This window comes from Roseateles sp. GW821-FHT09H10 (assembly GCF_059415865.1).
Map to the genome: position 1 here is coordinate 676,715 of NZ_JBWKOB010000002.1, position 111,417 is coordinate 788,131.

Annotated in this window: 105 protein-coding genes (2 of these 105 only partly in view); 58 read left to right on the forward strand and 47 right to left on the reverse strand. The window is 68.8% G+C overall.

What is annotated here, in order from left to right:
* Positions 1–155: the end of a DUF922 domain-containing protein gene (locus AC07OY_RS11030; protein WP_495042618.1), read on the forward strand. 409 nt of this gene lie to the left of the window's left edge; only the last 155 of its 564 coding nucleotides appear in the window; its start codon lies beyond the left edge, outside the window; its stop codon occupies positions 153–155.
* Between the two features lie 14 nt (positions 156–169).
* Positions 170–661 carry a P-loop nucleotide/nucleoside kinase family protein gene (locus AC07OY_RS11035; protein WP_495042619.1) on the forward strand — a complete coding sequence of 164 codons (492 nt, stop codon included), beginning with the start codon at positions 170–172 and terminating at the stop codon, positions 659–661.
* Here the strand turns inward: AC07OY_RS11035 and AC07OY_RS11040 are convergent.
* Positions 658–1,563: a LysR family transcriptional regulator gene (locus tag AC07OY_RS11040; protein ID WP_495042620.1), complete on the reverse strand. Its 906-nt coding sequence runs from the start codon at positions 1,561–1,563 to the stop codon at positions 658–660. The genes AC07OY_RS11035 and AC07OY_RS11040 overlap by 4 nt on opposite strands.
* A 158-nt stretch (positions 1,564–1,721) precedes the next feature.
* Between AC07OY_RS11040 and AC07OY_RS11045 the strand changes: the two genes are divergently transcribed.
* The 3 genes from AC07OY_RS11045 to AC07OY_RS11055 all read left to right on the forward strand — a co-directional run bounded on the left by AC07OY_RS11045 (position 1,722) and on the right by AC07OY_RS11055 (position 7,697).
* Positions 1,722–3,893 carry a malate synthase G gene (locus AC07OY_RS11045; RefSeq protein ID WP_495042621.1) on the forward strand — a complete coding sequence of 724 codons (2,172 nt, stop codon included), beginning with the start codon at positions 1,722–1,724 and terminating at the stop codon, positions 3,891–3,893.
* Positions 3,894–4,062: 169 nt separating this feature from the next.
* Complete coding sequence (locus AC07OY_RS11050) at positions 4,063–7,071, forward strand: TonB-dependent receptor (RefSeq protein ID WP_495042622.1); 3,009 nt, start codon at positions 4,063–4,065, stop codon at positions 7,069–7,071.
* 86 nt (positions 7,072–7,157) lie between these two features.
* Positions 7,158–7,697, forward strand: coding sequence for a hypothetical protein (locus tag AC07OY_RS11055; RefSeq protein WP_495042623.1), 540 nt, complete (start codon positions 7,158–7,160; stop codon positions 7,695–7,697).
* Here the strand turns inward: AC07OY_RS11055 and AC07OY_RS11060 are convergent.
* Positions 7,694–9,511, reverse strand: coding sequence for a putative 2OG-Fe(II) oxygenase (locus AC07OY_RS11060; protein ID WP_495042624.1), 1,818 nt, complete (start codon positions 9,509–9,511; stop codon positions 7,694–7,696). The genes AC07OY_RS11055 and AC07OY_RS11060 overlap by 4 nt on opposite strands.
* Positions 9,512–9,621: 110 nt before the next feature.
* Positions 9,622–12,534, reverse strand: a complete 2,913-nt coding sequence (locus tag AC07OY_RS11065; RefSeq protein ID WP_495042625.1) for a TonB-dependent receptor domain-containing protein — start codon at positions 12,532–12,534, stop codon at positions 9,622–9,624.
* A 345-nt stretch (positions 12,535–12,879) separates the two neighbouring features.
* Here AC07OY_RS11065 and AC07OY_RS11070 point away from each other — a divergent pair, with 345 nt between their 5' ends.
* Positions 12,880–14,112 carry an NAD(P)/FAD-dependent oxidoreductase gene (locus AC07OY_RS11070; protein WP_495042626.1) on the forward strand — a complete coding sequence of 411 codons (1,233 nt, stop codon included), beginning with the start codon at positions 12,880–12,882 and terminating at the stop codon, positions 14,110–14,112.
* Between the two features lie 59 nt (positions 14,113–14,171).
* On the opposite strand, the gene pcaF is transcribed toward AC07OY_RS11070, so the two are convergent.
* The 3 genes from pcaF to AC07OY_RS11085 all read right to left on the reverse strand — a co-directional run bounded on the left by pcaF (position 14,172) and on the right by AC07OY_RS11085 (position 17,664).
* The gene (gene pcaF / locus AC07OY_RS11075; RefSeq protein WP_495042627.1) at positions 14,172–15,374 is read right to left on the reverse strand and encodes a 3-oxoadipyl-CoA thiolase; all 1,203 of its coding nucleotides are present in this window, start codon (positions 15,372–15,374) and stop codon (positions 14,172–14,174) included.
* Positions 15,375–15,457: 83 nt separating this feature from the next.
* A complete protein-coding gene (locus AC07OY_RS11080; RefSeq protein WP_495042628.1) occupies positions 15,458–16,870 on the reverse strand; it encodes an FAD-dependent oxidoreductase in 1,413 nt (470 codons plus the stop codon).
* Positions 16,867–17,664 carry an enoyl-CoA hydratase-related protein gene (locus tag AC07OY_RS11085; protein WP_495042629.1) on the reverse strand — a complete coding sequence of 266 codons (798 nt, stop codon included), beginning with the start codon at positions 17,662–17,664 and terminating at the stop codon, positions 16,867–16,869. The genes AC07OY_RS11080 and AC07OY_RS11085 overlap by 4 nt, the downstream gene beginning before the upstream one ends.
* 115 nt (positions 17,665–17,779) lie before the next feature.
* Between AC07OY_RS11085 and AC07OY_RS11090 the strand changes: the two genes are divergently transcribed.
* The 3 genes from AC07OY_RS11090 to AC07OY_RS11100 all read left to right on the forward strand — a co-directional run bounded on the left by AC07OY_RS11090 (position 17,780) and on the right by AC07OY_RS11100 (position 21,420).
* Positions 17,780–18,838: a sensor histidine kinase gene (locus AC07OY_RS11090; protein ID WP_495042630.1), complete on the forward strand. Its 1,059-nt coding sequence runs from the start codon at positions 17,780–17,782 to the stop codon at positions 18,836–18,838.
* Entirely contained in the window at positions 18,835–19,602 is a 768-nt protein-coding gene (locus AC07OY_RS11095; protein ID WP_495042631.1) for a LytR/AlgR family response regulator transcription factor, read from the forward strand. The genes AC07OY_RS11090 and AC07OY_RS11095 overlap by 4 nt, the downstream gene beginning before the upstream one ends.
* Before the next feature lie 99 nt (positions 19,603–19,701).
* Positions 19,702–21,420: a M14 family metallopeptidase gene (locus AC07OY_RS11100; protein ID WP_495042632.1), complete on the forward strand. Its 1,719-nt coding sequence runs from the start codon at positions 19,702–19,704 to the stop codon at positions 21,418–21,420.
* Between the two features lie 138 nt (positions 21,421–21,558).
* On the opposite strand, the gene AC07OY_RS11105 is transcribed toward AC07OY_RS11100, so the two are convergent.
* The 7 genes from AC07OY_RS11105 to AC07OY_RS11135 all read right to left on the reverse strand — a co-directional run bounded on the left by AC07OY_RS11105 (position 21,559) and on the right by AC07OY_RS11135 (position 26,514).
* A complete protein-coding gene (locus AC07OY_RS11105) occupies positions 21,559–21,936 on the reverse strand; it encodes an RDD family protein (RefSeq protein ID WP_495042633.1) in 378 nt (125 codons plus the stop codon).
* 79 nt (positions 21,937–22,015) lie between these two features.
* Complete coding sequence (locus AC07OY_RS11110) at positions 22,016–22,528, reverse strand: hypothetical protein (RefSeq protein ID WP_495042634.1); 513 nt, start codon at positions 22,526–22,528, stop codon at positions 22,016–22,018.
* Between the two features lie 42 nt (positions 22,529–22,570).
* A complete protein-coding gene (locus AC07OY_RS11115) occupies positions 22,571–22,978 on the reverse strand; it encodes a DUF6228 family protein (RefSeq protein WP_495042635.1) in 408 nt (135 codons plus the stop codon).
* 298 nt (positions 22,979–23,276) lie between these two features.
* The gene (locus AC07OY_RS11120) at positions 23,277–23,588 is read right to left on the reverse strand and encodes a DUF2695 domain-containing protein (RefSeq protein WP_495042636.1); all 312 of its coding nucleotides are present in this window, start codon (positions 23,586–23,588) and stop codon (positions 23,277–23,279) included.
* A gap of 57 nt (positions 23,589–23,645) precedes the next feature.
* Complete coding sequence (locus AC07OY_RS11125) at positions 23,646–24,122, reverse strand: hypothetical protein (RefSeq protein WP_495042637.1); 477 nt, start codon at positions 24,120–24,122, stop codon at positions 23,646–23,648.
* 554 nt (positions 24,123–24,676) lie between these two features.
* Complete coding sequence (locus AC07OY_RS11130; protein ID WP_495042638.1) at positions 24,677–25,663, reverse strand: substrate-binding domain-containing protein; 987 nt, start codon at positions 25,661–25,663, stop codon at positions 24,677–24,679.
* Positions 25,660–26,514, reverse strand: a complete 855-nt coding sequence (locus tag AC07OY_RS11135; protein WP_495042639.1) for a 23S rRNA (adenine(2030)-N(6))-methyltransferase RlmJ — start codon at positions 26,512–26,514, stop codon at positions 25,660–25,662. The genes AC07OY_RS11130 and AC07OY_RS11135 overlap by 4 nt, the downstream gene beginning before the upstream one ends.
* A gap of 113 nt (positions 26,515–26,627) precedes the next feature.
* Here AC07OY_RS11135 and AC07OY_RS11140 point away from each other — a divergent pair, with 113 nt between their 5' ends.
* Together AC07OY_RS11140 and AC07OY_RS11145 are read left to right on the forward strand one after the other, a co-directional pair.
* A complete protein-coding gene (locus AC07OY_RS11140; protein WP_495042640.1) occupies positions 26,628–27,710 on the forward strand; it encodes an alkene reductase in 1,083 nt (360 codons plus the stop codon).
* A gap of 113 nt (positions 27,711–27,823) precedes the next feature.
* The gene (locus AC07OY_RS11145; protein WP_495042641.1) at positions 27,824–29,068 is read left to right on the forward strand and encodes a PEP-CTERM sorting domain-containing protein; all 1,245 of its coding nucleotides are present in this window, start codon (positions 27,824–27,826) and stop codon (positions 29,066–29,068) included.
* On the opposite strand, the gene AC07OY_RS11150 is transcribed toward AC07OY_RS11145, so the two are convergent.
* Together AC07OY_RS11150 and AC07OY_RS11155 are read right to left on the reverse strand one after the other, a co-directional pair.
* Positions 29,028–30,155 (reverse strand): hypothetical protein, encoded by a 1,128-nt coding sequence (locus AC07OY_RS11150; RefSeq protein WP_495042642.1) that lies wholly within the window; start codon positions 30,153–30,155, stop codon positions 29,028–29,030. The genes AC07OY_RS11145 and AC07OY_RS11150 overlap by 41 nt on opposite strands.
* Positions 30,155–30,721, reverse strand: a complete 567-nt coding sequence (locus AC07OY_RS11155) for an MOSC domain-containing protein (RefSeq protein ID WP_495042643.1) — start codon at positions 30,719–30,721, stop codon at positions 30,155–30,157. The genes AC07OY_RS11150 and AC07OY_RS11155 overlap by 1 nt, the downstream gene beginning before the upstream one ends.
* Before the next feature lie 97 nt (positions 30,722–30,818).
* Here AC07OY_RS11155 and AC07OY_RS11160 point away from each other — a divergent pair, with 97 nt between their 5' ends.
* Together AC07OY_RS11160 and AC07OY_RS11165 are read left to right on the forward strand one after the other, a co-directional pair.
* Positions 30,819–32,072: a cation:proton antiporter gene (locus AC07OY_RS11160; RefSeq protein ID WP_495042644.1), complete on the forward strand. Its 1,254-nt coding sequence runs from the start codon at positions 30,819–30,821 to the stop codon at positions 32,070–32,072.
* Positions 32,069–33,184 (forward strand): YbdK family carboxylate-amine ligase, encoded by a 1,116-nt coding sequence (locus tag AC07OY_RS11165; RefSeq protein WP_495042645.1) that lies wholly within the window; start codon positions 32,069–32,071, stop codon positions 33,182–33,184. The genes AC07OY_RS11160 and AC07OY_RS11165 overlap by 4 nt, the downstream gene beginning before the upstream one ends.
* Here AC07OY_RS11165 and AC07OY_RS11170 read toward each other — a convergent pair.
* Positions 33,181–34,056, reverse strand: coding sequence for a helix-turn-helix domain-containing protein (locus AC07OY_RS11170; protein ID WP_495042646.1), 876 nt, complete (start codon positions 34,054–34,056; stop codon positions 33,181–33,183). The genes AC07OY_RS11165 and AC07OY_RS11170 overlap by 4 nt on opposite strands.
* 103 nt (positions 34,057–34,159) lie before the next feature.
* On the opposite strand from AC07OY_RS11170, the gene pobA reads away from it, so the two are divergent.
* Positions 34,160–35,332 (forward strand): 4-hydroxybenzoate 3-monooxygenase, encoded by a 1,173-nt coding sequence (pobA, locus tag AC07OY_RS11175; protein WP_495043519.1) that lies wholly within the window; start codon positions 34,160–34,162, stop codon positions 35,330–35,332.
* Here pobA and AC07OY_RS11180 read toward each other — a convergent pair.
* Positions 35,311–36,219: a LysR family transcriptional regulator gene (locus AC07OY_RS11180; RefSeq protein ID WP_495042647.1), complete on the reverse strand. Its 909-nt coding sequence runs from the start codon at positions 36,217–36,219 to the stop codon at positions 35,311–35,313. The two genes, pobA and AC07OY_RS11180, sit on opposite strands and share 22 nt — an antisense overlap.
* Positions 36,220–36,316: 97 nt before the next feature.
* On the opposite strand from AC07OY_RS11180, the gene AC07OY_RS11185 reads away from it, so the two are divergent.
* From AC07OY_RS11185 to AC07OY_RS11220, 8 genes are read left to right on the forward strand one after another with little or no spacing between them, the layout of a single operon-like run.
* On the forward strand, positions 36,317–37,036 hold the full coding sequence (locus AC07OY_RS11185) for a substrate-binding domain-containing protein (protein WP_495042648.1): 720 nt from the start codon (positions 36,317–36,319) through the stop codon (positions 37,034–37,036).
* A complete protein-coding gene (locus tag AC07OY_RS11190) occupies positions 37,033–38,061 on the forward strand; it encodes an amidohydrolase family protein (protein ID WP_495042649.1) in 1,029 nt (342 codons plus the stop codon). The genes AC07OY_RS11185 and AC07OY_RS11190 overlap by 4 nt, the downstream gene beginning before the upstream one ends.
* Positions 38,062–38,063: 2 nt before the next feature.
* Complete coding sequence (gene ligK / locus AC07OY_RS11195; RefSeq protein ID WP_495042650.1) at positions 38,064–38,747, forward strand: 4-carboxy-4-hydroxy-2-oxoadipate aldolase/oxaloacetate decarboxylase; 684 nt, start codon at positions 38,064–38,066, stop codon at positions 38,745–38,747.
* Between the two features lies 1 nt (position 38,748).
* Complete coding sequence (locus tag AC07OY_RS11200) at positions 38,749–39,663, forward strand: amidohydrolase family protein (RefSeq protein ID WP_495042651.1); 915 nt, start codon at positions 38,749–38,751, stop codon at positions 39,661–39,663.
* Entirely contained in the window at positions 39,663–40,103 is a 441-nt protein-coding gene (ligA, locus tag AC07OY_RS11205) for a protocatechuate 4,5-dioxygenase subunit alpha (RefSeq protein ID WP_495042652.1), read from the forward strand. Before AC07OY_RS11200 ends, ligA begins: the two co-directional genes overlap by 1 nt.
* A 2-nt stretch (positions 40,104–40,105) precedes the next feature.
* Positions 40,106–40,972 carry a class III extradiol dioxygenase subunit beta gene (locus AC07OY_RS11210; protein WP_495042653.1) on the forward strand — a complete coding sequence of 289 codons (867 nt, stop codon included), beginning with the start codon at positions 40,106–40,108 and terminating at the stop codon, positions 40,970–40,972.
* Complete coding sequence (locus tag AC07OY_RS11215) at positions 40,972–41,925, forward strand: Gfo/Idh/MocA family oxidoreductase (protein WP_495042654.1); 954 nt, start codon at positions 40,972–40,974, stop codon at positions 41,923–41,925. Before AC07OY_RS11210 ends, AC07OY_RS11215 begins: the two co-directional genes overlap by 1 nt.
* Positions 41,922–42,908, forward strand: a complete 987-nt coding sequence (locus tag AC07OY_RS11220) for an aldo/keto reductase (RefSeq protein WP_495042655.1) — start codon at positions 41,922–41,924, stop codon at positions 42,906–42,908. Before AC07OY_RS11215 ends, AC07OY_RS11220 begins: the two co-directional genes overlap by 4 nt.
* Here the strand turns inward: AC07OY_RS11220 and AC07OY_RS11225 are convergent.
* Both AC07OY_RS11225 and aptA read right to left on the reverse strand, forming a co-directional pair.
* The gene (locus AC07OY_RS11225) at positions 42,905–44,413 is read right to left on the reverse strand and encodes a CoA-acylating methylmalonate-semialdehyde dehydrogenase (protein WP_495043520.1); all 1,509 of its coding nucleotides are present in this window, start codon (positions 44,411–44,413) and stop codon (positions 42,905–42,907) included. The genes AC07OY_RS11220 and AC07OY_RS11225 overlap by 4 nt on opposite strands.
* A gap of 7 nt (positions 44,414–44,420) precedes the next feature.
* Positions 44,421–45,767: an omega-aminotransferase AptA gene (aptA, locus tag AC07OY_RS11230; RefSeq protein WP_495042656.1), complete on the reverse strand. Its 1,347-nt coding sequence runs from the start codon at positions 45,765–45,767 to the stop codon at positions 44,421–44,423.
* An 88-nt stretch (positions 45,768–45,855) separates the two neighbouring features.
* Between aptA and AC07OY_RS11235 the strand changes: the two genes are divergently transcribed.
* Positions 45,856–46,788, forward strand: coding sequence for a LysR family transcriptional regulator (locus tag AC07OY_RS11235; RefSeq protein ID WP_495042657.1), 933 nt, complete (start codon positions 45,856–45,858; stop codon positions 46,786–46,788).
* On the opposite strand, the gene AC07OY_RS11240 is transcribed toward AC07OY_RS11235, so the two are convergent.
* Positions 46,785–47,252 (reverse strand): MarR family winged helix-turn-helix transcriptional regulator, encoded by a 468-nt coding sequence (locus AC07OY_RS11240; RefSeq protein WP_495042658.1) that lies wholly within the window; start codon positions 47,250–47,252, stop codon positions 46,785–46,787. The genes AC07OY_RS11235 and AC07OY_RS11240 overlap by 4 nt on opposite strands.
* A 34-nt stretch (positions 47,253–47,286) precedes the next feature.
* Here AC07OY_RS11240 and AC07OY_RS11245 point away from each other — a divergent pair, with 34 nt between their 5' ends.
* Both AC07OY_RS11245 and AC07OY_RS11250 read left to right on the forward strand, forming a co-directional pair.
* The gene (locus AC07OY_RS11245) at positions 47,287–48,027 is read left to right on the forward strand and encodes a siderophore-interacting protein (RefSeq protein ID WP_495042659.1); all 741 of its coding nucleotides are present in this window, start codon (positions 47,287–47,289) and stop codon (positions 48,025–48,027) included.
* Positions 48,028–48,316: 289 nt separating this feature from the next.
* Complete coding sequence (locus AC07OY_RS11250) at positions 48,317–50,191, forward strand: phosphoenolpyruvate carboxykinase (GTP) (protein ID WP_495042660.1); 1,875 nt, start codon at positions 48,317–48,319, stop codon at positions 50,189–50,191.
* Positions 50,192–50,248: 57 nt separating this feature from the next.
* On the opposite strand, the gene AC07OY_RS11255 is transcribed toward AC07OY_RS11250, so the two are convergent.
* Together AC07OY_RS11255 and AC07OY_RS11260 are read right to left on the reverse strand one after the other, a co-directional pair.
* Positions 50,249–50,467: a hypothetical protein gene (locus AC07OY_RS11255; protein WP_495042661.1), complete on the reverse strand. Its 219-nt coding sequence runs from the start codon at positions 50,465–50,467 to the stop codon at positions 50,249–50,251.
* Positions 50,468–50,572: 105 nt separating this feature from the next.
* Positions 50,573–52,303: a pectate lyase-like domain-containing protein gene (locus AC07OY_RS11260; RefSeq protein WP_495042662.1), complete on the reverse strand. Its 1,731-nt coding sequence runs from the start codon at positions 52,301–52,303 to the stop codon at positions 50,573–50,575.
* A 144-nt stretch (positions 52,304–52,447) separates the two neighbouring features.
* On the opposite strand from AC07OY_RS11260, the gene AC07OY_RS11265 reads away from it, so the two are divergent.
* Positions 52,448–52,738, forward strand: coding sequence for a hypothetical protein (locus AC07OY_RS11265; RefSeq protein ID WP_495042663.1), 291 nt, complete (start codon positions 52,448–52,450; stop codon positions 52,736–52,738).
* Here the strand turns inward: AC07OY_RS11265 and AC07OY_RS11270 are convergent.
* Genes AC07OY_RS11270 through AC07OY_RS11280 form a run of 3 tightly spaced genes read right to left on the reverse strand, consistent with a single transcriptional unit; the run spans position 52,735 to position 54,405 of the window.
* Complete coding sequence (locus AC07OY_RS11270) at positions 52,735–53,277, reverse strand: DUF924 family protein (RefSeq protein ID WP_495042664.1); 543 nt, start codon at positions 53,275–53,277, stop codon at positions 52,735–52,737. The genes AC07OY_RS11265 and AC07OY_RS11270 overlap by 4 nt on opposite strands.
* The gene (locus AC07OY_RS11275; RefSeq protein WP_495042665.1) at positions 53,277–53,495 is read right to left on the reverse strand and encodes a hypothetical protein; all 219 of its coding nucleotides are present in this window, start codon (positions 53,493–53,495) and stop codon (positions 53,277–53,279) included. The genes AC07OY_RS11270 and AC07OY_RS11275 overlap by 1 nt, the downstream gene beginning before the upstream one ends.
* A gap of 40 nt (positions 53,496–53,535) precedes the next feature.
* Entirely contained in the window at positions 53,536–54,405 is an 870-nt protein-coding gene (locus AC07OY_RS11280) for a hypothetical protein (RefSeq protein ID WP_495042666.1), read from the reverse strand.
* Between the two features lie 207 nt (positions 54,406–54,612).
* Between AC07OY_RS11280 and AC07OY_RS11285 the strand changes: the two genes are divergently transcribed.
* The 10 genes from AC07OY_RS11285 to AC07OY_RS11330 all read left to right on the forward strand — a co-directional run bounded on the left by AC07OY_RS11285 (position 54,613) and on the right by AC07OY_RS11330 (position 65,725).
* On the forward strand, positions 54,613–55,386 hold the full coding sequence (locus AC07OY_RS11285) for a CPBP family intramembrane glutamic endopeptidase (protein ID WP_495042667.1): 774 nt from the start codon (positions 54,613–54,615) through the stop codon (positions 55,384–55,386).
* Between the two features lie 44 nt (positions 55,387–55,430).
* A complete protein-coding gene (locus AC07OY_RS11290; RefSeq protein WP_495042668.1) occupies positions 55,431–56,318 on the forward strand; it encodes an AAA family ATPase in 888 nt (295 codons plus the stop codon).
* A 4-nt stretch (positions 56,319–56,322) separates the two neighbouring features.
* Positions 56,323–57,477, forward strand: a complete 1,155-nt coding sequence (locus tag AC07OY_RS11295) for a vWA domain-containing protein (protein ID WP_495042669.1) — start codon at positions 56,323–56,325, stop codon at positions 57,475–57,477.
* Between the two features lie 119 nt (positions 57,478–57,596).
* Positions 57,597–57,917: a BON domain-containing protein gene (locus AC07OY_RS11300; RefSeq protein WP_495042670.1), complete on the forward strand. Its 321-nt coding sequence runs from the start codon at positions 57,597–57,599 to the stop codon at positions 57,915–57,917.
* Between the two features lie 78 nt (positions 57,918–57,995).
* The gene (locus AC07OY_RS11305) at positions 57,996–58,529 is read left to right on the forward strand and encodes an SRPBCC family protein (protein ID WP_495042671.1); all 534 of its coding nucleotides are present in this window, start codon (positions 57,996–57,998) and stop codon (positions 58,527–58,529) included.
* Between the two features lie 100 nt (positions 58,530–58,629).
* On the forward strand, positions 58,630–59,199 hold the full coding sequence (locus AC07OY_RS11310; protein ID WP_495042672.1) for a DUF7010 family protein: 570 nt from the start codon (positions 58,630–58,632) through the stop codon (positions 59,197–59,199).
* Between the two features lie 92 nt (positions 59,200–59,291).
* Positions 59,292–60,377: an acyltransferase family protein gene (locus AC07OY_RS11315; protein ID WP_495042673.1), complete on the forward strand. Its 1,086-nt coding sequence runs from the start codon at positions 59,292–59,294 to the stop codon at positions 60,375–60,377.
* 189 nt (positions 60,378–60,566) lie between these two features.
* Positions 60,567–62,537 (forward strand): ferritin-like domain-containing protein, encoded by a 1,971-nt coding sequence (locus AC07OY_RS11320; protein WP_495042674.1) that lies wholly within the window; start codon positions 60,567–60,569, stop codon positions 62,535–62,537.
* Positions 62,527–65,325, forward strand: a complete 2,799-nt coding sequence (locus AC07OY_RS11325) for a PAS domain-containing hybrid sensor histidine kinase/response regulator (protein ID WP_495042675.1) — start codon at positions 62,527–62,529, stop codon at positions 65,323–65,325. Before AC07OY_RS11320 ends, AC07OY_RS11325 begins: the two co-directional genes overlap by 11 nt.
* A 13-nt stretch (positions 65,326–65,338) precedes the next feature.
* Positions 65,339–65,725 (forward strand): DUF488 domain-containing protein, encoded by a 387-nt coding sequence (locus AC07OY_RS11330; RefSeq protein ID WP_495042676.1) that lies wholly within the window; start codon positions 65,339–65,341, stop codon positions 65,723–65,725.
* A 78-nt stretch (positions 65,726–65,803) separates the two neighbouring features.
* Here AC07OY_RS11330 and AC07OY_RS11335 read toward each other — a convergent pair whose 3' ends face one another.
* Together AC07OY_RS11335 and AC07OY_RS11340 are read right to left on the reverse strand one after the other, a co-directional pair.
* Positions 65,804–66,499 (reverse strand): helix-turn-helix transcriptional regulator, encoded by a 696-nt coding sequence (locus AC07OY_RS11335; RefSeq protein WP_495042677.1) that lies wholly within the window; start codon positions 66,497–66,499, stop codon positions 65,804–65,806.
* 230 nt (positions 66,500–66,729) lie between these two features.
* Positions 66,730–67,125 carry a VOC family protein gene (locus AC07OY_RS11340; RefSeq protein WP_495042678.1) on the reverse strand — a complete coding sequence of 132 codons (396 nt, stop codon included), beginning with the start codon at positions 67,123–67,125 and terminating at the stop codon, positions 66,730–66,732.
* Positions 67,126–67,210: 85 nt separating this feature from the next.
* Here AC07OY_RS11340 and AC07OY_RS11345 point away from each other — a divergent pair, with 85 nt between their 5' ends.
* The gene (locus AC07OY_RS11345) at positions 67,211–67,789 is read left to right on the forward strand and encodes a TMEM165/GDT1 family protein (RefSeq protein WP_495042679.1); all 579 of its coding nucleotides are present in this window, start codon (positions 67,211–67,213) and stop codon (positions 67,787–67,789) included.
* A gap of 77 nt (positions 67,790–67,866) precedes the next feature.
* Here the strand turns inward: AC07OY_RS11345 and AC07OY_RS11350 are convergent, their stop codons facing one another.
* Both AC07OY_RS11350 and glpK read right to left on the reverse strand, forming a co-directional pair.
* Positions 67,867–68,277, reverse strand: coding sequence for a hypothetical protein (locus tag AC07OY_RS11350; RefSeq protein ID WP_495042680.1), 411 nt, complete (start codon positions 68,275–68,277; stop codon positions 67,867–67,869).
* Positions 68,241–69,707, reverse strand: a complete 1,467-nt coding sequence (glpK, locus tag AC07OY_RS11355; protein ID WP_495042681.1) for a glycerol kinase GlpK — start codon at positions 69,705–69,707, stop codon at positions 68,241–68,243. Before glpK ends, AC07OY_RS11350 begins: the two co-directional genes overlap by 37 nt.
* Before the next feature lie 27 nt (positions 69,708–69,734).
* Between glpK and glpD the strand changes: the two genes are divergently transcribed.
* Both glpD and AC07OY_RS11365 read left to right on the forward strand, forming a co-directional pair.
* Positions 69,735–71,207 (forward strand): glycerol-3-phosphate dehydrogenase, encoded by a 1,473-nt coding sequence (gene glpD, locus AC07OY_RS11360; RefSeq protein WP_495042682.1) that lies wholly within the window; start codon positions 69,735–69,737, stop codon positions 71,205–71,207.
* Positions 71,208–71,342: 135 nt separating this feature from the next.
* A complete protein-coding gene (locus AC07OY_RS11365) occupies positions 71,343–72,308 on the forward strand; it encodes a DMT family transporter (RefSeq protein ID WP_495043521.1) in 966 nt (321 codons plus the stop codon).
* Here the strand turns inward: AC07OY_RS11365 and AC07OY_RS11370 are convergent.
* From AC07OY_RS11370 to AC07OY_RS11385, 4 genes are all read right to left on the reverse strand, one after another.
* Positions 72,305–75,196, reverse strand: a complete 2,892-nt coding sequence (locus tag AC07OY_RS11370) for a carbohydrate-binding protein (RefSeq protein ID WP_495042683.1) — start codon at positions 75,194–75,196, stop codon at positions 72,305–72,307. The two genes, AC07OY_RS11365 and AC07OY_RS11370, sit on opposite strands and share 4 nt — an antisense overlap.
* A 285-nt stretch (positions 75,197–75,481) precedes the next feature.
* The gene (locus tag AC07OY_RS11375) at positions 75,482–76,396 is read right to left on the reverse strand and encodes a CC0125/CC1285 family lipoprotein (protein WP_495042684.1); all 915 of its coding nucleotides are present in this window, start codon (positions 76,394–76,396) and stop codon (positions 75,482–75,484) included.
* A gap of 70 nt (positions 76,397–76,466) precedes the next feature.
* Complete coding sequence (locus AC07OY_RS11380) at positions 76,467–77,231, reverse strand: metallophosphoesterase (protein ID WP_495042685.1); 765 nt, start codon at positions 77,229–77,231, stop codon at positions 76,467–76,469.
* A 54-nt stretch (positions 77,232–77,285) separates the two neighbouring features.
* Positions 77,286–78,047 carry a UPF0149 family protein gene (locus tag AC07OY_RS11385; protein WP_495042686.1) on the reverse strand — a complete coding sequence of 254 codons (762 nt, stop codon included), beginning with the start codon at positions 78,045–78,047 and terminating at the stop codon, positions 77,286–77,288.
* A gap of 216 nt (positions 78,048–78,263) precedes the next feature.
* Between AC07OY_RS11385 and AC07OY_RS11390 the strand changes: the two genes are divergently transcribed.
* The 4 genes from AC07OY_RS11390 to AC07OY_RS11405 are packed head-to-tail and all read left to right on the forward strand — an operon-like array spanning position 78,264 to position 84,400.
* The gene (locus tag AC07OY_RS11390; RefSeq protein WP_495042687.1) at positions 78,264–80,792 is read left to right on the forward strand and encodes a TonB-dependent receptor; all 2,529 of its coding nucleotides are present in this window, start codon (positions 78,264–78,266) and stop codon (positions 80,790–80,792) included.
* Between the two features lie 45 nt (positions 80,793–80,837).
* Entirely contained in the window at positions 80,838–82,082 is a 1,245-nt protein-coding gene (locus AC07OY_RS11395) for an MFS transporter (protein WP_495042688.1), read from the forward strand.
* On the forward strand, positions 82,079–83,659 hold the full coding sequence (treF, locus tag AC07OY_RS11400) for an alpha,alpha-trehalase TreF (RefSeq protein ID WP_495042689.1): 1,581 nt from the start codon (positions 82,079–82,081) through the stop codon (positions 83,657–83,659). Before AC07OY_RS11395 ends, treF begins: the two co-directional genes overlap by 4 nt.
* A 57-nt stretch (positions 83,660–83,716) precedes the next feature.
* Complete coding sequence (locus AC07OY_RS11405) at positions 83,717–84,400, forward strand: CAAX prenyl protease-related protein (RefSeq protein ID WP_495042690.1); 684 nt, start codon at positions 83,717–83,719, stop codon at positions 84,398–84,400.
* Here AC07OY_RS11405 and AC07OY_RS11410 read toward each other — a convergent pair.
* A complete protein-coding gene (locus AC07OY_RS11410; RefSeq protein ID WP_495043522.1) occupies positions 84,369–85,145 on the reverse strand; it encodes a helix-turn-helix domain-containing protein in 777 nt (258 codons plus the stop codon). The genes AC07OY_RS11405 and AC07OY_RS11410 overlap by 32 nt on opposite strands.
* A 125-nt stretch (positions 85,146–85,270) precedes the next feature.
* Here AC07OY_RS11410 and AC07OY_RS11415 point away from each other — a divergent pair, with 125 nt between their 5' ends.
* The 5 genes from AC07OY_RS11415 to AC07OY_RS11435 all read left to right on the forward strand — a co-directional run bounded on the left by AC07OY_RS11415 (position 85,271) and on the right by AC07OY_RS11435 (position 90,217).
* Positions 85,271–86,494 carry an amidohydrolase family protein gene (locus AC07OY_RS11415; protein WP_495042691.1) on the forward strand — a complete coding sequence of 408 codons (1,224 nt, stop codon included), beginning with the start codon at positions 85,271–85,273 and terminating at the stop codon, positions 86,492–86,494.
* Positions 86,495–86,607: 113 nt separating this feature from the next.
* The gene (locus AC07OY_RS11420; protein WP_495042692.1) at positions 86,608–87,075 is read left to right on the forward strand and encodes a YiaA/YiaB family inner membrane protein; all 468 of its coding nucleotides are present in this window, start codon (positions 86,608–86,610) and stop codon (positions 87,073–87,075) included.
* A 15-nt stretch (positions 87,076–87,090) separates the two neighbouring features.
* Positions 87,091–87,531 carry a hypothetical protein gene (locus AC07OY_RS11425; protein ID WP_495042693.1) on the forward strand — a complete coding sequence of 147 codons (441 nt, stop codon included), beginning with the start codon at positions 87,091–87,093 and terminating at the stop codon, positions 87,529–87,531.
* Entirely contained in the window at positions 87,528–88,310 is a 783-nt protein-coding gene (locus tag AC07OY_RS11430) for a DUF2145 domain-containing protein (RefSeq protein WP_495042694.1), read from the forward strand. Before AC07OY_RS11425 ends, AC07OY_RS11430 begins: the two co-directional genes overlap by 4 nt.
* Positions 88,307–90,217, forward strand: a complete 1,911-nt coding sequence (locus AC07OY_RS11435; protein WP_495042695.1) for an MFS transporter — start codon at positions 88,307–88,309, stop codon at positions 90,215–90,217. The genes AC07OY_RS11430 and AC07OY_RS11435 overlap by 4 nt, the downstream gene beginning before the upstream one ends.
* Here AC07OY_RS11435 and AC07OY_RS11440 read toward each other — a convergent pair.
* Positions 90,150–90,668: a hypothetical protein gene (locus AC07OY_RS11440; RefSeq protein WP_495042696.1), complete on the reverse strand. Its 519-nt coding sequence runs from the start codon at positions 90,666–90,668 to the stop codon at positions 90,150–90,152. The genes AC07OY_RS11435 and AC07OY_RS11440 overlap by 68 nt on opposite strands.
* A gap of 38 nt (positions 90,669–90,706) precedes the next feature.
* Positions 90,707–91,834: a tRNA guanosine(34) transglycosylase Tgt gene (gene tgt / locus AC07OY_RS11445; protein ID WP_495042697.1), complete on the reverse strand. Its 1,128-nt coding sequence runs from the start codon at positions 91,832–91,834 to the stop codon at positions 90,707–90,709.
* A gap of 49 nt (positions 91,835–91,883) precedes the next feature.
* On the opposite strand from tgt, the gene AC07OY_RS11450 reads away from it, so the two are divergent.
* The 4 genes from AC07OY_RS11450 (at position 91,884) to AC07OY_RS11465 (ending at position 94,964) form a co-directional block, all read left to right on the forward strand.
* Entirely contained in the window at positions 91,884–92,699 is an 816-nt protein-coding gene (locus AC07OY_RS11450) for a substrate-binding periplasmic protein (RefSeq protein ID WP_495042698.1), read from the forward strand.
* Positions 92,700–92,720: 21 nt separating this feature from the next.
* Positions 92,721–93,479 carry a substrate-binding periplasmic protein gene (locus tag AC07OY_RS11455; RefSeq protein WP_495042699.1) on the forward strand — a complete coding sequence of 253 codons (759 nt, stop codon included), beginning with the start codon at positions 92,721–92,723 and terminating at the stop codon, positions 93,477–93,479.
* Between the two features lie 69 nt (positions 93,480–93,548).
* Positions 93,549–94,334 (forward strand): substrate-binding periplasmic protein, encoded by a 786-nt coding sequence (locus AC07OY_RS11460; RefSeq protein ID WP_495042700.1) that lies wholly within the window; start codon positions 93,549–93,551, stop codon positions 94,332–94,334.
* Between the two features lie 30 nt (positions 94,335–94,364).
* The gene (locus AC07OY_RS11465) at positions 94,365–94,964 is read left to right on the forward strand and encodes an IMPACT family protein (protein ID WP_495042701.1); all 600 of its coding nucleotides are present in this window, start codon (positions 94,365–94,367) and stop codon (positions 94,962–94,964) included.
* A gap of 1 nt (position 94,965) precedes the next feature.
* On the opposite strand, the gene AC07OY_RS11470 is transcribed toward AC07OY_RS11465, so the two are convergent.
* The 3 genes from AC07OY_RS11470 to AC07OY_RS11480 form a co-directional block, all read right to left on the reverse strand.
* Positions 94,966–95,121, reverse strand: a complete 156-nt coding sequence (locus AC07OY_RS11470) for a hypothetical protein (protein WP_495042702.1) — start codon at positions 95,119–95,121, stop codon at positions 94,966–94,968.
* 203 nt (positions 95,122–95,324) lie between these two features.
* Positions 95,325–96,365 (reverse strand): tRNA preQ1(34) S-adenosylmethionine ribosyltransferase-isomerase QueA, encoded by a 1,041-nt coding sequence (gene queA / locus AC07OY_RS11475; protein WP_495042703.1) that lies wholly within the window; start codon positions 96,363–96,365, stop codon positions 95,325–95,327.
* Positions 96,366–96,401: 36 nt separating this feature from the next.
* Positions 96,402–96,764 carry a COG4315 family predicted lipoprotein gene (locus tag AC07OY_RS11480; RefSeq protein WP_495042704.1) on the reverse strand — a complete coding sequence of 121 codons (363 nt, stop codon included), beginning with the start codon at positions 96,762–96,764 and terminating at the stop codon, positions 96,402–96,404.
* A gap of 204 nt (positions 96,765–96,968) precedes the next feature.
* On the opposite strand from AC07OY_RS11480, the gene AC07OY_RS11485 reads away from it, so the two are divergent.
* Both AC07OY_RS11485 and recG read left to right on the forward strand, forming a co-directional pair.
* Positions 96,969–97,721 (forward strand): substrate-binding periplasmic protein, encoded by a 753-nt coding sequence (locus AC07OY_RS11485; RefSeq protein ID WP_495042705.1) that lies wholly within the window; start codon positions 96,969–96,971, stop codon positions 97,719–97,721.
* A 25-nt stretch (positions 97,722–97,746) separates the two neighbouring features.
* The gene (gene recG / locus AC07OY_RS11490; RefSeq protein WP_495042706.1) at positions 97,747–99,801 is read left to right on the forward strand and encodes an ATP-dependent DNA helicase RecG; all 2,055 of its coding nucleotides are present in this window, start codon (positions 97,747–97,749) and stop codon (positions 99,799–99,801) included.
* Between the two features lie 38 nt (positions 99,802–99,839).
* Here recG and AC07OY_RS11495 read toward each other — a convergent pair whose 3' ends face one another.
* The 8 genes from AC07OY_RS11495 to panB form a co-directional block, all read right to left on the reverse strand.
* Entirely contained in the window at positions 99,840–100,028 is a 189-nt protein-coding gene (locus AC07OY_RS11495; protein ID WP_495042707.1) for a hypothetical protein, read from the reverse strand.
* 260 nt (positions 100,029–100,288) lie between these two features.
* Complete coding sequence (locus AC07OY_RS11500; RefSeq protein WP_495042708.1) at positions 100,289–101,014, reverse strand: LytR/AlgR family response regulator transcription factor; 726 nt, start codon at positions 101,012–101,014, stop codon at positions 100,289–100,291.
* Positions 101,011–102,051 (reverse strand): sensor histidine kinase, encoded by a 1,041-nt coding sequence (locus AC07OY_RS11505; protein WP_495042709.1) that lies wholly within the window; start codon positions 102,049–102,051, stop codon positions 101,011–101,013. Before AC07OY_RS11505 ends, AC07OY_RS11500 begins: the two co-directional genes overlap by 4 nt.
* Positions 102,052–102,073: 22 nt before the next feature.
* Entirely contained in the window at positions 102,074–102,964 is an 891-nt protein-coding gene (locus AC07OY_RS11510; RefSeq protein ID WP_495042710.1) for an alpha/beta fold hydrolase, read from the reverse strand.
* A gap of 122 nt (positions 102,965–103,086) precedes the next feature.
* A complete protein-coding gene (locus AC07OY_RS11515) occupies positions 103,087–103,788 on the reverse strand; it encodes a peptidylprolyl isomerase (RefSeq protein ID WP_495042711.1) in 702 nt (233 codons plus the stop codon).
* Positions 103,789–103,864: 76 nt separating this feature from the next.
* A complete protein-coding gene (locus tag AC07OY_RS11520) occupies positions 103,865–104,500 on the reverse strand; it encodes a peptidylprolyl isomerase (RefSeq protein ID WP_495042712.1) in 636 nt (211 codons plus the stop codon).
* Position 104,501: 1 nt separating this feature from the next.
* Positions 104,502–105,335 (reverse strand): pantoate--beta-alanine ligase, encoded by an 834-nt coding sequence (gene panC, locus AC07OY_RS11525; RefSeq protein ID WP_495042713.1) that lies wholly within the window; start codon positions 105,333–105,335, stop codon positions 104,502–104,504.
* Between the two features lie 60 nt (positions 105,336–105,395).
* Complete coding sequence (gene panB, locus AC07OY_RS11530; protein ID WP_495042714.1) at positions 105,396–106,205, reverse strand: 3-methyl-2-oxobutanoate hydroxymethyltransferase; 810 nt, start codon at positions 106,203–106,205, stop codon at positions 105,396–105,398.
* 87 nt (positions 106,206–106,292) lie between these two features.
* Between panB and AC07OY_RS11535 the strand changes: the two genes are divergently transcribed.
* The 4 genes from AC07OY_RS11535 to AC07OY_RS11550 all read left to right on the forward strand — a co-directional run.
* On the forward strand, positions 106,293–107,216 hold the full coding sequence (locus AC07OY_RS11535; RefSeq protein WP_495042715.1) for a hydrogen peroxide-inducible genes activator: 924 nt from the start codon (positions 106,293–106,295) through the stop codon (positions 107,214–107,216).
* 144 nt (positions 107,217–107,360) lie between these two features.
* Positions 107,361–109,538, forward strand: a complete 2,178-nt coding sequence (katG, locus tag AC07OY_RS11540; RefSeq protein WP_495042716.1) for a catalase/peroxidase HPI — start codon at positions 107,361–107,363, stop codon at positions 109,536–109,538.
* 147 nt (positions 109,539–109,685) lie between these two features.
* Positions 109,686–110,975, forward strand: a complete 1,290-nt coding sequence (locus AC07OY_RS11545; protein ID WP_495042717.1) for an NF038122 family metalloprotease — start codon at positions 109,686–109,688, stop codon at positions 110,973–110,975.
* Positions 110,976–111,091: 116 nt separating this feature from the next.
* Positions 111,092–111,417 carry the 5' portion of a Dps family protein gene (locus AC07OY_RS11550; RefSeq protein ID WP_495042718.1) on the forward strand. It continues 169 nt past the right edge of the window, so 326 of the gene's 495 nt are visible here — the first part of the coding sequence; it begins with the start codon at positions 111,092–111,094; the stop codon falls past the right edge of the window.

A 111,417-nucleotide genomic window follows, 5' to 3' on the forward strand; every position in this document is an offset into this window, starting at 1 on the left:
TTGCACAGCTGCCGCCGATGGCCAGCTGCCCGCTGCTGGAGGCCGAAGCCAACCGCGTCGCGACAGAGCTGATCGAGCGCGCCTCGCGCAACGACAAGGCCTACGACGCCGCCACCCAGCACGGCTGCACCCAGGGCGCCTGCCTGCAGCGCTAGCCCAGGCTTCGACCATGCCGGCGCCCAACACCCTGTATTTCCTGTGCGGCAAGATGGCCGCCGGCAAGTCCACGCTGTCGCGCGAGCTGGCCGCGCGCCATGACGCGGTGCTGCTGGTGCAGGACGACTGGCTGGCAAAGCTCTTCCCCGGCGAGATCCACAGCATCCCGGACTTCGTGCGCTGCTCGACGCGCTTGCGCGAGGCCCTGCAGCCGCATGTACTGGCCCTGCTGAGTCGCGGCACGTCGGTCGTGCTCGACTTCCCGGGCAACACGCGCGTTCAGCGCGCCTGGTTCCGCACTCTCTTCGAGGCGGCCGGCGTCGCCCACGAGCTTCACTTCATCGACGCGTCGGACGCGCTCTGCAAGCGCCAGTTGCGCCAGCGCAGCCAAGGCCTGCCCGAGGGCGCGGCCTGGACGAGCGACGCCGAGTTCGACGCCATCACCGCCTACTTCCAGCCGCCGCAGGACGACGAGGGCTTCATCGTCGTGCGACACGCACGCTAACCGCGCCAGTAGTCGGCGCGGCCATAGTGGCTGCGCAGATGCTCCACCCACAGCCGCGTGCGCAGCGGCAGATGGCGTGACTGTGGGAACACCGCGTAGATGCCGTTGGGCGGCGCCGCGAAGGCATCCAGCACGCTGACCAGGCGGCCAGCGGCGAGGTCGCCCTCGACCTCCCAGGTGCTGCGCCAGGCGATGCCCAGCCCTTCGACGCACCAGTCGTGCAGCACCTGGCCGTCGCTGCAGTCCAGCCGGCCCACGGGGCGCAGATGCTGGACGGCGCCATCGATCTGGAAGGCCCAGCCGCGCACCTGGCTGGCCTCGGAGCTCAGCGTCAGGCAGGCATGGCGGCCGAGTTCGTCGGGGTGTCTGGGCGTGCCGGCCCGCTTCAGATAGCCGGGCGCCGCAACGCACAGGCGCCGGTTGTCGGCCAGCCGCGTGCTGACCAGGCTGGAATCGGGCAGGTCGCCGACGCGCACGGCGCAGTCGAAGCCCTCGTGGACGATGTCGACGACGCGGTCGCTGAGGTTGAGCGACAGGCTGAGCTCGGCATGTTCGGCGAGAAAGCTGGGGACGAGAGGCGCGACATGGCGGCGGCCGAAGCCGGCCGGGGCCGTCACGCGCAGATGGCCGCTGGCCTTGAGTCCGCCAGCGCTGACGGCCGCCTCGGCATCGGCCAGCGAGGCGATGAGGCGCTGGCAGTCCTCCAGAAAGGCCTGGCCCTCGGGCGTCAGCGTCAGCCGCCTGGTGGTGCGCAGCATCAGCTTGACGCCCAGGCGGGCCTCCAGCGCGTCCAGCCGCCGGCCCATGACGGCCGGTGCCACACCCTCGGCCTGGGCCGCCGCCGTCAGGCTGCCCTTGGCGGCGACGAGGACGAAGGACTCGATCTGCTTGAGCTTGTCCATGCCCGGATTGTGCTGGGCCGCCAACGCAAAGACAGCGTTTTCACGAAAGATCTTTGCGTTTTTGTCACAGATGAATGACACCCCCCGCAGCGAATCGCGACACGCGACGCGGCTAGATTTGCAGCATCCGCAGTTGCCTTTCGCAGGAGTTGTCCGCCATGCCCCGCACCACCCTCCACCGCCTGCAGGTCGATGCCGACCTGGCCCGCTTCATCGACACCGAAGTGCTGCCCGGCACCGGTATCGCCGCCGATGCCTTCTGGGCCGGCTTCAGCAAGCTGGCGCATGAACTGGCGCCCATGAACCGCGCGCTGCTGGCCGAGCGCGACCGCCTGCAGTCCGAGCTGGACGCCTGGCACGAGGCCCACCCCGGTCCCATCGCCGACATGCCGGCCTACCGCGCCCATCTGCAGCGCATCGGCTACCTCGTCGAGCCGCCGGCCCAGGTGCAGGCGACCACGGCCAATGTCGATGCCGAGCTGGCCCTGCAGGCCGGCCCCCAGCTCGTCGTGCCCATCCTGAACGCCCGCTATGCGCTGAACGCCGCCAATGCGCGCTGGGGCTCGCTCTACGACGCCCTCTACGGCACCGATGCCATCTCGGAAGCCGACGGCGCCACCCGCGACGGCGCCTACAACCCGGTGCGCGGCGCCAAGGTCATCGCCTTTGCCCGCCAGGTGCTGGACCAGGCCGCGCCGCTGGCCAGCGGCTCGCATGCCCAGGCCACCGGCTACCGCGTCGAGGGCGGCAAGCTCGTCGTCACGCTGGCTTCCGGTGAAACCACCGGCCTGAAGGACGCGGCCGCCTTCGCCGGCTACCAGGGCGACGCCGCCGCGCCGAGCGGCGTGCTGCTGGTTCACCACGGCCTGCACCTGGACATCCGCATCGACCGCACGACGGCCATCGGCAGGAGCGACGCGGCCGGCGTGGCCGACGTGGTGCTGGAGTCGGCCCTGTCCACCATCCTGGACCTGGAAGACTCGGTCGCGGCGGTGGATGCCGAGGACAAGCTGCTGGCCTACCGCAACTGGCTGGGCATCCAGCTGGGCACGCTGACCGAGGAAGTCGCCAAGGGCGGCAAGAGCTTCACCCGCCGCCTCAACGCCGACCGCGTCTACACCGCGCCCGGCGGCGGCACGCTGACCCTGCATGGCCGCTCGCTGATGTTCGTGCGCAATGTCGGCCACCTGATGACCAACCCGGCCATGCTGCTGGACGACGGCAGCGAGATCCCCGAAGGCATCATGGACGCCGTCGTCACGACGACCATCGCGATGCATGACCTGAAGCGCCGCGGCAACAGCCGCACCGGCAGCGTCTACATCGTCAAGCCCAAGATGCACGGCCCGGCCGAAGTGGGCTTTGCCGCCGAGCTGTTCAGCCGCGTCGAGCAGCTGCTGGGCCTGCCCGACAGCACCGTCAAGCTGGGCATCATGGACGAGGAGCGCCGCACCTCGGTCAACCTGAAGGCCTGCATCGCCGCGGCGGCCAGCCGCGTCGCCTTCATCAACACCGGCTTCCTGGACCGCACCGGCGACGAGATGCACACCGCCATGCGCGCCGGCCCCATGCTGCGCAAGGGCGACATGAAGACCTCGAGCTGGATCCAGGCCTATGAGCGCAGCAATGTGCTGACCGGCCTGGCCTGCGGCCTGCGCGGCCGCGCCCAGATCGGCAAGGGCATGTGGGCCATGCCCGACCTGATGGCGGCCATGCTGGAGCAGAAGATCGGCCATCCCAAGGCCGGCGCCAACACCGCCTGGGTGCCCTCACCCACCGCCGCGACCCTGCATGCCCTGCACTACCACCAGGTCAGCGTGAGCGCTGTGCAGCAGGAGCTGGAGAAGGTCGACCTGGCCGCCGAGCGCGAGGCCATCCTGAACGCGCTGCTGACCATCCCCGTCGCCCCACGAGCCGACTGGACGCCCGAGCAGCGCCAGCAGGAGCTGGACAACAACGTGCAGGGCATCCTCGGCTATGTGGTGCGCTGGGTCGACCAGGGCGTGGGCTGCTCCAAGGTGCCCGACATCAACGGCGTCGGCCTGATGGAGGACCGCGCCACGCTGCGCATCTCCAGCCAGCACATCGCCAACTGGCTGCGCCATGGCGCCATCAGCGCCGAGCAGGTGCGCGAGACCTTCACGCGCATGGCCAGGGTCGTGGACGGCCAGAACGCCGGCGACGCGGCCTACCAACCGCTGGCCGCCAACCCCAACGGCGCTGCCATGCAGGCAGCCCTGGACCTGGTCTTCAAGGGCGAGGCCCAGCCCAGCGGCTATACCGAACCGCTGCTGCACGCCTGGCGGCTGAAGGTCAAGAGCGCCCGCTGAGGAGGCGGGCGAGCGCTGTCAAGCAGCGGAAGCCCGATGTTGCCCGACTGCAAACCAGAGGGACAACACGGGCTGTGGCTTCCTAGGGGGGAAATCAAGATTCCGGCCTTCACCCTGACTTTTGGCATATGTCCAAGGTCAGGTTCTCAACTCCCACCGGAGGGCCATCTTGCTTACCCCGCACCACCCCCGTTTCCTGCGCCACAGCGCAATCGCCCTGGCTATCAGCCTGGGTTTCGCCGGCGCCGCCCAGGCGCAGAGCGCTGAAGGCACGTTGTTCGGCCGCACCACCGCAGGCGCGACCGTCAACATCCGCAACATCGACACCGGCCTGCAACGCCAGGCGACGGCCGAAGCCGGCGGCGGGTTCAGCTTCTCCAAGCTGCCCCCCGGCCGCTACAGCGTCACATCCGGCGGCGTCACGCGCGAGGTGGTGGTCGCCATCGGCTCCGGTACCGAGGTGAAGCTGGGCGTGCAGGAGATCGAGCGCATCGAGATCTCCGGCCGTGCGGCCCGCTCGTCCATCGACGTGACCAGCGTCGAAAGCAATACCGTGTTCACGGCCGAGCAGATGCGCACCATCCCGGTGGCACGCAATGTCGACGCGGTGGCCCTGCTGGCCCCGGGCGCGGTCAAGGGTGACCCTGGCCTCGGTGGCGGCGGCCTGGCGTCCTTCGGCGGCGCCTCGGTGGGCGAGAACGGCTACTACATCAACGGCTTCGACGTCACCAACATCCGCAACTTCCTGTCCTACGCCAATCTGCCCTTCGACGCGGTCGAGCAGCAGCAGATCAAGAACGGCGGCTACGGCGCGGAATACGGCCGCTCGCTGGGCGGTGTCGTGTCGGTGCTGACCAAGCGCGGCAGCAACGACTGGAAGGGCGGCGCGGCCGTCTATTACAAGCCCGACGCGCTGCGCTCCAAGGAGCCCAACGTCGCCGACCTGGACCCCGACCACCCCGGCGGCTACACCGTGTTCCGCAACGGCTGGAAGCAGTCGGACCTCAGCTACACGGTCTACGGCGGCGGCCCCATCATCAAGGACAAGCTGTTCATCTTCGGCCTGGTCGAGGGCCGCCATGACACCGAGGACCGGTTCCGCCAGGACACCAGCACCCACTACCTTGAAAACAAGCCCAAGGGCCTGCTGAAGATCGACTGGTCGATCACCGACAACCACTCGCTGGAATACACCGGCATCACGAACAAGAAGAAGACGGCGCTGACCGACTACACCAACGCGAAGGACTGGTCCACCTCGCATGACGGCGCGGGCGCGGCCAGCAAGCAGATCGAAGGCGCCGACGTCAACATCCTGAAGTACACCGGCTCGCTGACCCAGGACCTGACGGTGTCCGCCATGATCGGCCGCGTGCGCAGCACGGCCCTGACCACCACCGGCGCCCGCCTCGCCGGCCAGGACTGCCCCGTCATCCTCGAAACCGACACCTCGGAAATCGGCTGCTGGGCCAAGCCCTTCCCGGGCCAGCCCATCCGCGACCCGAACGCGCCGCCCAAGGACACCGACGTGCGCAAGGCCTCGCGTTTCGACGTCGAGTACGTGCTGGGCAGCCACACGCTGCGCGGCGGCTATGACGCGCAGACCTTCGACTCCGTGGCCGCCGGCGGCTCGACCTACTCGGGCGGCTACTACTGGCGCTACTTCATCTCGGCCAACGGCACGGTCAATGGCGTCGCCAACGCCGTGGCGCCGGGCGCGCAGTACGTGCGCCGCCGCGAGACGACGCAGACCAGCGGCACCTACCGCGTCGAGAACGAGGCGTTCTACGTCGAGGACAGCTGGCAGGTGAACCGGAACTGGCTGCTCTACGGCGGCCTGCGCAGCGAGTCCTTCGACAACAAGAACGGCGACGGCATCAGCTTCGTCAAGAAGGAGAACCTGATCGCACCGCGACTGGGCTTCGCCTGGAACGTGCACGGCGACTCGTCGCTGAAGCTGTACGGCAACGTCGGCCGCTACTACATCCCCGTGGCGTCCAACACCAACATCCGTGCAACCCGCGCCGAGAAGTTCGAGCAGCGCTTCTACACCTTCACCGGCCGCGACCCGCGCACCCAGGCCCCGACGGGCGTCAGCGCGACGGACATCGGCACGCCGCAGATCATCTCCAGCGGTGCGCTGCCCGATCCGGGCACCGTGGCGGACACCAACCTGAAGCCGATGAACCAGGACGAGATCATCCTGGGCTTCCAGAAGGCGCTCAACCGCGAGTACACCTTCGGCGCCAAGGTCATCCGCCGCAAGGTCAACGACGGCATGGACGACTACTGCGGCGCCTATGCGCAGAAGAAGTGGGCCATCGACAACGGCCATCCCGACTTCGACGTCAGCACGCTGGCGCAGTGCATCCTGATCAACCCGGGCCGTGACGTCAATCTGAAGATGGACCTGGCGGGCGACGGCAAGCTCACGGTTGCCAAGATCCCGGCCAGCTACTTCGGCCTGGCCAAGTACGAGCGCACCTACAACGCGCTTGAACTGAGCCTGGACAAGCCTTTCGACGGCCGCTGGGGCTTCAACGCCACCTACACATGGTCGAAGAGCCGCGGCACGGCCGAAGGCTATGTGCAGTCCACGCTGCAGCAGGAAGACGCCGGCCTCACCCAGGACTTCGACTTCGGCTCCTTCACGGATGGCGCCAAGGGCTTCCTGCCCAACGACCGCCGCCATGTGATCAAGGCCTACGGCACCTACAAGGTGGCCGACGACTGGCGCGTGGGCGCGAACCTGATCATCGCGTCGGGCCGCCCCATCAGCTGCGTCGGCTTCGTGCCCGAGACCGTGCCCGATTTCGACTCCGTGGACGGCCATGCCGGTTCGGGCGACTACACCTCGGCATCGAGCTACTACTGCGTGAACCCGAAGACCGGCAAGTCCGAGCTGGTGCAGCGCGGCAGCCGCGGCCGCACGCCCTGGTCCGGCCAGCTCGACGCCCAGGTCGCCTGGACGCCCAAGATCGGCAAGGGCCGCCTGACGCTGCAGGTCGACATGTTCAACGTGCTGAACTCGCAGAAGGTGGTGCGCGTCAACGAAGTGGCTGACTACAGCCGCGCGACGACGTCGGCCATCGAAGGCAAGGTCAACCCGAACTACCTGAGCCCGACCGACTACCAGGAAGGCCGCTCCGTGCTGTTCACCGGCCGCTACGAGTTCTGACCCCCATCGCGCAGCGCGCGACACCAGCCGCCCCGGGCCTGCCCGCGGGCGGCTTTTTCATGGCTGACAACTGCTAGGCTTTGCCCATGCGCACCTCCTTCACCGCCCTCTCACTCGCCGCCCTGATGGCGGCGGCCCAACCGGCCCTGGCCCAGGACAGCCTGCAGCGCTGCCGCGCCCTGACCGACAACGCCGCCCGACTGGCCTGTTACGACGCGCTGGCTGATACAGCCCGCGTGCCGGCCGCACCGGCCAAGGCGGCGACGCCCGCGGTGGCCGCCAAGCCCGCTCCGACAGCCCCTGCGGCGCCGCAGGCGGCCACCGCCGTCGCCCCGGTCGCGGCGGCACCCGCCCCCAGCGGCGAGGCCGCCTTTGGCCTGCCCGAGGCGCGCAAGCCCGGCGCCGTCGATTCGGTCGACAGCATGCTGGCGCCCAGCTTCAGCGGCTGGGGTCCCAACACCCGCATCAAGCTGGCCAACGGCCAGACCTGGCTGGTCATCGACGGCACTTCCGTCGACCTGCCACCCAAGGCCCGCAAGGTCAGCGTCAAGCGCGGCGCGCTGGGCTCCTACTACCTCGACATCGAAGGCCTCAACACCTCGCCGCGCGTGCGCCGCGTCGACTAGTCTGGCAAGACGTCAAAGGCCACCGTCAGGCGGTAGGCCTCGTCCTGGAAGGGCGTCGTGCCGTGCCAGAGATAGGACGGGAACAGCACCAGCCGCCCCGGCAGCGGTGCCTCCATGCGGCGCGGCGGCAGGCGTGAGCGCAGCGGCTCGGGCAGATCAGGCTCGCCGAACTTGATCCAGCCGTCGCGGCTGCCCTCGCGCAGGGCGCTGGCGGGCGTCGACACGTAATAGCAGCTGCTCAGCCAGCCATGGCTGTGCACATGGTTGGTGTGAAAGCCGCTGCCGCGCAGCCGCGAGCTCCAGCTGTCGGTGAAATGCCAGCCGCTGCTGCGGCGGCCGAGGAAGGGGTGGCTGGCCTCGATGGGCCGCGTTGCCAGCCAGGCCGTGATGGCCTGGGCGATCTGAACCTTCAGAGCCTGCACCAGCGGCAGGTCCAGATCGAAGAGGTTGCCACGCGTCTGCGTGCCGTGGCGCAGGGTCTGGTCGATGGGCGCCTCGGCATCGGTGTGCAGCCGCGCCAGCACCTCGGCCAGGGCCGTGTTGAAGCTGGCCATGTCCGTCCAGCCGGGCGGCGGCTCGACGTCGAGGACGGCGACGCAACGGTCCAGGTCGTTCAGGCTCTCGGCACGCGCATCGCCCGCCAGACGCCAGCCCAGGCCGACCAGGGCGAGGGCATGCTGATCCTGCGGCGCCACGGCGAGGGCGCGCTCGGCCAGGGCCAGGCCCTCGGCGGACCGGCCGGCCGCGTACAGGCTGCGCGCCGCATTGCCCAGCACGGTGACGTCCTCGGGCGCTAGCGCCACCGCTCGGGCATGGGCGGCGCTGGATTCGTCGTGCAGCCCCAGCAGGCACAGGGCCTGGCCCAGGCCGTCCGCATAGGCGGCGTTGGCAGGCGCCAGCGCGGCGGCGCGCCGGTAGGCCGCAGCGGCGGCCTCGCCGCGCTCGGCGCGCAGCAACAGCAGGCCCAGCAGGCTGGGCGGCACCTCGGAGGCGGGCGCCGCCCGCTCGGCCGCATCGAGCTCGGCGGTGAAGTCGGCATGGCCCAGGGCCCAGCGCAGCTTGGCCAGGTCGTAGAGGCTGAGCGCATGCAGCGGCGCCAGCGACAGCGCGCGGCGGTAGGCTGCCAGCGCCGCGTCGGCGCGGCCCAGGGCCTGCAGCGTGTTGCCATGGTTGTAGTGCGCCTCGGCCACGTCCAGGCCCAGGCCCTGGGCGCGTTCATGCGCAGCCAGGGCCTCGGCATGGCGGCCCAGGCGGTGCAGCACGACGCCGCGGTTGTGGTGCAGGGCGGCACGCTCGGCGGCCAGTCGCAGGGCGTCGTCCAAGGTCGGCAGCGCGGCGTCCAGCAAGCCGCTCTCCTCCTGCAGCATGGCCAGCAGCTGCAGCACATTGACGTCCTGCGGGGCCAGCTCGGCGGCGCGGCGCGCGGACTGCAGCGCACGCTCGCGTTCGCCAAGATCGCGGCGCAGGCGGGCATGCTGGTAGTGGGCGGCGGCCAGGTCGGGCTGGTGCAGCGCCGCCTGGACGAAGGCCTCGGCGGCATCGGCCGGCCGCTGCAGCATCTCCAGCATCTGGCCGCGCGCCAGCCAGACGCGGGGCTGAACGGCATGCAGCCGCAAGGAGCGCAGGAACCACGCCTCGGCCTCGGCCCATTGCTGGCGCTGGGCGGCGAGCTGGCCGAGGGCGGCTGGGACCTCGGGTGCGGCCGGCGTCTCGCGCAGCGCGCGTTCGAGGAAGGCCTGGGCGACGGCGGGTTGGCCCGAAGCCAGGGCGCGCAGGCCCTGGCCCAGCGCGGAAGCCGGATGGATGGATGCCATGGGTCGGTGAAAGCTTGAGGCCGGCATTGTCGGCGGCCATAAGAAAAACGGGCCCCGAGGGGCCCGTCCGATGCAGCCACCCCGAGGAGCGGCTGAGCCCGAAGGCTTGTTTAGAAGTTGGCTTGCACGGTGGCGGTGTAGCGACGGCCGATGATGTCGTAGGCGGTCGGGAACGTGTTGCCGAAGTTGGTCGCGCCCGGGCCGACGGCGGTGCCAACCAGGGGCGGCTGCTTGTCGAACAGGTTGTTGACCGTCAGGGACAACTTGATGTTCTTGCCGACTTGCCAGGAGCCGTTCAGGTCGAAGTAGTTGTAGGCCGCGATCGTCTCGTTGACGGGCAGGAAGTTGCCCTTGTTGTTGGCGGTCGCACCCGTGGTCTGGACCGACGAGGAGCCGATATAGCGCCAGCTCAGGCCCAGCGAGTAGTCGCCCAGCGTCCAGGAAGCACGCGTGTTGACGCGCGTCTTGGTGTAGGGGGTACCGACGTCCACGCCGTAGTAGCCGGCCTGCTCCAGCGTCGGCACGTTGGGCAGCGCCTTGAAGTCGGCCTGCTTCAGGAAGCTGGCCTGCATGCTCAGGTCGACACGGCCCAGGTTCGGCATACCCAGCTTCTTCAGCGGCAGGCGGTAGCTCGCGCCGACGTCGATGCCGTTGAAGTTGTAGAAGCCGAGGTTGGACGACTGCGTGCTGACGCCGCGGCTGCCCGTGCCGTTCATGCCGCCGTTCAGCGCGTCGCGCTGGATCAGCTGGCAGAAGGCGTTGTAGGTGAAGCCGGGGTTCTGCGTCGCGTCGAAGCAGCCGTTCATGACCTGGGAAGCCGTCGGGGCAGAGACGCCGCCGTTGATCTTGATCTTCCAGTAGTCAACCGTCAGCGACAGGCCTTCAACGAAATCAGGCTCCCACACCACGCCCAGGGTGGTCGTGTTGGCCTTCTCGGGGCCCAGGTTGGGGTTGCCGCCGCCGGTGTTGTTGATCTGGCTGGACGACGGTGCCGACACGTTGCCGATCTGGGCGGTGGGCACGCCGGTCTGCTGGCACAGATTGGTCAGCGTGCCGGCCTTGCCTGCGTCACCGGTGTTGATGCGGTTGCCCTGGCAGGGGTCGATCGACAGCGAGGACAGGCCCGTGGTGACCGGTGCGTACAGCTCGTTCACGTTCGGGGCGCGGGTCGCGCGCTGGCTTTCGCCGCGGAAACGCAGGCCCTTCATGGGCGCGTAGTCCAGCGACTTCTTCCAGCTGCCGTAGTTCTGCACGCCGCCGACGGAGTCGAACTCGGTGGCGCGATAGCCGTAGCCGAGGTTCAGGGCGTGGACCAGGAACTTGTTCTGCACCAGCGGCATGCTGGCTTCAGCGAACAGTTCGCGGAACTTCAGCGTACCGCTGCGGTCAGGCGTCGGAGCGCCGGAACCCAGCAGTTCGCCTTGCGTCTGCACGACGGCGTCGGAGGCGTTGCCGCCGAAGACCTTGCGGTCTTCGTAGCCGATAGCCATGCCCAGCGGGTTCTTGGCCCAGGGGCTCTTGGCGAAGGCGACTTCACCGCTGGCCGAACCAGCCATGATGGTCTGGTCGACGCGGGTGGTCTGGAAGGTCGGCGTGGCGATGAACGCCAGCATTGCGGGCGTGATGGAGCCAGCGGCGCCGAACAGGTTGATCGGCACGCAGCCGCCGGTGGTCACCGTGCAGCTGGTGGCGTTGGTGGCGCGTACGGCCTGCTGCAGCTTGCTCGCCGAGAAGCCGTTGCCGGTACGCTGGATCTGGTCCGAGCGGCCCTTCTGGTAGTAGCCGTCGTAGCTCCAGCCCTCGAACATCGGGATGTCGCCGCGCACACCAACGGTGTACTGGGTCGTCGAGTTGTCGTAGCTGTAGATACGCGGGCCGGCTTCGACGAAGCGGCGCGCGATGTTGGCGCGGAACTCGGTCGTGCTGCCCGGCACGCAGTTGGCGGCCGAGATGCCGTAGGCGGCGCACAGCTGGGCGCGGACGGCCGGCGTGATGAAGGGGCTGCCGATGGGAATGTTCAGCGCCACGCCGAAGGTGCCCGACGGCGCCAGGTTCAGCGTCACGTTGGACTTGGTGTGGAAGACCTCGGTGTAGATCTCGGCGTACTCATTGACCTGGAAGCGGCCCAGGGCGGTGGCCTGGGTGCGGGTCAGCGGCGTTTCGAAGTAGTTGGGCGGGTTGGTGTTGTAGCCATCCGGAGGCGCCGTACCGACAGCGCCGCGCAGCAGGCCGGTCGTCCCGTCGATGGTGCGATCGCCGGCGATGGGCGTCGGCATGCCGGACCAGATGGCCGGGACTGCCGTACCCGAGAAGCCACCCGGATTGCCGGTGCGGGACGAGATGACCACGGGCGAGAAGTCGCGCTGGCCCAGGGTCAGGGGCGAGGTGCGGGTCGTGCCGACGTGGACGACGACGTTGCCGCGGCCGTCGGCCAGGTTGGCGCCGATGGTCAGGTCATTCTTGTAGCGCTGGGCGTCGCCCTTCTCGGAGGCGCTGTACAGCGTCGTGGCTTCGACGCCGGAGAAATTGCGCTTGGTGATGAAGTTCACCACGCCGGACACGGCGTCGGCGCCATACACGGCGGACGCGCCACCGGTCACCAGGTCCACGCGCTCGAGCAGCGAGACCGGGATGGTGTTGGTGTCGACCACGCCACCCAGCGTGGCGGGCACGATGCGGCGGCTGTTGATCAGCACCAGGGTCCGGTTGGAGCCCAGACCGCGCAGGTCGATGGAGGCCGTGCCGTTGGAACCGTTGTTCACGTTGGGGCCGATGGCCGGGTAGGCCGAAGGCAGACCGCGCACCAGTTCTTCAACCGCAACCGGCTGCTTGATGCTGATGTCTTCCTTGCCGACCGAGGTGATCGGGCTGCTGGATTCGGCGCCAATGGACTTGATGCGCGAACCCGTGATTTCGATGCGCTCGAGCTTTTCCGGCGCGGCTTCTTGGGCCATTGCCGAGACGGCGCTCAGCGTGCCGATCATCGCCAGCGCGGCGGCGCTTCGGGCGTTTCGTTTAAACATGACTACTCCTTCGTGAGGACGTTCTCAACGCGTGTGTTGCAGGTGAAATGGAAACGCGAATCCCTCGCGGAGAAACGCCTTTTCGCGGCGCGAGTCTGGCGATTGGCGACAGGCGGGCCGATCCGGGTAGCCCCCAATAGACTCGGCTGGCGCGCGCCAAGCGTGCTTTACACGACAGAAACCTAGGGGTTACACCGCCCCAAGCGGGGGGTGTAGGTCGGCATGGGCGTTGTCACATGACCACACAAATTCCCCGCAATGACCACAGTCAAGTGTGGGGACAGGGTGTTAAGAGGCCCATCCGGCACTCCTAGAATCCGCGACCCCATCGAATTGCCGACCGAATTGACTGCTGTTACAGAGGGCGCCGGCACAGCCGCCCGGCCGGACTGCGAGGTCCTGATCATCGGAGCCGGCCCTGCCGGCAGCGCCTGCGCGCGCACGCTGGCCCGCGCCGGCGTCGCCGTACTGCTGGTCGACCAGCACCCGCCTGGCCGCGACAAGACCTGCGGCGACGGCCTGATTCCCGATGCCCACCAGGCCCTGGCCCGCCTCGGTCTGCTGGACGACGTCATGCGCCGCGCTCAAGGCGTGGCCCATGTCGCCTGCATCGGCCCGCGCGGCGGGCGCATCGACGTGCCCGGCTCGCTGGCCGTGCTGCCGCGCAAGGAGCTGGATGCCCTGCTGCTGCAGGCCGCCCAGGATGCCGGTGCCCGCTTCGAGCAGGCGCGCTTCGAGGCGCCCCTGGAGCGGGATGGCCGCGTCACCGGCGCCCGGCTGAAGCGGGGCGACGAGATCGTCGAGATCACCGCGGGCTGGGTCGTGCTGGCCACCGGGGCCGTGCCCAAGGCCCTGACGGCCGCCGGCATGTGCGAGCGCCACACGCCCAGCGGCGTGGCACTGCGCGGTTATGTGAAGGCGCCCGAGATGGTCGGAAAGATCAAAGCGCTGGAAGTCGTCTGGGACAAGTCGGTGCGCCCCGGCTATGGCTGGATCTTTCCGGCGCCGGACGGCCACTTCAACATCGGCGTGGGCGTCACGGATTCGCACAAGGACCTGGGTGGCGGCAAGGGCCGCAAGAAGGACGTCAACCTGCGCGCCATCTTCGATGCCTTCGTCGCCAAGTACCCACCGGCGGCCGAACTGATGCGCGTCGGCGAACTCGTCGGTGAGCTGAAGGGCGCCCCGCTGCGCTGCACGCTGACCGGCGCGAAGTGGACGCGCCCCGGCCTGCTCGTCACCGGCGAGGCGGCCGGCAGCACCTATTCCTTCACCGGCGAAGGCATTGGCAAGGCGATGGAGACCGGCATGCTGGCGGCCGATGCCATCCTCAAGCACGCCGATGACGCGGCCGTCCGCGCCGCCTACGAGGCTGGTTTGACGGCCCTCAAGCCCAAGTTCGACCTCTACGAACGCGCCAACCGCGTGAACGCCCACCCCTGGCTGGCCGACCTGCTGATCTGGCGCGCGAAGAAGAGCCCGCGCCTGCTGGCCCGCATGGCCGGCGTGCTCAACGAGACCAGCAACCCGGGCAATCTGGTCAGCCTGAAAGGCATCAGCCGACTCTTCCTCGAGTAGTCCTGATCAGTTGGGGACAGAGCGTGGCGCCGCGCGCCAAGGTCTGCCCCGCAAGGTCATCAGACTCGTTCCACGATCAGCGCGATCCCCTGCCCCACGCCAATGCACATCGTGCACAGCGCATAGCGGCCGCCGCTCACCTCGAGCTGGTTGATCGCCGTCGTCACCAGGCGGGCGCCGCTGGCGCCCAGGGGGTGGCCCAGCGCGATGGCGCCGCCGTTCGGGTTCACGCGGGCATCGTCGTCGGCCAGACCGAGGTCACGCAGCACGGCCAGGCCCTGGGCGGCGAACGCCTCGTTCAGTTCGATGACGTCCATCTGGGCCAGCGACAGCCCCGTCAGCGCCATCACCTTGCGAGTGGCCGGCGCAGGCCCGATGCCCATGATGCGCGGCGCGACGCCGGCCGTGGCCATGCCGACAACGCGGGCGCGCGGCTTCAGGCCATGGCGGGCCGCTTCGGCCTCGCTGGCCAGCAGCAGGGCGCAGGCGCCGTCGTTGACGCCGCTGGCATTGCCGGCCGTCACGCTGCCATCGGGCTTCACCACGCCCTTGAGCTTGGCGAGGGCCTCCAGGCTGGTCTCGCGCGGATGCTCGTCGAGCAGCACGCGAACCGGGTCGCCCTTCTTCTGCGGCACTTCGACCGGCACGATCTCGCGCTCGAAGAAGCCGCGCTTCTGGGCCGCGATGGCCTTCAACTGCGAAGCCAGGGCCATGCGGTCCTGGGCCTCGCGCTCGATGCCGAAGTCCGAAGCGACGTTCTCGGCCGTCTCGGGCATGGCGTCGACGCCGTACTGGGCCTTCATCTGCTTGTTGATGAAGCGCCAGCCAATGGTCGTGTCATAGACGGCATTCGTGCGGCTGAAGGCCGACTCGGCCTTGGGCATGACGAAGGGCGCGCGGCTCATGCTCTCCACACCGCCGGCAATCATCAGCCCCGCTTCGCCGGCGCGGATGGCACGCGCGGCCGTGCCAATGGCGTCCAGGCCCGAACCGCAGAGCCGGTTGACCGTGCTGCCGGGCACATCGACCGGCAGGCCGGCCAGCAGGGCCGCCATGCGGGCGACGTTGCGGTTGTCTTCGCCGGCCTGGTTGGCGCAGCCGTAGATGACGTCGGCCACCTGGGCCCAGTCGACATTCGCATTGCGCGCCATCAGCGCCTTGATCGGCAGGGCGCCGAGGTCGTCCGTGCGGATGGAGGACAGGGCGCCGCCGTAGCGGCCGAAGGGCGTGCGGATGGCGTCGCAGATGAAGGCTTGAAGCATGTTGACCCCTGGTCCGATGAGTACATCGGCCGATTCCCCGAGGGGATGCCGGGCCGGCTTGGGGCGGCCCGGCACTCGGCCCGCTATTTCAGATAAGGCGACACGCGGTAGCGCTCGCCACGGTAGTGTTGATCGAGCCGGTCCAGCAGCGCGACGACGGGCGCGGCGCCCCAGAAGGCCAGCCATTCGAAGGGGCCGGCCGGGTAGTTCACGCCCAGCTTCATGGCCGCGTCGGCGCCGGCCTCGTCGCAGACGCCCTGGGCCACCGCATCGGCGGCCTCGTTGATCAGCATGGCGATGGTGCGGGCGACGACCAGGCCCGGCAGGTCGGCCACGGCGCGCGGCACCAGGCCCAGTCGGGTCAGCCACTCGGCCGTGTGCGCGTCGCCGGCATAGGCGATATCGCCGGTGGGCGCCAGCGGCAGGTCGAAAACGGCCGCGCCGGGGCCGAAGTCATGGGCACGCCGGCCATCGGTCAGGCGCAACTGGCGGCCGTCGACGGCCAGGCCCACCCAATCGCTGTCCAGCTCGCGCACCGCCTCGGGCAGGTTGGCGACGAAGCGCTCGGCCAGCGCGCCGCGGCCATGCACGACCAGGCGGGCGGCCCGCGGCGGCGCGATGCTGACGGCCGGCAGGGCCGGCGCGCCTTCCGGGTACCGGTAGAAACCGCGCCCGCTCTTGCGGCCGAAGAAGCCGGCATCGACCAGCTCCTGCTGCACCAGCGAAGGCGTGAAGCGGCGGTCGAAGAAGTTGGCCGCAAAGACCGAATTCGTCACCGCGAAATTGGTGTCATGGCCGATCAGGTCCATCAGCTCGCAGGGCCCCATGCGGAAGCCCGCCGCACGCAGGCAGGCGTCGATGAGCTCGGGCGCCGCGGCGCGGTCCTGCAGCAGCATCAGCGTCTCGGCGTAATAGGGCCGGGCGATGCGGTTGACGATGAAGCCCGGCGTCGAGCGCGTGTGCACCGCCGTCTTGCCCCAGCGGCCGGCCAGCTCAAAGACGGCCTGCGCCACTTCGGGCGCGGTGCCCAGGCCCGACACCACTTCGACCAGCTTCATCAGCGGCACGGGGTTGAAGAAATGCATGCCCACCAGCCGCTCGGGCTTCTGCATGCCGCGCGCCAGCGCCGTCACGGAGATGGACGAGGTGTTGGTCGCGATGACGGCCTCGGCGGGCAGCAGGGCCTCCAGCTCGGCGAACAAGGCGCGCTTGATGTCGAGGTTCTCGACGATGGCTTCGATGACCAGGTCGGCGGGGCCGAGGGCCTCCACCGGCGTGATGCGGGCCAGTGTCGCCTGGGCCGCGTCGGCCGTCAGCCTGCCCTTGGTGACCAGGCCGTCCAGCAGAGCCGAGAGCTTGCTCTTGGCCGCCTCGGCAGCGCCGGCACGGGCGTCGAAGAGGGCCACTGCATGGCCGGCCTGGGCGGCCACCTGGGCAATGCCGGCGCCCATCAGGCCGGCGCCGACGACGAGGATGCGGGAGCCGTTCAAATTCATTCGTTGGCGTTCCAGTTGGGCTTGCGCTTGCCGAGAAAGGCGGCGAAGCCTTCGCGGGCTTCGGGCGTGGTGCGCACGCGGGAGATGGTCTGGGCCGTCAGCTCGCGCACCTCGGCCGTGACGGGGCCGGGCGCCAGGCGCGCATAGAGCTGCTTGATCTCGGCCTGGGCGGCCGGGCCGCAGGCCAGCAGGTCGGCGATCAAGGCGTCGACCGCCGCGTCCAGCCCCTCGGCCGGCACGACACGCTGCACCAGGCCGAGTCGCTGCGCCTCGGCGGCGTCGATGCGGCTGGCCGTCAGCGCCAGGCGGCGCGCCTCGCGCAGGCCGACCGCATTGACCAGATGCGGGCCGATGACGGCGGGCAGGATGCCCATGCGGGCCTCGCTGACGGAGAAGCTGGCGGCTTCGGACGCGACCGCCATGTCGCAGGCCGCCACCAGGCCGACGCCGCCCCCCAGGGCCGCGCCCTGCACGCGAGCCAGCGTCGGTTTCGGGCACTCGGCGATGCGGGCCAGCATGGCCGAGAAGCGGCGCGCATCGGCAAGATTGGCCTCCTGCGAGGCCGCGGCGGCGCGCTGCATCCACTGCAGGTCGGCACCGGCGCTGAAATGTTTGCCTGCGCCGGCCAGCACGATGGCGCGCACGCTGTCGTCGCCGCCCAGCAGCTCGAAGGCCGCGTCGAGCTCGGCGATCAGCGTCTCGTCGAAGGCATTGAAGACAGCCGGCCGGCTCATGGTCAGCACGGCCACGCCGTCGTCGCGGCGCTGCAGGTCGAGAGAGTTCCAGGAAGGCATGCCGGCATTCTGCACTTTTCCCGACCGAGCGGTCGAACAACCATCCAGGCATGCCGATCCACCATTCGCCGCAGCATGCGGCGGCCCGGCGCCACGCGCTTCTAGACTGCGCGCCATGTCCTCGATCCCCCCCGCCAAGAAGGCCAGCATCGACTGGGAGCAGTGGTACTACCCCGGCCCCAAGCGCGTCTTCACCGCCGACGAGCTGGCCCGCGCCGGCAACCAGCCCTGGCCGTCGGGCGTCGACCACTATGTCTATTTCCAGCTCATCCTCGTGCTGGCGGTCACCTCGCATGAGACGGGGAAGACGCCCTGGATATGGCCGCTGGTGCTCGGACTGGGCTGGCTGTCGCTGGCCATCTCGCACTGGCTGTGGAGAAATCCCACGCGCAAGCGGCTCAACCAGGCCTGCTGGGTGGTGGGGGTGGTGGTGGGCACCGGCGGCGTGCTGTTCACCAAATACGGCTGGCGCGAGGAGACGCAGAAGAGCCTGTACGTCGTGCTGACCATCATGACGGCCGTGCTGTCGGCCTGGTGGCTGGTCACGCTGTTCCGCGTGCAGCAGATCGAAGCGCGGCTGCGTGAGCTGGCTGAGCAAGACGCCGCGCTGCGCCTCTCGACCCGCCTGGCCGCGGCGCAGATCCAGCCCCATTTCCTGTTCAACACCCTGGCCTCGCTGCAACACTGGGTGGACACCGGCGACGCCCGCGCCGCGCCGCTGCTGCGCGACTTCACCGCCTATCTGCGCGCCACGCTGCCCATGTTCGAGCGCGAGCTGCAGGCGCTGGACGACGAGATCGAGATGGTCAGGCGCTATCTGGCCATCATGCAGGCGCGGCTGGGCGCGAGACTGGCCTTCAATATCGATGTGCCGGACGACCTCGACGCCGAACTCCCGCCCGGCATCGTGCTGACCCTGGTGGAAAACGCCATCGCCCATGGCATCGAGCCCCAGCTGCGCGGCGGCCATGTCGACATCGCGGCCCGCGTGGAGGCCGGCCGCCTGGTGCTGACCATCACCGACGACGGACCCGGCCTGGCACCCGGCTGGACCGAGAGCGTCGGCCTGTCCAACACGCGGCGCCGCCTGTTGAGCGCCTTCCCCGACGCCACCCTGACCCTGACCGATGCCACGCCGGGCTGCGTGGCCACCCTGACCCTGCCCCTGCCATGAACCTGACCGCCCTGATTGCCGACGACGAAGAAGCTCCCCGCGAACAACTGCGCGCCGCCCTCACCCGCCTCTGGCCCGAACTGGACATCGTCGCCGCCAGCACCAACGGCGCCGACGCCTGGGACGACTGCCTGGCCCACGAGCCGGCCATCGCCTTCCTCGACATCCGCATGCCCGGGCTGACCGGCCTGGAGGTGGCGCGCCGCCTGTCGGCCCTGGCCGCGCCGCCGCTGATCGTCTTCGTGACCGCCTTCGACGACCAGGCCCTGGCGGCCTTCGACGCTGGCGCGGTCGACTATGTGCTCAAGCCCGTCGACGACGCCCGCCTCGGCCAGACCCTGGCCCGGCTGCAGTCCCAGCTGAAGACGCGACTTGCCCAGCCCGCGCCCGACACGGCTGCCCTGCAGCGCCTGCTGGCCGGCCTCGCGGCGCCCAAGCCGGCCATGCGCCCCATCCAGGCCAGCATCGGCCGCGAGGTGCACCTGATACCGCCGGACGAAATCATCTATTTCGAGGCCGACCAGCGCTACACCCGCGTCGTCCACCAGGGCGGCGACGCGCTGATCCGCACGCCGTTGCGCGAGCTGCTGACCCAGCTCGACCCCGAGCTTTTCTGGCAGATCCACCGCTCGGTGCTGGTCAACAGCCGCTGCATCGCGCGGGCCGTGCGCGTGGACGAAGGCACCATGGTCCTGACGCTGCGCGGGCGTGAAGACAAGCTGCCGGTGTCGCGGCAATTCCAGGCCCTGTTCAAGGGTCAATGAAGGGCAAACCCTTGGGCGCTCGCGGCGGCCGGCTTCGGACAATCCGCGGCACTTGAAAGCCCCTAGTTCTGGGGGCCCTGCAAAGAGACACGCCGCGCCATGCCCACCGCACTGCCCAACCCACGCTTCGACCATTTCTACCGCCACGACGAGCTGACGGCCCTGCTGTTCGCCTATGCCGAGGCCAGGCCCAACCTGGTGTCGGTGCGCTCCATCGGCAAGAGCTACGAAGGCCGTGACATCTGGGTCGTCGTCATCACCAACCTCGCCAGCGGCATGGACATCGACAAGCCGGCGATGTGGATTGACGGGAACATCCACGCCGCCGAGCTGACCGCGTCGACGACCTGCCTCTACTACATCCACCATCTGCTGAAGGAGCATGGCGGCACGTCGGCCGACGCCCAGCAGATCAACCGCCTGCTGGACTCGCGCACCCTCTACATCGTGCCGCGGCTCAACCCCGACGGCGCCGAGCTGGCCCTGGCCGACCGCCCGCGCCACATCCGCAGTTCGACCCGCCCCTATCCCTACACGGAAGAGCCCGTCGACGGCCTGACCATGGAGGACGTGGACGGCGACGGCCGCATCCTGACCATGCGCGTGCCCGACCCGCACGGCGGCTACAAGAAGCACCCGGCCGACCCGCGCCTGATGGTGGCGCGCGAGCCCGGCGAACAGGGCGGCGAGTACTACCGCCTCATCCCCGAGGGCTTCATCAAGAACCACGACGGCCTGACCGTGAAGGTCAATTCGGACCGTGAAGGGCTGGATCTGAACCGCAACTTCCCTGGCGAATGGCGCCAGGAGTTCCAGCAGCTGGGCGCCGGCCCCTACCCGACCAGCGAGCCCGAGGTGCGGGCCATGGTGGACTTCATCACCCAGCATCCCAACATCGGCGCGGCCATCAGCTATCACACCCACAGCGGCGTCATCCTGCGCCCCTGCGGCACGCGCAGCGACAAGGACATGACGCCCGAGGACCTGTGGCTGTTCCAGAACTTCTCGGCCCTGGGCGAGAAGCACACCGGCTACCCGGCCGTCAGCATCTACGAGGACTTCCGCTACCACCCCAAGGACGTCATCACCGGCACCCAGGACTGGGTCTACGAGCACCTGGGCGCGCTGTTCTGGGTTGTCGAGCTGTGGTCGCCCAGCAAGGAGGCCGGCGTCGAGGTCGAGAAGTTCATCGACTGGTACCGCCAGCACCCGGTCGAGGACGACCTCAAGCTGCTGAAGTGGAGCGACGAGAAATGCGGCGGCCAGGCCCATGTGGACTGGGTGCCCTTCCAGCATCCGCAGCTCGGCGCGGTCGAGATCGGCGGCTGGGACAAGATGAACTACTGGCGCAACCCGCCGCCCGCCCTGCGCGAGCGCGAGGCCGCCCGCTTCCCGGCCTGGATGACGCAGATCGCCATGAGCCTGCCCCAGCTGGAGCTGATCCGCACCGAAGTGCGTGCCCTCGGCCCCGACATGTGGCGGGTGCGCATGGCCGTGGCCAATGCAGGCTATCTGCCGGCCTATGTGACGCAGCGGGCGCTGGAGCGCAAGACGGTGCGCGGCGTCATGTTCGAGATCCACATGCCCACGGGCGACCCGGCCATCAGCCTGGTCAACGGCAAGGAACGCATGGAAGGCCCGCAGCTCGAGGGCCATGCGCCCAAGCAGAGTCAATTGGCGTTCCTGTTCAACAAGCAGCCGACGGGCGACCGCGCCGTGGCCGAGTGGGTGGTGCGTGCACCGGTGGGTACGCGGATCGCACTGTCGGCCAGCGCCGAGCGCGCCGGCCTGATTCGCACGGAAGTCGTGCTGGATTGAGTGAAGTCCTGCGGCGCACCTGTTGCGCCGCTCCTCAGGATGCCCTTGAGGTCGTCCGGACTGCGCAGGACTGAAGCCTGCGGTGGCATGTCCGCTCGATGGAGGGGTTGGGTTCGTGATTGCACGCCTGACGGTGGTTCATAGTGTGACCACCTTCGTTCCTGCGAGAAAGTCGCCAAGCCGCCTGCGCTGCCGGCCGACAAGGAGGGCCAAATCGAATATGCCAAGTACTACGAGCGAGATGTTTCGCACGAACGACCGCCAAACAGTGCAGGGCTTGCCAGTGGCAGCTTGAACCACCGCGATGTTCGTGAAGCGCTTGCCGAGACTTTGCCCCCTTGGAAGGGCATCGCAGAACAGGATGTACAAGAGCCAGGCTACGAAGAGCCATTCGAGCGGCCACGCGAAGTATTTGGCTACAGCGTAAGTTGCCACCCCAAAAGCAAGAGCAACGAGCCCATCGATGAACTGAGCCGTAAATCGGCTTCCGATGGACGCAAGGGGACTCGAGTTCACAAGACCTCCGGATGTGTGATGTCAGCGAGAGTGCTTGGGCGGCGCAGCCGTCCGCTGCAGCAAAAGGGTTAGCCACCATTCATGTGTAGCGCCGCGCTTGGCCGGTAGCCATGGAGAACACGACCTTGCGACCGGACACCAGCTCAACCACCAGCTCGTCTCGATGATTCGCTGCGATGCCATTTACCCAGGCCATATGCGAAACCGTGCGCCTGAGTTGCGTTCTATCGCTGTAGAGATCAGCCAAGCGAACAGCTCGCACCAACTTGCCTTGGCTATAGAAGTGAAGGACTTCCAACTGCAGCGTGCTGTTCTTCGGCACAAGATTCAGCCCGTCGAACGCAACAACCAATGCTGCGCCATCGTTCGACACAAAAATCCATCTGTGCCACCCGGCTATGGACCACAGGACTTCGGCCCCACCTTTGCGAGAGACGACTGTGCGGCCTGACTTCGGATCAGAGTCCGCACAAACGGCGCCAGACGTAGAGCAGGTAACGGACCTTTCAGGCGGCGCAAGCGGCTCATCCGCCCGAGCGATCGACAGCAATCCAAGAAGGGCCAGAACCGGAACTAGCGTGAGCATCTTCATGGCGGTTAACGTGTCCGCTGCAGCAAAAGGTTAGGTGGCGCTTCACGCATGAACTAGATCCCTTGCCTCTACCGCAAGCTTGGCAAGTTGCCCGAATTCAGTTTCCAGCCCAGCGCGAAGCCGCCATTCTTCAGGCGCCCCTGACATGCCGCTCATGCTGACTTGACATGTCACCGCACCGAGACTGGTGCATGCCACGGCCAACTCCAAGTCGCCTTCAAGCGAAGCCCAAGTACGAGTGCCTGCCCAAGGCGCCTCGAGAGCGGCTAGCTCGGCGAAGAAGTGGACCAACCCAGCAACATCACCCGTCTCGACCCACACCTCTACGGCACCCGAAAGCGACGGCCCCTCCAGGGTAGCAACGAGATATGACTCTCCCCGCGCGGCGATCCGAAGGGCTCGACTGGAATTCGAAGAGTGGAGGGTGAGCAACGAATTTTCCTGTGCCACTTAACGCCGCCGCTGTGCGGCGAGCAAGGGCGCTTCGCCGTTGCGAGTCGGTACCTGATCGTAGCTCGGTGTAGTCGAGATACCGAGAGTTCCCACCGCACTCCAGGGGTGCAGATCTGATGCCCAAGGCGCGTCGCGAAACACCGCGCAAGCCGCGGAGAACTCTGAAGCTCCAAGCACCCGCTGCAGAGCCCCTTGATCGTACTCAAACTTCAAGGTCGTCCACGCCATTTCCCGACTAACCACGGTCATCTCCGCGATGGCTAACGTGCAAGCTCGGCGGACGGCAACCGGAGAGTCATTGGTTCTGTTCCCAGTGATCCGCTGCATTCGCGATGACCTCGCAGTCGCAGAAGCCGCCATGACTCTTCAGCCAATCCAGCACTGAAGCCTCGGCTTGCCGATGTTCCGTGATCCATTGATTCGTGATTCGAAACGTGTGATCGCATCCAGAATCCTCGACATGCGCGTCCACTGTGTTGAACAGCGATTCCAGCAGGGCATCAGACATTGGAAATGCAGCGCGTGCGAGTTGCCTTTGCTTGAGCTTCCACTCGTTCTTCCGATCTCTGTCGTTCAAATTCATCAGCCCCTCGCCTTTGCCGTTCAACGTTTGAATTCAGTGGGCCGGTCAGCGCAGCAGGCGCAGGTCCACCTCAATGAGAGGCTAGAGGTCTTTTGGCAAAAGCACACGATAGATTTCATCACCCCGGTGCTCAATTCTTAGGCGGCGCCCCTCAGTCAGCTTCAGTTGAAAGTTCGGCTTTTCAGCTAGACCGCATGAACTTATGAGCGCCCCCTCAAATACAAACTCCTTTCCGCCCAGCATGAACGAGTAAGCAAATGGAGCGGAGCGCCCGAATCGCTCAAGCCGCGACACCACGCCCTCCGTGACCTCGAAGTTGCCAGCGCGAACGCTACTTAGACAAGCTTGGTGGCGCGAGAAGCCGGTCGCAAGCGTCACAGCAGCAACGGCTAAAAACAGCGTAGATATCGCAAGCACGAAATAGGAGCGATCCGGAAACGCCGTCCTCCTCGCCCTCTTCAATGACACGGCGAAAACCGTCATGCCAAAGAGAGCCCACAGCGCAAAGAACCACAAGCCGCTGGTTATGCCGTCGCGGGTGATGTCGTAAGCGACCATTGCCTGAGCCGGACCTCTAGCGTCTGAATTCAGCCGACCAGCCAGCGTAGCTGGCGCAGGTCCACTGCAATGAACAGCTATGCGGCATTCCCGCGCTTTCGCTTCGCCTTTCGACCAATGTCCGCAGCAGCAGAGAGCTCTTCGGCACTCGGGACGCTGACGAGCTGGCTGGGAGGGCTGGGGCTATCTGTTTCAACGATCTCAAAAGTGACGCGATCGCCAACCTTCAAGCAAATTCCAGTGCACCAGGTCAACTGTCGAGGGGCAGGCTTGGTGAGCTGAAGGCCCAGGACTTCGAAACCAATCTCCTCCAGCTTTATCGAGGAAGCTGAGCCCGCACCCCAAGCGACTTGCCCACTGAGAAGCGCAAGTCGCTCGGCGCCAGCGACCGCGACTAGTTCTCCATTAACCTCGACACGCAATGCAGGGATTTTCATGACGGATAACTATTAGTTTGTCCAGCGCGACATGCTGCAGAACTCGCCGCCATGCCGCTTAACCCAGCTGGACTCTGCCCTAGCAAGTCGTTGACCGGCATCCGTCATTCGCAGCCCTCAAGTCGCCCGAACCACCAGCTCCGTCGGCATGATCTCGCTGGCCGCATCCTGGCCGCCGATGAGGTCCAGCACCTTGCGCGCCAGCAGCACGCCGCCGTGGTGCCAGTCCTGGCGCACGCTGGTCAGCGGCGGCGCAAAGCTCTGGGCGGCGGGTGAGTCGTCATAGCCGATGACCGACACGGCGTCGGGCACGGCCAAGCCGGCATCGGTGAAGGCGCGCACCGCGCCCATGGCGAGCAGGTCGCTGGCGGCGAACAGGCCATCGGGGGCCTTGCCTCCCTTGGCCAGATGGGCCTGCACGGCCGTGAAGCCGGCGCCGAAGGTGAAGGCGGCCGGCGTCAGCGTCTGGCACTTCAGCCCGGCCTTCTTCAGCGCCTTGGCAAAGCCCTGCTGGCGGTCGCGGATCTCGGCATGGCGCACATCGCCGAGGAAGAGCAGCTCGCGCCGCTGCAGCGCGATCATGCGTTCGGCCGCGCAGGCGCCGCCATGGGCGTTGTCGCCGCCGACAACGATGGAGTCGCCGCGGCCATGCTCGGCGCCCCAGACCACCATGGGCAGGCCCATGGCCGCCGCCGACTTCACCGCCGAGCCGTTGGCGCCCTGCCCGAGCAGGATGAGGCCGTCGGCCGAGGCCGCCATGCCCTGGCCGGGGCTCTGCAGGGCCGACAGCAGCACGCTGTAGCCGCGCGATGTCAGCTCCTGGGTGATGCCGCCCAGCAGCTGCAGCGGGTAGGCGTCGGTCATAGGCCGGTCGGTGTCGGGCTGCATCTCCAGCATGACGGCCACCATGTGGCTGCGGCGCAGGCGCAGATTGCGCGCATGGTGGTTGAAGCGGTAGCCCGCAGCCTCGGCCAGGGTCTTGATGCGCTCGCGCGTGGCCGGTGTGACCGAGGGGCTGTCGCGCAGCGCGCGGGAAACAGTGATGGTCGACACGCCGGCGAGAGCGGCGATCTGCTCCATCGTGACCGGCTTGCTGTCGGTCATGCCGCCTTCTGCTCCAGCACGTAGTTGGCGCCGTCGTACTGCCCCAGGCGTTCCACCAGCAGGGGCAGGCATTCGGCCAGCTCGTCGTGCAGCGTGAAAGGCGGGTTGGCGATGAACATGCCGCTGCCCAGCATGCCGAAGCCGCGCTCGTCGGCCTGGGCCACGGTCAGGCGCACATGCAGCCAGCCCTTCTTGGCGGCGGCATCGGCGCTGGCCTTGAGGCGCTGGGCGAGCTGCGTCGATTCGAGCAGCTGTAATTGCGGATACCAGACCATGACGACGGTGTCGGCCGCGCGCTCCAGCGCCTCGCGCAGGGCCGCCAGCACCTTGCCGTAATCGGTCTTGATCTCGTAGGACGGGTCCATCAGCAGGGCCGCGCGGCGTGTCGGCGACGGCAGCTCGGCCTTGATGGCTGTAAAGCCGTCGCGGTCGCTGACCTGGGTGTTGGGCCGGCTCTCCAGGTAGCTGGTGAGGATGCGGTGGTCGGTCGAGTGCAGCTCGTAGACGCGCAGCCTGTCGGTCTCGCGCAGCAGGAAGTTGGCAATCGCCGGCGAGCCCGGGTATTGGCGCAGCTGGCCGTCCGGATTGAAGGCCTTCACCAGGCTCATGTAGTCGGCCAGGGGCGCCGGCAGGTCCTTGCGGTCATAGAGCCTGGCGACGCCCTCGCCGTACTCGGCTTTCTTCTGCGCATAGCGGCCCTCGACCGAGTAGCCGCCGGCGCCGGCATGGGTGTCGATCAGCGTGTAGGGCTTGTCCTTTTCACCCATGTAGCGCAGCACGCGGGTCAGCACGAGGTGCTTGAGGACGTCGGCATGGTTGCCGGCATGGAAGGCGTGGCGGTAGGCGAGCATGGGCCTATTGTCCAACGCTGCTCGCTAACACATCCCCCATCAACCCCGCCAGGACGGGGAAAGGGGCCCGGAGCCAGACTTGCAACCATCCTGACCGGCCCTATCTCACCGCCATGCCTACCCTCTTCGACCCCGTCCGCTTCGGCGACATCCCGCTGGCCAACCGCGTCGTCATGGCGCCGCTGACGCGCAATCGCGCGACGCGCCAGATCCCGCATGAGCTCCACGTCGAGTACTACCGCCAGCGCGCCGGCGCCGGCCTGCTGATCACCGAGGCGACCCAGATCCGCCCCGATGGCCAGGGCTATTTCGACACCCCCGGCATCCATTCGCCCGAGCAGGTCGCCGGCTGGAAGCAGGTCACTGACGCCGTGCATGCTGCAGGAGGCAGGATCGTCGTGCAGCTCTGGCATGTGGGCCGCATCTCGGTCAACAGCCTGCAGCCCGGCGGCCAGCAGCCGGTGTCGTCCACCAGCCGCGCCGCCAAGACCAAGACCTATGCGGCCCATGGCGAGCTGGTGCCGACCGACGCGCCGCGCGCGCTCGAGACCCATGAGATCCCGCAGCTGATCGCCGACTATGTGCAGGCCGCCAAGAACGCCATCGCGGCTGGCTTCGACGGCGTCGAGGTGCACAGCGCCAACGGCTATCTGCTCGACCAGTTCCTGCGCGACAGCGCCAATGACCGCAACGACGAGTACGGTGGCTCCATCGAAAACCGCGCCCGCCTGCTCATCGAGGTCATGACGGCCATCGCCGCCACCATCGGCGCGGGCCGCACCGCGCTGCGCCTGAGCCCCGTCACGCCGAGCAATGACATCGGCCAGGACAGCAACCCCCAGGCCCTGTTCAACTATGTGGCCGAGCAGCTCGCCCCTCTGAAGCTGGCCTTCCTGGAAGTGGTGGAAGGCGCCACCGGCGGTGCGCGCGACATCGCCCCCTTCGACTACGCCGAGCTGCGCCGCCGCTTCAACGGCCCCTATATCGCCAACAACGGCTATGACCGCGCCATGGCCCTGGATGCCATCGCCAGCGGCAAGGCCGACGCCATCGCCATCGGCCGGCCCTTCATCAGCAATCCCGACCTCGTCGATCGCATCCGCGACGACCAGCCCTGGGCTGCGCCGCAGAAGGAGACCTTCTATGGCGGCGGCGCCCAGGGCTACACGGACTACCCGGCGCTGAAACAGGCTTGATTCATACGCCGCCGATATGGCGGCGCGATGTTTCAGATATTTGACGACTGGATTTGCCGTCTCTAGTGTTGGGGCCGTCCTTGGGACGACCCCATAAATACTGGAGACAAGCAATGAACCGCCTTCTGGCACTGGCCTTGATGGCCAGCCTCGCCGGGCCCGCCCTCGCGGCCGACCCCATCAAGATCCTCTTCGTCGGCAACAGCTACACCTTCGGCCGCGTCGACCCGGTGATGAGCTACAACGCCGCCGCCGTGCACGACCTGACGGCCGGCTTCGCAGCCATCAACCCCGCCGGCACCAATCCGAGCTTCGAGCCCCATCCCTGGGGTGGCGTGCCGGGCATCTTCAAGAAGATGACGGACGAGGCGGGCCTGAACTACGACGTCTCGCTGTCCACGCGCAATGCGGCCTCACTGCGCGGCCAGTTCCTGAACACGGCGAACTCGGACTGGAATCTGCGCGGCAATGTCGCCAGCCAGAAGTGGGACACCGTCGTGCTGCAGGAGCAGAGCGACGCGGCCCTGCCGGCCGGCAAGGGCAAGAACGCCAACCTGGCGACCTTCAACGCCTATGCCGACCAGTTCGAGCGCTTCATCCACAACGGCGCGGCGCAAAGCTACAAGGAGACCGCGCTGTTCGGCGGACTCGCGGCCTGCATGGCCACCGGCCTGTCGCAGACCAGCTGCAACACGACGCGCAATATCGCGGCCAACGGCAACGCGAGCACCGCCACCAAGGTCTATCTGGAACAGACCTGGGCCCGGCCCGACATGGTCGAGGCGCACAAGATCACGACGCCCGACTTGGCGACCGCCGACGGGCGCCCCATCGTCGACACCAGCGCCGCCGGCGGCAACGCCACGCTGTACTACAACAGCCTGGCGGACATGACGGCCGACCTGCACGACTCTTTCTATGCCAAGGCCGCGTCCAACCCGGGCTTTGCCGGCGTGGTGCCGGTGGGCGACGCCTTCCAGCGCGCCGTCGACCAGGGCCTGGCCCAGGGCAGCGGCTTCTACAACGCCGGCGGCACCTTCGCCGAGACGGCCGGGGCGCTGAACCTGTGGTGGCTGGACCGCACGCACGCGAGCAAATACGGCTCCTATCTGTCGGCCCTGACGCTGTTCGGCAGCATCACCGGCCGCGATCCGCTGAGCCTGGGTGGGGGCGAGCAGGCCGCCATCGACCTCGGCATCGACTCGACGACGGCGCTCGCCCTGCAGCGCGTGGCCAGCCAGCAGCTGGGCTTCACGACGGCCGTGCCCGAGCCGCAGAGCCTGGCCCTGCTGCTGGCGGGCCTGGGCCTCATCGCCCTCAGGACTGGAAGGCGCCGGGGCTCGTCGCGGGCCCGCTGAAGGCCAGCGTCCCGCGCGGGTGGCGGTACTCGCGCGTCGGCACGAGCTTCAGCCCGCCACCCTCGCCGGCATCCATGGCCTTGCCGCGCAGAGCCGCAGTGGGCTTGAGCCGGTAGTCGTCGCGCGCCGCACGCACGAACTCGTCCCAGTCGGCGGTGAAGTTGGCCCGCCGGGTCCAATGGCCCTCGGCCGCCAGCTTCGGGCCGCCGACGAGCAGGTTGTTGGCCAGCACCACCTCGGCCTGCGGCGGCGTCACGCGCAGCCAGATGCCACCACTGGGCTTCTGATCCACCAGCGTGTTGTTGACGAGGTAGAGGGCCTGCTGGGCCCACTTCGCGCCCTCGACGCCGAAGGAGATCACATGGTCGTTCTCCGTCGTCGAGCTCTGCATGATGAGGTTGCCCATGACGACGGCAACGCCGCCGTAGGGGAACTCCAGTTCATAGCTGGCGCGGCCGCCGATCTCGTCGCTGAGGCGGTTGTAGAGGATGTGGTTGAGGGCCGCGCGGCTCTTCAGCAGATGGCCGAGCTGGCCGTGGTGGAAATTGCTGCCCGTCACGGCCAGGCGCTTGATGGCGCCGACATAGAGGTTGTGCGTCCTGCCCTCGCGCAAGGCGATGGGGCCGAAGTCGCAGTCGACGATGTCGAGCTCGATGCCGTCGTCATTCGCCGTCAGCACACCGTTCTCGTTGTCGCGAAAGCCGCAGTCCACCAGGGTCAGCGAGCCGGCCTCCAGGCGGATGCCAGCGCCGTTGCGGTCCGGCACCGTGGCGCCGATGAAGTCGAAGCCCTCGATGCGCTGGCGCCGGCCCGCCATGACGAACAGGCCCTTGCCCTGGGCATGGGCGCCCGCCGCGACCAGGCGCACGCGGCCGCCGACGGCACGCAACACCAGCTCGTGCTGGGGCCAGGTGGCGACGTCGGCCACGTACTCGCCCGCGTCGACCTCGATGACCATGCCGTCGCGCGCCTGGCGCGCCGCCGCGGCCAGCGACTTGACCGCGCGCCGTGGCCCGACCTGCAGCACCGGCCCGGCATGGGCGGCGAGTGGCAGCAGCCCCGCGGCCAGCAGCGCGCGACGCTGCATCAGCGCGCCTTTTTCATCTTGGCCTTGAACAGTTCGACGATGCCGACCTCGCGCGGACCGGCGATCAGCTCGAAACCATCGCCGGCCGCGATGCTGCCCTCGCGCCTCACGGCCAGATAGAAGCCGCAATAGCCGCTCTGGGTCATCAGCTTGGCGGCCTGGTTGAAGCCCATGTGGGCATTGAACTTGAAGCAGGGGTAGCGCGGCTCGGAAACGACGAGTTCGCAGTCGGGGAAACGCAGCACATCGCCGATCCAGACCTTGCTCTCCAGCAGGCCCGACAGCGTCAGGTTCTCGCCGCAGTCGCCCGGCTGCAGCGCGCCTTCCACCTTGGCCTGGCCGCGCACCGTCTGCCAGAAGGCGTAATGCTCCTGCGCATAGGCATAGACGGCCTTGCTGAGGCCGCCATGCACGCTGAGGTCGGCCTGCTCGTCGCCGTCCAGCGACAAAGGCCCGACCGCGACACGGCCCTCGCGCGGGCGCTTGCGGATGGCCGAGTCCAGGGCCTGGCCGGAGGTTGCGACGAAATGTTCGACGCGGGCGGTGTTCACGCTGAGGACTTGCATGCCCGTCATTGTCCAGGAGGCTTTTCGGCATGTTGGCCTACAAGGCCGCCCGGGGCGTCCGTCTAGGCTTGCGAAAAAACCTCCAAAGGGAGACTTCATGAATGCACTCGACACCGGCGCACGGGTCTGGGCCGGCTTGGCCGTGCCACCGTCCAGCGCGCTGATGTTCATCGTCGGCGTGCTGCTGGCCGGCGCCCTGGCCGGGGAGTTCATCGCCGCGACGACGCGCCTGCCGCGCGTGGTCGGCTACACGCTGGCAGGCTGCGTCGCGGCCGCCTTCGGCCATGGCGTGGCCATGCCGCTGTCGGGCGCAGCCCAGACCGTCACCGACCTGGCCCTCGGACTGCTCCTGTTCGAGATCGGCAGCCGCGTGCATCTGCGCTGGCTGGCCCGCAACCCCGGCTTGGCCCTGACCAGCCTCGCCGAGGCCCTGCTCAGCGCTGTCGCGGTGGCCGGGGTGCTGCGCCTCTTCGACCTCAGCTGGCAGACGGCCATCGCCTGCGCCATCCTGGCCATGCCGGCGCCGGCCGCCGTGTCGGGCCGCGTCGCGATGGAGCTGGGCGCCGCGGGTCAGGTCACGCAGCGGGCCTCGCTGCTGACGGCGCTGAACACGCTGTATGCGGTCGTCGCGCTGATCCTGATGCGCACCTGGTGGGCCGCCGACGATGGCGGCAGCCTGCCGCAGGCGCTGGCCGGCCTGGCCATCTCGATGCTGACGACGCTGGGCCTGGCGGCCCTGCTGGCCGGCGCCGTCTACCTCGTCGCGCGGCGCCTGGACCTGCGCAACGAGAGCGCCGTGCTGCTGCTGTTCGGCCTGGTCGCCTTCGCCATCGTGGCGGCACGCGCCATCGGCGTGTCGACGCTGCTGATGCCCCTGCTGGCCGGCCTGCTGCTGCGCAATACGAGCGACAGGCCCTGGGTCTGGCCGCGCCACTTCGGCACCTCGGGCGGGGCCCTGGTGCTGATGCTCTTCGTCATCGTCGGCTCGGCCTGGTCGCCCAAGATCCTGGTGGCCGGCGGCTTCGCGGCCCTGGCTTTGCTGGCGGCCCGCTTCATCGCCAAGACGGTCGCCATCGTCGCCCTCGCCCCCATGGCCAAGGCCAGCTGGCGCCAGGGCCTGGCCCTGTCCATCACGATGACGCCGCTGTCCGCCACGGCCCTGGTCATGCTCAGCGAGCTGATGCGCGCCGAGCCCGAGCTGGCCGCGGGCGCCGTGCCCATCATCCTGGCGGCCATTGCCGTGCTGGAGCTGGTCGGCCCCATCGCCGTGCAGTTCGCGCTGCGCCTGGCCGGCGAGCTGCCGCCGGCGCCCAAGCGCCGCAAGAACAACAACAAGGAGGCCTCTGAATGAGCCTCGGTACCTTCTCCAAATCACAGCCCCTGACGCTGGGCGTCGAGCTGGAGCTGCAGATCGTCAACAGCGACGACTACGACCTCGCGCCCGTCTCGGGCGACCTGCTGCGGCTGATGGAAAAGCGCAGCATCCCCGGCGACGTGAAGCCCGAGATCACCAGCAGCATGATCGAGCTGGCCACCGGCGTCTGCACGGGCTTCGGCCAGGTGCTGTCGGAGCTGGGCCAGATCCGCGACGCGCTGGTGGACTGCGCCGAAAAGCTGGACGTGAGCCTGTGCGGCGGCGGCACGCATCCCTTCCAGCACTGGAAGCGCCAGCGCATCTTCGAGACGCCGCGCTTCCACGAGCTGTCTTCGCTGTATGGCTACCTGTCCAAGCAGTTCACCATCTTCGGCCAGCATGTGCACATCGGCTGCCCGAGCGCCGACGAGGCCCTGGTGCTGCTGCACGGCATGAGCCGCTTCATCCCGCATCTGATCGCACTGGCCGCCTCCTCGCCCTTCGTGCAGGGCGAGGACACCGGCTTCGATTCGGCACGGCTGAACTCGGTGTTCGCCTTTCCGCTGAGCGGCCGCGCGCCCTTCGTGCAGACCTGGGACGACTTCGAGACCTACTTCACCAAGATGACGCGCACCGGCGTCGTTTCGGGCATGAAGGACTTCTACTGGGACATCCGTCCCAAGCCCGAGTTTGGCACCATCGAGGTCCGCGTGCTGGACACGCCGCTGACCATCGAGAAAGCCGCCGCAGTCGCCGGCTTCATCCAGTGCCTGGCGCGCTGGATCACGGTCGAGAAGCCCTTCAAGCTCAGCGAAGACGACTACCTGCCCTACACCTTCAACCGCTTCCAGGCCTGCCGCTTCGGCCTGGACGGCACCTTCGTCGATCCCGAGACGGGCGAGCACCGCGTGCTGCGCGACGACCTCATCGCCGTGCTGAGCCGCCTGGACACCCATGCCGGCGACCTGCGCGCCGAGGCCGCGCTGCAGTATGTGCGCCGCGAGATCAACGGCATCGGCAACGACGCCTCCTGGCTGCGCCGCGTGGAAGAGGAAAACCATCTGCTGCCCGAGGTGGTGAGGCGGGCGGCCAAGCGCTGGCACGGCTAGCGGGCGTCCCGCCACGCGCTCGGCGACTGCCCCGTCAGCCGCTGGAAGAAGCGCGTGAAATAGGCCGGATCGGCAAAGCCCAGACCGTCGGCGATCTGGCGCACCTGCAGCGTCGTGTAGCCCAGCTCGCGCTTGGCCTCCAGCAGCAGGCGCTGGTGCAGCACGTCCAGGGCCGAACAGCGCAGATGCTGTCGGCACAGGCGGTTGAGCTGGGTGGTCGTGATGCCCAGCGGCGCGGCCAGCGTGTCCAGCGTCGGGTGGCGGCGGAAGTGAAGTTCGACCTGCTCGCGGTAGCGCGCCAGATGCTGCATGGCACGCCCTTCGGGCTCGCGCGCGACCTCGGCGCTCAACGGCGGCAGGCGGGCCACCAGGGCGGCGGCCATCAGCAGGGCGCCGTCCAGGGCCTGAGTGCGCCAGGGTGAGGTCGCCGCATGGTCGTCCCGCAACGCCCGCAGCAGAGCGAACAGCGCATGCTGGCGCGGCAGGACAGTGGCACGCGAAGCGGCGAGCCCTTCCCACAGCCCGCGCGTGTCGCCCATCAGGCGCCTGATCCGGGCCTGGTCCAGCGTCAGCACATGGCCCCGCGTTTGCGGCGAGAACGCGAAGCCATGCACCACCAGCATGGGCACCCAGACGACGGCCGGTGCCCGCAGCTCCAGCAGCTGTCCGTCGATCTGCACGCGGGCCTGGCCGGACTCGATCAGCAGCAGTTGCACCAGGCTCGCATGCCGGTGCGGCTGGATTTCCCAATTGTGCAAGCGGCTGCGGTCCGCAATGGACTCCATGTGCAGCCCGTCCAGGGCCGTATCCCGCCCCATCTCACCATAGAGCTCGTAAAGCGGTGGCGACACGGCGTGCGGGAGCTTGGACATGGGTTCGAATTGTGCAAGTCCACGTTCCTGGCGTCCATTCCCCGCGACTGGCACGCGGCCTAGGCTAGAGGCAGCAACGGAGTGGGACGAAGCGATGAAAACACTGCGCACCCAGGTGCTCATCGTCGGTGCCGGGCCCTCGGGCCTGCTGCTCGGCCAGCTGCTGCACCGGGCCGGCATCGCCAACCTCATCGTCGAGCGCCAGACCGGCGCCCATGTGCTGAGCCGCATCCGCGCCGGCGTGCTGGAGCAGACCACGGTCGAGCTGCTGGACCGGGCCGGCGTGGCGGCCCGCCTGCATGCCGAAGGCCTGGTGCATCACGGCTTCGAGCTGATGTTCGACGGCCAGCGCCATCACATCGACCTGAGCCGGCTGACCGGCGGCAAATCGGTCATGGTCTATGGCCAGACCGAGGTGACGCGCGACCTGATGGAGGCCCGCGCCACGGCCGGCGAGCCGACGCTTTACTCGGCCGCCGACGTGGAGCTGTTCGGCTTCGACGGCGATGCGCCCGGCGCGCGCTGCACGGTGGACGGCGAGCGCGTCGAGATCCTGTGCGACTACATCGCCGGCTGCGACGGCTATCACGGCGTCAGCCGCGCCAGCGTGCCGGCCAGCGCGCTGCAGACGCATGAGAAGGTCTACCCCTTCGGCTGGCTGGGCCTGCTCAGCGACACGCCGCCGGTCTCGCACGAGCTTATCTACGGCCGCCACGAGCGCGGCTTCACGCTGTGCAGCATGCGCTCGGCCACACGCAGCCGCTACTACCTGCAGGTGCCGCAGGGCGAGCATGCCGAGCACTGGAGCGACGAGCGCTTCTGGACCGAGCTGCGCGCGCGCATCGACCCCGCCGCGGCTGCCGCTCTCGTCACCGGACCATCGCTGGAGAAGAGCGTCGCGCCGCTGCGCAGCTTTGTCGCCGAGCCCATGCGCTTCGGGCGGCTCTTCCTCGCCGGCGACGCCGCCCACATCGTGCCGCCCACCGGCGCCAAGGGGCTCAACCTGGCTGCGTCGGACGTGCACTACCTGTCCCAGGCCCTCATCGAGCACTACCGCGAACGCAGCGAGGCCGGCATCACCCACTACTCGGCGCGCTGCCTGTCGCGCGTCTGGAAAGCCGAACGCTTCTCCTGGTGGTTCACCAGCCTGATGCACCACCTGCCCAACGAACCCGAGATCGACGCCCGCCTGCACCGCGCCGAGCTGGAATACGTCGTCAGCTCCGAGGCGGCGATGGCGTCGATGGCCGAGAACTACGTCGGCCTGCCCTGGTGAGCACGCGGCTCACGCACCAACTTCATCAACAGCGCGGCGGTGCGCTGGGTCAGCGGGGTGGAGCGCTTCAACGCCGGCGTGACCAGACAGAGCGTGGTCTTCACATCGACCGCCTTGAAGCGCGTGACGGCCAGACGCTCCGGATGTTCGAAGGCCCGCAACACGTCCTCGCCCAGGGCCGCATGGCCCAGGCCCGCCGCGACGAGATCGAGGATAGCCGGCACGCTGGAGACCTCCCAGTCCACCCGCAGCTGCACGCCGGCCATGGCCGCGGCCTCCTCCATGCGCTTGCGAAATACATGGCCGCGCTGCGGCATGATCAGCGGATAGCGCGACAGCTCCGCCAGCGTCAGCGGCCCCTTGGGCGCGGCCCGGGCCGGGCTCAGCAGCAGCAGCGATTCCTCGCGCAGCGGCAGGATTTCCAGCGCCGGCAGCGGCTCGGGGTTGTAGACCAGGGCCAGGTCAGCCCGGCCCGACACCAGCCACTCGGTCAGATGCGTGGAGAAGCCCTCCATGACGACGAGGCGGGCACGCGGGCAGGCGTCCTTGAAGGCTTCGATCAGTGGCAGGGTCAGCATGCGCGCCTGGGTCGGCGGCATGGCGACGACGATCTGGCCGACGGGCTCGTTGCGGTGGGCGCTCAGGTCCTCGCGCGCCTGGGTCACCAGATGCAGGATGCCCTGGCCATGCTCGAACAGGCGCCGCCCGGCTTCGGTCAGTTCCACGCCGCGGCCATTGCGCAGGAACAAGGTCTCGTGCAGTTCGGTCTCCAGGGCCCGCACCTGGCGGCTCAGGGCCGGCTGGGCCACGCCCAGCACCAGGGCGGCCTTGCTGAAGCTGCCGTGCTCGGCGACCTGGATGAAGTACTCGATCTGGTTCAGCGTCATGGACCGGCATCTTGGCAGAACCCATGCCGGATTGCTCTAGCTGCTAGCCCCGGCCAGACCTAGCGCAATAGAGCCGCGCTGCGAAGAATCACCCCTCATGAGCACCGCCCTGACCCTGATCTCGTCCATGGCCACCCGCCATCTGCTGACGGTGCTGGCGCAAGCCCATGCCAGGACCGGTGCACCGGCCGTGCATCTGGAATCCGTCGGCGGTGTGGATGCCGCCAGGCGCGTGCAGGAAGGCGAGGCCTTCGACGTCGTCGTGCTCGCGAGCGATGCGATCGCCAGGCTGGAGGCCGCCGGCCGGCTCAAGCCCGGCAGCGTGCGGCCCATTGCCGATTCCAGCGTCGAGATCGCGGTGCAGGCTGGCGCCGGCGTGCCGGACGTTGGCAGCGAGGCCGCCCTGCGCGCCGCTGTGCTGCAAGCCCGCGCCATCGGCTATTCGACCGGCCCCAGCGGCACGGCCTTGATGCAGCTGTTCGAGCGCTGGGGCCTGGCCGACACGCTGAAGGGCCGCCTCGTGCAGGCCCGCGCCGGCGTGCCGGTCGGCAGCCTGATTGCCAGCGGCGAGGTCGAGATCGGCTTTCAGCAGCTCAGCGAGCTGATGGACCTGCCCGGCATCACGCTGCTCGGTGGCATGCCGCCCGGCACGGAGATCGTCAGCCGCTTCAGCGGCGCGGTCACCGCGAATGCAGCCCGGCCAGACGCCGCCCAGGCCCTGCTGGACTTCATGGCCAGCCCCATCAACGATGCCCTCAAGCAGCAGCACGGCATGCGCGCCGCGCACGGATCCCATCCCTCGGAGACCCATTCATGATCATCGACGTCCACGGCCACTACACGACGGCACCGGCCGCACTGGGCGCCTGGCGCGACCTGCAGATCGCCGGTCTCAAGGACCCGTCCAAGGCCCCCAAGGCCAGCGAGCTGAAGATCAGCGACGACGAGCTGCGCGAGTCCATCGAGACCAACCAGCTCAAGCTGATGAAGCAGCGCGGCTCGGACCTGACCATCTTCAGCCCGCGCGCCAGCTTCATGGCCCACCACATCGGCGACTTCAACACCTCCGCAACCTGGGCCGCCATCTGCAACGAGCTCTGCTACCGCGTCAGCCAGCTCTTTCCCGACCACTTCGTGCCGGCCGCCATGCTGCCGCAGTCGCCCGGCGTGGACCCGGCGAGCTGCATTCCCGAACTCGTCAAATGCGTGGAGCAGTACGGCAATGTCGGCATCAACCTGAACCCAGATCCGTCGGGCGGCCACTGGACCAGCCCGCCGCTGACCGACAGACACTGGTATCCCGTCTACGAGAAGATGGTCGAGCTGAACATCCCGGCCATGATCCATGTCTCGACCAGCTGCAACGCCTGCTTCCACACCACCGGCGCCCACTACCTGAACGCCGACACGACGGCCTTCATGCAATGCCTGACGGGCGACCTGTTCAAGGATTTCCCGACGCTGAAGTTCCTCATCCCCCACGGCGGCGGCGCCGTGCCCTATCACTGGGGGCGCTTCCGCGGCTTGGCTCAGGAACTGAAGAAGCCGCTGCTGGACGAGCATCTGCTGAACAACATCTTCTTCGACACCTGCGTCTATCACCAGCCCGGCATCGACCTGTTGACCGACGTGATCCCGGTCAAGAACATCCTGTTCGCCAGCGAGATGATCGGCGCGGTGCGCGGCATTGACCCCGAGACCGGCCACTACTACGACGACACCAAGCGCTATGTGGCGGCAACGGCCAACCTGACCGACGAGGAGCGTCATATGGTCTACGAGGGCAATGCGCGCCGCGTCTTCCCGCGCCTGGACGCACAACTGAAAGCGAAAGGCCTCTGACCATGTACGAACTTGGCGTTGTCTACCGCAACATCCAGCGCGCCGACCGCGCGGCCGCCGATGGCCTCGCCGCTCTCGGCTCGGCCACCGTGCACGAGGCCATGGGCCGCGTTGGCCTGCTCAAGCCCCATATGCGACCCATCTATGCTGGAGCGCAGGTCTCGGGCACGGCTGTGACGGTGCTGCTGCACCCCGGTGACAACTGGATGCTGCATGTGGCTGCGGAGCAGATCCAGCCGGGGGACATCGTCGTCGCGGCCATCACGGCGGAATGCACGGACGGCTATTTCGGCGACCTGCTCGCCACCTCCTTCCAGGCCCGCGGCGCGCGCGCCCTCGTCATCGACGCCGGCGTGCGCGACGTGAAGACGCTGCAGCAGATGGGCTTCCCGGTCTGGAGCAAGTGCATCAGCAGCAAGGGCTGCATCAAGGCCACCATCGGCTCGGTCAACATCCCCGTCGTCTGCGCCGGCATGCTGGTCTCGCCGGGGGACGTCATCGTGGCGGATGACGATGGCGTCGTCTGCGTGCCGGCCGCGCGTGCGGTCGAGACGCTGGAGGCGGCGCTGAAGCGCGAGAGCTTCGAAGGCGAGAAGCGCGCCAAGCTGGCTTCCGGCGTGCTCGGCCTGGACATGTACAAGATGCGTGAGCCGCTTGAAAAAGCCGGCTTGCGCTACATCGACTGATATGGAGTTCACCAAAACCCCCGGCTGGCTGGACTGGTACGCCAACCCCAGCAAGCCGCGCTTCCAGTTGCCGCCCGGCGCCGTGGATGCGCACTGCCACGTATTCGGCCCCGGCGCGCAGTTCCCCTTTGCACCGGAGCGCAAGTACACACCCTGCGATGCCAGCAAGGCGCAGCTGTTCGCGCTGCGCGACCACCTCGGCTTTGCGCGCAACGTCATCGTGCAGGCCACCTGCCATGGCGCCGACAACAGCGCGTTGCTGGAAGCACTGCAAAGCTCGGGCGGCAAGGCGCGCGGTGTCGTCACCATCAAGCGCGGCATCAGCGACGAAGAGTTGCAGCGCATGCACGAAGCCGGCGTGCGCGGCGTGCGCTTCAACTTCGTCAAGCGGCTGGTGGACTTCACGCCCAAGGACGAGCTGCAGGAGATCGCTGCACGCATCGCCAGGCTGGGCTGGCATGTCGTCATCTACTTCGAGGCCGCCGACCTGCCCGAGCTGTGGGACTTCTTCACCGCCCTGCCCACCACCGTCGTCGTCGACCACATGGGCCGGCCCGATGTGAGCAAGCCGGTCGACGGCCCCGAGTTCGCGCTCTTCCTGAAATTCATGCGCGAGAACACCAATGTGTGGAGCAAGCTCAGTTGCCCTGAGCGCCTGTCCGTCACCGGCCCGCGCGCGCTGGACGGCGAGCAGAACGCCTATCGCGACGTCCTGCCCTTCGCGCGCCGCGTCATGGACGAGTTCCCCGATCGCGTGCTGTGGGGCACCGACTGGCCCCACCCGAACCTGAAGGACCATATGCCCGACGACGGCCTGCTGGTGGACTTCATCCCGCACATCGCTCCGACGCCCGAGCTGCAACGCCAGCTGCTGGTGACCAACCCGATGCGCCTCTACTGGCCGGAGGAGTGCTGATGCCTCTCGACAAGTCCTACACCGACATCCCCGGCACCACCATCTTCGACGCCGAGCAGTCCCGCAAGGGCTATTGGCTGAACCAGTTCTGCATGTCGCTGATGAAGGCCGACAACCGCACCCGCTTCAAGGCGGACGAGCGCGCCTATCTGGACGAGTGGCCGATGACCGATGCGCAGAAAGCGGCCGTGCTGGCGCGCGACCTCAACGAATGCATCCGCTTGGGCGGCAATATCTACTTCCTAGCCAAGATCGGCGCGACCGATGGCCGCAGCTTCCAGCAGATGGCGGGCAGCATGACGGGCATGACCGAAGAGGAGTACCGCAACATGATGATCGCCGGCGGCCGCTCCGTGGAGGGCAACCGCCGCATCGGCGAGGACGGTGACGCGCAGGCGCACCGCCAGCCCCAGGGAAAAGCCAGCAAGGGGAAGAAGTAAACGTGGCCCGCATCACTGCTTCCGTCTACACCTCGCACGTGCCCGCCATCGGCGCGGCGCTGGACCTGGGCAAGACCGCCGAGCCCTACTGGCAGCCCGTCTTCGCCGGCTACGAGCCGTCCAAGCGCTGGTTAGCCAACAACCGCCCGGACGTCGTCTTCCTCGTCTACAACGACCACGCCACGGCCTTCAGCCTCGACCTGATCCCCACCTTCGCCATCGGCACCGCGGCACGCTTCGAGCCGGCCGACGAGGGCTGGGGGCCGCGCCCGGTGCCGCCAGTCATCGGCCATCCCGAGCTGGCCGCGCACATCGCGCACAGCGTCATCCAGGACGACTTCGACCTGACCATCGCCAACAGGATGGACGTGGACCACGGCCTGACCGTGCCGCTGTCGCTGATGTGCGGCCAACCCGATCCCGTGAAAGGCGCCTGGCCCTGCACCGTCATCCCCTTCGCGGTCAACGTCGTGCACTACCCCGTGCCGTCGGGGCGGCGCTGCTTCATGCTGGGCCAGGCCATCCGCCGCGCCATCGAGTCCTTCGACCAGGACCTGAACGTGCAGATCTGGGGCACCGGCGGCATGAGCCACCAGCTGCAGGGGCCGCGCGCCGGCCTCATCAACCGCGAGTGGGACAACCGCTTCCTCGATCGCCTCATCAGCGAGCCGCAAGCGCTGTCTCTCGTCAAGCACGACGACTATGTGCGCGAGGCCGGCTCGGAGGGCATCGAGCTCGTCATGTGGCTGATCGCCCGCGGCGCGATGGCGGACATCGACGGTGGCGCCGCCCCCAAGGTCGCGCACCGCTTCTATCACGTCCCTGCGTCGAACACGGCGGTGGGACACCTGATCCTGGAGAACACCTGATGAGCAGCAAGATCAAGGTCGCGTTGGCCGGCGCCGGCGCCTTTGGCATCAAGCATCTCGACGGCATCAAGAACATTGGCGGTGTCGAGGTCGTCTCGCTGATCAGCCGCGAGCTGGACAAGACCCGCGAGGTCGCGGCGAAGTACGGCATCGGCCACGTCACCACCGAGCTGGCCGACAGCCTCGCCCTGCCCGAGGTCGACGCCGTCATCCTGTGCACACCCACGCAGATGCACGCCAGCCAGACCCTGGCCTGCCTGAAGGCGGGCAAGCATGTGCAGGTGGAGATCCCGCTGTGCGACGTGCTGGCCGATGGCGAGGAGGTCGTCAGCGTGGCGCAGAAGTCCGGGCTCGTCGCCATGTGCGGCCACACGCGGCGCTTCAATCCCAGCCACCAATGGGTACACAAGAGGATTGAGGCCGGTGAATTCAACATCCAGCAGATGGATGTGCAGACCTATTTCTTCCGCCGCAGCAACATGAACGCGCTGGGCCAGCCGCGCAGCTGGACCGACCATCTGCTGTGGCACCACGCCGCGCACACGGTGGACCTGTTCGCCTGGCAGGCCGGCAGTCCCATCGTGCAGGCGAACGCGCTGCAAGGCCCCATCCACCCGCAGCTCGGCATTGCGATGGACATGAGCATCCAGCTGAAGGCCGCCAATGGCGCGATCTGCACGCTGAGCCTGTCCTTCAACAACGACGGGCCGCTGGGTACCTTCTTCCGCTACATCGGCGACACCGGCACCTACATCGCCCGCTACGACGATCTCTTCAATGGCAAGGAAGAGAAGATCGACGTCAGCCAGGTGGACGTGTCCATGAACGGCATCGAGCTGCAGGACCGCGAGTTCTTCGCCGCCATCCGCGAGGGCCGTGAACCCAAGGGCAGCGTCGCGCAGGTGCTGCCTTGCTATCAGGTGCTGCACCAGTTGGAGCAGCAGTTGCAATGAAGACGCGCCGCATCGGGCCCTTCGAGGTCTCGGCCATCGGCCTGGGCTGCATGAACCTGAGCCACGCCTATGGCACGCCGCCGTCGCGCGAGGTGGCCGCCCAGGTGCTGGACGGTGCGCTGAACGGCGGCATCACGCTGTTCGACACGGCGGCCCTGTACGGCTTTGGCGCCAACGAGGAATTGCTTGGCAGCCTGCTGGCACCGCACCGCGAGCGCGTCGTGCTGACCAGCAAATGCGGCATGCAGGGCGTCGACGGCGTGCGCGTCATCGACGGGCGGCCGCAGACCATCCGGGCCAGCGTCGAGGCGAGCCTGAAGCGGCTGCGCACCGACGTCATCGACGTGCTCTATCTGCACCGCCTCGACCCCCAGGTGGCCGTGGAAGACAGCGTCGGCGCCATGGCCGACCTGGTGCGCGCCGGTAAGGTGAGGGCGCTGGGGCTGTCCGAGGTGTCGGCCACCACGCTGCGCCGCGCCCATGCCGTTCACCCCATTGCCGCCCTGCAGTCCGAATACTCGCTGTGGACGCGCAACCCCGAGATCGCCGCCCTCGAGGCCTGCCGTGAACTGGGCACGGCCTTCGTCGCCTTCAGCCCGCTGGCGCGCGGCTTTCTCGGTGGCCAGCTGCGCGACGTCAGCCAGCTCGAACCCAAGGACATCCGCCGCGCCATGCCGCGCTTCGCGCCCGAGCATTACGCGGCCAACCTCAAGCTGCTCGACGGCTTCGAGGCCGAAGCCGAGCGCCTGCACTGCGCCCCGGCCACGCTGGCCCTGGCCTGGCTGCTGCACCAGGGCGAAGACATCGTGCCCATCCCGGGCACCTCGCGGCCCGAGCACCTGTGGGCGCTCGTCGACGCACCCCGGCTGGCGCTGGACGATGCAACGCTGAAGCGGCTGGACACGCTGATCAACCAGCGCACCGTCAGCGGTGCCCGCTACAGCGCCGCCACCCAGGCCGAGATCGACACCGAGGAGTTCTAGGCCTTGCTGGACGGGAAGGCGAACACCGCCTTCTCGCGCACGCCCGACGACGGCCAGCGCTGCGTGATCTGCTTGCGCCGCGTGTAGAAGCGCACCGCGTCAGGCCCGTAGGCGTTCAGGTCGCCGAACAGCGAGCGTTTCCAGCCGCCGAAGGAGTGGTAGGCCACCGGCACCGGCAGCGGCACATTGACGCCCACCATGCCGACCAGGATGTGGTCGGTGAAGTGGCGGGCCGTCTCGCCGTCGCGCGTGAAGATGCAGGTGCCGTTGCCGTACTCGTGGGCGTTGATCATCGCCATCGCGGCCTCCAGGCTCTCGGCACGCACGATGCCCAGCACGGGGCCGAAGATCTCTTCCTCGTAGATGCGCATGCCGGGCTGCACGCGGTCGAACAGGCAGGGGCCGAGGAAGTAGCCTCCCTCATGTCCCGCCACCGTCAGGCCGCGGCCGTCGACGACGAGCTCGGCACCCTCTTCCACGCCCTGGTCCACATAGCCGCGCACCTTGTCCAGATGCGGCTTGGTCACCAGCGGGCCCATGTCGCAGCCCGCCTCGCGGCCCGAGCCTATCTTCATGCGAGCCATCTCGGCGACGAGCTTCTCGCGCACGGCATCGGCCGTCGTGTCGCCCACCGCCACCACCAGCGGGATGGCCATGCAGCGCTCGCCGCAGGAACCGAAGGCCGCGCCCATCAGCGCACTGACCGCGTTGTCCAGGTCGGCGTCGGGCATGACGACAGCGTGGTTCTTGGCGCCACCCAGGGCCTGCACGCGCTTGCCGTGCTTGGTGCCCGTCGAGTAGATGTACTCAGCGATCGGCGTCGAGCCGACAAAGCTGATGGCCTGCACGCGCGGGTCGGTCAGCAGCGTGTCCACCGCCTCCTTGTCACCGTTGACGACATTGAGCACGCCAGGCGGCAGGCCGGCTTCCTGGGCCAGTTGGGCGATGAAGAGGGTGCTGCTCGGGTCGCGCTCTGAAGGCTTCAGGATGAAGGTGTTGCCGCAGGCCACGGCCATGGGCCACATCCACAGCGGCACCATGGCCGGGAAGTTGAAGGGGGTGATGCCGGCGCAGACGCCCAGGGCCTGGAACTCCGACCAGGCGTCGATGCCCGGGCCGACATTGCGGCTGTGCTCGCCCTTCAGCAGCTCGGGCGCATAGCTCGCGTACTCGACGTTCTCGATGCCGCGCTGCAGCTCGCCCAGGCTGTCGGCCAGCACCTTGCCGTGTTCGTCGGTGATGAGGCGGCAGATCGTGTCCGCATGGGCCTCGAGCAGCTCCTTCAGCCGGCTCATGACGCGGGCGCGCTTGAGCGGCGGCGTGTTGCGCCAGGCGGGGAAGGCAGCCTGTGCGGCAGCGATGGCCGACTCGACGGTGGCGCGGTCGGCCAGGCGTACCTGCCCGCCGACCTGGCCGGTGGCGGGGTTGAAGACGTCGGCCGAGCGGCTGCCGCCGTCGACCTGCTGGCCGTTGATGAGATGGGTGATCACGGGGATGCTTTGAATTGAAGAGTTAGGCGGTCGCGTTGAAACAGTCGCCCAGCGCCGAGACCAGCGTGTCGATTTCTGCTTCCGTGCTGATGAAGGGCGGCGCGAGCTGGATGGTGTCGCCGCCATAGCGCACATAGAAGCCCTTGGCGTACATGGCCATCGCGATGTCGAAGGGGCGCTTGGCCGGCTCGCCGGGCAGCGGCGTGACGGTGATGCCGGCGGCCAGGCCGTAGTTGCGGATGTCGGCGACATGCTTCGCAGTCTTCAGGCCGTGCACCGCGGCCTCGAACTTGGGCGCCAGCGCCTTCACGCGCTCCAGCGCGTGGTCGCTCTCCAGCAGGTCCAACGAGGCGATGCCCGCCGCACAGGCGACCGGGTGGGCCGAGTAGGTGTAGCCGTGCGGAAACTCCAGCAGGTAGTCCGGCCCGCCTTCGGCCATGAAGGCGTCGTGGATCTCCTGCTTGGCCACCACCACGCCGAGCGGCTGCACGCCGTTGGTGATCTGCTTGGCGGCGTTGAGGATGTCGGGCGTGACGCCGAAGGCCTCCGCGCCCGTCCAGGCGCCGGCGCGGCCGAAGCCGGTGATGACCTCGTCGAAGATCAGCAGGATGTTGTGCGCCGTGCAGATCTCGCGCAGCCGCTGCAAATAGCCCACCGGCGGGATGACGACGCCGGCCGAGCCGGAGAAGGGCTCGACGATGACTGCGGCGATGTTGCTGGCGTCGTGCAGCGCGATCAGCTGCAGCAGCTCGTCCGCCAGCGCCGCGCCCATGGGGCCTTCCTGCGGCGGCATGCCCTTGAAGAAGCTGCCGTTGGGCGGCTGGGTGTGGGGCAGGTGGTCGGCCTCGACGCCCTGGCCGAAATGCTTGCGGTTGCCCACCATGCCGCCGACCGAGATGCCGCCGAAGTTGACGCCGTGGTAGCCCTTGGCGCGGCCGATCAGCCGCGTCTTGGTGGCCTGGCCCTTCACGCGCCAGTAGGCCCGGGCCATCTTCAGCGCGGTGTCGGCCGACTCCGAACCCGAGCCGGTGAAGAACACGCGGTTCAAGCCGGCCGGCATCTTCTGGACGATCTTGTTGGCCAGCTCGAAGGACAGCGGGTGGCCGAACTGGAAGGCGGGCGAATAGTCCAGCTCGCGCACCTGGCGGCTGACGGCGTCGACGATCTCCGTGCGCGCATGGCCCAGCCCCGTGCACCACAGGCCCGACAAGCCGTCGAAGACCTGACGGCCGTCGTCGGTGCGGTAGTAGGCGCCGGCGGCACCGGTCAGCAGGCGGGGGTTGGCCTTGAACTGCCGGTTGCCGGTGAAGGGCATCCAGTGGGCGTCCATCCAGCCGGCCGGGCGGTCTTGGTCTGCGGTGAGCGTCATGGTGTCTCGTGCGAGTGGATTGCGGCGCATCGTGCCCGGGCCGATGCTTGTAGACAATGACAACATCGCCATGTCTACTTGCCGGCCTATGAAACCAAACGACACGCGTCTTCCCGGCCAGATTGCAGACGTGGACCTGCGCTTGCTGCGGGTCTTCAAGGCCGTCGTCGAGTGCGGCGGCATGGCGGCGGCGGAGCTGGAGCTGAACGTGGGCATGCCGACCATCAGCCGGCAGGTCAAGGACTTGGAGGAGCGCCTGGGCCTGGTGTTGTGCCGCCGCGGCCGCGCCGGTTTTGCGCTGACGGCCGAGGGCGCCGAGCTGTACGCGGCGGCGCTGCAGCTGCTGTCCGCCACCACCGACTTCCGCGCCCGGCTGGAAGAAATCCACCACCAGATCGGCGGCGAGCTGCACCTGGCGCTGTTCGAGAAGACCGTCAGCAACCCGGCCTGCCACATCGACCGCGCGCTGGCGCAGTTCCACGAGGCGGCGCCCGGCGTGAAGCTGCACGTCCATGTCGGCACCATCACCGACATCGAGCAGGGGGTGTTGTCAGGCCAGTTCCAGGTCGGCGTCATTCCCGAGCACCGCCGCTCCGACAGCCTGGCCTACCGGCCGCTGTTCGACGAGCAGATGCATCTCTACGCCGGCAGCAACCACCCCTGGTTCAAGGCCGACCACCGTTGGAGCTGGGCCGACCTGAGACGCCAGCAGCTGGCCGGCCTGGGCTATCACTCGCCCAACCTCGTGCTGACGCACCGGCGCCAGCTGGAGCGGGCCGCCACGGCTTCCGACCAGGAAGGCGTGGCCACGCTGATCCTGAGCGGCTGCTTTGTCGGCTTCCTGCCCGACCACTATGCGCAGCCCTTTGTCGACGCCGGCCGCATGCGCGCGGTGTCCGTCGACGAGTTGAGCTATGACTGCAGCTTTGCCTGCATCTACCGCAACGACCCGACACCGACGCGCGCCGCCGGCCTGCTGGTGCAGGCCCTCGAGGCAGCACATGCCAAGGACAGGCCCTAGTCGGCCTGCTCCAGGTTCTCGCGCAGCTTGGCGAGCAGCGCCAGCAGCTGCCGGCACTCCGCCTCGTCCAGCCCGCCCACGGCCTGGGCCGCCACCTTCTGCCCCTGCCGGCGCACCTGCTGCTGCAAGGCCTTGCCCGCGGCGCTGACCTGCAGGCGCACGCTGCGCTTGTCGGCCGCATCGGCGCCGGCCTCCAACAGGCCGCGCTCGCGCAGGCCGGCAATCAGCCGCGCCACCTGGCCCTTGTCGCGCCCGGAGTGCTGCACCAGCTCGCTCTGCGTGGCGCCGGGCCGCGAGGCGAAGAAGCCCAGGGTCTTGGCCTCCATGTGGCTGAGGTCATGCGCCGCTTCCTTCAGCGCCTGGAACTGCAGCGAGCGGAACAGGTGCATGACCTTGTGCACGCTCTCCACGACATCCTCGGCCAGGCCGGGCTTATGGTTGACAATATCAACTTGTTTGCGCATGATGGATGACATTATCAACCAATACCCATCCGCCATGTCCGAACCCACCACCCCGGTGCGCCGCATCCAGCGAGTGCGCCATGAACTGCTGCGCCGCGAGCTCGAGGTCACGCACGTCGAGCAGCTCAGCCCCAACTTCATCGCCGTCACCTTGAAGGGCGAATCCCTGGCGAGCTTTCGCTCCGACTCCTTCGACGACCATGTGAAGGTCTTCTTTGACGAGAGCGCCGCCGAGCCGGCCCGCCGCGACTACACGCCGCGCCGCTTCGACACCGAGGCTCGCGAGCTGACGCTGGAGTTCGCGCTGCACGGCAGCGGCGCGGCCTCCGACTGGGCGCGCCAGGCCAGCGCCGGCCAGCCGCTGGTGGTGGGCGGCCCACGCGGCTCCATGATCATCCCGACAGACTACGACTGGCATCTGCTGATCGGCGACGACTCGGCCCTGCCGGCCGTGCACCGCCGCCTGGAAGAGCTGCCCGAAGGCAGCCGCGCCATCGCCGTCCTGCAGCTCGGCGACGCCGGCGACCGCCGCATGCTGACCAGCCGCGCCAACCTGCAAGTCCAGTGGGTGCAGACCACCGACGAGCTGCTGTCCACCGTCGGCGCGCTGGCCCTGCCCGAGGGCGAGGGCTTTGCTTGGGCGGCGGGCGAGGCTTCGGTGATGGCTCGGGTCCGGCAACTGCTCGTCGACAAGGCCTTGCCCAAGGAGGCCATGAAGGTGGCAGCCTATTGGAAGGCCGGTGCCATGGCCTTTCACGAGACGCTGGAGAGCTGACGGCGAAGCGGGACCTACGGCTGGGAAGCGGGCGGCAGGACAGCGCCGTCCCACCCAAAGTTGCACGAAGTTTCACGCCGCCTTCGCGCAAACCCTAGGCCCGCTTCGCCACAGCCGTGAGCCTCTCGCCCATGACAGCATGGCGTTATTCCTGTTTTGCATGACCCCACCGACCCGGGTGGTTACGGCGTGATTACATTGGATTCGACAATCCACCTCCTCAGGTTCGGTGTGCTTGGGCCAGCTCGCTGGCTGCCCCAAACACATTCCCATGATTGGAGCTTTCGCCATGAACCAACCCGCCATGCAGGGGCTGCGGCTGAACCTGCCCGCCTATGTCAAGAACGCCCGGCTGATCGCCTGGGTGGCCGAGATCGCGGCGCTCACCGAGGCCGCCGACATCTACTGGTGTGACGGCAGCGCCGACGAATACCAGCGCCTGTGCGACCAGCTCGTCGCCGCCGGCACCTTCAAGAAGCTGAACCCGGCCCTGCGCCCCGGCAGCTATCTGGCCAACTCCGACCCCAGCGACGTCGCCCGCGTCGAGGACCGCACCTATATCTGCACCGCAGCCAAGGAAGACGCCGGCCCGACCAACAACTGGATGGCCCCGGCCGAGATGCGCGAACTGCTGCAGACCGGTGACAAGGCCCTGTTCAAGGGCTGCATGCGCGGCCGCACGCTGTACGTCGTGCCCTTCAGCATGGGCCCGCTGGGCAGCCCCATCGCCCACATCGGCGTGGAGCTGAGCGACAGCCCCTATGTGGCCGTCAACATGCGCACCATGACGCGCATGGGCCGCGCCGTCATCGAGCTGCTGGGCACCGATGGCGATTTCGTCCCCTGCGTGCACACCGTGGGCGCACCGCTGGAAGCCGGCCAGGCCGACGTCTCGTGGCCCTGCAACAAGACCAAGTACATCGTCCACTACCCCGAGACGCGCGAAATCTGGTCCTACGGCTCGGGCTATGGCGGCAACGCACTGCTGGGCAAGAAGTGCTTCGCGCTGCGCATCGCCTCCACCATGGGCCGCGACCAGGGCTGGCTGGCCGAGCACATGCTGGTGCTGGGCGTCGAAAGCCCCGCCGGCAAGAAGATGCACGTCGCCGCCGCCTTCCCCAGCGCCTGCGGCAAGACCAACTTCGCGATGCTGATTCCGCCGGCCGCCTTCAATGGCTGGAAGATCACCACCATCGGCGACGACATCGCCTGGATCAAGCCGGGTGCCGATGGCAAGCTGTACGCCATCAACCCCGAAGCCGGCTACTTCGGCGTTGCCCCGGGCACCAACTCGCACACCAACCCCAACTGCATGGACAGCCTGCAGCGCGACGTGATCTTCACCAACGTGGCGCTGACCGATGACGGCGACGTGTGGTGGGAAGGCATGAGCGACACGCCGCCGGCCCACGCCATCGACTGGCAGGGCAAGGACTGGACGCCGGCCATCGCCAAGGAAACCGGCGCCAAGGCCGCCCACCCCAACGCCCGCTTCACGGTGGCCGCCACCAACAACCCGGCCCTGGACGCCAACTGGGACAACCCGGCGGGTGTCGCCATCGATGCCTTCATCTTCGGCGGCCGCCGCTCCACCACGGTGCCGCTGGTGACCGAGGCGCGCGACTGGACCGAAGGCGTCTACATGGCCGCCACCATGGGCTCGGAAACGACCGCCGCCGCCGCGGGCCAGCAGGGCATCGTGCGCCGCGACCCCTTCGCCATGCTGCCCTTCATGGGCTACAACATGGCCGACTACTTCCAACACTGGCTGGACCTGGGCGCCAAGCTTGAAGCCTCGGGCGCCAAGCTGCCCGCCATCTACTGCGTCAACTGGTTCCGCAAGGGCGCCGACGGCAAGTTCGTCTGGCCCGGCTATGGCGAGAACATGCGCGTGCTGAAGTGGATGCTGGATCGCCTGGAAGGCACCGGCGGCGGCCAGGAGCATGTCTTTGGCGTGTCGCCCAGCTATGCCGACCTGAACTGGGAAGGCCTGGACTTCTCGCAGGACAAGTTCGACACCGTCACCCGCATCGACGCCGCCGAATGGCAGGCCGAGATGAAGCTGCACGACGAGCTGTTCGCCCAGCTCGCCTTCCACCTGCCCGCAGCCCTGCCCGCCGTCAAAGCGCGCATCGAAGAGCGCCTCGCGAAAGCGGCCGGCTGAAAGATCTCATCACCTGTCCGGTGACACCTTCACGGGCGCCTTCGGGCGCCCGCTTTTTTAGCGCTTGCTGCCGAACACCAGCAGCAGGCCGCCGACGGCGATGGCGCCGACGCCCAGCCACATGGGGATGTTGACCTGCTCGGTCTGCTTGGCCGACACCTCGAGCGAGCCGACCTTCATGACGGTCTTGTCCTTGGTGTAGCTGAAGCCGCCCATGGCGAGGCTGACCGCGCCGATGACGAGCAGCAGGATGGCAATGATCTTGGTGGCACCCATGGCGCTCTCCTGATTTGAGGTGCGCTCAGTCTCAGGGCGACACGGTGTGACAAACGGTGTCCGACGGCGCAACCCGCTGTCAGACGAAGCCGACAGCGCGTCGTTTCACGGGTAGTCCTTCAGCGTCGCCGTATTGCTGCCGCCCTTGCAACGGGCCGCATCGCCCGCGTCGTTGATGACGTGCTCGATGCTGCCCTTGTCCACCAGGCAGACAGTGATCATGTGGTGCATGCGCACGCCGGGCACCTGGGGCACCTCGAAGGCGCGGTCCAGCACCACATCGGGCTTCAGGAAGACGCTGTAGGCCCCCAGGCCCCAGGCCTCATGGCGGGCCACCGTGTCGGCCACCTTGTAGGCCGCATAGCCGCGGCCGCCCGCGGCGTTCGTCCACTCGGGTTGCGTGGGCGGGTCATAAGGGATCTCGGACTGGTAGAAATAGACCCGTCCGCCGTTGCCCCGCCAGACCACCTGCTCCTTCTGGAAGTGCTCGACGAAGAGGCCGTAGATGGTCACGTCCTCGCCATTGACCCACAGGCCGTGGGCGGAGGGGTTGCTGGTCCAGCTGACGCCTTCGCCATGGTCGGCGCGCCAGATCCAGGTGTGGTCGACCAGGGTGTCGTGGGCGTTGATGCGCAGGGCCGTGTCCACCTGGCCGGCCGCGGCGCCGCCGATGCGGAAGAACAAGTCGTGCAGCACGATGGGGTCCGCCTTGTGACGCTTCTTCGTACCCGCGGGCGCCACCTCCATCAGCACGCCCGAGTCCTGCTTGCCGGCGTCCAGGAAGAGGCCGGAGATGGTCAGGCCGTCGACGTCGGCCGTCTTGATGAGGGGCTGGCCGTTGTCCGAGCGCAGCGTCGGGAAGCCGATGCCGAGCACCACCGTGCCGGGACGCTTGACGTGCAGGGTCTCGGTCAGCAGGTATTCGCCGGGCGTGAACAGCAGATGCTTGCCGGCGGCCAGCTGGGCATTCAGCGCCGCCGCCGTGTCGCCGGGCCGGGCGATGAAGAATTGGGTGATGGGCAGCGTCTTGCCGGGCGTGAGCACGCCATTCGCCCAGGAGATGCCGGCGCTGTCGCGCCGCAGCGCCGGCACGCGCACCGCGTACTGGCCCTTGGCGTCGATGAAGAGCCAGGGCTTCTCACGCACCAGCGGCGTCCTGGCGATCTTGGTGAAGCGCTGGCCCGGCGTCGGGAACTCGCCCGCCGGCTCGCCCTGCACGCCGACGAACACCATGTTCCAGTTCGAGCCCGTCCAGCTGGCCCACTGGCTGTTGCGCGAGATCCATTGCTGCTGCGTGGCCGAGTTGACCTGGCCGTCCACCAGCACGTCGGAGAACCAGCCGCCGCTGGCCCAGCCCTTGTCCTTGTTCAGCCGGATATTGCCGCGCACATGCATGCGCCGGAACGGGATGGCCTGCGAAACGGCCCACTGCATCGTGTTGTCGCCGATGCCCAGCGTCGGCGTCACCGCGAAGTTCTCGGCGCCGCGCCAGAAGTTCTGCGTCGCGTTGTCGCCATCGAGGAAGGGCGTGGAGCGCAGGTCGCCGATGACGTGCACATCGCCCGGCCGCGCGCCCAGGCCCAGCACATGGGTGTAGAAGCCGACCGGAATGCGCAGATCCTGGTAGGTGCCCGGCTTGAGCAGGATGGCATCGCGGCGCGGGCCGAAATGGTTGGGCTGCTGGGCGGCGTAGATCTCGTCGATGCGCTGCTGCATGCCGGGCGTCGACGGATCGAAGATGTGGACGTTGGGGCCGAAGTCGGGCATGCCGCCGGCAACAGCCGACACCGCCAGGCCGGTGGCCAGCACACCCATCGTCACTCGCTTGAACTGCATGTCTCTTCCTCGCCAGGCGGCTGGCTGTCGTTGTTTGGAATCGGTTCCACTTCCGCGATTGGATCACGCTCCACGAAACCAGGGCTTCAGGGTTACTCCTGCGCAGGGCGGCGCACAATGGCCCGAGTTGCGCAAGGAGCCCCGATGAGTCAAGGCTTTGGTCATGAAATGCCGGCACGGCACGTCCAGCAGGATCACCGCAAGGTCTCCCGCTACCTGGTCGTCATCGAGTCCAGCGCCGGCCCGGTCGCCAAGCTGTTCCTCGACAGCCGCGAGCAGGTGGGCGAATTCGATGCCGGTACCGAGGAGGTCGCCGTCATGACGCGCAGCGCGTCTTCATCGACGGGCGCCAGCGGCCCTGAGTGGGACAAGGCCCTGTCCGGCCACAGCGCCGAGGAGCGCGCGGCCGCCACCGTCCATCTGCTGGATATCTAGAAGCTCGAGCCCGGCTGCTTGAGGAACTCGACTTCCTCGGGCGTCGACTCGCGGCCGAGGATGGCGTTGCGGTGGGGATAGCGCCCGAAGCGGTCGACGATGGCCTTGTGCTTGAGCTCGAAGTCGTAGGTGCCCTCGGGCGCCCTGGCCTTCATCAGCGGTTCGGCCGCGGCATGGATGGCCGCGGACTCGCTGTGCATATAGGGCATGTAGAGGAAGGCCCGCCGCTCGACGGGCAGCTTCAGGTCGTCGCCCGCCGCGACGGCCTCCTGGGCGAGGGCCAGGGCCAGCGGGTCGGCCGCGAAGGCGCCCGGCGTGCCCCGGTGGATGTTGCGTGCGAACTGGTCCAGGGCGATGACCTCCGCGAGCCGGCCTTCGGGCGTGACACGCCAGCCGAACAGCTCGCAGCGCCTGGCCCGCTCGTGCAGATCGCCAAAGCGGCTGCGCACGAGCTCGTCGAAGGCCGGGTCGACCTTCCACCATTGGGCGGGCTGGATCTCCTCGAACCAGAAGCCCAGGACGTCCTCAGCGGTGGCCATCACTTGCGCCCGCCGAACAGCAGCAGCAAGCCGCCCACAGCGATGGCGCCCACGCCCAGCCAGACCGGCAGATTGACTTCCTCCTTCTGCTTGGCCGACAGCTCCAGCGGCCCCAGCTTCACCACGGTGCTGTCCTTGGTGTAGCTGAAGCCGCCCGTGGCGAGGCTGGCCGCACCGGCGATGAGGAGGAGCACGCCGACGATCTTGGCGAAATTCATGTCTGGCTTCCTGAATGCACAGGCCGCCAGCTTAAGGGCTTCACCAGGCGTAGCTGGCGGCCAGCAGGCCGTAGTTCGCGCTGTCGCGCTGGGGGCCTCGGCTGCGGCCGATGCCGGGCGTGATCGTCCAGCCCGCGCCGGCGGCGATGGCGGCCTTCATCTGCAGGCTGCGCAGCGTGCCGCCGTCATGCAGGCGGTCCTGCATCACCTCGCCGTTCAACGCGACGCCGTCGCTGATGCGATATGTCGCGCCGAGCTGATGGCTGCGGTCCAGGGCCGCCTCGTCGCGGTTGACGGCCGTGACGCGGCCGCCCAGCAGCGGCACGCCCGCCAGCAGGCCGCCGCTGGGGGTGGCCTGCGTCGTCGTGGTCTTGTAGTGGTTGCGCATCGTCGCGCCGTAGACGCTCAGACGCGGGCCCACGGCGACGGCGCCGTGCACGCCCACGCCATGGCCCTTGAGGCGCTGCTCGACCGGCGAGGCCGCCACCGCGCCTTGCGCACGGGCGTTGCGGCGGATCGCATCCACGCCGACATTGACGCCGTCGAACGGCTTCCAGTCGACCGCGGCTCCCACATCCGTGCGGCGCAGCCTGTCGCCATCGCGGCGCTGGCTGGCATTGACGCCGGCCTGCCAGGCCTTGCCGGCCACGCCGCCGCCGACCGACACCTGCCTGGGCTTGAGCGGCTCACCGCCAGCGGCATCTCGGCTGCGCGACTGCCCGGCGCCGAGCTGCACCCAGGCCCGCTCGCCGACCGGCAGGCTGAGGGCCGCCGCGGCGCTCTGGTTGCGCTGGCCATCACGCTGCACGGCGAGGTTGAGCGCGCGCTTGTCGGCATTCGGCGCGGCTTCCTCGGCCCGCGCGAGGCCGGCCAACAGCAGGAGGGCGACAATGAGGAGAGGCGATTTCATGGCGGTTTCCGTCGTGTTCCACGGGCCGGCCTGTCCGACCCCTTCAAGCCGACAACGGCGCCGAATGCCAATTCCTTCCCACTGCAGGTGTAAAGAGCTGCAAACACCGGCCGCCCGCCGCGAGGCCCGGGAGGCGGGCGCTAGAGTGGCCGCCCACAACGACAAATCGCGAGGGGAGGGCCGGCACGCGCCACCGCCCCGCCATGCATGCCGCAATCGCGCGACACCTTTCCCAACGCCTTTGAGGCCGCCTTCCTGGTGGCCTGCCTGTTCGCCGCCGAGTTCCTGATCGGCGCCGCCTTCCAGGACGCCCAGTCCCTGCTCGGCATGGACGCGCGCGACCTGATGAGCGTGGTCGTCGTGCTGGCCAACGGCCTCTTGCTGACGATCGTGATGCAGTGGTCGGGCCTGAGCTATGCCGCCCTCTTCCATCCCGCCCGCAGCTCGCCGCTGGCCGTCATGGGCCTGCTGAGCCTGCCCATCCTCTGCGTGGTGCCCGCGCTGGCCCTGGGCAATGTCGCCCTCGGGGCGCTGGTGGTCACGCTGTTCCCGATGTCTGCAGCGGACGCCGAGATGTTCGAGCGCATGGCCTCGGGCGGGTGGGTCACCGCGCTGACGGCCTGCCTCATCGCGCCCCTGGTCGAGGAGATGCTGTTCCGCGGCATCATCCTGCGCGGCTTCCTGCGCCAATACCCGCGCTGGCCGGCCCTGCTGGGCTCGGCCCTGCTGTTCGGCCTGTCGCACATGAACATCTACCAATGCGTGGCCGCCTCCATCGGCGGCCTCGTCATGGGCTGGCTGTACGAGAGGACGCGCTCGCTGTGGCCCGGCATCCTGCTACACGCGGGCTACAACGCGGCCCTCACCTTCGGCCTGTCGGGCGAAGAGGTGGTCGAGCCCACGCCCTGGCTGGTGGCCATCGTGCTGGCCGTGGCCGGCACGGTCCTGCTGCGCCGGCTGCTGCTGCCGCGACGGGCCTAGCGCCCCGATACTGCGGACACCGCGATTCAACAGGCCCTGCCGACATGAATCAGCCCCCGGCCAGCATCGATGCCATTGCTCAAAGCCTGCAGGCCCAGGCCTATCTGCCCTCGCGCGAGCTCGCCACCGCGGCCTTCCTCGCGCTGCGCCTGGGCCGGCCCCTACTGCTGGAGGGCGCGCCCGGCACCGGCAAGACCGCCATCGCGGCCGCCCTCGCCACGGCGCTGCAGCGGCCGCTGATCCGCCTGCAATGCTACGAAGGCCTGGACCTCGCGGCCGCCGCCTACGAATGGAACTATGCGCGGCAGATGCTGGAGATCCGCCTCGCCCAGGCTGGCGACGGCGGGCGTGCGGCGGACGAGTTGTTCGCGCGCCGCTTCCTCATCGAGCGCCCCCTGCTGCAGGCGCTGACGACGACGCCCGCGGCCGTGCTGCTGATCGACGAGCTCGACCGTGCCGACGCGCCCTTCGAGGCCTATCTGCTGGAGTTCCTGGCCGATTTCCAGATCACCATCCCCGAGCTCGGCACCATCACGGCCGCCGCGCCGCCCCTGGTCGTGCTGACCAGCAACCGCAGCCGCGAGATCCACGACGCCGTCAAGCGACGCTGCCTCTATCACTGGCTGGACTTTCCCGATGCCGCCCGCGAGCTGGCCATCGTGCGCGCCCGCCTGCCGGGCATCGAGCAGCGCCTCGCCGCGCAGGTCGTCGCCTTCGTGCAGGGCCTGCGCCGGCTGGACCTCTACAAGCTGCCGGGCCTGGCCGAGACGCTGGACTGGTCGCGCGCCCTCATCGAGCTGAACGCTGTCAGCCTCGACCCCGCCACCGTGCAGTCGACGCTGGGCGTGCTGCTGAAATACCAGGACGACATCGCCCGCGTGCAGGGCAGCGAGGCCGCGCGCCTGCTGAACGAGCTGCAAGCCATCGCCTGAAGCCATGGATAGGCTTGCCGAGAACGTGATGCATTTCGGCCGCGTGCTGCGCACGGCCGGCCTGCCCGTCGGCACCGACAGGCTGCTGCTCGCCGCCCAGGCCCTGGAGGCCGGCGGCCTGGCCTCGCGCGCCGACTTCCAGGCCGCGCTGGCCACCTGCCTCGTCGACCGACCCGAGCACCGTCCGCTGTTCGACCAGGCCTTCCACGTCTTCTGGCGCGACCCCGACCTGCTCGGCCGCATCATGGCCCTGCTGCTCCCGCAGGCCGAAGGACGCACGGCCGCGCCACCGCCGCCCGAGAACCGGCGCCTGGCCGACGCGCTGCTCCCCGCGGCGCCTGCGGCAGCGCCGCGCGCGGAGCAGGTCGACATCGAGGCGCGCCTGGACGCCGGCAACCGCGAGCTGCTGCAGCGGCGCGACTTCGACACCATGACGGCCGCCGAATGGGCTGCCGCCCGCCAGGCGCTCGCCGCCCTGCAGCCGCAGCTGGCGCAGCGCCTCACGCGGCGCCATGCGTTGGCCCGGCGCGGCCGCATCGCCTGGCGCGCCACGCTGCGCGCCGAGGCCCGCCGTGATTTCGCGCTGCCGGCCCGCGAGCAGCCGCGACTGAAACCTTCGCCCCTGGTGCTGCTGGCCGACATCTCCGGCTCCATGGGCCGCTATTCGCGCGTGCTGCTGCAGCTGGCCCAAGGCCTGCTGAATCCTGGCCCCGACTCGCGTCAGCAGTCCGGCGCCGAGGCCTTCGTGTTCGGCACGCGGCTCACGCGCATCACCCGCCAGCTCAAGGGCCGCGACCCCGACGCCGCCCTCGCCGCCGTGTCGGCCTCTGTGCCGGACTGGGCTGGCGGCACCCGCATCAGCGCCTGCCTGCATGCCTTCAACCGCGACTGGGCCCGCCGCGTGCTCGGCGGCGGCGCGGCCACCGTCATCCTCGTCACCGACGGACTGGAGCGCGACGACGCCACCGAGCTGGCCTTCGAGGCCGAGCGGCTGCGCCTCTCCTGCCGCGAGCTGATCTGGCTGAACCCGCTGCTGCGTTTCGACGCTTTCGAGCCGCGCGCGGCCGGCGTGCGCGCCCTGCTGCCGCAGGTCAGCCGCCACCTGCCGGTGCACAACCTCGACAGCATCAGCCAGCTGCTGGACGCGCTGGCGCGATAGCCAACGTCCTACAGACAGGCGGCACGGCGTCCGCCCCGCGGGCCCAGCGCCTCTGCATAAATTTCGGTTTCGACGGTGCCCATCCGGTGCATCCGCTTCCGATGAAAGGAACCCACATCATGAAGCTCTCGAAATTTGCTGCCCTCGTTGTCGCCGGCGCCTTCGCCGTTCCGCTGGCCAGTTATGCCGCCGACAAGCCCGCCGGTACCGCCAAGGTCTGGGTCAAGGACTCGGTCGTGACGACCAAGATCAAGACCCAGCTGGCCGCCAGCAAGGTCTCGTCGCTGGCCACCGTGCACGTCGACACCGATGCCGACGGCTGGGTGCAGCTGACCGGCAAGGTCGCCTCGCAGGCCGAGAAAGACCGCGCCGAGGCCATCGCCAAGGCCGTGGAAGGCGTCAAGTCGGTCGACAACCAGCTGGCCGTCACGCCGAAGTAAACCCCGCGCCCCCCGGCCCACGGCCCGCCCGCCCCGGCGGGCCGTGTCTTTTTCAGGGCCGGCCGTCAGAATGCGGCGATGAACCTGACCGGCCAGCAGCACCTGCCCGTGTCCCAGGCCCAGGCCTGGGCCGCGCTGAACGACACGACGATGTTGCAGGCGGCCCTGCCCGGCTGCGAGGCCCTCACGCCCAGCGGCGACAACGGCTACGACGTGCTGATGGCCGTGTCCATCGGCCCGGTCAAGGCAAAGTTCAAGGGCCGGCTGCAGCTGTCCGAGCTGGCGCCGCCGCAGAGCTATCGCCTCAGCTTCGAAGGCTCGGGCGGTGCGGCCGGCCATGGCAAGGGCCAGGCCCTGGTGCAGCTGCAGGCCGTGGCGGCGCAGGACACCGTGCTGAGCTATGACGTGACCGCCAGCGTCGGCGGCAAGATCGCCCAGATCGGCTCCCGCCTCATCGATGCCGCCGCGCAGAAGCTGGCCGAGGACTTTTTCCTGCGTTTCCAGGCAGCGCTGGTCCAGCGGCATCCGCCAACGCCCGCTGCAGCCACACCGGCGCCACCGCCCGGCCGCCTGCACAGGCTGCGCGCCTGGCTGCGCAAGCTCTTCGGCTGAGCTTGCCGTTCGCCGCCCCGGCTGTCGATTCGTCGCCCGGCCGCTGACCCGGCCAGCCCCCCTGGCGAGACTGCGTCCATCGATTCCCAAGGAGACACCGATGAGCACGCTGGACCAAGAACTCGCCCTGTTCCGTCAACGCCGCTTCCTGGCCATGCCGCTGGCCGGCACCATCGCCTGGGGCCTGGTCGGCATCGCCGGCGCCCTGCTGCCGCTGCAGGCCGCCTGCATCGCCCTCTTCATCTGCACCGGCTGCATCGTCTACCTGGGCATGGGCCTGTCCAAGCTGACCGGTGAGAACTTCATGGACAAGAAGCGCCCCAAGAACCGCTTCGACGGCCTCTTCATGACCGGCGTCGCCCAGGCCGTGCTGGTCTATGCCATCGCACTGCCCTTTTACGGCCTGGACCGCAGCTCACTGCCGCTGACGGTGGGCATCCTGACCGGCCTGATGTGGCTGCCCTTCGGCTGGATCATCGGCAGCTGGGTGCCGGCCGCCCACACCGTCGTGCGCACCATCGCCATCGTCGCCGTCTGGCTGGCCTTCCCGGCCCAGCGCATGGTGCTGATCCCCGCCGTCATCGTCATCGCCTACCTGCCGACCATGTGGTGGCTGGAACGCCGCTGGCGCGGTTCTGCAAACAACAAGGCCATCTTCGTGACGGCTTGAAACCCCGCGGGATTTCCCCAGGGAGAGCCCGGTAGAATTTCACGCGTCCGACACAACGGGCCTGCCTGCGCAGGCCCGTTCTTTTTGTGCTGATGAATCCCTCGTCCTCCCGCCGCCTGCCGCATATCGACGTCCTCAAGGTCCTCGCCGCCCAGGTCATCGTGCTCCACCATCTCGTCAGCTACGGGCCCATCGCCCGCGCTGCCCATGACGCCCTGCCGCTGATGGCCGGCGCCCTGCATGAGTACGGCCGCATGGCAGTGCAGGTCTTCCTCGTCGTCGGCGGCTACCTCAGCGCCCGCGGCCTGTCGCCGCGCGGCCAGGCCCTGCAGGCCGGCCTGCCCGAGCTGCTGTGGCGGCGCTATCTGCGCCTGACGCTGCCCTTTCTCGCGGCGCTGCTGCTGACGCTGGGCATCTCGGGCCTCATCGCCTCGTCCTTGCCCGAGCTGGTGCCGGGCGCCATCAGCCTCGGCCAGCTGCTCGCCCACGCCTTGCTGCTGCACGACGTGCTGGGCTATGAAGCCCTGACGGTGGGCGCCTGGTATGTGGCCATCGACCTGCAGCTGTTCGCCCTGCTGGCGGGCCTGCTGTGGCTGGCGCGGCGCGGCTGGCGGCATCCGAGCCGCCTCGTCGTCGGCCCGCTGCTGGTGGCCGCGCTCGCGCTGGCCTCGGCCTTCGTCTTCAATCTCGACCCGGCGCTGGACGCCTGGGCACCCTATTTCTTTGCGTCCTATGGCCTCGGCGCCCTCGTGCACTGGCTCGGCCTGTGGCGCCACCGCCGCGCCGGCCTCGCGCTGCTGGCCGCGGCCATGGCCGCGGCGCTGATGCTGGAATGGCGCGACCGCCTCGCGCTGGCACTGCTGACGGCCCTGTGGCTCGCCTGGGCTCAACAGCGCCATGCCGAAGCCAGGCCGCTGCTGCCGGCCGCCTGGGCGGAGATGCTGGCGCGGGGCTCGGCGCAGTCCTATGCCCTCTTCCTGCTGCACTTCCCGGTGCTGCTGGCGACCAACGCCCTGCTGGCCCAGTTGCCCGCGGCGCCGGCCGGGGCGGGCGCGCTGGTGCTCGTCGCCACCTGGCTGCTGGCCAACGGCCTGGCCGTGCCCTTCCACCGCTGGGTGGAAGCACCCGCCGCGCGCTTCGACCCCTTGGCCTGGCTCCCACGCCTGCGCCCAGCCTGAACAAACGCCCCTCGCCCAGCCATGCCGCGCTGACGCGGGCAGGCCTGGTGGGTCCCCCGCTCTGGCGATGTGCTTGCCGGATTGACCGGCAAGCACATCGCCAGAGCGGGCCGGCTAGGGAGCGGCCCGGCGCTCGGCCCGCAAGCCGCGTGCTAATGTCCGATGCAGCCAGTCCGAGGACGCGCTTCCATGACAACTCCCACCGCGGCGCCCAGCCGCGAACAACTGCTGCATTGCCTCTACGAGGCCGCCGAGCTGGAGCACAACCTGATGTGCACCTATCTCTACGCGGCCTTCAGCCTGAAGCAGGGTGAGGCCGAGGGCCTGAGTGCCGCCGAGGCGGCCGCGACCGAGCGCTGGCGGCGCGAGATCACCGCCGTCGCCGTCGAGGAGATGGGCCACCTGGTCGCGGTCTGGAACATCACAGCCGCCCTGGGAGGCGCGCCGCGCATCGGCCGCGGCAACTTCCCACTGGACCCGGGCTATCTGCCGGCCAGCGTGGTCGTCAAGCTCGCCCCCTTCAATGAGGCGACGCTGCAGCACTTCATCTTCCTGGAGCGTCCCGAGGGCAGCACCGAGCAGGACGGCGCGGGCTTCGCGGCCGAGCGCCAGTTCACGCGCGGCTCCGACGTGCCGCGCGTGACGCCCATGGCCTGCGACTACGAGACCGTCGGCCACTTCTACCAGCAGCTCAGCACGGACCTGCGCGCCTTCGTCGACCTGCACGGCGAGCGGGCGGCCTTCGCCGGCGACCGCTGGCTGCAGCTCGGCCCCGACGAGCTCACCCTCGGCGGCGCCCGCCATGTGCTGTGCAGCAAGACAGCGCTGGCGGCCTTCGATGCCATCGTGCGCCAGGGCGAGGGCGCGACCACCGACAGCGAGACCTCGCACTACCACCGCTTCGCTGCCATCCGCACCGAACTGGCCGCGCTGCGCCAGGCCAACCCCGGCTTCGAACCCGCCTGGCCCGCCGCGACCAACCCGGTGCTGCGCCGCCCGCCGCGCCCCGAAGGCCGCGTCTGGCTGGAGAACCCCGATGCCAGCGCGGCGGTGGACGTGGCCAATGCCAGCTACGGCCTGATGCTGCGCCTGCTGGCCCAGAGCTATCTGATGCCCGGCCCCTCGGCCGAGAAGAGCCTCATCGTCGACCTCGGCGTCGGCCTGATGCGCGCCTTCACGCCGCTGGCCGAGCATGCTGCCCGCCTGCCCGCCGGCCCCAGCAATCCGGGCTGCCATGCCGGCGCCAGCTTCACGGCCCTGCGCGACGCGGCCGGCATGCCGCCGGGCCCGGCCGCGCGGCGCTATGTCATCGAGCGCCTCAGCCAGCTGGCCGATGCCGCCGCCGAGCTGCACGACCGCCTGGGCGCCGAGCGCAGCGGACGCGCCGCTCGCCAGCTGCAGGCCCTGCGGGAGCGCGCCGAACGTGGGCTGGACGTGAATGCGCCGGCGCCGACGCCTGCCGTCAAGGTCGCCGCCGCGCCGCCGCCGCCGGCGCCCCCCACCGAGGTCGTCGACGGCATCGAGGTCGTGCAGGGCGAGAAGATGGAACTGCGCTTCGAGGCCAAGCGCTGCATCCATGCGCGCTTCTGCGTGACGGGCGCGCCCAAGGTTTTCCTCGCCAATGTGCAGGGGCCGTGGATCAATCCCGACGCCATGCCCGTCGAGCGCCTGGTCGACATCGCCCATGCCTGCCCGTCCGGCGCCATCCAGTACAAGCGCAAGGACGGCGAGGCCGACGAGGCCGCACCGCCGGTCAACCTGCTGTCGGTGCGCGAGTCCGGGCCCTATGCCATCCGCGGCGCGCTGTCGCTGCGCGGCCAGTCCATCGGCACCCGCGCCACGCTGTGCCGCTGCGGCGCCAGCAAGAACAAGCCCTTCTGCGACGGCAGCCACCACGACATCCACTTCGCCGCCAGCGGCGAGCCCGAGACCGGCATGCTGGGCCTGTCCACGGACATGCCCGCCATGCGCGACGGCGCCATCGCCATCGAGCCGGAGCCCAACGGCCCGCTGCAGCTGCGCGGCCAGATCGAGGTGCTGAGCGGCACCGGCCGCATGGTCTGCCGCGTCACGCAGGCGCGGCTGTGCCGTTGCGGCGGCAGCCAGACCAAGCCTTTCTGCGACGGCAGCCACGCCCGCAATGGTTTCAGTGCCGACTGACGCCAACGAGACCCGCGACGCGCTGCAGCTGATGGCAGCGCGCACGCTGCTGTGGATCGTCGGCATCGTCGGCACCATCGCGGCGCTGATCGGCATCAGCGAAACGGCCCTGGGCATGCGCGCGCTGTGGGCCAGCCAGCGCCTGGTCGTCGGCCTCACGCTGCTGGGCGTCAGCGGCATGGGCTGGCTGCTGTGCCGCGCCGGCCGGGCGCGCGTGGCCACCACGCTGATGCTCGGCGGCACGCTGCTGGCGCTGTTCGCCCACGCAGCCCATATCGGCATCGGCGTGCATACCGTCATCCTGGCCGCGGGCGCCCTCGTCATCGCGCTGGGCGGCGGCGTGGCCGGCAATGGGGCGGCCGTGCTGCTGACCGCCTTCTATCTCGCCGGCATCGGCGTGCTGGCCAGCATGGAGGCCCAGGGCCTGATGCCGGGCCTGACCTCGCCGCGCCAGCCGCAGCTGTCGGATCGCCTCGTCGCCCACTTCCTGCTGGCCACCAGCGGCCTGGCTTCGGCCCTGCTGCTGAACCGCATCCTCGGTGCGGCGCTGACGCGCGCCATCGGCGAGGAAGCCCGCCTGGCCCGCCTCGTGAAGGCCGCCTACAACTGGGCCTGGGAGGCGGATGCCAAGTTCAACGTCAACTGGCTGTCCGACGAGTTCGAGGCCCTGTCCGGCCACAAGCGCGAGGACTTTCTGCGCATCGGCCAGCCCGGCGGCGCCATGCTGGTGCGCGATGCCGACTACCCGGCCTTCATCGAGGACATCCGGGCCAAGCGCGCCTACCGCGACCGCGTCATCGGCTTCCGCGCCCCCGATGGCCACCTGCTGTGGACGCTGAGCTCGGGCGAACCCGTCTTCGACGCCGACGGCGAACACATCGCCTGGCGCGGCGTCAGCCACAACATCACCGGCGAACGCCTGGCCCTGCAGCAGCACCAGCGCACCGCCAACATGCTGGACCGCGTGCTGCGCGCCAGCCCCGACGCCATCTGCGTGGCCCAGCTGGAGGACGGCCGCATCCGCTTCGCCAACTCGGGTTTCTGTGCCCTGGTGGGCCTGTCGCGCGACGAGCTGATGGGGCGCTCGGGCCGCGAGCTCGGCCTGTGGCCCGACAGCAGCGAGCCCAGGCGCCTGGCCGCCGAACTGGCCGCCTCGGGCATGGTGCGCGACTTCCGCTCGGCCCTGCTGGTGAACGGCGAATGGCGCGACGTGCTGGTGTCGGCCGCGACGCTGGACTGGGAGGGCGAGCCGGCCACCATGCTGATCGCCCGCGACATCACCGACCGCGAGCGCGCCCGCATCGAGGCCGAGGCCATCCTGGAGCACGCCAGCGTCGGCATCGCGCTGACGCGCGGCGAGCGCTTCGAGCGCGTCAACCACCACTGGCAGGAGATCTTCGGCGGCACCGAGCCCCAGCTCGCCGACGCGCACGGCCCCCTGCCCTCGGCCAGCCAGGTGGCCAGCGCCGCCCTGGCCTTTGAGCGCGACTTCATCCGCCCCGACGGCCGGCGCATCACGGTGCGCTTCAATGCCCGCGGCCTGCCGGCCACGCTGGCCGGCCGCAGCGGCCAGGACGGCGACCGCGCCACGCTGTGGGTGGCCGACGACGTCACCGAGAGGCGCCGCCAGGAGCGCGAGCTGCAGGCCGCCAAGCTGCAGGCCGAAGGCGCCAGCCGTGCCAAGAGCGCCTTCCTCGCGACCATGAGCCACGAGATCCGCACGCCGCTGAATGGCGTGCTCGGCCTGGCGCGGCTGCTGCAGCAGGGCGACCCCGACGACGCCCACCGCGACAAATACCTGTCCCACCTCGTCGGCGCGGCCGAGTCGCTGAACGAGATCGTCTCCAACGTGCTGGACCTGTCCAAGATCGAGGCGGGTCATCTCGAGCTGGAGACCATCGAGTTCGACCTGCACGCCCTGGCCCAGGCCAGCTTCGAGGGCTGCGCGGCCCTGGGCCGCGAGCGCGGCCTGGACATGCAGATCGAGCTGGCGCCCGGCCTACCGCGCTTGGTCATGGGAGACCCGCTGCGGGTGCGCCAGATCATGGCCAACTTCCTCGTCAACGCGCTGAAGTTCACCGAGCGTGGCCACATCCGGCTCAAGCTGTCGGCGGCCGACACCGACCGCGTGCGCATCGTCGTCGCCGACAGCGGCATCGGCGTGCCGCAAGAGCTGCAGGGCCGGCTCTTCCGCCCCTTTGCCCAGGCCGACGACTCGACGACGCGGCGCTTCGGCGGCACGGGCCTGGGCCTGTCCATCTGCCGCGAGCTGGCCACGCGCATGCAGGGCCGCGTCGGCGTGCAGAGCGATGGCAGCACCGGCTCCAGCTTCTGGGCCGAGCTGGCCCTGCCGACCAGCCTCACCATCGACGACACCGCCCAGCGCAAGCGCATCCCGCTGCCGCCACGCTATCCGCTGGCCGGCCAGCGCCTGCTCGTCGCCGAGGACAACCCCGTCAACCGCCTCATCATCACCGCCCTGCTGCAGCGCCTGGGTGCCGAGGTCGTCGAGGCCGAGGATGGCGACGAGGCCGTGCGTCTCGCACGCGAGCAGGCCGGGCGCCTGGACGGCGTGCTGATGGACCTGCACATGCCCAAGGTCGACGGCCTGAAAGCGACCCAGCTGCTGCGCGCCGACCCAGCCACGGCGACCCTGCCCATCCACGCCTTCACGGCCGCCGTGCTCGACCAGGAACGCCAGGCCGCGCTGGCGGCGGGCATGAATGGCTTCATCGCCAAGCCGGTCGCGGAAGAGGAAGTCATTCGCGTGCTCGGCCGGCAGCCTTGAGAGGAAGACCGCCATGCCCATCCGCATCGTGCAACTCGGCAGCCCGCGCAGCAAGGATGAGGGCACGCGCATCGGCACCGTGCGCCGCCCGCCGCGCGGCGTGCCCAAGGCGGAGTTCGCCAGCCGCGACTACTACGACATCTGGTTTCCCAACCTCGCGCCCAGCGTCGAGACCATGAAGCTGGGCCAGGCCGCCGGGACCGACGCCGAGTGGAAGGCGTTCACGAAGAAATACCACGCCGAGATGGCCGAGCCCGAGGCCCAGCATGCGCTGAGCCTGCTGGCCACCTTGTCGGCGCAGACGAATTTCTCGGTGGGCTGCTATTGCGAGGACGAGGCGAGATGCCATCGCTCGCTGCTGCGCGAATTGCTGCTGGACAAGGGTGCGAAATTCGCCTGACGGCGATAGATATGCTGGTTTCGAGTTGCGGGCCGAGCGCCCGCGTTCAGCGTGGCGCGCTGGGCGAGGGGCATCATTTCAGGCTCCCCCGTGCTCCTGCGCCTCGCGGCGCCGGTTCATGTCCGCCAGCGTCTTGCCCGCCTCGTCGCGGAAAGGCTCTTCCAGCACCTCCAGCGTCTCCACGCGGTCGACGCGGAAGCTGCGGAAGTCGTTGCGCAGCTCGCACCAGGCGGCCAGGGTCCAGACCGGGCCCCAGAACAGGCAGGCCAGGGGGCGCACGACGCGTTCGCTCTTCACGCCGCCCAGGTCCAGATAGCCCATCTTCAGCTTGCGCCTCGCCTCGGTGGCCTCGCGCATCGAGGTCAGATGGGCGCTGGTGGCCGGGTCCAGGGCCGGCAGCGGCGCATACAAGGCCAGGCTCTCGGCGGCCGCGCGGGCGTCCAGCGGCAGCACGGCGAGGATCTTGGACAGCGCGTTCTCGGCCTGGCGGGCCAGGGCTGCGTCCAGGCGCGACTCGGCCATGCGCACGGTGGCGACCAGGGCCTGGGCTTCTTGCTTGCTGAACATCAGCGGCGGCAGGTCGAAGCCCGCCCGCATGCGATAGCCCACGCCCGCCTCGCCCTCGATGGGCACGCCCTGCTGGCCCAGGGCCGCGATGTCGCGGTAGACGGTGCGCATCGACACCTCCAGGCGATGGGCGAGGTAGTCGGCCGTCGTGAGACGGCGCCCACGGATGAGCTGGACGATCTGGAAAAGGCGGTCGGCGCGGCGCATAACCGGGCATTGTGTGGCAGCAGGCACGACCCTTGCGAAAGGCAGGGGTCACCGACAACGACGTCGAACACCATCATGGCCATCTACGCCTCCTTCCAGGCCCGCGGCACCCGCGGCGCCGAACTGGCCACGCTGGGCGCCATCAGCGCCCCGCAGCCGTCATTGGCTCAGGACCAGCTTTTCGTCGCGCGCGCCGCGACGGGGCGAAGCCGCCCCTGCAAAGGGCAGCTTCAGCCCATGGCCGTGCAGAGTTCGACCAGCGTGCCGTCCGGGCAGCGCACATAGGCCACCGTCTGGCCCCAGGGTTTGGTGACGGGCGCGGCCAGGGCGCGCGCACCGGCGGCGATGGCCTTGTCATAGGCGGCCTGCACGTCAGCCACCGTGAAGCCGATCTCCATGCCCAGCGGCTGGGTGCTGGTGTCGGCAGCGATGTAGTCATGCTGGACGCTGTCGCGTGCGGTCGCGTGGTCGACAAACGCCAGCTTCGTACCGCTGGCGCCCGTGTCGACCTCGCCATAGGCGCCGCTCTCATGCAGGAAGCGGCGCGGCAGGCCGAAGGCCTTGTCAAAGAAGGCGAGGGAGGCGGCCACGTCGGCGACGTAGACCAGGGTGTAGGCGAAGTTCATGCGGGGTCTCCTGGGTGCAATGCCCGCATGCTGCGCCGGGTTGCCTGTCAGCGCGTGTCAGGAGCGCCTGGGAAAATCCCTGGCAATGCAAGCCTTCCTCATCGCCACCGGCCTGGTGGCTCTCGCCGAGATCGGCGACAAGACCCAGCTCCTCGCCTTCATGCTCGCGGCCCGGTACCAAAGGCCCTGGCCCATCGTGCTGGGCATCTTCGTCGCGACCGTCCTCAACCATGCGGCCGCCGGCGCCCTGGGCTCCTGGCTGACCGGCATCATCGGCCCGCTGGCCCTGCGCTGGATCCTCGGCCTGTCCTTCCTGGCCATGGCGGGCTGGATGCTGATCCCCGACAAGCTCGACGAGGACGACACCCCCAAGCCCGGCCATGGCGTCTTCGTGACGACGGTCATCGCCTTCTTCCTCGCCGAGATGGGCGACAAGACCCAGATCGCCACCGTGGCCCTGGCGGCGCGCTTCCCGGCCGACTTCATCGGCGTCGTCGCCGGCACGACGGCCGGCATGATGGTCGCGAACGTGCCCGCCGTGCTGGTGGGCGAGAAGCTGGCGAACAAGCTACCCGTCAAGCTCGTGCACACGGTGGCAGCCGTCATCTTTGCGCTGCTGGGTATGGCGACGCTGGCGGGGCTGGGAGAGAGCCTGGGTTTCTGAAGGTGGCGAAGGCTCGGTGCGGGTCTGGCATTTCAGCGGCTCCAGCCTCAGGTGGCAGTTCCGTTCTTACGCGAACTTCAAGAGTGTTCGAGGTTGTGCTTGCGCTCGATCACTCTTTTCCCAACGAAGAAGCCGGCATAACCGGCCATCGCGAGTCCCGACCAAGACGACATAGGAATTCGCCATATCAAGACCAAAAACGGGATGACGAACAGCCAGCAACCATAGACGAATAGCAGCGTTCCATGGGCGCGTGCCAAAGAGGGCAGTTGTTGAGGCTTGACGCCCTTGTATGTATGTAGGGCGTCGTACTTCTTCCGAACTACCAAGCTATACGCCCCCCAAAGCACCCATGCTGCAATGAGCAGCAGAGCAAAGAGAACCAGCAGGACAAGAATCGGCCTCATGTGAGAAATTTCCAGCGGCACAACCGTGCAGTGCAGCGTCGCAATCAGTCTGCCAGCACCTGCCGCACCGCCTTGTCCCACGCCGACAACCTCGTCCCCGCCTCATCCCGCGACATGCGCGGCTCGAAGGCGCGATCGAGTTGCCAGATGGCCCCGATCTGCTCGGTGGACTCGTAGACCCCGGCACCCAGCCCAGCCAGCAGCGCAGCACCCAAAGCCGTCGTCTCGATGACCTGGGGCCTCAGCACCGGGATGCCCAACAAGTCGGCCTGGAACTGCATCAGCAGATCGTTGGCGCTGGCGCCGCCATCGACGCGCAGCTCGGTCAACCGATCGGCGGCATCCACATCGGCATTCATCGCCGTCAGCACCGCCGCGCTCTGGAAGGCGATGCTATCCAGCGCCGCACGGGCGATGTGCGCCTGCGTGGTGCCACGAGTGAGGCCCAGCAGCGCGCCGCGCGCATCGGGCCGCCAATAGGGGGCGCCCAGGCCGGCGAAGGCGGGCACGAACATGACGCCGCCGGCATCGGCCACGCTGCCCGCCAGCGCCTGCACCTCGCCGCTGCCGCCGATGGCCTTCAAACCATCGCGCAGCCATTGCACGACGGCGCCGCCGACAAAGACGCTGCCTTCCAGCGCGAATTGAGCCGCGTTGCCCACCTGGGCCGCGCGCGTCGTGATGAGGCCCTGCGTCGACGTGCGCGCCTGCGTGCCGGTGTGCATCAACAGGAAGCAGCCGGTGCCATAGGTGTTCTTGGCCTGGCCGGGCTGCAGCGCCGCCTGGCCGAACAGGGCGGCCTGCTGGTCGCCTGCGATGCCAGAAATGGGCACGCCGAACTCGGTGGCCTGGCCGAAGACGCCTGACGAAGGCCTCACCTCCGGCAGCAGGCTGGCGGGCAAGTCGAAGGCGGCCAGCAGCTCGTCGCTCCAGTCGCCGCGGTGGATGTCGTAGATCAGCGTGCGCGAGGCATTGCTGGCGTCGGTCGCATGGACCTTGCCGTCGGTCAATTTCCACAACAGCCAGCTGTCGATGGTGCCGAAGGCCAGCTCGCCACGGGCCGCGCGTTCACGCGCGCCGGGCACGTTGTCGAGCAGCCAGCGCAGCTTGGTGGCCGAGAAATACGGGTCCAGCACCAGGCCGGTCAGCTCGCGCACGCGCGGCTCCAGGCCTTGCGCCTTGAGCTGCTCGCAGAAGGCCGCCGTACGGCGGTCCTGCCAGACCAGGGCCTTGTGCAGGGGCTGGCCGGTCTGGCGATCCCACAGCACGACGGTCTCGCGCTGGTTGGTGATGCCGATGGCGGCGATCTTGACCCCGGCCTTGGCCACGGCCTCGCGGGCGCATTCGATCTGGTGGGCCCAGATCTGCCCGGGGTCATGCTCCACCCAGCCCGGCTGGGGGAAATGCTGGGGCAGTTCGCGCTGGGCGACCGCCAGCAGGCGGCCGGAGCGATCGAAAACTAGAGCGCGTGAACTAGAAGTCCCCTGATCCAACGCGAGCAGTGCGTCCATGGCTGTCGTTCACTTAGAGTGGTCGGTATGGATGATATTGACGTCGTGGTGGTGGGGGGCGGCATCAATGGCACGGGCCTGGCCCGCGACCTGGCCGGCCGCGGTTGGCGCGTGCTGTTGGCCGAGCGCGACGACCTCGCCTCTCACACCTCGTCGGCGTCGACCAAGCTCGTGCACGGCGGCCTGCGCTATCTGGAGACCTATGAGTTCTCCCTGGTGCGCAAGGCCCTGCAGGAGCGCGAAGTGCTGCTCAGGAGCGCGCCTCATCTGATCCAGCCGCTGCGCTTCGTGCTGCCGCATGCGCCGCATCTGCGTCCGGCCTGGATGATCCGCATCGGCCTCTTCCTCTACGACCATCTGGCCCGCCGCGAACTGCTGCCGGGCTCGCACGGCCTGCGCCTGGCCGGCAGCACCTATGGCGCACCGCTGAAGCCCGAGTTCACGCGCGGCTTTGTCTATTCCGACGGCTGGGTGGACGACGCCCGCCTGGTCGTTGCGAACGCCCAGGATGCCAGGGCGCGCGGCGCCGAGGTGCTGACACGCTGTGCCGTGACCCAGGCCATGCGCGGCCAGGAGGGCTGGCAGGTCAGGCTGCAGAACGGCCGCCAGTTGCGCGCCCGCGCCCTCATCAACGCGGCCGGCCCCTGGGCCGAGCGATTCCTGCGCGACCACACCCAGCGCGGCAACGGCCAGCCGCTGCCGGCGCGCGGCCTGCGCCTGGTCAAGGGCAGCCATATCGTCGTGAACCAGCGCTTCACGCACGACCACGCCTACATCTTCCAGAACGCCGACGGCCGCATCATCTTCGCCATCCCCTACCAGGGTCGCTTCACGCTGATCGGCACGACAGACGTGGAGCTGCCCGAGCACGAAGACCCGCCGTCGCGCGCCGCCATTGCCGAGGACGAGGTGGCCTATCTCTGCGAGCAGGCCAGCCGCTACCTGGCCCAGCCGGTGCAGCCGGCCGACGTGCTGTGGACCTATGCCGGCGTGCGCCCGCTGCTGGACGAAGGCGGCTCGGCCTCGGCCGTCACGCGCGACTATCTGCTCGAAGCCGACAAGCAAGGCGGCGCGCCGCTGCTGAATGTGTGGGGCGGCAAGCTGACGACCTATCGCAAGCTGGCCGAGGACGGCGCGACCCAGGTCGGCGAGATGCTGGGCGACGCGCGCAAGCCCTGGACGGCCGGCGCCACCCTGCCCGGGGGCGACCTCGGCGCGCATGGCGTCGACATCGACGGCTTCGCGGCCGAGCTGCAGGCGGCCCACCCCCGGGCCGGCGTGCGCCGCATCGCCCGCAGCTACGGCAGCCAGGCGCGCGAGCTGCTGGCCGCGCCGCCGGGTGCCGAGATCGCGCCGGGCCTGTTCGAGTCCGAACTGCGCCATCTGGTGGAATACGAATGGGCCCGCAGCGCCGAGGACGTGCTGTGGCGGCGCAGCAAGCTCGGCCTGCACTACTCGGCCGAACAGCGCGAAGCCGTGATGAACTGGTTCAGGGCCTGAGCGGTCTAGGGCCTGTCAACACGACGGCAATGGGCCGCCCAGGCGGACAGTGCAAGGCTGAGGACGAAGGCGAGGCGCATGGATGAAAGAGCCTAGCGCCACGCTGTGACGAAGCCATGGGTGATGATGCTGGCCATGCTGCTTGGTTTGCTGTTCGCCCTCGCCGCCGGGCTGATGTGGGGGCTGGTGTTTGTGGCCCCCGTGATGTTGCCCGGCTATGCGCCCGCCTTGCTGACGGTGGGCCGTTACCTGGCCTTCGGCCTGATCGCCCTGCCGCTGGCCCTGGCTCTGGACCGCCGCGCCCTGCGCGAGCTGCACCGCGCGGATTGGTGGGAGGCCGCCAAGCTCAGCCTCATCGGCAATTTCCTCTACTACCTGTGTCTCTCGGCCGCCATCCAGCGCGCCGGCGCACCGCTGCCGACCATGATCATCGGCACGCTGCCGGTCGTCATCGCCATCTGCGCCAACCACCGCAACCGCGTGCGCGACGGCCATCTGCCTTGGGGCCGGCTGGCGCCGTCGCTGCTGCTGATCGCGGCCGGCCTGGCCTGCGTGAACCGCGATGAGCTGGCCGCCCTGCAGGCCGAGGCCGGCGATGCGCGCCGCTATGCCGAGGGCGCCCTGCTGGCCATCGCCGCCGTGGCCTGCTGGACCTGGTATCCGATCCGCAATGCCGACTGGCTGCGCGCGCATGCCGATCGCTCGCCAAGAGCCTGGGCCACGGCGCAAGGACTGGTCACGCTGCCCATGGCCGTCGCCGGCGCGCTGCTGCTCGGCTTGCTGCACCTGATGGCGCCCGACACGCTGATCCCGGCGGGCTATGCCTTCCCGTTCGGCGACAGGCCGCTGGCCTTCATAGCCCTGATGGCGGCCATCGGGCTGTGCTCGTCCTGGCTGGGCACGCTGTGCTGGAACGAGGCCAGCCAGCGCCTGCCGACCTCGCTGTCGGGCCAGCTGATCGTCTTCGAGACGTTGGCGGCGCTGGCCTATGCCTTCGCATGGAACCAGCGCATGCCGCCGCCGGCGACCTTGGCAGGCGTGCTGCTGTTGATCGCCGGCGTGGTCTGGGCTTTACGCATCAAACCAGTAAAACACGCTTAGAACCCGCTGTTGCCGGTTCCGCGATTCAGCGTGAAGCCGCCCGTGTTGTTCAAGCCGCCCTGCGCAGCACCGCTCACCGTCACGTTCTGGAACGTCGCATTGCCGCCGGACTTGATCTGGATGCCATAGGTGCCGGCGCCGCTGATCGTGATGCCGTCGAACACCGCGTTCTGCACCTGATTCGGCCCGCTGATGTAGAGGCCGGAGTAGGTGCTGTCCTGGATCAGCAGGTCCTTCACGATGACGGGTGAGGTGATGCTGGACGTGTCGGCAAACAGGAACAGCGCGCCGAACTGGTCGTTCCAGTTGGGCTCAAAGCCGCCGGTGCGCACCAGCGTGTTGCCGGTGATGCGCGTCGTGCCGCTGAAGGCCACCGGGCTGAAGCGCGAGCTGACCGTGATGCCGGAGGCGCCGACGACGGTGTCCTGGATGACGTTGTACTCCGCCCGGTTGCCGTTGCCGCCGTAGATGCCGATGCCGTTGGCCAGCACCGGCGACTGCACGGTGTTGCGGACATAGGCGCTGTTGGTCACCGCCGAGCCGCGCGAGTACATGGCCAGGGCGTCGTCGCCGCTGTTGCGGATGACGCTCTGGTCCATCACCGTGTTCTGCACATTGGCGTGGATGTTGACGCCGTCGGCGAACACGTTGCGGATGCGCAGGCCGGTGGCGTAGAGGCCGTTGGTGCCCGAGTCGATCCACATGCCGACCTTGGTGTGCTCGAACCACAGGTTCTGCACCAGGGAGCCGGTGCCGAAGTTGCCTTCCAGCGGCGCGTCGGTCAACACCTGTTCGTCGGGATCGCGCAGCGTGACCTTGCCCAGCATCAGGAAGTCGGCCATGCGGATGTTGTTGCCGGTGGCGTAGAAGCCGCCGCGGCCGTTGTCACCGAGCTCCACCGTCGAGTACCAGGGCCCGGCACCGCGAATGGTGACGCCCGCGACATTGATGCGCGTCGGCAGCTTGAAGGTGCCGGACGGGATCCAGACCACGCCACCGCTCGGCTGGGCCGCCGCGATGGCCTGCTGGAAGGCCGACGTGGCATCGCCGCCGCCCGACACCGCGCCATAGCTGGTGATGGAGAAGGCGCCGGCCGGCATCGCATAGGCGGCGGGCACGACCTCGGTCTCGATGAAGTCGATGTCGTAGTACGCCGCGGTGTTGCCGCTGTCCTTCTGCAGCTTGAAGACCGTGCCCGCCGGGTAGCTGCTGGCGAGGGGCACATGGATCTCGTCGTAGAAATGGCGCGGTGTGCCATCCGACGGCACGCCGCGGAAGGGATAGGCGCCGTAGACCCAGGCGTAGGTGGACGTCAGGTTGAGGTCACGCACCTTGGTCCCGTTGGCGTACAGCGCCAGCGTGGCCGACTGGCCGCCGCCGCCCGGCGCGTCGGGGATGGAATAGCGCAGCACCAGGGAGTTGGTAGGCTGGGTCAGCGTGAAGCTGACCTGGTGGCCGGTATTGGCCAGGCGCACCAGGCTGCGGCCGCTGGACTCGGACTGCACGGTGAAGGGCGTGCGGTTGGCGGTCAGCACGGTGGCATTGGTCGTGGCCGTCTCGGCTTCGTACAAGGTCGTGCGCACCGTGGCGCCACGCGCGGCGGCGGTCAGCTCGCCGGGCACGGTCAGGCTGTCGATGCCGACATCGGCGCCGGCGGCCGCCGCCTGCAGGCCCACGGTGTTGTGGCCGGTGCGCAGCGTCAGCGGCAGGCTCAGCGTGGCCCAGCCGGAGCCGGCGGGGAGGCTGACCGTGCCGATGCGGGCTGCATTGACGATGACGTCCAGCACGCGGGCCGCGCCACTGGTGTTTCGATAGCGCAAAGTGGTGTTGGCGCTGCCGTCGCCGCTCATGAAGACGGTGCGGATGGTGCGGGCGCCGCTGCTGGAGAAGCCGGCGACATAGCCGCTGCCGTTGTAGCCCGTGGCCGAGGTGGACACCGCGGCGCCGCCGGACATGAACCAGGTCTCAGCCTCGGCCGGCGTCACGTTGGGGTTGCCCGTGCCGCCGCCGGTGACGGCGGTGACGTTGAGGGCGTCGAGGTTGACGTTGCCGCTGTCCGCGGTGGTGAACTTGTAGGCGACCGTGTGCGCGCCGGCGCTCAGCGTGACGGTGGACGTCTGCGTCGCCCAGCTGTCCCAGTTCGCCGTAGCGGGCAGGGTGACCTGGCCGGCGGAGGCGCCGTCGACGAACAGCGTCAGCGTCTTGGCCGTGCCCGTGCCGTTGGCATAGCGCAGCGCCAGCTCATGGCTGCTGGCCGTGGCCGCCGTCACGCTGAAGGCGACCTGGGCATTGCCCTTGTTGCCATCGGTGAAGCCGCCGACGAAGCCGCTGCCCTGATAGCCGGTGTGGTCGGTCGCGACGCTGGCGCCGCCGCTCAGTGCCGCGTCCTCGGCCTGCGGGCTGCCCGGCGTGGTGACGACGGCATCGACGTCCAGCTTGTCGAGGTTGACGTTGCCGCTGTCGGCCGTCGTGAACTTGTAGGCCACCGTGTGGTTGCCGGCCGTCAGCGCGACGGTCGTCGTCTGCACCAGCCAGTCGTCCCAGTTGGCGGTGGCGCCCAGGCTGACCTGGCCCTTGGACACGCCGTCGACATACAGCGTCAAGCTCTTGGCCGAGCCCGTGCCGTTGGCATAGCGCAGCTTCAGCGTGTAGTTGCCTGCAGTGGCCGCGTTGGCAGTGAAGCTGGTCTGCGCATTGCCCTTGTTGCCGTCGACAAAGCCGCCGACGAAGCCGCTGCCGGTGTAGCCGGTGTGGTCGGTCGCCGTGGCGGCGCCGCCGCTGAGGGCGGCGCTCTCGGCCTGGAAGGTGGCGGCGTGGATGTGGGACGCCAGGGCCAGGAAGGGCAGGCAGGCGATCAGCCGGCGAAGTGCCGGGGTAGGGGTATGCATCGGTTTGTCTCCGTAGTGGTCTTCACGAGACCCGTCTGACGCGGGTCGAGAACCACTCTAGGGACGAGCGATGCGCCATTGGCGATGCCCCGGCCGGGCGCAAGGCCTGAAGCTTCAAAACCTTGGGAAGGCTTCAGGCTGGCTTCAGATTCGCCATAGGCCGCGCCGGCACTGCTGCTGTCGGCTCAGGGCGCAGACGACGACTGGTAACGCGACCCGAGGACATTCACTGATGCGGCCACATCCAGCCGCGATGCAAGTCACGGCTCATGCCACCCGGTCCGATCAGGTCAGGTCCCGAGCGAGTTCGCAGACCGCGTTGAGCTCCAGTTCCTGTCGCGTGCCGGGGAACACTGTCTTGGGTTCGGGCACCAGGGCGCTACGCCTCATCGGGCCGCGATTGAGGCTGACGGCATGTTCGAACTCCATGCGCGTGCGCTTCTGACAGTCCACACCGATGAGGCCTTCATAGACGACCGGGGACGCAGCATCACTGTTCGAGGACCGCAAGCGGTAGCGAACGATGTCCCCATCTCGGCGAATGGACTCCACGTCGACCGTGAACTGGTCTCTGCCGATCGAGCCGACATAGCGGTATCGGCCGTTGGCCGACAGCGTGCCAGGCCGGCCATTGCTGGCACGAGGCTGGATCACGGCGGCGTGGCTCAGCACTTCGTCGCGCGACACGGGCACGGTGGCACCGTTGGATTTGACATAGGGGTCCAGATCGTCGAGCACCGATTGCGCCCGCAGCACGGGTGTCCCGTCGGAGGGCAGCTCCTTGAACATGACAACCACCGCATCGGTGTGCCAGGTGGTCACCCGGCCGCCCGGGATGTAGATCGGTACATAGCTCACACCGCCGGTCTGGACAAAGCGCGGTCCATCTCCCGGCTGATACACCACATTTCGGATAGGGCCCGGCCCCGAGATCGAGGAGGTCTGCACCGGTGGCCTCTCAAGACCGAAGTAGGCGTAGCCGTTTTGCTTGGTCAGCTCTGCGCAGCGATAGATCCAGAAAGACCACACGCGTTCCTGGCTCGCATAGCCGTTGCCGTCAAACTTCACGCGAAAGCGCGCGTCGTCGATGCGAGTCTCCTTGTAGCCGCCGAACAAGGTGTTCGGCCCGTAGTGCGTGGCACAAGACGTTGTCAGCAAGGTCGCGACAAGCAGGGCGCAGACGCGAAAAGCAAGGTTCATGGTCTATCGACGTGTTCGCAGGGAATAGAAACATTGTCAGCCGAGGGATGAGCCACTCGGTCGCCGAGCCTCAAGCCGCGAAGACCTCGAACACCCGCTGTCCATCGAAGCCATCGGCCTCGCCGCGCTTGCTGTGGCCGCGCGCATTGCTGATGACACGGGTCTCGCCGACGCGGTAGTTGTGGCGGCAATGCAGATGGCCGTGGATCCAGACGCTGGCGTGGGGCAGCAGGTCTTCGTCGTCGTTGCAGAAGCTGGCCGTGCCCGGCTGGCGGCCGTAGCGAGGGTCGGCGCTCTTCAGGCTGGGCGCGAAGTGGGTGATGGCGACCGTCGTGTCCCAGTCCCCTTCGCGCGCGAGTTCGCCGGCCAGCCAGGCGCGCTGCTCCAAGGCCAGCACGCGCACGGCATCGACGCCGAAGGGCTCACCGTGGCGGGTGGACTGCATGACATTCTGGAAATAGCCGCCGGCCCGCATCGCGCGGTCGCGTCCCGAGGGACCGAAGGCGTCGAAGTCGCACCAGCGCGTGCAGCCGACGAAGCGCACGCGCCGGCCTTGTGCGTCCGCCATGACGACGGACTCGTCGTCCAGCATGCGCAGGCCGACCTCCTTGACGTGCGCACGCAGCGCCTCGCGCGCCTCGTCCACGTCACGCCGGTCGTACTCGTGGTTGCCCGGCACGAAGAGCACCGGCACCGGCCAGCCGCGGAACAGCTCGAAGCTGCGCCACGTGGTGTCGATGTCGCCGGCAAGGATCAGCAGCTCGGCACCCGGGGCGGGCACCGGCTGGTAGGACTCCGTCTCGAGATGCAGGTCCGACAGGAGCTGCAGTCTCATGCCAGTTGGGGACAGAGCTCGGCGCCGCGCGCCTTCGGTCTGTCCCGCAAGTCCTTAGTTGCTGCCATGGCAAACCTTGTACTTGCGCCCCGAGCCACACGGGCAAGGATCATTGCGCCCCACCTTGGGCGTGTCGCGCTTGATGGTGTCCACGCGGTAGCGCTCGGCCTCGGTCAGGTCGGCCAGGTCAGCCACCGTGACGACGAGCTCCTCGATGGCGTCGTCCAGGTCCTTCAGCGGATGCTCGCGGTTCAGCGTCGCGACGACTTCCTTCTCCTCGGCCGTCTCGGCCGGCAGGTGGCGGTACAGGCGCGCCATGGCCGCGGCGACATCCTCGTTGGGCATGTCGGCCAGCTCGGGGAAGCACAGGGCGGCATGCTGGAAGCCGGCCACCCAGGGCATCAGGGCGCGCGAGATGGGGCCCAGCTCGTCGTAGCTGGCGCGGGCCGAGCGTTCTTCCTCGGTCGCGTCCTCGGGCAACGGGTCGGGCTCCTGGGTCTCGTCGACCTCGAGGATGACGGGATCGAACCAGCCGTCCTCGACGAGGCCGCGGTTCAGGGCCGCGTGGCGGCGTTCGACGAGCTGGGTCAGCCGGTCCAGCCAGCCGGCATCCACGGCCTCGGGCAGCAGGCCGCCGTCGTAATCGAAGATGTTGGGCAGCCATTCGTCGGCCTCGATGAGGCGGGGCTGCACGATGACGCCGCAGAGGTAGCCGTCCAGCATGGAGGCGTCCAGCGGCTGCAGGGGCTCGGGCGTGGCGGCGAGGAGTTCGTCGAGTTCGGCGAACTCGGCGTCGGTGAGGTCTTGGATGCTCATGGGCGGCGATTGTCGGGGTTTGCCCTGGACCGACAAGCCGCCGCTTCAAAAACTCCGCGGCGTCGGCGCCGCAATCGATGTCATCGATATCAGTGACTCATCTCATTGGTGAAAACCCAAATGACATCGATAACATTTGCCATCAAAGTCCACTCCATCGAAAGTGGCGACGGCCGCGCCGGCTTTCGGGACGCACAACAACCATCGGAGACCACCATGCCCCATGCCACGCCGCGCGCCGGCACCCAACGCCTGCGCCCCCAACTGATCGCCCTGGCCGTCGCCAGCCTCTGTGGCGCCGCCTTCGCCCAAGAGACAGGCCCTGCCGCCAAGCCCGCCCCCGCCTCGCCCGAGGTCAAGGAACTCGAAGCCGTCGTCGTGACCGGCACGGCGCGCCGCGAGGGCGTGCGCAAGCTGGAAGCCGGCTTCTCGATCACGACCGCCACCGAGGAGCAGATCAAGGCCGCCGCGCCCACCAGCACGGCCGACATCCTCAAGACCGTGCCCGGCGTCTTCGTCGAGACCTCCGGCGGCCAGGCCGGCGCCAACATCCGCGTGCGCGGTTTTCCGACGCCGGGCGACGGCCCCTACTCGACCTTCCAGCTCAACGGCGCGCCGCTGTATCACCTGCCGACGCTGAGCTTCTTCGAGCACTCGCAGCTCTTCCGCCTGGACGACACCATCGACCGCATGGAAGTGCTGCGCGGCGGCCCCAGCCCCATCTTCGGCAGCGGCCAGCCCGGCGTGACCGTCAACTTCATCCAGAAGGACGGCCGCAACGCCGAGGCCGGCCTGCGTGTGACGACGGGCACCGGCAACCTGAAGCGCGTGGACGGCGTCTATGCCGGCAAGCTGTCGGCCGACTGGAACATCATGGTCGGCGGCTTCTGGCGCGAGAGCGACGGCGTGCGCGACACGCAGTTCCCCGCCGACAGCGGTGGCCAGGCCAGCGTGGTGCTGAGCCGCAAGCTCGACAACGGCAGCCTGCAGCTCTACGCCCGCGCCCTGCGCGACCGCAACGCCTTCTTCACGGCCATTCCCGTCGTCGGCTCGGCCGACGGCAAGAGCGCGTCCAGCTATCCCGGCTTCAATGCGCTGAAGGACTATTTCTACGGCAACGAGCTGCGCAACATCGTGCTGGAGACGGGCCGCGCGACGGGCCGTACCCTGCCCAATGGCAAGCCCGAGATCCTGCGCAGCACCGTCACCAAGGACCTGGCCGACGGCCGCGGCGCCGACGTGCAGACCTATGGCGCCAACCTCGACACCAAGCTCGGCGACTGGACGCTGACCAACAAGCTCAGCCACACGACGGGCGACACGCCGACCTACGCCCTCTTCTCCGGCGCGAACCCGCAGACGCTGTCCAGCTACATCACCTCGCAGGTGACCGCGGCCAACGGTGATGCCGCCGTCGTCGCTGCTGCGGGCCGCGCGGCCACCACCGGCAGCGCCACCTTCACCAATGGCGGGGGCGCGGTCACCGGCAGCACGCCCGTCATCGTCAACGGCATGTGGGCCGTGGACAAGGCGCTGCGCTCGACCAGCAACGAGACCCGCATCTCCCGCGAGATCGCGCCGGGCAACAACCTGACCCTGGGCCTCTACCTGGCTGGCTACAGCTCGCACGATGTCTGGACCCTGGGCCAGGCCCAGCTGATGACGGTGCAGTCCCATGCCCGCCTTGTCGACGTGGTGCTGGACAACGGCGTCAAGGCCTCGCGCAACGGCTATGTCACGCCGCCCTTCTCCTTCAACCTCGACGCCAACTACAGCGGCAACACGCGCGCCTTCTTCATCGCCGACGAGTGGCAGCTGACCAAGGAGCTGCGCGTCGACCTCGGCGCCCGCCGCGAGACCCAGCGCATCACCGGCACGATTGCCAACGTCAGCAACGGCGACCTCGATGCCGACCCGACGACGATCTACAACAACAACCTGTCCTATTTCAACGGCACCCACACGCTGATCGACAGCAAGCTGAGCCGCAGCTCCTTCACGGCCGGTGCCAACTACGCCTTCACGCGCGACTTCAGCGCCTTCGTGCGCGTCAACAAGGGCCATCGCCTGCCCGACTTTGACGTGCTGCGCGGCCGCGGCGCCAACGAGAGCCGTGATTCGGTCGAGGACATCACGCAGTTCGAGATCGGCCTGAAGACCGCCACCAAGCTCTACAGCGCCTTCCTGACGGCCTATGCCAACAAGCTGACGAACTCGCAGACCCAGCAGTTCACCAATGCCGGCAATGTCGTGCTGCGGCCGAACAGCAAGGCCTCGGGCGTCGAGTTCGAACTGGCCCTGCGCCCAGGGGATTGGCTGAAGGGCTTCGAGATCGCCGCCACCGGCAACGTGCAGGACGCCAAGTACAAGGACTTCCAGCAGTTCAGCGGCAACCGCGTCGAGCGCGCGCCGAAGTTCCAGGCCCGCCTGACGCCGAGCTGGCAGACCCAGACCGGCTTCGGCCAGCTGCGCACCTTCGCCACCTTCAGCCATGTCGGCGAGCGCTTCGCCGACCAGACCAACACGCTGAAGCTGCCGGCCTACCGGACGATCGACGCGGGCGCCGTGTTCTCCATGGACAACGGCCTGGAAGTGCGCCTCACCGGCACCAACCTGACCAACAAGATCGGCCTGACGGAAGGCAACTTCCGCGTGCCGGGCCAGGCCGCGGGCCAGGACGGCGTCTTCCTCGCGCGGCCGCTGTTCGGCCGCGCCTATGAACTGAGCGTCGGCTTCCAGTTCTGACGAAGCGCCAAGATGGCGACGCCTGAACTCAACGCCCCACTCGACATGACCACCACACCTGCACTCTCCCTGTCGAGCGGCGGCCTGCGCATCAGGCTCGCCATCATCCTGACCTATATGCTGTTCGGCGCCCTGCTGAACAGCGTGGGCGCGGTCAACCTGCTCGTCGTGCAGACCCTCGGCGTGCCACGCGCCGAGGCCGCCCTGCTGGACGCGTGGAAGGACCTGCCCATCGCGGTCACGTCCTTCCTCGTCGCCTCGCTGCTGCCCCGGCTGGGCCTGAAGAAGTCCATGCTGCTGGCCCTCGCGGCCGTCGGCGCGGCGTGTTTGGCCATGCCGGTGCTGTCGGCCTTCTGGGCCATCAAGCTGCTGTTCTGCACGCTGGGGGCAGGTTTTGCGCTGGTCAAGGTCTCGGCCTATTCCATGATCGGCCTGGTCACCCACGACAAGGCCGGGCATGCCCGCTTCACCAACCTGCTCGAAGGCCTGTTCATGGTCGGCGTGCTGGGCGGCTTCCTGCTGTTCAGCCAGGCGGCGCACACACCGGGACAGGGTTGGCTGCAGGTCTACAACATCCTCGCCGCGCTGGCTGCCGGCGCGTTTGCGCTGCTGCTGTTCAGCCCGCTGGACGAAGGCCCCATCCAGTCGCCCGGCACCACGCTGCGCGAGGATCTCGTCGCGATGGCGCCGCTGCTCAAGCTGGCCCTGGTCGTCGTCTTCCTGCTGTCGGCCTTCCTCTATGTGCTGATCGAGCAGGGCATCTCGACCTGGCTGCCGAGCTTCAACAACGAGGTGCTGCATCTGCCGACAGCGATGAGCGTGGGCCTCGCAGTCATCATGCCGGCGACGACGGCCCTGGGCCGGTTGACCAGCGCCGCCGTCATCGGCCGCCTGGGCTGGTTCGCCGTCGTGCTTGCCTGCCTGGTCGGCATCGCGGCGCTGATCCTGATCACGCTGCCGCTGTCCCGCAACGTCGCGCCGCTGGGCGCCGATGTCGGCTGGCTCAATGCCCCGCCCGCCGCCTATCTGCTGCCGCTGACCGGCCTGCTGCTCGCGCCCATCTATCCGGCCATCAACTCCGCCATGCTGAGCGCGCTGCCGCAACGCCAGCACGCGGCCATGACCGGCCTCATCGTCGTCTTCTCGGCCCTGGGCGGCACGCTGGGCAGCTTCGTCACCGGCCGCCTCTTCGTCGCCTTCGACGGCACCACCGCCTTCGGCCTGCTGCTGGTGCCTGTCGCGGCGCTGGCGGTCTCGCTCACCCGGCTGCGCCGGCATCTCGTGTCATGACCTCCTCGTCCTCGCGCCCCGGCGACCTGTTCGCCACCGCGCCCATCCAAGCCGTCGCACCCGCCCATGCGGCGGCCGCGACGCCCCATGAGCTCTATGGCGAGCTCTTCATCGCCGTGCAGATGACGCGCGTCTTCGGCGACGGCAAGAGCTTCGTCGACGCCCGGCCCAAGACTTCGCCGGCGCTGATCCGCGCCCGTTTCGAGGCCGACCGCCGCCTGCCCGGCTTCTCGCTGCCCGATTTCGTCCATGCCCATTTCGAGCTGCCCGGCCACGACGCCGCCGTCGGCCCGCGCCTCGGCATCCGCGAGCACATCCGGGCGCTGTGGCCGCTGCTGGTGCGCGAGCATCCGCAAGCCCAGGAGGGTGAGAGCCTGCTGGCCCTGCCCCGGCCCTACGTCGTGCCTGGCGGGCGTTTCCGCGAGCTCTACTACTGGGACAGCTATTTCACGATGCTCGGGCTGGTGGCCGACGGCCGGCGCGACCTGGCCGAGCACATGCTCGCCAACTTCGCCCACCTGATCGCGACCCACGGCTTCATTCCCAACAGCAGCCGCAGCTATATGTTGAGCCGCTCGCAGCCGCCCTTCTTCTTCCGCATGGTCGAGCTGCTGCACGCCGACGACCCGGCGGCCGGCTTCGCGGCCCACCTCGCCGAACTCCAGGCCGAGCACGCCTTCTGGATGGCCGGCGAGGCCACGCTGGCACCCGGCCAGGCGCATCGCCGCGTCGTGCGAACCGCCGACGGCGCGCTGCTGAACCGCTACTGGGACGACCGCTGCACGCCGCGGGAGGAAAGCTGGCGCGAGGACGTGCTGACCGCCGAGGCGGCCGCCGGCCGCACGCCGCCTGAGGTCTGGCGCGACCTGCGCGCCGGCGCCGAGAGCGGCTGGGACTTCTCGGGCCGCTGGTGCGCCGATCCCGCCGACATCGCGACGATCGAGACGACAGCGCTGGCACCCGTCGACCTGAATGCGCTGCTGGCCGGCCTGGAGAGCGCGATTGCGCTGGGCGCCGCACGCAGCGGCGACACGGCCACGGCCCACGCCTTCGAGGCCCGCGCCTCCGCCCGCCGCCAGCTGCTGCAGAGCCGCTTCTGGCGCGCCGACGCCGGCCATTTCGCCGACCTGAACTGGCGCGACGCCAGCGACCCGCGCCCGCTGACGGCCGCAGCCCTGGTGCCCCTGTATCTGGGCCTCGCGACGCAGGCCCAGGCCGATGCCATGGCCGCCCAGGTGCAGCGCCATCTGCTCGGCGCCAACGGCTTGCTGACGACGGCCCTGACAACCGGCCAACAATGGGACGCCCCCAATGGCTGGGCGCCGCTGCAATGGATGGCGTCCCAGGGCCTGAACCGCTACGGCCACGCCGCGCTGGCCCGCGACATCGCCGCGCGCTGGTGCGCCAGCGTGCACCGCGTCTATCTCGCCACGGGGCGGCTGCTGGAGAAATACGACGTCGCCGAGGACAGGCCCGGCGGCGGCGGCGAGTACGAGACCCAGGACGGCTTCGGCTGGACCAATGGCGTCTTCGTCGCCTTCAAGGATGGCCTGCTGAAATCAGCGACAGCCCCCTGAGGCTTGGGGGGCCTGGCCCACCGGCTTGTCACGCCCTGGCCTTAAGCTGGGGCTGACATGCCTGCCGATACGCCCGCACTCAGCCCCGCCGCCCTCGCCCGTTGCATTCCCTTCTTCGTCTTCATGGCCTTCCTGGCCCTGCGCGGCTATCTGCCCGCAGACGTCGGCCTGGATGCGCGCTGGATCTATGGCGCCCAGACCGTCGTCGTCGCCGGCCTGCTGGCGTATTACTGGCGCGGCTATGGCGAGCTGGCAAGGCAGAACCTGCCCGATGCGCGTGAGACGGGCTGGGCTGTCGTCGTCGGCATCGCCGTCTTCGCCATCTGGATCCAGCTCGACGCGCCGTGGATGCAGCTCGGCTCGGCCACCGCCAGCTTCGTGCCGCTGGACGCCAACGGCCAGCCCATCTGGACGCTGATCCTGCTGCGCCTCGTCGGCGCGGCCCTGGTCGTGCCCGTCATGGAGGAGCTGTTCTGGCGCAGCTTCCTGATGCGCTGGGTGCAGCACCCCGGTTTCGAGCGCGTCGATCCGCAGACGGTGGGCGTGCGCGCCATCGTGCTGTCGACCTTTGTCTTCACGCTGGCCCACACGTTGTGGCTGGCCGCCGTCGTCGCGGGCCTGGCCTATGCGTGGCTCTACCGCCGCAGCGGCCGGCTGTGGACGGCCGTCATCGCCCACGCGGTGACCAACGGCCTGCTGGGCATCTGGGTCATCTCGACCGGGCGTTGGGAGTTTTGGTAAGCCCCAATCCAGGCCTTTCCAGATCCCGGAACGCCTCGAAGATCCACGACCTCAGCCCGATGACGACGCTGTAGGGCCGCTTCTCGGAGGCGGGAAGCTTCTGGTCCAGCAGATGCTGGCGGGCGAAGTCGTCGGCCGCGCGCTGCAGCCTCTCGGCCAGCTCGCGGGCATGGCCGGCGCCGAACTCGCCATGCACCAGCGTCAGCAGTTCGCCATCGCCGTCGAAGCCGCCGGCGAAGAAGTCCGCCATCACGCGCTCCCTGAAGAACTGCATGACGGGGCCCTGCGGCCGCCAGCGCAGGGTCTTGGCGACCTTGAGCTTGTAGCGGTTGTGCGGGCGCAGCTCGATGACGCCCAGGCGGTCCAGCTGGGCCAGGGCCGCCACGATCTCGGCCTCGGACATGCGGTAGCGCGTCAGCATGTTCTCCAGCGGCCACTGGCTCAGGCAGCAGATGGCCACCAGCAGCAGCTTGGGGTCGGCGACGACGGCCTTCTCCTGCTCCAGGCTCAGCTCCCGCTGGGTCGGCGTCTCGCGCACCAGGCGCGCGGCCAGCTCGGCGAACTCCAGGCCCAGGGCGCGGCAGATCTCGTCCACGCGTGACAGCGGCATCTCGCCGCCCGGCGCCAGCATGCGCTTGACGCTGGACTCGGAGAGCTCCAGTTCGCGCGCCAGCTCGGCATAGCTGAGGCCGCGCGTCTTCAACTCGGCCTTGATCAGGGCCACGAGGGATTGCGTGCTCGACATGACGCGACGGTAGCGCATGACGCCACCGTCGGTCGCGGGCCTCGCGCCAGCGCCGCAAAAACGGCGGCGGCAGGCCGCGGCCTCGCGATGCTCGCGGCCCTCGTCACTTCCTGTCCTCCGTCGCCATGCTCACCCGACGCCATCTGCTGTGCTGCGGCGCCGCCGCCGGCCTGTTCACCTCCCTGGCCGCACCCGCCCGCGCCGGCCTGCTCAATGGCTGCCGCAGCGGCATCCCCGACGAGCTGCGTCCCCTGCTGGAGCGGACCTTCGCCGGTCTGGATCCGGCCCAGCTCTGGGACGTCCACACCCATCTGCTCGGCACCGGCGACTCCGGCTCGGGCTGCACCGTCAACGCCCAGCTGAGCCAGTGGTGGCATCCGGTGGAGATGCTGCGCAAGCGCTTCATCCTGAACGCGGCCTGCGTGCCGGGTGACGCGCCCAGCGTGGACCGCGCCTATGTCGAGCGGCTCAAGGCCCTGGCCGACGATTTTCCCGCCGGCGCCCGCTGGATGCTGTTCGCCTTCGACCAGGCCTGCGACGCCGCCGGCCGCCCCCACGCGGGCCACACCACCTTCCATGTGCCCGATGCCTATGCGGCCCGCATCGCCGCAGCCCATGCCCAGCGCTTCGCCTGGGTCGCGTCCATCCATCCCTACCGGCCTGATGCGCTGGCCAGGCTGGATGCAGCCCTCGCCAACGGCGCCGTAGCGCTGAAGTGGCTGCCTTCCAGCATGAACATCGACCTGCGCGACCGCCGCCTGCGCCCCTTCTACGAGCGCCTGGCGGCGAGCCGCCTGCCCGTCATCGTGCACTGCGGCGAGGAGCATGCCGTGCCCGGCGCCCGGCGTGACGAACTGGGCAACCCGCTGCATGTGCGCGCGGCGCTGCAGCAGGGCGTACGCGTCGTCGTCGCGCACTGCGCCTCCCTGGGCGAGGCGCTGGACCTGGACCTGAAGCGCCCGCGCGAGGTGTCCGCCTTCTCGCTGTTCGAGCGCCTGATGGACGAGGACTGGGGCGGCCGGTTGCTGGGCGACATCTCCGTCGTGCTGCAGACCAACCGCCGCCCCGAAGTGGCCCGAACGCTGCTGGCGCGCCGGGACTGGCATGCGCGCCTGCTGCACGGCTCCGACTACCCGCTGCCCGGCATTCCGGCCGCCATCCGCCTGCCCGCGCTGGTCAGCGCCGGGCTGCTGGACGCCGCCGACGCCGCGCCCCTGGAGCGCCTGCGCGAGCACAACCCGCTGCTGTTCGACCTGGCCCTCAAGCGTGCTGCGAACTGGCGTGGCGCCCGCTTCTCGGCGGCGGTTTTCGCGACCCGACCCCACTTCGACCGCCAGGGAGTCGCATGAAACGCTACTTTTCGGCGCTTGCCACGCGCCTCGGAACTATTCCCGAGGTGGCCCCTGCCGGCTTCGCGCAAGATCGCGGCCATCGCAACATTCGTTCACACACCGACAACACCATGCGCCAATTCCCCACCGTCCGCCGCGATACCAGCGCCTGGCGCCTCCAAGTCTGGATCTCCTTCGGCCTCAGCGTCATGCTGTGCGCCTCGGGCCTGGCCTGGCTGCCGGGCGCCGACCTGGACCGCGCCTTCATGGTCATGGGCTATGTGTTCTGCCTGTCCACGGCCTTCGCGCTGGCCAAGTTCATCCGCGACAACCAGGACCGCCAGGTCGACACGCCGATGTGGCGCCTCGTCGTCTGGGCCGGCTTCGCGCTGGCCATGGGCCTGACCGGCTGGGGCCTGTGGCGCATGGAGATCCAGCCCGTCTGGAAGGCTTACCTCGGCGTCTGCTGGCTCTACCTGATCTCCAACGTCTTCACGCTGGCCAAGATGCTGCGCGACGCGCATGAGGCCGACCTGATGGAAGCCCGCCTGCAGGGCCGCCGCGAAGCGGCGATGCAGGCGGACGCCGAAACGCAATAACCCGAGGAGCATGCGATGAAACGCCTGTTTGCCGCCACCGCCCTGTCTCTGGCGCTGGGCCTGCCCGCCCAGGCCCACACCAGCCCCTCCGAGGCCAGCGCCGTCCTGTCGGTCGCGCCAGTGGTGCTGTCCGTCGCCGCCGTCAGCACCACCGGCGTCGTGCTGAGCGCCCTGCCCGCCGGCATCCTGTCGGCCGGCGTGACGCTGGTCGTAGTCAGCGTTGAAGTCGTCGCCGGCGTCACGGTCTGGGTGCTGGAACGCGCCTCGGATGGCGCGCGCATCAGCATCCGCGCCTCCGGCAAGCTGGCCGAGGGCGTCGTCGTGTCCACCGGCGCGGCCGTCGTCGTCTCGGTCATCGGCGCCGGCACCATCCTGTCCGCGGCCGGCGAGGTCATCGCCTTCATCCCCAACGAGATCGGCAAGGCCCTGCTCTACAACGAGAAGGTGAGCCGTTGAGGCTGGCCCTCGCCTGCGCCGCGCTGGCCCTCGCCACGGCCGCCCACGCGGGCCGGCCGTGCGAGGAGAAGCAGCCGACGGCGCGCCAGATAGAGCAGGGGCTGAACCTGGCCCAGGCCACCGCGCGCCAGCTGGACGCCAGCGGCGCCCAGGTCGCCGTGCTGGCCCGCGCCGGCCAGGACCTGAGCAAGTACGGCCTGCAGTGGTCGCACCTCGGCTTTGTCTACAAGGACGGCAGTCAGCAACCGGCGGTCTGGCGTGTCATGCACAAGCTCAACCACTGCGGCACCGACCATGCCGCGCTCTACCGCCAGGGCCTGGGCGAGTTCTTCCTCGACAACCCGCACCGCTACCAGGCCGCCTTCGTCGTGCTCAAGCCCGAACTGCAGCAGGCCCTGCTGCCCGTGCTGATCGACAACAGCCGCGTCGCGCGCTTCAACGAGCGCCGCTACAGCATGGTGGCCTATGCCTTCGGCACCCAGTACCAGCAGAGCAACCAATGGGTGCTCGAGACCCTGGCCGGCGCCGCCGCTCCCGGCATCTCCAGCCGCCGCTCGGCCCAGGACTGGCTGCGCAGCCAGGGCTACCAGCCCACCGACCTGCGCCTGTCGGCCCTGGAGCGCCTGGGCGGCCGCATGACCCAGGCCAACATCGCTTTCGACGATCATCCGACCGCGCGCCGCATGACGCGGCACATCGACACGGTGACCGTGGACTCGATGTTTGCCTGGCTGCCGCGCGCCGGCCTCTCCGAATCACCGCAACTGGTCAAGCAATGAGCCAACAAGAGCACCCGAATCAGTTCGCCCTGCTGGGCCAGCGCCGCTTCGCGCCCTTCTTCTGGACGCAGTTCCTCGGCGCCGCGAACGACAACGTCTTCAAGTTCGCGTTCACGCTGATGATCACCTACCAGCTGCAGCTGGACTGGCTGCCGCCCACGATGGCGGGCCTGGTGATCGGGGCGCTGTTCATCCTGCCCTATGTGCTGTTCTCGGCCACCAGCGGCCAACTGGCGGACAAGCACGACAAGGCGCGGCTGATGCAGCTGGTGAAGAGCCTGGAGATCGCCATCATGGTGATCGCGGCCTGGGGCTTCTATGCCGCCAATGTGCCGGCCCTGCTGGCCTGCGTCTTCCTGATGGGCCTGCACTCGACGCTGTTCGGCCCGGTCAAGTACGCCTACATGCCGCAGCACCTCAACGAGCGCGAGCTGACCGGCGGCAACGGCATGGTGGAAATGGGCACCTTCGTGGCCATCCTGCTCGGCCAACTGCTCGGCGGCATCCTGGTCGACACGCCCGTCGTCGGCCCGCAGCATGTGGCCTGGGCCTGCCTGGTCCTGGCCGTGCTCGGCCGCGTGACGGCCCAGGGCCTGCCGCCCAGCCCGTCGACCGACCCCGGTCTCGTCATCAACTGGAACCCCTTCACCGAGACCTGGCGCAACCTCAAGCTCGCGCATGAAGGCCTGGCCGTGTTCCGCTCGCTGCTGGGCATCTCGTGGATGTGGTTCTTCGGCGCCGTCTTCCTGTCCAACTTCCCGGCCTTCGCCAAGGAGGTGCTGCACGGCAGCCCGCAGGTCGCGTCCCTGCTGCTGGCGGTGTTCTCCATCGGCATCGGCATCGGTTCGCTGCTGTGCGAGATGCTGTCCAAGCGCCATGTGGAAATCGGCCTGGTGCCGCTGGGCGCCATCGGCATGAGCGTGTTCGCCATCGATCTCTATTTCGCGGCCAGCGGCCTGCCGGCGAGCGAGCCCTACAGCGTCAGCGCCTTCCTCAGCGTCGCCGCCCACTGGCGCGTGCTGGCCGACCTGACCCTGCTGGCCCTGTTCGCCGGCCTGTACAGCGTGCCCATGTATGCGCTGATCCAGCTGCGCGCCCAGCCCAGCCATCGCGCCCGCATCATCGCGGCCAACAACATCCTGAACGCGATCTTCATGATCGCCAGCTCGGTCATCGCCGGCGCCATGCTGGGCGCGGGCCTGACGATTCCGCAGATCTTCCTGGCCGTGGGCATCGCCAACGCGGTGGTGGCCTTCTACATCTTCCTCATCGTGCCGGAGTACCTGCTGCGCTTCGCGGCCTTCGTGCTGACGCGCCTCATCTACCGCTTCAAGATCGTCAACGACGAGCGCATTCCCACCAGCGGCCCGGCCGTGCTGGTCTGCAACCACGTCAGCTTCGTCGACGCCGTGCTGCTGATGGCCGCCAGCCCGCGCCCCATCCGCTTCCTGATGGACCACCAGATCTTCAAGATCCCGGTGCTGGGCTGGATGTTCAAGCTGGCCAAGGCCATCCCCATCGCGCCCGCCAAGGCCGATCCGGCCACCTACGAGGCCGCCTTCGCCGCCGCCCGCGCCGTGCTGCAGGACGGCGAGATGGTCTGCATCTTCCCCGAGGGCGGCCTGACCCGCGACGGCGAACTGCAGCCCTTCAAGGGCGGCGTCATGAAGCTCATCGAGGGCCTGCCCGAGGTGCCCGTCATCCCGATGGCCCTGGGCAATCTGTGGGGCAGCTTCTTCTCGCGCGTGGAAGACGGCAAGGCCATGGTCAGGCCGATGCGGCGCGGCGTGTGGAGTCCGGTCAGCTTGACGGTGGACCAGCCGATGGCGCCGGCCGAAGTCAGTCCCGAGGCTTTGCGGTCTCGGGTGTCCGGCCTGCTCGGAACAGCCGCTTCACCCTCAGCTTGATCGCCCGCGCGCTGCGCCAGACGGCGCTGGCGCGCACCCAGGCCAGCAGCTCGGCCTTCCAGGCCGTCCAGCGCGCATGCAGGCGGGCGAACCAGGCCAGCTGCATCAGCGCCGGCTGGATGAGCTGGAACAGCCAGGCCAGCAGGGCCGTGCCGATCAGCTTGGCCGCGATGATGACCATCAGGCCGAGCGTCACGCGGCCCTCGGCCACCAGCCACAGGGCCAGCAGCTTGACCGGCAGGATGAGCAGGCTGGGCAGCACCAGCACGATCAGGGCCCAACGCGGCGGCAGGCGCTTGAGCAGGGCCTCGAACTGACGGATGACCGGCAGCCTGGCGAGCAGCGCGAAGACGCGCCGCAGCGGCTCCCAGCCCCACTCCTCGAACAGGATGAGCAGCGCGAGGACGACCTTGATCAGCCAGCGCAGCGGGGCGAGCAGGGCTTTCAGCATGCCGCTATCTTGAGGCCGCGGCGCCGTTCACCAAGAGGTCAGATTCCCCTTGCCCGATCCGCGTGGAACTGGGCCCGCCAAGCCTCGAAGCGGCCGGCGTCCAGCGCGTCGCGCATCTCCTGCATCAGGTTCAGGTAGTAGTGCAGGTTGTGCACGCTGGTCAGCATGGGGCCGAGCATCTCGCCGCAGCGGTCCAGGTGGTGCAGATAGGCGCGGCTGAAGCCCTTGCAGCATTCGCAGCTGCAGGTCTCGTCGACCGGCTTCTCGTCGGCCTTGTAGCGGGCATTGCGCAGGCGCAGGTCGCCAAAGCGCGTGAACAGGTGGCCGTTGCGCGCGTTGCGGGTGGGCATGACGCAGTCGAACATGTCGATGCCCTGGGACACGCCTTCGACCAGGTCCTCCGGCGTGCCCACGCCCATCAGATAGCGCGGCTTGTTGGCCGGCAGCTGGTGGCCGGTGTGCTCCAGGATGCGCTGCATCTCGGCCTTGGGCTCGCCGACCGACAGGCCGCCGATGGCATAGCCCGGCAGGTCCAGCTCGGCCAGGCCGGCCAGCGAGGCGTCGCGCAGATTCGTGAACATGCCGCCCTGCACGATGCCGAACAGCGCGTTCGGGTTCTCGAGGCGGTCGAACTCGGTGATGCAGCGCCTGGCCCAGCGCAGGCTCAGCTCCATCGAGGACTTGGCCTCGCGCTCGGTCGTCAGCACGCCCTTGCTTTCATAGGGCGTGCATTCGTCGAACTGCATGACGATGTCGGAGTTCAGGATGGTCTGGATCTGCATGCTGACCTCAGGGGTCAGCAGCAGCTTGTCGCCGTTGACGGGCGAGGCGAACTTGACGCCCTCCTCGCTGATCTTGCGCATGGCACCCAGGCTCCAGACCTGGAAGCCGCCGGAGTCGGTCAGGATGGGCTTGTTCCAGCTCTCGAAGCGGTGCAGGCCGCCGAACTGCTTGACGACGTCCAGGCCCGGCCGCATCCACAGGTGGAAGGTGTTGCCCAGGATGATCTGGGCGCCCATCTCTTCCAGCGAACGGGGCGTGACGCCCTTGACCGTGCCGTAGGTCCCCACGGGCATGAAGATGGGCGTCTGCACGACGCCGTGGTTGAGCGTGAGCGTGCCGCGGCGGGCGCGGCCTTCGGTCTTGAGGAGGTCGAACTTCAGCATGGGATGGGGATTGTCGCAGCGGGGAGGGGCAGGCCTACACTGAACCGCGATGAGGATCTCCGCCACGGTCACATCCCGGCTGCTTTGCCTGCTGGCCTACCTCATGCTGCCCACGGCGGCCCTGGCCTGCGGCCCCTACCGCGTGGCCTTCTACGAGTACGCCGTCCTCTACCACCGCGGCGCCGACGGCCAGTACCGCGGCATCGACAAGGACCTCATCGACGAGCTGGCGCGGCGCAGCGGCTGCCGCTTCGAGACCCGCCTGGAATCGCGGGCCCGCACCTGGGCCCTGCTGAGCACGGACGGCGTCGACATCACGGTGTCCGCGGTCATGAATCCCGAGCGCGGGCGCGTGGCCGAGCTGGTGCCCTATATCCAGTCGCGCCGCGTCGTGCTGCTGCACGACCGCACGGTGCCCAACACGCCGGAAGCCTTTCTGCAGGACGAGAGCCGCCGCCTGCTCAAGGTGCGCGCCGCCCGCGACGGCCCACGCATGGAGGCCTTGCTCGCCCAGTTGCAGCAGCGCGGGCGCATCGTCGAGGCGCCCGACCAGCCCACCGCCGTGCGCGTCTTCAAGGCCGGCCGCGCCGACGCCCTGCTGATCGGCGTTGCCAGCCTGGCCCGGCTGCGCCAGCAGGATCCCGAGCTGCAGGCCTACGAGACCGCCGTCTGGGCCCCGGCGGAGCGGGTCGTCGGCGCGCTGGCCTTGTCGCGGGAGCGGGTCAGCGCGGCAGACCGTGAGCGATTGCGCGAGACGCTGCTGGCGATGCGGCGCGATGGCAGCCTGGACGCTATCGTGCGTCGACATGCCGGAGACAAGCTGGCTCCCGCCCTGCGCCTGCCCGATGGCGACGGCGGACCCTGATTGCGCGAGAGAACCCAACCGATGCTGAGCCGACGCCCCCTGCTCGCACTCGCCGCGGCCCTGCCTCTGCCCGCGTCGGCAGCGCGCGCGCCGCTGCCGGTCTTCTGCCACGCCCTGCCGCCGCTGAGCTTCGAGCAGGACGGTCAGGTCGTAGGCCTGGCCACCGACCTGCTGCGCCGCATGGCCGACCTGGCCCAGCTGGAGCCCGCCATCGCCCTGCAGCCGCGGCTGCGCGCCGAGAAGTCCTTCCTGGAAACCCCCGGCAGCCTGCTCTTCCCGCTGGCCCGCCTGCCCGAGCGCGAGAGCCGCTACCGCTGGGTGGGCCCCATCCTGCCGCGCCGCGTCAGCATCTACAGCCTGAGCCAGCGCAGCGACATCCGCTTCCGCGGCCTGCAGCAGCTCGACGGCCTGAAGGTGGGCGCCACCGCCGGCACGGCCACGCTGGAGCAGCTGCTCGCCGAGGGCCTGAAGCCCGGCAAGGAGCTGGAGGTGTCGCCCAGCTACGAGACCAGTGTCAAGAAGCTGCTGGCCGGGCGCATGGACCTGCTGGTGATCGGTGACCTGAACATCTACTGGCAGCTGCACCAGATGAAGGAGGCGCCGGAGCGCATCCGCGAAGTGGCCGTGCTCGATGCCAGTGGCGACTACTACTTCGGCTTGCGGGTGGACGGCGATCCTGCGCCGGCGGAGGCCCTGCAGCGGGCCCTGGACCAGCTGCGACGCCATGGCGCCATCGACAAGCTCAGGCAAGCCTATGGCCTGCCGGCCAGCAGCAGCTAGCCACGGCGCATCGCGGCCCGGTCGGCGGCGGGACTAGACTGGCCGCAAACCAAGACGAGGTCGGGGGCGATGCTGAAGTTGCGGCGCTTGGCGTTGGCACTGGGCCTGGGGCTCGGGGGGCTGAGCTGCGCCGCCCAGGACTGCGGCCCCTACCGCGTCGGCCTGCGCGAGTACCCCCGCCTCTACGAACGCGATGCTGCTGGCCGCTTCGGCGGCCTGGACAAGGACTTCTTCGACGCCCTGGCCGAGCGCAGCGGCTGCAAGCTCGAATTCCATCTCGAATCCCAGCCAAGGCTGTGGGCGCGCCTGGCGCGCGGCGACTTCGACATGGCCAGCTGGGTGGTGTGGAGCGAGGAGCGTGCCGCCATCGTGCGCATCATTCCGCTGATGAGCGGCCGCATGACGGCGGTGACCTGGCGCGATGCCGGCATCAAGGGCGAGACCGAGTTCCTGGCCGACGCCAGGCTGCGCGCCGTCGCCATCCGGCAGGCCCTCTACGGCGCCGGCTACGACGCGCTGCTGGCCCAGTTGCGTGCCCAGGGCCGGGTCAGCGAGGTGGCCGATTTCGACATCGCCTGGCGCGCCTTCGCCGGCCGCCGCGCCGAGCTGATCCTGGCCTATCCCTGGAGCCTGGCCGGCCAGCCCGCCGAGGTGCTGGCCCAGCTGCAGTTCAGCGATTGGCATGCGGGCGCCCCGTCCACGAACTCCGGCCTGGCCCTGTCGCGCAGGACCGTGCGCGAGGCCGATGCGCTGAAGCTCGAGCAGGCCTTGCGCAGGATGCACCAGGACGGCAGCCTGGCCCAGATCATGAGCCGGCATCTGCCCAGCGACGTGATGAAGCTGCTGCCGCCCTGAGCGGCCCGGTCGCACGGGGACAATGCCGCCATGCCCCTGACCCTGGCCGCCCCAGCCGAGCACGAAGTCGTCGTCAAGAAGAGCCGTTTTCTCGGCCGCGTCGAGCCCTGCGCCGACCGCGCGGCGGCCCTCGCCCGCGTCGCCGAGCTGCGCGCCGCCCATCCCGGCGCCGCCCATGTCTGCTGGGCCCTGCTGGCCGGCGGCCACTCGGCCGCCAATGACGACGGCGAGCCCGGCGGCACCGCCGGCCGGCCCATGCTGGACGTGCTGCGCCACCAGGGCCTGGACGGCGTGCTGGCGACGGCCGTTCGCTACTGGGGTGGCGTCAAGCTGGGCGCCGGCGGCCTGGTGCGGGCCTACACCGACTGCATCGCCCAGGCCCTGCTGACCGCCGACAAGGTCGAGCGCGTGGCCCAGGTGGAGCTGGGCTGCGAGCTGCCCTATGAACTGGAAGGCCGGCTGCGCCGCCTGGCCGAGCAGCATGGGGCCCAGCTCGTTGACGTGCGGCACGAGACGCGCGTCAGCATGCGCTTCAGCCTGCCCGTAACGGCCCGCACCGCTTTCACGGCCGCCGTCGACGAAGCGGCCCAGGGCCGGCTGGCCTGGGCGCGCGAGAGCAGCATCGCGTAGATCAGTCCCCGCCCGTGCCGGTCGCCAGCACCGCGCCCTGGGTGCCGACGACCCAGACCGTCTTGCTGTCCTTGGTCGTGATGCCCAGCAGATCCTGCTTGGTCACCTTGGCCTGCTGCTTCCAGGTCTTGCCGCCGTCCGTCGTCGCGAGAACCATGTCTGGCCACCATCGGTGCTGACGACTGCCGGCCCCGGACTGCCCACCGCCCAGTCCCTGAAACGGTTGCCGACCCGGTTCAAGAAAGCACGGCATGACAGGCCGTTCACCGGGAGGCTAACGCCATGATGCCCGACCTTGTCTGAGCCCCTGGTGACCCAGAGGTTTCACGACGTAGCGCCGCCGCGTGACGCCTCCGTCGCTCAGCCGCGCGTGCGCTCCAGCAGCATCGCGTCGCCGTAGCTGAAGAAGCGGTAGCGCTGCGCAATGGCATGCGCATAGATGGCGCGGATGCGCTCATGGCCGGCCAGCGCGCTGACCAGCATCATCAGCGTGCTCTTGGGCAGATGGAAGTTGGTGACGAGGCGGTCGACGACGCGGAACTGGAAGCCCGGCGTGATGAAGATGTCGGTCTCGCGGGCGCCGGCCTGCAACTGCCCGCCGCGGGCCGCCGACTCGAGGGCGCGCAGCGTCGTCGTGCCGACGGCCACGACGCGGCCGCCGCGCGCACGGCAGGCAGCGACGGCATCGACAGTCGACTGCGGCACCTCGAACCATTCGCTGTGCATCTTGTGGTCGGCCAATTGCTCGACGCGCACCGGCTGGAAGGTGCCGGCGCCGACATGCAGGGTCACATGGGCCTGCTCGACGCCCTTCCCTGCCAAACGGGCCAACAGGGCCTCGTCGAAATGCAGGGCCGCCGTCGGCGCCGCGACCGCGCCGGGCTCCTTGGCAAACACGGTCTGGTAGCGGCGCACGTCGTCTTCGCCGTCGGCATGGGCGATATAGGGCGGCAGCGGCACATGGCCGTGAGCCTCCAGCAGCGCGAAGGGGTCGCCGGCAAAGCGCAGGTGGAAGAGGCCGTTGTCGGGCCCGCAGCGCCCCAGCACCTCGGCGTCGAAGGCGTCGGCAAAGCGCACGCGGCTGCCGGGCTTGGGGCTCTTGCTGGCGCGCAGATGCATCCAGACTTCCTGGGTGCCAGGCAGCACGCGCTCGACCAGGGCCTCGACATTGCCGCCGGTCGCCTTCACGCCGAACAGGCGCGCCTTGATGACCTGGGTGTTGTTGAAGATCAGCAGATCCCCCCGGTTCAGCAGCTCCGGCAACTCGCGGAACACGCGGTCCACGAGGACGTCGCCGCTGGCGTCCAGCAGGCGCGAGGCGCTGCGCTCGGCGGCCGGGTGCTGGGCGATCAGCTCGGGGGGGAGGTCGAAATCGAAGTCGGCGACGGTCAGATCGGGCATGGGGCCGAGATTGTCTCAGCCCTTGGCCCGCTGGCCTCAGGGCTTGGCCAGATGCCAGACCTGGTTGACGTTGTCGCCGGTGCGGTCGCCGGGCTTGCTGTCCTTGACCCAGCCATAGACCGGCTTGCCCTTGTAGGCCCATTGCTTGCTGCCGTCGTCGCGGGTCACGACGCTCCAGTCGCCCTCGGGCTTGGCGTCGGCGGCAGCGGCCAGCGGCGGCCAGTTGGCCGCGCAGCGGTCGTTGCAGTTGCTCTTGCCGGCAGCGTCACGGTCGAAGGTGTAGAGCGACAGGCCGTTGGACCCGACGAAGACGCCGTCGACGGCCTGGGCCGGTGGCGCGGCCTGGGCCGAGGATGCGGCGAGGCCCGCGATGACGAGAGCGAGCAGGGAAGAACGCATGGCAAAGGCTCCAGCATGGATGGGGCGTGCAGCGTATGCCGGCCGTGCGGCCCTGCCCAAGAAGGAAAACGCGTTTTCATCCCTGAAAGCCGTTGCAGGCCGCACCGCGCCGCATGTGCTTTCTCCCCCGGCTGCGCCTTTTTGCACGCCGCCGGCCCGACGGTCACACGGCTGTCAGCGTTGTCACCCTAGACTCGCGGCCCCGTGAAGCGTCGTACCTGTCTCGCCCTGCCCGCCGTCCTCGCGCTGCCCGCGGCGGCCAGCGCGGCGCCGGCGGAGCGCTCGCTGGTCGGCTTCACCGAGAACCTGGCGCCGTTGAACTACCAGGAGGGCGCCGACGTCCAGGGCTTCAGCGTCGAGCTGCTGCGCCGGATGGCGGCCACCGCCGGCTTGCCGCTGGAGCTGCAGGTGCTGCCCTGGCAGCGCGCCGTGCAGATGGCCGAGGGCCAGGCCAACAGCGTGCTGTTCTCGCTGACGCGCACGCCCGAGCGCGAGGCGCAGTTCCAATGGATCGGGCCCATCGCCCCGCGGCGCGTGCTGATCTACCGCCTGGCCAAGCGCGCCGACCTCAGCCTGCCCCAGCTCAGCGAGTTGCGCGAGCGCCGCATCGGCGTGGTGCGCGACTCGGCGGCCGACCGCCTGCTGCAGGCCGCCGGCCTGAAGCCTGGCGTCGAACTCGAGCACGGCCTGGACGACGCCACCAATGTGCGCAAGCTGCTGGCCAGCCGCATGGAGTTCGTCGTGCTGCTCGACTGGGCCGCCGCCTGGGCCATGCGCCAGCACAAGCTGGACTACGCCACGCTGCAACCCGTCATGGAGCTGGATGTGTCGCGGTCCTACTGGTTTGGCCTGCGGCCCGACGCCGAACCGGCCGTGGCGAGACGCCTGCAGGCGGCGCTGGATGCGATGAAGCGCGACGGCCGCTACGAACAGTTGAGGCAGCGCTACTTCCGCTGAAGCAGCGGCCGGCAAAATGCCGCCCATGCCCGAGGCCGCCGCCACACCCCAGCCAGCGCCCAAATCCGCGCCGCAGAAGGCGATGGAGAAGCTCGGCCTGCTGCGCGACATCGACCTGGCCCTGCACCTGCCGCTGCGCTACGAGGACGAGACCCGCATCACGCCCATCGCGGCCCTGCACGAGAACGAGCCGGCCCAGGTGGAGGGCGTCGTGGTGGACTGCCAGGTCGAGCTGCGCAGCCGCCGCCAGCTGCTGGTGCGCGTGAAGGACGAGTCCGGCACGCTGCTGCTGCGCTTCCTGCACTTCTACCCCTCGCAGCAGAAACAGATGTCGGCGGCCGCGCGGCTGCGCGTGCGCGGCGAGGCGCGCGTCGGCTTCTTCGGCCGCGAGATGGTGCATCCCGTCGTCAAGGTCGTGGACGCGGACACGCCGCTGGCGCAATCGCTGACGCCCGTCTACCCGGCCTCCAGCCAGCTGCCCCAGGCCTATCTGCGCAAGGCCGTGGCCTCGGGCCTGGCGCGGGCGGATCTGCGCGAGATCCTGCCGGCCGGCGTCGTGCCGCAGGGCCTGCCCAGCCTGAAAGAGGCCCTCAACTACCTGCACCACCCGCCGCCCAGCGCCTCGCAGGAGGCGCTGCACGAGCACCACCACCCGGCCTGGCACCGGCTCAAGTTCGAGGAGCTGCTGGCCCAGCAGCTGTCGCAGCTGCAGGCCCAGCGCGAGCGGGCCCTGCTGGTCGCGCCCGCGCTGCGCGCCCGGCCGGGCGGCCTGCACGAGAAGCTGCTTGCGGTCCTGCCCTTCCAGCTGACCGGCGCGCAGCAACGCGTGTCCGAGGAGATCGCGCAAGACCTGGCCCGGCCCCAGCCGACGCACCGCCTGCTGCAGGGCGACGTGGGTTCAGGCAAGACGGTGGTGGCCGCCCTGGCCGCGGCCATCGCCATCGATGCCGGCTGGCAGTGCGCGCTGATGGCGCCGACCGAGATCCTGGCCGAGCAGCATTTCCGCAAGCTGATCGGCTGGCTGGAGCCGCTGGGGCTGAAGGTGGCCTGGATCACCGGCAGCGTCAAGGGCAAGGCGCGCCAGAAGATGCTGGACGCGGCGGCCTCGGGCGAGGCCCAGCTCATCGTCGGCACCCATGCCGTCATCGAGGACAAGGTGCGCTTTGCCAAGCTCGGCCTGGCCATCATCGACGAGCAGCACCGCTTCGGCGTGGCCCAGCGGCTGGCGCTGCGCAACAAGCTCAAGGCGATGGATCTTGAGCCTCATCTGCTGATGATGAGTGCCACGCCCATTCCGCGCACGCTGGCGATGACCTATTTCGCCGACCTGGACGTGTCCACCATCGACGAGCTGCCGCCCGGCCGCAGCCCCATCGTGACCAAGGTGTTCACCGAGTCCAAGCGCCACGACGTGGTCGACAAGATCCGCGGTGCGGTGGCCGATGGCGCCCAGGTCTACTGGGTCTGCCCGCTGGTGGAAGAAAGCGAGGCGGTCGACCTGCGCAATGCCACGGAGACGCATGCGGAGCTGAGCGCGACGCTGGCGGGCACCCGCGTCGGCCTGCTGCATGGCCGCATGTCGCCCGCCGACAAGGCCGCCGTGATGGCGCAGTTCTCCAGCGGAGAGATGAGCGTGCTGGTGGCCACCACCGTCATCGAAGTGGGCGTGGACGTGCCCAATGCCAGCCTGATGGTCATCGAGCATGCCGAGCGCTTCGGCCTGGCGCAGCTGCACCAGTTGCGCGGCCGCGTCGGGCGCGGCGCGAAAGCGAGTGTGTGCGTGCTGATCTACAGCCCGCCGCTGTCCGACACCGGCAAGTCGCGCCTGAAGGCCATGGCCGAGACGACCGACGGCTTCGAGATCGCGCGCCGCGACCTCGACATCCGCGGCCCGGGGGAATTCATGGGTTCGCGCCAGAGCGGCGCCGAGCTGCTGCGCTTTGCCGACCTGCAGGAGGACGCGCCGCTGCTGGTCGCGGCGCGCGCGCTGGCGCCGAAGCTGCTGGACGAGCATCCCGAGGCCGCGCGCCGCCAGGTAGCGCGCTGGCTCGGGACCAAGGCCGAGTTTCTGAAAGCTTGAGCTCGACCGAGGTCAGGCCCTGCGGCCTGCAATGCTGATTACTTGCAGGTGAAGCTCCTGGCGCTCACCTCCTTGACATTGCCCGCGCCGCAGGTGGCCAGGGCCTGTTCGCCCATCTTGGTGACGGCCTGGGTGTCGGTCGGCGTCGTGACGGGCGGCGCGAAGACGCAGGCGCTCAGCAGGGCTGCGGCAGTCAGAGCGATGGAGAAGGAAGCGAAACTGTTCATTCGAGTTCTCGGGGTCAGGTGTTGAAGAGCCCTCATCCTCTCCAACCCGGAAGAAGCGGTCACGCGACAAACGACGGACTGCAGATTGCCCAGGACAGGCTGCACACCCGACGGTCACATGCCCTGCGCCTTGCATGGCGCCGGTCCTCTGACAGGCGTCGGACAAACTGAGCCCGGACACATTCAGTCCTGAGGACTGAATGCGCCTGGCGAAGGACAGAGCCTCTGGCTCTGGCACGCAGGTCTTGTCCTCGGTCCGGTCAGAGCTCCAGCTTCTCCCGCAGCAACTTCGCCTGCCGCCGCGAGACCTCGACCTGGTGCCCGTCGCGCAAGCTCACGCGATAGCCGTCGTTGCTCCAGGGCTGGATGTCCTGGATCCAGCGCAGGTTGATCAGGTGGCTGCGGCTGGCGCGGAAGAAAAGCTGGGGGTCCAGCCTCTCCTCCAGCGCGGTCAGCGTGCGCGTCAGCAGCGGGCGCTGGCCGTCGAACCAGGCCTGGGCATAGTTGCCGCAGGACTCGAAGCCGGCGATGTCGCCCAGGCGCACGAACCAGCAGCGCTCGCCGTCGCGCAGGAAGACCATGTCGTCCGCACCCTTGAAGGCCCCGGCCGCCATGGAGACCGGCGGCAGGGCGGGGCGCAGCCTTTCGCGCGCCTTGGCCAGCGCCGCCTCCAGCCTTTCGGGATCGATGGGCTTGAGCAGATAGTCCAGCGCATTGCGCTCGAAGGCGGCCAGGGCATGCTGGTCATAGGCGGTCGTGAAGACGACCAGCGGCAGGTGCTCGAGCTGGTCCAGCAGGTCGAAGCCCGTGGCGCCGGGCAGCTCGACGTCCAGCAGCAGCAGCTCCGGCTGCAGCGCCTCGATGCCCTCGCGGGCCGGCGCGAGTTCGGCGGCTTCGCCGACGATGTCGGCATCGGGAATGGCGGCCAGCAGGGTGCGCAGCTCCTGGCGGGCCAGTCGCGAGTCCTCGACGATATAGATCCTCATGCGGCCAGCTCCACGGTGACGGTGACGCGGCCGCCCGCCGTGGCGATGCGGCAGCCCGCGCCGTCGCCGCCCGCGCGCGCCAGGCGCTCGCGCAGATGGGCCAGGCCCAGGCCGGTGCTGTCCGACGCGCCCGGCGTCCACTGGCCGGGGTTGCTGACGGCCACTTCCAGCCGCGGGCCTTCGCGCTTCAGGCCGATGTCGACGACGCCACCGCCGGGCGTGCGGGCGATGCCATGCTTGATGGCGTTTTCCACCAGCAGCTGCAGCAGCATGGGCGGCACGCTGGCGCCGGCCGTGGCGGGGTCGACCTGCCAGTCCACCCGCAGCCTCTCCTCGTGGTGCAGCTGCTCCAGCGCCACGTAGTCGCGCACGACGGCCAGCTCGTCGGCCAGCGGCACGCGCTCCTTGGCGCTGTGCTGCAGGGTGTGGCGCAGCGTGTTGGACAGGCGGCTCAGCATCTCGCGGGCACGGGCCGGGTCCTCGTTGATGAGGGCGCGCAGGTTGTTCAGCGCGTTGAACAGGAAGTGCGGGTTGATCTGGGCGCGCAGCACCTGCAGCTCGAGCTCGCGGGCGGCGGTCTCGGCCTTCCATTTCGCGATCTCGCCGGTGCGCCAGCGGTTGATCATCGCCACGCCGACCCAGACCGCCATCCACAGCCACAGCAGCACGCTGGTGTTGAAGGTGTAGGTCATCAGCACCAGCCAGCCGCGCGGCATGCCGGGCGGGAAGTGCAGCAGGCCCAGGGCGAGGCCGGCCGAGTTGACGACATAGGTGAGCAGCTGCACGACGAAGGCGAGCAGTGGCGGTGCCAGCAGCATGCGCAGCATCAGGCCGCGCGGCGGCAGGTCCAGCCAGGCGCGGCGCAGGGCCAGGGCGCGCATGGCCTCGCTGGCCATCCACAGCGCGGCGCCAAGGAAGACCATCACGAAGATCAGGGAGCCCGTCAGCGCCCCGAAGCTCGCGATCATCGCGATGGAGAGGCCGCTGTAGCAGCTCCACAGCAGCGCCTGCACCGCGCTGCGCCTGCGCACGTTCATGGGCCTCCCCGGGATCGTTGCTTTACTTGGCCGCCAGGAAGCCCTTGACTTCGCCGACCAGCCAGTCGGCATCGTCCCACATCAGGAAGTGGTAGCCGCGCTGGCTCATGGACACCTTGGCACCGCTCAGGCCGGCGTACTGGGTCTCGAAGATCTTCCTGGTGCTGTCCAGCGTCGAGCCCATGGGTTCGAAGGCCGCCCAGGCGCCGAGCACCAGCGTCGGCGCGGTGATCTTGGGCAGCAGCGGGCGCAGGTCGTCGCCCCAGAGTTCGGACATGGCCTGGGCCGAGGTCGCGCGGTCGCTGGCAAGGCTCCAGCCGTAGACGCGCTCATTGTTGGCGGGCGTGCGGCTCATGCCCATCGAGCCCTGGCGGGCGCCGGCCTCCCACTGCTCCTTGCTGGCGGACTGCATCTGCTGGCGCATGCCGGCGGCCATGCCGCGTGCGGCTTCGGGCGTCATGCCGCGCAGGCCGGCCAGGAAGGGCAGGGTGTCGACGATGACGAGGCGCTCGATGCGGCCGGGCTTCTCGGCCGCCATCTGCAGGGCCAGCGCACCGCCCAGGCTGTGGCCCATGACGACGGGCCTGTCCAGCTTGCGGTCGTCCACATAGGCCAGCAGGCGGTCGCGCATGCCGTTCATGAAGTTGTCGGTCGCCACGGCCGGCGCGCCGGCAAAGCCGGGCAGCTGCACGATATGGCATTGCACGCCGGGCTGCAGCGCGGCGCAGGTCTGGTCCCAAGTGGAGGCGGCGCTGTTCAGGCCGGGGATCATCAGCACCGGCTTGCCCTGGCCGACGACTTCGACACGCAGGTCGCGGAACTCGGCGGTGGCGGCCTTGCTGTTGCCGACGTACAAGGCCGTCGCGATGGCCACGGCAGCACCGAACAGGCCCATCCAGGAACGCTTAGACATGCGGAGTCTCCATCGAGGTTGTGATGGAGCGCATGTTGCCGACGTTCTCGCCCGTCACCGGCGGCCGGATGACGAACGGCGAGCCGGGCGGACGGATGGCGAGCCGCCTGGACGGACGGGGCCTACTTCAGCCTTTGAGCCCAGTACACCAGCACCTCGGTGCGCGGCTGGATGTCGCTCGACGTGTAGGTATAGACCGGCACGACATTGATGGCGTCCAGCGTGTTGAGCCCGGAGATGATGCGGCCGAAGACGGCATAGCCCGGGTTGGCGGCGTTCTGATGGTCGAGGCTGGTGTTGTCGACGACGTTGAAGAAGAACTGGCTGGTCGCCGAGTCGGCGTCGCTGCGGCGGGCCATGGCGATCGTGCCGCGCAGATTGGACAGGCCGTTGTTGCTCTCCAGCTTGATGGGCGCATACAGCGGCGTCTTGGTCACCATGCCGCTGGTATAGCCGCCACCCTGGATGACGAAGTCGCGGTCGACGCGGTGGATCAGCGTCTTGGTGTAGAAGCCCGCGGCGACGTATTTGTAGAAGTTGGCGACCGTTTGCGGCGCATAGCTGTCGTAGAGCTCGACGACGATCTCGCCGCTGCTGGTCAGCATGCAGACGGTACCCCACTGGCTGGCCGCCGACGCCGCCAGGCCGGCCGCGCTGCAGGACAACGTCGGTGCATTCGGATTGGGATTGGGCTTGGGGTATTGCGTGCCGCCGCCCCCACCGCCGCCACCGCCTCCCACTTCGATCTCGACGCCGCCGCCGCAGGCGCTCAGCAGGGTGGCCGAGCCGATGACAAGCAACAGGGCGGCGAGACGTTGGAACATGGCAGGACACCCGCGAGGTGGAAGGGCCTGCCTAACGAAGCGGTCCGCCGTCTGGACGACAGGCGGACGCAGCTTGTTACAGAGGAATCACCTTGGCATCGGTGATGGTGACGTCGACCAGCGGCACGTCCTGGAGATTGGTGTTGACCGCGCGGATCTTGTCGACGATGTCCAAGCCCACCGTGACCTGGCCGAAGACCGCGTAGCCGGGGTTCGCCGGGTTCGCGTAGTTCAGGCTCGTGTTGTCCACGGTGTTGATATAGAACTGGCTGGTGGCGCTGTTGGCCACCGAGGTGCGGGCCATGGCCAGCGTGCCGCGCAGATTGGACAGGCCGTTCTGGCTTTCCAGCGTGATGGCGCCGTAGGTGGGCGCCTTCTCGACCAGCCCCGACGCATTGCGGGTGACGCCGCCGGCCTGGATGACGAAGTCCTTGATGACGCGGTGGAAGACAGTGCCCTTGTAGAAGCCGTCGTTCACGTACTTCAGGAAGTTGTCCACGGTGATGGGCGCGTGGTTGCGGTCCAGGCCCAGCTCGATGTCGCCCATGGAGGTCGTGATCTTGACCTTGTGCGTGACGGTCAGCTGGACCGGCGTCGGCGGCGGCGTGACGGGGTCGCCGCTGCTGCCGCCACCGCCGCCGCAGGCGGTCAGGGTCAGGGAGAAGAGAGCTGCCAGGGCCAGCGGGCGACGGCGCAGTCGAGTCAATGTCATTTCAAACTTCAAGGTTGTCGATCAAACGGGTGCTGCCGATTTTCGCAGCTCCTAACGCGACCAGCGGCTGACCGTCCACCGCTGGCCCCAGGTCGTGCTGCCGGCGCAGCGTCACATAGTCCGGCGCCCAGCCGGCATCGCGCAGGGCCTGCATCGCGTCGGCTTCCATGGCGGCCACGTCGCGCCCACCCGCCTGCCAGCGGGCGATCAGTGCCCTCAGCGTGCGCGACAGGCGCAGCGCCTCCAGCTTCTCGGCTTCGCTCAGATACCCGTTGCGCGATGACAGGGCCAAACCCTCCGGGCTGCGGCGCGTCTCGCCACCATGGATTTCAATCGGCAAGGCCATCTGGGCCGTCATGCGGCGCAGCACCATCAGCTGCTGGTAGTCCTTCTTGCCGAACACCGCCAGCGTGGGCTGCACGATGTTGAAGAGCTTGTGCACGACAGTGCAGACGCCGGTGAAGAAGCCGGGGCGGAAATGGCCTTCGAGGATGTCGGCCAGCTCGGCCGGCGGGCTGACCTTGTAGCCCTGGGGCTCGGGATAGAGCTCCTTCTCGCTGGGCGCGAAGACGATGTCGCAGCCGGCGCTTTCCAGCAGCGCGCAGTCGCGTTCCAGCGTGCGCGGGTAGGTGTCGAAGTCCTCATGCGGCGCGAACTGCAGGCGGTTGACGAAGATGCTGGACACCACGGCACCCGCCGGGCCGACCAGCTCGCGCGCCTGCTTCACGAGGGCGAGGTGACCCTCATGCAGATTGCCCATGGTCGGCACGAAGCCGCGCTGGCGGTGGATGGCCAGGGCTTCGCGCAGCTCGGCGATGGTGTGGATGACCTGCATAAGTCTCAATCAGTTGGGGACAGAGCTGGCCACGGCGTGGCTGCGGTCAGTCCCGCAATGTCAAACAAAACCGTGGATCTCGTTCACCGGGAAGGTCTTGGCCTTCACTTCGTCGACATAGCCCTTCACCGCGGCCAGCACCGAGTCCTTGCCTGCCATGAAGTTCTTGACGAAGCGCGGCTTGCGGCCCGGCGTGATGTTGAGCATGTCGTGCAGCACCAGCACCTGCCCCGAGGTGCCGACGCCGGCGCCGATGCCGATGACGGGCACCGGCGATTCGGCCGTGATCTCGGCGGCGAGAGCCGCGGGCACCATCTCGTAAAGCAGCATGGCGGCGCCGGCCTCGACGGCCTCCCACGACTCGCGCTTCATGCGGGCGGCGCTTTCCTCGTCGCGGCCCTGCACCTTGAAGCCGCCCAAGGCGTTCACCGTCTGCGGCGTGAAGCCCAGGTGCACGCAGACCGGGATGCCGCGCTCGCTGATGAAGCGCACCGTCTCGGCCGTCCAGCCCCCGCCTTCGAGCTTGACCATGTGGGCGCCGGCCTTCACCAGCGCGGCGGCGCTTTTCCAGGCCTCTTCCTTTGACGAGTGGTAGCTGTCGAAGGGCAGGTCGGCAATGATCCAGGCCCAATGGTGGCCGCGCGACACGCAGAAGGTGTGATAGACCATGTCCTCGATGCTGACCGGCGCCGTGGAGCCGCGGCCCTGCAGCACATTGCCCAGGGAATCGCCGATCAGCAGGATGTCGACGCCGGCCTCGTCCAGCAGTGACGCAAAGGCCGCGTCATAGCAGGTCAGCATGGCGATCTTCTCGCCGCTGGCGTGCATCTGCGCGAGGCGCGGCAGGGTCATGGGCTTGCGATCAGTCATGGGGTACCTCGGTGTAAACCCTGGGGGCCCTGATGGGGCGGCGGCAGTGTAGCGTTCGGCTCCTTTCCCTGAAGTCGACCGCTTGCCATGACCCTGACCGAGCTGCGTTACATCGTCGCCGTCGCCCGCGAGCGTCATTTCGGCCGCGCGGCCGAGGCCTGCTTCGTGTCGCAGCCGACGCTGTCGGTCGCGATCAAGAAGCTGGAGGAGGAGCTCGACCTGAAGATCTTCGAGCGCGGCGGCAGCGAGGTCAGCGTGACGCCGCTGGGCGAGGAGATCGTGCGCCAGGCCCAGTCGGTGCTCGACCAGGCCGGCGCCATCAAGGAGATCGCCAAGCGCGGCAAGGACCCGCTGGCCGGCGCGCTGCGCCTGGGCATCATCTACACCATTGGCCCCTATCTGCTGCCCGAGCTGGTCAGGCACAGCATCGAGCTCTACCCGCAGATGCCGCTGATGCTGCAGGAGAACTTCACCGTCAAGCTGCTGGAGATGCTGCGCACCGGCGAGCTGGACTGCGCCATCATGGCCGAGCCCTTCCCCGAAGCGGGCCTGGCCACGGCGCCGCTGTATGACGAGCCCTTCATCGTCGCGCTGCCGGCCGTCCACCCGCTGGCCACGCGCGAGACCATCTCCGCCGAGGAGCTCAAGCGCGAGACCATGCTGCTGCTGGGCACCGGCCACTGCTTCCGCGACCATGTGCTGGAGGTCTGCCCCGAGTTCGCGCGCTTCTCCAGCGACGCCGAGGGCATTCGCCGCAGCTTCGAGGGCTCCTCGCTGGAGACCATCAAGCACATGGTGGCGTCCGGCATGGGCGTGACCGTCGTGCCCCAGCTGTCGGTGCCGCGCGACCCGACGCCCCATCTGCGCTTCGTGCCGTTGAGCGAGCCGGTGCCGACGCGCCGCGTCGTGCTGGCCTGGCGGCGCAGCTTCACGCGCTACGAGGCCATCGCGGCCCTGCGCAATGCCATCTATGCCTGCCAGCTTGGCGGCGTCACCCGGCTCACCCCCTAACCCGTCATCCCGCAGGGGATCCAGCCTGCCGGAACATCGGCCGCCGCCAGATGATTTTGGCTATGGTTAGATTAGTTCTATTCAAAGCCAGCAATCGATAGGCGTCATTAAGCTTTGGTTTCCCACCGAATCCCAGGAGACGCCATGAGTGACCCGACCACCGCCCAGCCCGCAGGCAAGTGCCCCTTCCACCACGCCGCCGGCAGCGGCACCAGCAACCGCGATTGGTGGCCCAACCAGCTCCGCGTCGACCTGCTGAACCAGCACTCCAGCAAGTCCAACCCCCTCGGCGAGTCTTTTGACTACGCCGAGGCCTTCGCCAAGCTGGACTACTCCGCTCTCAAGGCCGATCTGGTCAAGCTGATGACGGACAGCCAGGACTGGTGGCCGGCCGACTTCGGCCACTACGGCCCGCAGATGGTCCGCATGGCCTGGCATGCCGCCGGCACCTACCGCACCACCGATGGCCGTGGCGGCGGCGGGCGCGGCCAGCAGCGCTTCGCGCCGCTGAACTCCTGGCCCGACAACGTCAACATCGACAAGAGCCGCCGCCTGCTCTGGCCCATCAAGCAGAAGTACGGCCAGGCCATCTCCTGGGCCGACCTCTTCATCCTGGCGGGCAATGTGGCCCTGGAGTCCATGGGCTTTCGCACCTTGGGCTTTGCCGGCGGCCGCGAGGACGTCTGGGAACCCGACATGGACGTCGCCTGGGGCGCCGAGACGAAGTGGCTGGCCGATGACAAGCGCTTCGAGGGCGACCGCAGCCTGATCGCCAGCGTCGGCGCGACGCATATGGGCCTGATCTACGTGAACCCCGAAGGCCCGAACGCCAGCGGCGACTACCTGGCGGCGGCCAAGGACATCCGCGCCACCTTCGGCCGCATGGCCATGGACGACGAGGAAACCGTCGCGCTGATCGCCGGCGGCCACACCTTCGGCAAGGCTCACGGCGCCGCGCCGGAGCACCACAAGGGCCTGGAGCCCGAAGGTGCCAGCATCGAGTCCCAGGGCCTGGGCTGGACCAGCGGCTTTGGCGGCGGCCACGGCAAGGACACCATCTCCAGCGGCCTGGAGGTCACCTGGACCCAGACGCCCGCGCAATGGAGCAACCACTTCTTCGACAACCTGTTCAAGTTTGAATGGGAGGCCACCACCTCGCCCGCCGGCGCCAAGCAATGGGTGGCCAAGAATGCGCCGGAAGACATCCCCGACGCACACATCCCGGGCAAGTTCCACAAGCCCACCATGCTGACGACCGACCTGACGCTGCGCTTCGACCCCGAGTTCGGCAAGATCTCGCAGCGCTTCCGCGACGACCCCCAGGCCTTCGCCAACGCCTTCGCCCGCGCCTGGTTCAAGCTGACCCACCGCGACATGGGCCCCAAGGCGCGTTATCTCGGCCCCGAGGTGCCGAAGGAAGACCTGATCTGGCAGGACCCGCTTCCCGTTGCCACCCACCACCCGACGCCGGGTGACATCGCCGACCTGAAGGCCAAGATCGCCGCTTCGGGCCTGCCCGTCGCCGACCTCGTCTCCGTCGCGTGGGCCTCGGCCTCGACCTTCCGCGGCGGCGACAAGCGCGGCGGCGCCAATGGGGCTCGCATTGCGCTCGCTCCGCAGAAGGACTGGGCCGTCAACCAGCGCGCCGTGAAGGCCCTGCCGGCCCTGGCCGAGATCCAGAAGGCCTCGGGCAAGGCCTCGCTGGCCGATGTCATCGTGCTGGCCGGTGTGGTCGGCGTCGAGCAGGCCGCCAAGGCCGCCGGCGTGGCCGTCGAGGTGCCCTTCGCACCGGGCCGCGTCGATGCGACCCAAGCCCAGACCGACGTCGAGTCCTTCGCGCCGCTCGAGCCCCTGGCCGACGGCTTCCGCAACTACAGCAAGGGCAACCTCGGCGCCTCCACCGAGGCCCTGCTCGTCGACCGCGCCCAGCTGCTGACGCTGACCGCGCCGGAGCTGACCGCCCTGGTCGGCGGCCTGCGGGTGCTGGGCGCCAATGCCGACGGCGGCAGGCACGGCGTGTTCACCGACAAGCCAGGCACGCTGAGCAACGACTTCTTCGTCAAGCTGCTGGACATGGGCACGGTCTGGAAGCCGACCGACGCGACGGCCGAGATCTTCGAGGGCCGCGACCGCAAGACCGGCGCCGTGAAATACACCGGCACCCGGGCCGACCTCGTCTTCGGCAGCAACTCGGTGCTGCGCGCCTATGCCGAGGTCTATGCCAGCGCCGACGGCAAGGCCCGATTCGTCCAGGATTTCGTCGCCGCCTGGGCCAAAGTCATGGATCTGGACCGCTTCGACCTGACGTCAAGACCGCGCTGACCTGTGCACAGGTGACAGACTTCGGGTAAACCCATCCTCTGGCTGAGGGGATTGAGACATCCTTCACGAATTCACACGGTTTTATCCTGGAGGAACTTTGCGGCGTCGCCTAAGCGGCGCCGCTTTTTCGTTCCCAGGGAGTCCACCGTGAGCCGTAACCGCCTTCTGCACGCCGTCGCCGCTGCCGCCGCCATTGCCTGCGCCGCGCCTGCCAGCGCCCTCAACATCGTGCTGGTCGACTCGACCAACAGCTTCGCCACGTCGCCCAACGGCGCCGCTGCCTTGTTCGCCTTCCAGAAGGCGGCCAACTACTGGAACAAGACGCTGACGAATGACGTCACGCTGCGCTTCAACATCAGCTTCGACGCACTGCCCGCCAACGTGCTCGGTTCGACGAGCAGCGTCAGCAACACCGTGGCCGTCACCGACGTCTACGCCGGCCTGGCCGCCACCGGCACGACGGCGCTGGACGCCATTGCCGTGGCCAACCTGTCCAAGCTGAATGCCGGCGGTGGCCTGACCGTCCGTACCAACGACTACTACGACGTCGCCAACAAGATTGGCGTCCAGGACGCGACGGTCACCCGCACGGGCAATGCCGGCATCAACAACTACTTGGACGTCAACCAGTCCGTCATCAAGGCCCTGGGCCTGACGGGCAAGACCCAGGGCGGCCCGCTGAACGCCTACGACGCACAGATCCAGTTCAGCAACCAGTTTGCCTTCGACTTCAACCCGAGCAATGGCATCGACGCCGGCAAGTACGACTTCACCGCCGTCGCCGTGCACGAGATCGGCCATGCCCTGGGCTTCGTCAGCGGCACCGACGTCTTCGACATCGTGATGCACGGCAAGGGCCCGCTGGCTGGCGCCTTCGAAGCCGGTGCCTTCGGTACCGCCGACATCACCGAGTTCCCCATCGGCAGCACGCTGGACCTGTTCCGCTACGGCAACTCCGTCGGCGCCGACGGCAAGGCCATCCTGCAATGGTCGGCCAACCGCCCGGCCTATTTCTCGATCGATGGCGTGTCCGTGTTCGGACTCGGTGACGCCAGCTTCCAGGAGGCTGCCACCTTCTCGACCGGCGCCTACTCCGGCGATGGCGCCCAGGCCTCGCACTGGAAGGACAACGTCGGCTTCATCGACCCGAACGCCCCCGGCTGCTTCCAGAGCACGCGCCAGGTCGGCATCATGGATCCGACGTCCTCGCCCTGCTACACCGAGAACGTGACCCGCAACGACATCGCCGCCTTCGACGCGATGGGCTGGAACACCAGCGTCAACGCGCTGACGGACAAGGGCTATGCGGTCAGCTCCGCCCAGATCTACGCCATGGAAGGCGTTGCTGTCGCCGTGCCGGAACCCGGCACCTGGGGCCTGATGGCCCTGGGCATGGGCGTGGTCGGCTTCCTGGCCCGCCGCCGCCGCGTCATCTGACCGGCCCGGCCTTCGGCCAAGCCCGCCCGCGCACCGCGCCGGCGGGCTTTTTCTCGTTTCATGGCGCGCTGCACTGAATCCGTTAGGCTTGGCGCATCCTGTTTCGAAAGCCCCGCATGGCCAAGAAGTCCGCCACCCCCGCCATCAGCATCGGCATCAGCGAGAAGGACCGCGCCGCTATCGCCGCCGGCCTGTCCAAGCTGCTGGCCGAGACCTACACGCTCTACCTGACGACGCACAACTTCCACTGGAACGTCACGGGGCCGATGTTCAACAGCCTGCATGCGATGTTCATGGCCCAGTACACCGAGCTGTGGAACGCCGTCGACCCCGTCGCCGAGCGCATCCGCTCGCTGGGTTTCCCGGCGCCCGGCAGCTATGCCCAGTTCGCCAAGCTCAGCGGCCTGCCTGACGCGCCCGCCGTGCCGCCCAAGGCCATGAA

Bases quoted from the DNA above. Each gene is read 5' to 3' on its own strand.
- AC07OY_RS11505 (WP_495042709.1), bottom strand. From the start codon at position 102,051: ATGAACGTGCGCAGGCGCAGCGCGGTGCAGGCGCTGCTGTGGAGCTGC.
- aptA (WP_495042656.1), bottom strand. From the start codon at position 45,767: ATGACGCTCACCGCAGACCAAGACCGCCCGGCCGGCTGGATGGACGCC.
- AC07OY_RS11330 (WP_495042676.1), top strand. From the start codon at position 65,339: ATGCCCATCCGCATCGTGCAACTCGGCAGCCCGCGCAGCAAGGATGAG.
- AC07OY_RS11255 (WP_495042661.1), bottom strand. From the start codon at position 50,467: ATGGGTGCCACCAAGATCATTGCCATCCTGCTGCTCGTCATCGGCGCG.
- AC07OY_RS11425 (WP_495042693.1), top strand. From the start codon at position 87,091: ATGAAACGCCTGTTTGCCGCCACCGCCCTGTCTCTGGCGCTGGGCCTG.
- AC07OY_RS11155 (WP_495042643.1), bottom strand. From the start codon at position 30,721: ATGCAAGTCCTCAGCGTGAACACCGCCCGCGTCGAACATTTCGTCGCA.
- AC07OY_RS11440 (WP_495042696.1), bottom strand. From the start codon at position 90,668: ATGCTGAAAGCCCTGCTCGCCCCGCTGCGCTGGCTGATCAAGGTCGTC.
- AC07OY_RS11365 (WP_495043521.1), top strand. From the start codon at position 71,343: ATGCTGCTTGGTTTGCTGTTCGCCCTCGCCGCCGGGCTGATGTGGGGG.
- AC07OY_RS11035 (WP_495042619.1), top strand. From the start codon at position 170: ATGCCGGCGCCCAACACCCTGTATTTCCTGTGCGGCAAGATGGCCGCC.
- AC07OY_RS11145 (WP_495042641.1), top strand. From the start codon at position 27,824: ATGAACCGCCTTCTGGCACTGGCCTTGATGGCCAGCCTCGCCGGGCCC.
- AC07OY_RS11245 (WP_495042659.1), top strand. From the start codon at position 47,287: ATGTCCGAACCCACCACCCCGGTGCGCCGCATCCAGCGAGTGCGCCAT.
- AC07OY_RS11465 (WP_495042701.1), top strand. From the start codon at position 94,365: ATGCCCCTGACCCTGGCCGCCCCAGCCGAGCACGAAGTCGTCGTCAAG.
- AC07OY_RS11320 (WP_495042674.1), top strand. From the start codon at position 60,567: ATGACAACTCCCACCGCGGCGCCCAGCCGCGAACAACTGCTGCATTGC.
- AC07OY_RS11470 (WP_495042702.1), bottom strand. From the start codon at position 95,121: ATGGTTCTCGCGACGACGGACGGCGGCAAGACCTGGAAGCAGCAGGCC.
- AC07OY_RS11200 (WP_495042651.1), top strand. From the start codon at position 38,749: ATGGAGTTCACCAAAACCCCCGGCTGGCTGGACTGGTACGCCAACCCC.
- AC07OY_RS11335 (WP_495042677.1), bottom strand. From the start codon at position 66,499: ATGCGCCGCGCCGACCGCCTTTTCCAGATCGTCCAGCTCATCCGTGGG.
- AC07OY_RS11270 (WP_495042664.1), bottom strand. From the start codon at position 53,277: ATGGCCACCGCTGAGGACGTCCTGGGCTTCTGGTTCGAGGAGATCCAG.
- AC07OY_RS11405 (WP_495042690.1), top strand. From the start codon at position 83,717: ATGCCTGCCGATACGCCCGCACTCAGCCCCGCCGCCCTCGCCCGTTGC.
- AC07OY_RS11135 (WP_495042639.1), bottom strand. From the start codon at position 26,514: ATGCTCGCCTACCGCCACGCCTTCCATGCCGGCAACCATGCCGACGTC.
- AC07OY_RS11390 (WP_495042687.1), top strand. From the start codon at position 78,264: ATGCCCCATGCCACGCCGCGCGCCGGCACCCAACGCCTGCGCCCCCAA.
- AC07OY_RS11125 (WP_495042637.1), bottom strand. From the start codon at position 24,122: ATGGTCGCTTACGACATCACCCGCGACGGCATAACCAGCGGCTTGTGG.
- tgt (WP_495042697.1), bottom strand. From the start codon at position 91,834: ATGCTGAAGTTCGACCTCCTCAAGACCGAAGGCCGCGCCCGCCGCGGC.
- AC07OY_RS11370 (WP_495042683.1), bottom strand. From the start codon at position 75,196: ATGCATACCCCTACCCCGGCACTTCGCCGGCTGATCGCCTGCCTGCCC.
- AC07OY_RS11150 (WP_495042642.1), bottom strand. From the start codon at position 30,155: ATGCAGCGTCGCGCGCTGCTGGCCGCGGGGCTGCTGCCACTCGCCGCC.
- AC07OY_RS11395 (WP_495042688.1), top strand. From the start codon at position 80,838: ATGACCACCACACCTGCACTCTCCCTGTCGAGCGGCGGCCTGCGCATC.
- panB (WP_495042714.1), bottom strand. From the start codon at position 106,205: ATGACTGATCGCAAGCCCATGACCCTGCCGCGCCTCGCGCAGATGCAC.
- AC07OY_RS11450 (WP_495042698.1), top strand. From the start codon at position 91,884: ATGAGGATCTCCGCCACGGTCACATCCCGGCTGCTTTGCCTGCTGGCC.
- AC07OY_RS11375 (WP_495042684.1), bottom strand. From the start codon at position 76,396: ATGAACCTTGCTTTTCGCGTCTGCGCCCTGCTTGTCGCGACCTTGCTG.
- treF (WP_495042689.1), top strand. From the start codon at position 82,079: ATGACCTCCTCGTCCTCGCGCCCCGGCGACCTGTTCGCCACCGCGCCC.
- panC (WP_495042713.1), bottom strand. From the start codon at position 105,335: ATGCAGGTCATCCACACCATCGCCGAGCTGCGCGAAGCCCTGGCCATC.
- glpK (WP_495042681.1), bottom strand. From the start codon at position 69,707: ATGGACGCACTGCTCGCGTTGGATCAGGGGACTTCTAGTTCACGCGCT.
- AC07OY_RS11290 (WP_495042668.1), top strand. From the start codon at position 55,431: ATGAATCAGCCCCCGGCCAGCATCGATGCCATTGCTCAAAGCCTGCAG.
- AC07OY_RS11435 (WP_495042695.1), top strand. From the start codon at position 88,307: ATGAGCCAACAAGAGCACCCGAATCAGTTCGCCCTGCTGGGCCAGCGC.
- AC07OY_RS11190 (WP_495042649.1), top strand. From the start codon at position 37,033: ATGATCATCGACGTCCACGGCCACTACACGACGGCACCGGCCGCACTG.
- AC07OY_RS11480 (WP_495042704.1), bottom strand. From the start codon at position 96,764: ATGCGTTCTTCCCTGCTCGCTCTCGTCATCGCGGGCCTCGCCGCATCC.
- AC07OY_RS11275 (WP_495042665.1), bottom strand. From the start codon at position 53,495: ATGAATTTCGCCAAGATCGTCGGCGTGCTCCTCCTCATCGCCGGTGCG.
- AC07OY_RS11460 (WP_495042700.1), top strand. From the start codon at position 93,549: ATGCTGAAGTTGCGGCGCTTGGCGTTGGCACTGGGCCTGGGGCTCGGG.
- AC07OY_RS11080 (WP_495042628.1), bottom strand. From the start codon at position 16,870: ATGAATTTGAACGGCTCCCGCATCCTCGTCGTCGGCGCCGGCCTGATG.
- AC07OY_RS11060 (WP_495042624.1), bottom strand. From the start codon at position 9,511: ATGGCATCCATCCATCCGGCTTCCGCGCTGGGCCAGGGCCTGCGCGCC.
- AC07OY_RS11520 (WP_495042712.1), bottom strand. From the start codon at position 104,500: ATGACATTGACTCGACTGCGCCGTCGCCCGCTGGCCCTGGCAGCTCTC.
- AC07OY_RS11345 (WP_495042679.1), top strand. From the start codon at position 67,211: ATGCAAGCCTTCCTCATCGCCACCGGCCTGGTGGCTCTCGCCGAGATC.
- AC07OY_RS11045 (WP_495042621.1), top strand. From the start codon at position 1,722: ATGCCCCGCACCACCCTCCACCGCCTGCAGGTCGATGCCGACCTGGCC.
- AC07OY_RS11455 (WP_495042699.1), top strand. From the start codon at position 92,721: ATGCTGAGCCGACGCCCCCTGCTCGCACTCGCCGCGGCCCTGCCTCTG.
- AC07OY_RS11340 (WP_495042678.1), bottom strand. From the start codon at position 67,125: ATGAACTTCGCCTACACCCTGGTCTACGTCGCCGACGTGGCCGCCTCC.
- AC07OY_RS11515 (WP_495042711.1), bottom strand. From the start codon at position 103,788: ATGTTCCAACGTCTCGCCGCCCTGTTGCTTGTCATCGGCTCGGCCACC.
- AC07OY_RS11180 (WP_495042647.1), bottom strand. From the start codon at position 36,219: ATGACGCTGAACCAGATCGAGTACTTCATCCAGGTCGCCGAGCACGGC.
- recG (WP_495042706.1), top strand. From the start codon at position 97,747: ATGCCCGAGGCCGCCGCCACACCCCAGCCAGCGCCCAAATCCGCGCCG.
- AC07OY_RS11500 (WP_495042708.1), bottom strand. From the start codon at position 101,014: ATGAGGATCTATATCGTCGAGGACTCGCGACTGGCCCGCCAGGAGCTG.
- AC07OY_RS11385 (WP_495042686.1), bottom strand. From the start codon at position 78,047: ATGAGCATCCAAGACCTCACCGACGCCGAGTTCGCCGAACTCGACGAA.
- AC07OY_RS11235 (WP_495042657.1), top strand. From the start codon at position 45,856: ATGAAACCAAACGACACGCGTCTTCCCGGCCAGATTGCAGACGTGGAC.
- AC07OY_RS11090 (WP_495042630.1), top strand. From the start codon at position 17,780: ATGTCCTCGATCCCCCCCGCCAAGAAGGCCAGCATCGACTGGGAGCAG.
- AC07OY_RS11165 (WP_495042645.1), top strand. From the start codon at position 32,069: ATGAGCCTCGGTACCTTCTCCAAATCACAGCCCCTGACGCTGGGCGTC.
- AC07OY_RS11260 (WP_495042662.1), bottom strand. From the start codon at position 52,303: ATGCAGTTCAAGCGAGTGACGATGGGTGTGCTGGCCACCGGCCTGGCG.
- AC07OY_RS11250 (WP_495042660.1), top strand. From the start codon at position 48,317: ATGAACCAACCCGCCATGCAGGGGCTGCGGCTGAACCTGCCCGCCTAT.
- AC07OY_RS11095 (WP_495042631.1), top strand. From the start codon at position 18,835: ATGAACCTGACCGCCCTGATTGCCGACGACGAAGAAGCTCCCCGCGAA.
- AC07OY_RS11065 (WP_495042625.1), bottom strand. From the start codon at position 12,534: ATGTTTAAACGAAACGCCCGAAGCGCCGCCGCGCTGGCGATGATCGGC.
- AC07OY_RS11310 (WP_495042672.1), top strand. From the start codon at position 58,630: ATGAGCACGCTGGACCAAGAACTCGCCCTGTTCCGTCAACGCCGCTTC.
- AC07OY_RS11315 (WP_495042673.1), top strand. From the start codon at position 59,292: ATGAATCCCTCGTCCTCCCGCCGCCTGCCGCATATCGACGTCCTCAAG.
- AC07OY_RS11055 (WP_495042623.1), top strand. From the start codon at position 7,158: ATGCGCACCTCCTTCACCGCCCTCTCACTCGCCGCCCTGATGGCGGCG.
- AC07OY_RS11420 (WP_495042692.1), top strand. From the start codon at position 86,608: ATGCGCCAATTCCCCACCGTCCGCCGCGATACCAGCGCCTGGCGCCTC.
- AC07OY_RS11040 (WP_495042620.1), bottom strand. From the start codon at position 1,563: ATGGACAAGCTCAAGCAGATCGAGTCCTTCGTCCTCGTCGCCGCCAAG.
- AC07OY_RS11495 (WP_495042707.1), bottom strand. From the start codon at position 100,028: ATGAACAGTTTCGCTTCCTTCTCCATCGCTCTGACTGCCGCAGCCCTG.
- AC07OY_RS11300 (WP_495042670.1), top strand. From the start codon at position 57,597: ATGAAGCTCTCGAAATTTGCTGCCCTCGTTGTCGCCGGCGCCTTCGCC.
- AC07OY_RS11170 (WP_495042646.1), bottom strand. From the start codon at position 34,056: ATGTCCAAGCTCCCGCACGCCGTGTCGCCACCGCTTTACGAGCTCTAT.
- AC07OY_RS11285 (WP_495042667.1), top strand. From the start codon at position 54,613: ATGCCGCAATCGCGCGACACCTTTCCCAACGCCTTTGAGGCCGCCTTC.
- AC07OY_RS11510 (WP_495042710.1), bottom strand. From the start codon at position 102,964: ATGTCTAAGCGTTCCTGGATGGGCCTGTTCGGTGCTGCCGTGGCCATC.
- AC07OY_RS11415 (WP_495042691.1), top strand. From the start codon at position 85,271: ATGCTCACCCGACGCCATCTGCTGTGCTGCGGCGCCGCCGCCGGCCTG.
- AC07OY_RS11535 (WP_495042715.1), top strand. From the start codon at position 106,293: ATGACCCTGACCGAGCTGCGTTACATCGTCGCCGTCGCCCGCGAGCGT.
- katG (WP_495042716.1), top strand. From the start codon at position 107,361: ATGAGTGACCCGACCACCGCCCAGCCCGCAGGCAAGTGCCCCTTCCAC.
- pcaF (WP_495042627.1), bottom strand. From the start codon at position 15,374: ATGCTTCAAGCCTTCATCTGCGACGCCATCCGCACGCCCTTCGGCCGC.
- AC07OY_RS11220 (WP_495042655.1), top strand. From the start codon at position 41,922: ATGAAGACGCGCCGCATCGGGCCCTTCGAGGTCTCGGCCATCGGCCTG.
- AC07OY_RS11295 (WP_495042669.1), top strand. From the start codon at position 56,323: ATGGATAGGCTTGCCGAGAACGTGATGCATTTCGGCCGCGTGCTGCGC.
- AC07OY_RS11215 (WP_495042654.1), top strand. From the start codon at position 40,972: ATGAGCAGCAAGATCAAGGTCGCGTTGGCCGGCGCCGGCGCCTTTGGC.
- AC07OY_RS11265 (WP_495042663.1), top strand. From the start codon at position 52,448: ATGAGTCAAGGCTTTGGTCATGAAATGCCGGCACGGCACGTCCAGCAG.
- AC07OY_RS11130 (WP_495042638.1), bottom strand. From the start codon at position 25,663: ATGACCGACAGCAAGCCGGTCACGATGGAGCAGATCGCCGCTCTCGCC.
- AC07OY_RS11280 (WP_495042666.1), bottom strand. From the start codon at position 54,405: ATGAAATCGCCTCTCCTCATTGTCGCCCTCCTGCTGTTGGCCGGCCTC.
- AC07OY_RS11305 (WP_495042671.1), top strand. From the start codon at position 57,996: ATGAACCTGACCGGCCAGCAGCACCTGCCCGTGTCCCAGGCCCAGGCC.
- AC07OY_RS11185 (WP_495042648.1), top strand. From the start codon at position 36,317: ATGAGCACCGCCCTGACCCTGATCTCGTCCATGGCCACCCGCCATCTG.
- AC07OY_RS11410 (WP_495043522.1), bottom strand. From the start codon at position 85,145: ATGTCGAGCACGCAATCCCTCGTGGCCCTGATCAAGGCCGAGTTGAAG.
- AC07OY_RS11100 (WP_495042632.1), top strand. From the start codon at position 19,702: ATGCCCACCGCACTGCCCAACCCACGCTTCGACCATTTCTACCGCCAC.
- AC07OY_RS11140 (WP_495042640.1), top strand. From the start codon at position 26,628: ATGCCTACCCTCTTCGACCCCGTCCGCTTCGGCGACATCCCGCTGGCC.
- ligK (WP_495042650.1), top strand. From the start codon at position 38,064: ATGTACGAACTTGGCGTTGTCTACCGCAACATCCAGCGCGCCGACCGC.
- ligA (WP_495042652.1), top strand. From the start codon at position 39,663: ATGCCTCTCGACAAGTCCTACACCGACATCCCCGGCACCACCATCTTC.
- AC07OY_RS11110 (WP_495042634.1), bottom strand. From the start codon at position 22,528: ATGAAGATGCTCACGCTAGTTCCGGTTCTGGCCCTTCTTGGATTGCTG.
- AC07OY_RS11085 (WP_495042629.1), bottom strand. From the start codon at position 17,664: ATGCCTTCCTGGAACTCTCTCGACCTGCAGCGCCGCGACGACGGCGTG.
- glpD (WP_495042682.1), top strand. From the start codon at position 69,735: ATGGATGATATTGACGTCGTGGTGGTGGGGGGCGGCATCAATGGCACG.
- AC07OY_RS11160 (WP_495042644.1), top strand. From the start codon at position 30,819: ATGAATGCACTCGACACCGGCGCACGGGTCTGGGCCGGCTTGGCCGTG.
- queA (WP_495042703.1), bottom strand. From the start codon at position 96,365: ATGCCCGATCTGACCGTCGCCGACTTCGATTTCGACCTCCCCCCCGAG.
- AC07OY_RS11240 (WP_495042658.1), bottom strand. From the start codon at position 47,252: ATGCGCAAACAAGTTGATATTGTCAACCATAAGCCCGGCCTGGCCGAG.
- AC07OY_RS11380 (WP_495042685.1), bottom strand. From the start codon at position 77,231: ATGAGACTGCAGCTCCTGTCGGACCTGCATCTCGAGACGGAGTCCTAC.